The sequence below is a fragment of the Pseudarthrobacter sp. NPDC092439 genome (assembly GCF_044754945.1).
Classification (GTDB): Bacteria; Actinomycetota; Actinomycetes; order Actinomycetales; family Micrococcaceae; genus Arthrobacter.
The window spans coordinates 331,380-440,356 of record NZ_JBIVQB010000002.1 but is presented as its reverse complement, the minus strand read 5'-3'; the positions used below and the strand labels follow the sequence as shown (position 1 = coordinate 440,356).

At 67.0% G+C, this 108,977-nt stretch carries 115 protein-coding genes and 1 tRNA gene (1 of these 116 only partly in view); 72 read left to right on the top strand and 44 right to left on the bottom strand.

Annotation, left to right across the window (positions count from 1 at the left end):
* Both ACIQCM_RS06945 and ACIQCM_RS06940 read right to left on the bottom strand, forming a co-directional pair.
* On the bottom strand, window positions 1–88 hold the beginning of the coding sequence (locus tag ACIQCM_RS06945) for a carbon-nitrogen hydrolase family protein (RefSeq protein WP_400605031.1). It extends 707 nt beyond the left edge of the window; only the first 88 of its 795 coding nucleotides appear in the window; it begins with the start codon at window positions 86–88; its stop codon lies off the left edge, out of view.
* A gap of 79 nt (window positions 89–167) precedes the next feature.
* The gene (locus tag ACIQCM_RS06940; RefSeq protein WP_400605029.1) at window positions 168–401 is read right to left on the bottom strand and encodes a DUF2630 family protein; all 234 of its coding nucleotides are present in this window, start codon (window positions 399–401) and stop codon (window positions 168–170) included.
* Between the two features lie 119 nt (window positions 402–520).
* Between ACIQCM_RS06940 and ACIQCM_RS06935 the strand changes: the two genes are divergently transcribed.
* Complete coding sequence (locus ACIQCM_RS06935; protein ID WP_400605028.1) at window positions 521–919, top strand: hypothetical protein; 399 nt, start codon at window positions 521–523, stop codon at window positions 917–919.
* Window positions 920–937: 18 nt separating this feature from the next.
* On the opposite strand, the gene ACIQCM_RS06930 is transcribed toward ACIQCM_RS06935, so the two are convergent.
* The 3 genes from ACIQCM_RS06930 to ACIQCM_RS06920 are packed head-to-tail and all read right to left on the bottom strand — an operon-like array spanning window position 938 to window position 2,071.
* On the bottom strand, window positions 938–1,273 hold the full coding sequence (locus ACIQCM_RS06930; RefSeq protein ID WP_400605027.1) for a DUF202 domain-containing protein: 336 nt from the start codon (window positions 1,271–1,273) through the stop codon (window positions 938–940).
* A 6-nt stretch (window positions 1,274–1,279) separates the two neighbouring features.
* Window positions 1,280–1,684, bottom strand: coding sequence for a YidH family protein (locus ACIQCM_RS06925; RefSeq protein ID WP_400605025.1), 405 nt, complete (start codon window positions 1,682–1,684; stop codon window positions 1,280–1,282).
* Window positions 1,685–1,738: 54 nt separating this feature from the next.
* Window positions 1,739–2,071, bottom strand: coding sequence for a YnfA family protein (locus ACIQCM_RS06920; RefSeq protein WP_400605460.1), 333 nt, complete (start codon window positions 2,069–2,071; stop codon window positions 1,739–1,741).
* Window positions 2,072–2,179: 108 nt separating this feature from the next.
* Between ACIQCM_RS06920 and ACIQCM_RS06915 the strand changes: the two genes are divergently transcribed.
* The 4 genes from ACIQCM_RS06915 (at window position 2,180) to ACIQCM_RS06900 (ending at window position 6,486) form a co-directional block, all read left to right on the top strand.
* A complete protein-coding gene (locus ACIQCM_RS06915) occupies window positions 2,180–3,235 on the top strand; it encodes an LLM class flavin-dependent oxidoreductase (protein WP_400605023.1) in 1,056 nt (351 codons plus the stop codon).
* Window positions 3,236–3,339: 104 nt separating this feature from the next.
* The gene (locus ACIQCM_RS06910) at window positions 3,340–4,437 is read left to right on the top strand and encodes a ferredoxin reductase (RefSeq protein ID WP_400605022.1); all 1,098 of its coding nucleotides are present in this window, start codon (window positions 3,340–3,342) and stop codon (window positions 4,435–4,437) included.
* Window positions 4,438–4,450: 13 nt separating this feature from the next.
* Window positions 4,451–5,611: a fatty acid desaturase family protein gene (locus ACIQCM_RS06905; RefSeq protein WP_400605020.1), complete on the top strand. Its 1,161-nt coding sequence runs from the start codon at window positions 4,451–4,453 to the stop codon at window positions 5,609–5,611.
* Between the two features lie 38 nt (window positions 5,612–5,649).
* The gene (locus tag ACIQCM_RS06900; RefSeq protein WP_400605018.1) at window positions 5,650–6,486 is read left to right on the top strand and encodes an alpha/beta fold hydrolase; all 837 of its coding nucleotides are present in this window, start codon (window positions 5,650–5,652) and stop codon (window positions 6,484–6,486) included.
* A 64-nt stretch (window positions 6,487–6,550) separates the two neighbouring features.
* Here ACIQCM_RS06900 and ACIQCM_RS06895 read toward each other — a convergent pair whose 3' ends face one another.
* Entirely contained in the window at window positions 6,551–7,294 is a 744-nt protein-coding gene (locus ACIQCM_RS06895) for an ANTAR domain-containing protein (RefSeq protein WP_400605458.1), read from the bottom strand.
* 304 nt (window positions 7,295–7,598) lie between these two features.
* On the opposite strand from ACIQCM_RS06895, the gene ACIQCM_RS06890 reads away from it, so the two are divergent.
* Together ACIQCM_RS06890 and ACIQCM_RS06885 are read left to right on the top strand one after the other, a co-directional pair.
* A complete protein-coding gene (locus tag ACIQCM_RS06890; protein WP_400605017.1) occupies window positions 7,599–8,447 on the top strand; it encodes an NAD-dependent epimerase/dehydratase family protein in 849 nt (282 codons plus the stop codon).
* A 209-nt stretch (window positions 8,448–8,656) separates the two neighbouring features.
* Window positions 8,657–10,414, top strand: coding sequence for a S8 family serine peptidase (locus ACIQCM_RS06885; RefSeq protein ID WP_400605015.1), 1,758 nt, complete (start codon window positions 8,657–8,659; stop codon window positions 10,412–10,414).
* On the opposite strand, the gene ACIQCM_RS06880 is transcribed toward ACIQCM_RS06885, so the two are convergent.
* Window positions 10,411–11,154, bottom strand: coding sequence for a FadR/GntR family transcriptional regulator (locus ACIQCM_RS06880; protein WP_400605013.1), 744 nt, complete (start codon window positions 11,152–11,154; stop codon window positions 10,411–10,413). The two genes, ACIQCM_RS06885 and ACIQCM_RS06880, sit on opposite strands and share 4 nt — an antisense overlap.
* Window positions 11,155–11,287: 133 nt before the next feature.
* Here ACIQCM_RS06880 and ACIQCM_RS06875 point away from each other — a divergent pair, with 133 nt between their 5' ends.
* The 8 genes from ACIQCM_RS06875 (at window position 11,288) to ACIQCM_RS06840 (ending at window position 19,547) form a co-directional block, all read left to right on the top strand.
* Window positions 11,288–12,583, top strand: coding sequence for an ABC transporter substrate-binding protein (locus ACIQCM_RS06875; protein WP_400605011.1), 1,296 nt, complete (start codon window positions 11,288–11,290; stop codon window positions 12,581–12,583).
* A gap of 98 nt (window positions 12,584–12,681) precedes the next feature.
* The gene (locus ACIQCM_RS06870) at window positions 12,682–13,635 is read left to right on the top strand and encodes a carbohydrate ABC transporter permease (protein WP_400605009.1); all 954 of its coding nucleotides are present in this window, start codon (window positions 12,682–12,684) and stop codon (window positions 13,633–13,635) included.
* Window positions 13,632–14,513 carry a carbohydrate ABC transporter permease gene (locus ACIQCM_RS06865; RefSeq protein WP_400605007.1) on the top strand — a complete coding sequence of 294 codons (882 nt, stop codon included), beginning with the start codon at window positions 13,632–13,634 and terminating at the stop codon, window positions 14,511–14,513. Before ACIQCM_RS06870 ends, ACIQCM_RS06865 begins: the two co-directional genes overlap by 4 nt.
* Before the next feature lie 12 nt (window positions 14,514–14,525).
* On the top strand, window positions 14,526–15,674 hold the full coding sequence (gene dgoD / locus ACIQCM_RS06860; RefSeq protein ID WP_400605005.1) for a galactonate dehydratase: 1,149 nt from the start codon (window positions 14,526–14,528) through the stop codon (window positions 15,672–15,674).
* Between the two features lie 5 nt (window positions 15,675–15,679).
* Window positions 15,680–16,360, top strand: coding sequence for a bifunctional 4-hydroxy-2-oxoglutarate aldolase/2-dehydro-3-deoxy-phosphogluconate aldolase (locus ACIQCM_RS06855; RefSeq protein WP_400605003.1), 681 nt, complete (start codon window positions 15,680–15,682; stop codon window positions 16,358–16,360).
* A gap of 35 nt (window positions 16,361–16,395) precedes the next feature.
* Complete coding sequence (locus tag ACIQCM_RS06850; protein WP_400605001.1) at window positions 16,396–17,331, top strand: sugar kinase; 936 nt, start codon at window positions 16,396–16,398, stop codon at window positions 17,329–17,331.
* Between the two features lie 59 nt (window positions 17,332–17,390).
* Complete coding sequence (gene manD, locus ACIQCM_RS06845; protein WP_400604999.1) at window positions 17,391–18,620, top strand: D-mannonate dehydratase ManD; 1,230 nt, start codon at window positions 17,391–17,393, stop codon at window positions 18,618–18,620.
* A gap of 222 nt (window positions 18,621–18,842) precedes the next feature.
* The gene (locus ACIQCM_RS06840; protein ID WP_400604997.1) at window positions 18,843–19,547 is read left to right on the top strand and encodes a phosphatase PAP2 family protein; all 705 of its coding nucleotides are present in this window, start codon (window positions 18,843–18,845) and stop codon (window positions 19,545–19,547) included.
* Window positions 19,548–19,566: 19 nt separating this feature from the next.
* Here the strand turns inward: ACIQCM_RS06840 and ACIQCM_RS06835 are convergent, their stop codons facing one another.
* Window positions 19,567–19,884 (bottom strand): MerR family transcriptional regulator, encoded by a 318-nt coding sequence (locus ACIQCM_RS06835; protein WP_400604996.1) that lies wholly within the window; start codon window positions 19,882–19,884, stop codon window positions 19,567–19,569.
* A gap of 137 nt (window positions 19,885–20,021) precedes the next feature.
* Between ACIQCM_RS06835 and ACIQCM_RS06830 the strand changes: the two genes are divergently transcribed.
* From ACIQCM_RS06830 to ACIQCM_RS06815, 4 genes are all read left to right on the top strand, one after another.
* Window positions 20,022–20,447, top strand: coding sequence for an Hsp20/alpha crystallin family protein (locus ACIQCM_RS06830; protein WP_400605456.1), 426 nt, complete (start codon window positions 20,022–20,024; stop codon window positions 20,445–20,447).
* Between the two features lie 73 nt (window positions 20,448–20,520).
* Window positions 20,521–20,850 carry a J domain-containing protein gene (locus ACIQCM_RS06825; RefSeq protein ID WP_400604994.1) on the top strand — a complete coding sequence of 110 codons (330 nt, stop codon included), beginning with the start codon at window positions 20,521–20,523 and terminating at the stop codon, window positions 20,848–20,850.
* A 49-nt stretch (window positions 20,851–20,899) separates the two neighbouring features.
* Entirely contained in the window at window positions 20,900–21,277 is a 378-nt protein-coding gene (locus ACIQCM_RS06820) for a hypothetical protein (RefSeq protein ID WP_400604993.1), read from the top strand.
* A gap of 95 nt (window positions 21,278–21,372) precedes the next feature.
* Window positions 21,373–22,896, top strand: coding sequence for a glycoside hydrolase family 1 protein (locus tag ACIQCM_RS06815; RefSeq protein WP_400604991.1), 1,524 nt, complete (start codon window positions 21,373–21,375; stop codon window positions 22,894–22,896).
* Window positions 22,897–22,899: 3 nt separating this feature from the next.
* Here ACIQCM_RS06815 and ACIQCM_RS06810 read toward each other — a convergent pair whose 3' ends face one another.
* On the bottom strand, window positions 22,900–24,156 hold the full coding sequence (locus tag ACIQCM_RS06810; RefSeq protein WP_400604989.1) for an App1 family protein: 1,257 nt from the start codon (window positions 24,154–24,156) through the stop codon (window positions 22,900–22,902).
* Window positions 24,119–24,850, bottom strand: a complete 732-nt coding sequence (locus ACIQCM_RS06805) for a DUF72 domain-containing protein (protein WP_400604987.1) — start codon at window positions 24,848–24,850, stop codon at window positions 24,119–24,121. Before ACIQCM_RS06805 ends, ACIQCM_RS06810 begins: the two co-directional genes overlap by 38 nt.
* Window positions 24,851–24,900: 50 nt before the next feature.
* Between ACIQCM_RS06805 and ACIQCM_RS06800 the strand changes: the two genes are divergently transcribed.
* The 3 genes from ACIQCM_RS06800 (at window position 24,901) to ACIQCM_RS06790 (ending at window position 27,855) form a co-directional block, all read left to right on the top strand.
* Window positions 24,901–26,736 (top strand): glycoside hydrolase family 15 protein, encoded by a 1,836-nt coding sequence (locus ACIQCM_RS06800; RefSeq protein ID WP_400604985.1) that lies wholly within the window; start codon window positions 24,901–24,903, stop codon window positions 26,734–26,736.
* A 94-nt stretch (window positions 26,737–26,830) separates the two neighbouring features.
* Entirely contained in the window at window positions 26,831–27,121 is a 291-nt protein-coding gene (locus ACIQCM_RS06795; RefSeq protein WP_400604983.1) for a hypothetical protein, read from the top strand.
* Between the two features lie 29 nt (window positions 27,122–27,150).
* Window positions 27,151–27,855, top strand: coding sequence for an HAD family hydrolase (locus tag ACIQCM_RS06790; protein ID WP_400604982.1), 705 nt, complete (start codon window positions 27,151–27,153; stop codon window positions 27,853–27,855).
* On the opposite strand, the gene ACIQCM_RS06785 is transcribed toward ACIQCM_RS06790, so the two are convergent.
* Entirely contained in the window at window positions 27,833–28,078 is a 246-nt protein-coding gene (locus ACIQCM_RS06785) for a hypothetical protein (protein ID WP_400604980.1), read from the bottom strand. The two genes, ACIQCM_RS06790 and ACIQCM_RS06785, sit on opposite strands and share 23 nt — an antisense overlap.
* Window positions 28,079–28,253: 175 nt before the next feature.
* On the opposite strand from ACIQCM_RS06785, the gene ACIQCM_RS06780 reads away from it, so the two are divergent.
* Window positions 28,254–29,429: a zinc-dependent alcohol dehydrogenase gene (locus ACIQCM_RS06780; RefSeq protein WP_400604978.1), complete on the top strand. Its 1,176-nt coding sequence runs from the start codon at window positions 28,254–28,256 to the stop codon at window positions 29,427–29,429.
* Between the two features lie 28 nt (window positions 29,430–29,457).
* On the opposite strand, the gene ligD is transcribed toward ACIQCM_RS06780, so the two are convergent.
* On the bottom strand, window positions 29,458–30,690 hold the full coding sequence (gene ligD / locus ACIQCM_RS06775) for a non-homologous end-joining DNA ligase (RefSeq protein ID WP_400604976.1): 1,233 nt from the start codon (window positions 30,688–30,690) through the stop codon (window positions 29,458–29,460).
* Between the two features lie 171 nt (window positions 30,691–30,861).
* On the opposite strand from ligD, the gene ACIQCM_RS06770 reads away from it, so the two are divergent.
* Genes ACIQCM_RS06770 through ACIQCM_RS06760 form a run of 3 tightly spaced genes read left to right on the top strand, consistent with a single transcriptional unit; the run spans window position 30,862 to window position 33,155 of the window.
* A complete protein-coding gene (locus ACIQCM_RS06770; protein ID WP_400604975.1) occupies window positions 30,862–31,356 on the top strand; it encodes a nucleoside deaminase in 495 nt (164 codons plus the stop codon).
* Window positions 31,357–31,411: 55 nt separating this feature from the next.
* The gene (locus ACIQCM_RS06765) at window positions 31,412–32,392 is read left to right on the top strand and encodes an aldo/keto reductase (protein ID WP_400604973.1); all 981 of its coding nucleotides are present in this window, start codon (window positions 31,412–31,414) and stop codon (window positions 32,390–32,392) included.
* Entirely contained in the window at window positions 32,370–33,155 is a 786-nt protein-coding gene (locus ACIQCM_RS06760; RefSeq protein WP_400604971.1) for an SDR family oxidoreductase, read from the top strand. Before ACIQCM_RS06765 ends, ACIQCM_RS06760 begins: the two co-directional genes overlap by 23 nt.
* Before the next feature lie 34 nt (window positions 33,156–33,189).
* On the opposite strand, the gene ACIQCM_RS06755 is transcribed toward ACIQCM_RS06760, so the two are convergent.
* The 3 genes from ACIQCM_RS06755 to ACIQCM_RS06745 form a co-directional block, all read right to left on the bottom strand.
* Window positions 33,190–33,567: a sterol carrier family protein gene (locus tag ACIQCM_RS06755; protein WP_400604969.1), complete on the bottom strand. Its 378-nt coding sequence runs from the start codon at window positions 33,565–33,567 to the stop codon at window positions 33,190–33,192.
* Between the two features lie 54 nt (window positions 33,568–33,621).
* Window positions 33,622–34,638, bottom strand: a complete 1,017-nt coding sequence (locus ACIQCM_RS06750; protein WP_400604967.1) for an asparaginase — start codon at window positions 34,636–34,638, stop codon at window positions 33,622–33,624.
* Between the two features lie 76 nt (window positions 34,639–34,714).
* Complete coding sequence (locus ACIQCM_RS06745) at window positions 34,715–36,289, bottom strand: molybdopterin-dependent oxidoreductase (protein WP_400604965.1); 1,575 nt, start codon at window positions 36,287–36,289, stop codon at window positions 34,715–34,717.
* A 98-nt stretch (window positions 36,290–36,387) separates the two neighbouring features.
* Between ACIQCM_RS06745 and purD the strand changes: the two genes are divergently transcribed.
* The gene (gene purD / locus ACIQCM_RS06740) at window positions 36,388–37,704 is read left to right on the top strand and encodes a phosphoribosylamine--glycine ligase (RefSeq protein WP_400605453.1); all 1,317 of its coding nucleotides are present in this window, start codon (window positions 36,388–36,390) and stop codon (window positions 37,702–37,704) included.
* Window position 37,705: 1 nt separating this feature from the next.
* On the top strand, window positions 37,706–38,638 hold the full coding sequence (locus tag ACIQCM_RS06735) for a phosphoribosylaminoimidazolesuccinocarboxamide synthase (RefSeq protein WP_400604963.1): 933 nt from the start codon (window positions 37,706–37,708) through the stop codon (window positions 38,636–38,638).
* Here the strand turns inward: ACIQCM_RS06735 and ACIQCM_RS06730 are convergent.
* Window positions 38,635–39,900, bottom strand: coding sequence for a helix-turn-helix domain-containing protein (locus ACIQCM_RS06730; RefSeq protein WP_400604962.1), 1,266 nt, complete (start codon window positions 39,898–39,900; stop codon window positions 38,635–38,637). The genes ACIQCM_RS06735 and ACIQCM_RS06730 overlap by 4 nt on opposite strands.
* A 134-nt stretch (window positions 39,901–40,034) precedes the next feature.
* On the opposite strand from ACIQCM_RS06730, the gene ACIQCM_RS06725 reads away from it, so the two are divergent.
* The gene (locus ACIQCM_RS06725; RefSeq protein WP_400604960.1) at window positions 40,035–40,277 is read left to right on the top strand and encodes a hypothetical protein; all 243 of its coding nucleotides are present in this window, start codon (window positions 40,035–40,037) and stop codon (window positions 40,275–40,277) included.
* A gap of 126 nt (window positions 40,278–40,403) precedes the next feature.
* Here the strand turns inward: ACIQCM_RS06725 and ACIQCM_RS06720 are convergent.
* The 3 genes from ACIQCM_RS06720 to ACIQCM_RS06710 all read right to left on the bottom strand — a co-directional run bounded on the left by ACIQCM_RS06720 (window position 40,404) and on the right by ACIQCM_RS06710 (window position 43,822).
* Window positions 40,404–40,480, bottom strand: a tRNA-Pro gene (locus ACIQCM_RS06720).
* Window positions 40,481–40,597: 117 nt separating this feature from the next.
* A complete protein-coding gene (locus tag ACIQCM_RS06715; RefSeq protein ID WP_400604958.1) occupies window positions 40,598–41,548 on the bottom strand; it encodes a metallophosphoesterase in 951 nt (316 codons plus the stop codon).
* A gap of 3 nt (window positions 41,549–41,551) precedes the next feature.
* The gene (locus tag ACIQCM_RS06710; RefSeq protein ID WP_400604956.1) at window positions 41,552–43,822 is read right to left on the bottom strand and encodes a transglycosylase domain-containing protein; all 2,271 of its coding nucleotides are present in this window, start codon (window positions 43,820–43,822) and stop codon (window positions 41,552–41,554) included.
* Window positions 43,823–43,859: 37 nt separating this feature from the next.
* Here ACIQCM_RS06710 and ACIQCM_RS06705 point away from each other — a divergent pair, with 37 nt between their 5' ends.
* Genes ACIQCM_RS06705 through ACIQCM_RS06695 form a run of 3 tightly spaced genes read left to right on the top strand, consistent with a single transcriptional unit; the run spans window position 43,860 to window position 45,469 of the window.
* On the top strand, window positions 43,860–44,015 hold the full coding sequence (locus ACIQCM_RS06705) for a DUF4177 domain-containing protein (protein ID WP_009359196.1): 156 nt from the start codon (window positions 43,860–43,862) through the stop codon (window positions 44,013–44,015).
* Window position 44,016: 1 nt separating this feature from the next.
* Complete coding sequence (locus tag ACIQCM_RS06700; protein WP_400604954.1) at window positions 44,017–44,550, top strand: RidA family protein; 534 nt, start codon at window positions 44,017–44,019, stop codon at window positions 44,548–44,550.
* A gap of 7 nt (window positions 44,551–44,557) precedes the next feature.
* Window positions 44,558–45,469, top strand: a complete 912-nt coding sequence (locus ACIQCM_RS06695; RefSeq protein WP_400604953.1) for an NUDIX hydrolase — start codon at window positions 44,558–44,560, stop codon at window positions 45,467–45,469.
* 158 nt (window positions 45,470–45,627) lie between these two features.
* Here the strand turns inward: ACIQCM_RS06695 and ACIQCM_RS06690 are convergent, their stop codons facing one another.
* Window positions 45,628–46,305 (bottom strand): Crp/Fnr family transcriptional regulator, encoded by a 678-nt coding sequence (locus ACIQCM_RS06690; protein ID WP_009359192.1) that lies wholly within the window; start codon window positions 46,303–46,305, stop codon window positions 45,628–45,630.
* Between the two features lie 181 nt (window positions 46,306–46,486).
* On the opposite strand from ACIQCM_RS06690, the gene ACIQCM_RS06685 reads away from it, so the two are divergent.
* Window positions 46,487–47,671 (top strand): MarP family serine protease, encoded by a 1,185-nt coding sequence (locus ACIQCM_RS06685; RefSeq protein WP_400604951.1) that lies wholly within the window; start codon window positions 46,487–46,489, stop codon window positions 47,669–47,671.
* 29 nt (window positions 47,672–47,700) lie between these two features.
* Here the strand turns inward: ACIQCM_RS06685 and aroQ are convergent, their stop codons facing one another.
* From aroQ to acs, 3 genes are all read right to left on the bottom strand, one after another.
* Window positions 47,701–48,159, bottom strand: coding sequence for a type II 3-dehydroquinate dehydratase (gene aroQ, locus ACIQCM_RS06680; protein ID WP_400604949.1), 459 nt, complete (start codon window positions 48,157–48,159; stop codon window positions 47,701–47,703).
* A gap of 186 nt (window positions 48,160–48,345) precedes the next feature.
* The gene (locus ACIQCM_RS06675) at window positions 48,346–49,107 is read right to left on the bottom strand and encodes a DeoR/GlpR family DNA-binding transcription regulator (RefSeq protein WP_400604947.1); all 762 of its coding nucleotides are present in this window, start codon (window positions 49,105–49,107) and stop codon (window positions 48,346–48,348) included.
* A 102-nt stretch (window positions 49,108–49,209) separates the two neighbouring features.
* Window positions 49,210–51,216: an acetate--CoA ligase gene (gene acs / locus ACIQCM_RS06670; RefSeq protein WP_400604945.1), complete on the bottom strand. Its 2,007-nt coding sequence runs from the start codon at window positions 51,214–51,216 to the stop codon at window positions 49,210–49,212.
* A 414-nt stretch (window positions 51,217–51,630) separates the two neighbouring features.
* Here acs and ACIQCM_RS06665 point away from each other — a divergent pair, with 414 nt between their 5' ends.
* Genes ACIQCM_RS06665 through ACIQCM_RS06655 form a run of 3 tightly spaced genes read left to right on the top strand, consistent with a single transcriptional unit; the run spans window position 51,631 to window position 54,446 of the window.
* Window positions 51,631–52,971 carry a hypothetical protein gene (locus tag ACIQCM_RS06665; RefSeq protein WP_400604943.1) on the top strand — a complete coding sequence of 447 codons (1,341 nt, stop codon included), beginning with the start codon at window positions 51,631–51,633 and terminating at the stop codon, window positions 52,969–52,971.
* A 6-nt stretch (window positions 52,972–52,977) separates the two neighbouring features.
* Window positions 52,978–53,772, top strand: a complete 795-nt coding sequence (nth, locus tag ACIQCM_RS06660; protein ID WP_400604942.1) for an endonuclease III — start codon at window positions 52,978–52,980, stop codon at window positions 53,770–53,772.
* On the top strand, window positions 53,769–54,446 hold the full coding sequence (locus ACIQCM_RS06655; protein WP_400604940.1) for an NUDIX hydrolase: 678 nt from the start codon (window positions 53,769–53,771) through the stop codon (window positions 54,444–54,446). Before nth ends, ACIQCM_RS06655 begins: the two co-directional genes overlap by 4 nt.
* Before the next feature lie 37 nt (window positions 54,447–54,483).
* Here ACIQCM_RS06655 and ACIQCM_RS06650 read toward each other — a convergent pair whose 3' ends face one another.
* Complete coding sequence (locus tag ACIQCM_RS06650) at window positions 54,484–54,675, bottom strand: YegP family protein (protein WP_400604938.1); 192 nt, start codon at window positions 54,673–54,675, stop codon at window positions 54,484–54,486.
* A 154-nt stretch (window positions 54,676–54,829) separates the two neighbouring features.
* Window positions 54,830–56,539: a bifunctional 3'-5' exonuclease/DNA polymerase gene (locus ACIQCM_RS06645; RefSeq protein ID WP_400604936.1), complete on the bottom strand. Its 1,710-nt coding sequence runs from the start codon at window positions 56,537–56,539 to the stop codon at window positions 54,830–54,832.
* A 293-nt stretch (window positions 56,540–56,832) separates the two neighbouring features.
* Here ACIQCM_RS06645 and ssd point away from each other — a divergent pair, with 293 nt between their 5' ends.
* The 7 genes from ssd to ACIQCM_RS06610 all read left to right on the top strand — a co-directional run bounded on the left by ssd (window position 56,833) and on the right by ACIQCM_RS06610 (window position 62,074).
* Window positions 56,833–57,867 carry a septum site-determining protein Ssd gene (gene ssd, locus ACIQCM_RS06640; RefSeq protein WP_400604934.1) on the top strand — a complete coding sequence of 345 codons (1,035 nt, stop codon included), beginning with the start codon at window positions 56,833–56,835 and terminating at the stop codon, window positions 57,865–57,867.
* 149 nt (window positions 57,868–58,016) lie between these two features.
* On the top strand, window positions 58,017–59,312 hold the full coding sequence (locus ACIQCM_RS06635) for a TadA family conjugal transfer-associated ATPase (protein WP_400605451.1): 1,296 nt from the start codon (window positions 58,017–58,019) through the stop codon (window positions 59,310–59,312).
* A 209-nt stretch (window positions 59,313–59,521) separates the two neighbouring features.
* Complete coding sequence (locus ACIQCM_RS06630) at window positions 59,522–60,154, top strand: hypothetical protein (protein ID WP_400604932.1); 633 nt, start codon at window positions 59,522–59,524, stop codon at window positions 60,152–60,154.
* Window positions 60,151–60,759 carry a type II secretion system F family protein gene (locus ACIQCM_RS06625; protein ID WP_400604930.1) on the top strand — a complete coding sequence of 203 codons (609 nt, stop codon included), beginning with the start codon at window positions 60,151–60,153 and terminating at the stop codon, window positions 60,757–60,759. Before ACIQCM_RS06630 ends, ACIQCM_RS06625 begins: the two co-directional genes overlap by 4 nt.
* A 165-nt stretch (window positions 60,760–60,924) precedes the next feature.
* Complete coding sequence (locus tag ACIQCM_RS06620) at window positions 60,925–61,299, top strand: DUF4244 domain-containing protein (protein ID WP_400604928.1); 375 nt, start codon at window positions 60,925–60,927, stop codon at window positions 61,297–61,299.
* Window positions 61,296–61,664, top strand: coding sequence for a TadE family type IV pilus minor pilin (locus ACIQCM_RS06615; RefSeq protein WP_400604926.1), 369 nt, complete (start codon window positions 61,296–61,298; stop codon window positions 61,662–61,664). The genes ACIQCM_RS06620 and ACIQCM_RS06615 overlap by 4 nt, the downstream gene beginning before the upstream one ends.
* Entirely contained in the window at window positions 61,661–62,074 is a 414-nt protein-coding gene (locus tag ACIQCM_RS06610) for an Rv3654c family TadE-like protein (protein WP_400604924.1), read from the top strand. The genes ACIQCM_RS06615 and ACIQCM_RS06610 overlap by 4 nt, the downstream gene beginning before the upstream one ends.
* 5 nt (window positions 62,075–62,079) lie before the next feature.
* Here ACIQCM_RS06610 and ACIQCM_RS06605 read toward each other — a convergent pair whose 3' ends face one another.
* The gene (locus ACIQCM_RS06605; protein WP_400604922.1) at window positions 62,080–64,470 is read right to left on the bottom strand and encodes a DEAD/DEAH box helicase; all 2,391 of its coding nucleotides are present in this window, start codon (window positions 64,468–64,470) and stop codon (window positions 62,080–62,082) included.
* A gap of 96 nt (window positions 64,471–64,566) precedes the next feature.
* The gene (locus ACIQCM_RS06600; protein WP_400604920.1) at window positions 64,567–65,259 is read right to left on the bottom strand and encodes a GNAT family N-acetyltransferase; all 693 of its coding nucleotides are present in this window, start codon (window positions 65,257–65,259) and stop codon (window positions 64,567–64,569) included.
* Between the two features lie 98 nt (window positions 65,260–65,357).
* Between ACIQCM_RS06600 and ACIQCM_RS06595 the strand changes: the two genes are divergently transcribed.
* Window positions 65,358–66,251, top strand: a complete 894-nt coding sequence (locus tag ACIQCM_RS06595; protein WP_400604919.1) for a rhodanese-related sulfurtransferase — start codon at window positions 65,358–65,360, stop codon at window positions 66,249–66,251.
* A 655-nt stretch (window positions 66,252–66,906) separates the two neighbouring features.
* On the opposite strand, the gene ACIQCM_RS06590 is transcribed toward ACIQCM_RS06595, so the two are convergent.
* Window positions 66,907–67,344, bottom strand: coding sequence for a hypothetical protein (locus ACIQCM_RS06590; protein ID WP_400604917.1), 438 nt, complete (start codon window positions 67,342–67,344; stop codon window positions 66,907–66,909).
* A 55-nt stretch (window positions 67,345–67,399) separates the two neighbouring features.
* Between ACIQCM_RS06590 and ACIQCM_RS06585 the strand changes: the two genes are divergently transcribed.
* The 5 genes from ACIQCM_RS06585 (at window position 67,400) to proC (ending at window position 74,414) form a co-directional block, all read left to right on the top strand.
* A complete protein-coding gene (locus tag ACIQCM_RS06585; RefSeq protein WP_400604915.1) occupies window positions 67,400–69,031 on the top strand; it encodes a methyltransferase in 1,632 nt (543 codons plus the stop codon).
* A 123-nt stretch (window positions 69,032–69,154) separates the two neighbouring features.
* Window positions 69,155–71,881: a type I DNA topoisomerase gene (gene topA / locus ACIQCM_RS06580; protein ID WP_400604913.1), complete on the top strand. Its 2,727-nt coding sequence runs from the start codon at window positions 69,155–69,157 to the stop codon at window positions 71,879–71,881.
* Between the two features lie 39 nt (window positions 71,882–71,920).
* Window positions 71,921–72,340 (top strand): SseB family protein, encoded by a 420-nt coding sequence (locus ACIQCM_RS06575; RefSeq protein WP_400604911.1) that lies wholly within the window; start codon window positions 71,921–71,923, stop codon window positions 72,338–72,340.
* A 7-nt stretch (window positions 72,341–72,347) separates the two neighbouring features.
* On the top strand, window positions 72,348–73,319 hold the full coding sequence (locus tag ACIQCM_RS06570; RefSeq protein WP_400604909.1) for a Ppx/GppA phosphatase family protein: 972 nt from the start codon (window positions 72,348–72,350) through the stop codon (window positions 73,317–73,319).
* Window positions 73,320–73,580: 261 nt separating this feature from the next.
* Entirely contained in the window at window positions 73,581–74,414 is an 834-nt protein-coding gene (gene proC / locus ACIQCM_RS06565; protein WP_400604907.1) for a pyrroline-5-carboxylate reductase, read from the top strand.
* 4 nt (window positions 74,415–74,418) lie between these two features.
* Here proC and ACIQCM_RS06560 read toward each other — a convergent pair whose 3' ends face one another.
* Complete coding sequence (locus ACIQCM_RS06560; protein WP_400605449.1) at window positions 74,419–75,057, bottom strand: potassium channel family protein; 639 nt, start codon at window positions 75,055–75,057, stop codon at window positions 74,419–74,421.
* Window positions 75,058–75,097: 40 nt separating this feature from the next.
* On the bottom strand, window positions 75,098–76,531 hold the full coding sequence (locus ACIQCM_RS06555) for a TrkH family potassium uptake protein (RefSeq protein WP_400604905.1): 1,434 nt from the start codon (window positions 76,529–76,531) through the stop codon (window positions 75,098–75,100).
* 100 nt (window positions 76,532–76,631) lie between these two features.
* On the opposite strand from ACIQCM_RS06555, the gene ACIQCM_RS06550 reads away from it, so the two are divergent.
* Both ACIQCM_RS06550 and ACIQCM_RS06545 read left to right on the top strand, forming a co-directional pair.
* Window positions 76,632–77,843 (top strand): acetoin utilization protein AcuC, encoded by a 1,212-nt coding sequence (locus ACIQCM_RS06550; protein WP_400604903.1) that lies wholly within the window; start codon window positions 76,632–76,634, stop codon window positions 77,841–77,843.
* Between the two features lie 66 nt (window positions 77,844–77,909).
* Window positions 77,910–78,515, top strand: a complete 606-nt coding sequence (locus ACIQCM_RS06545) for an ArsR/SmtB family transcription factor (RefSeq protein ID WP_400604901.1) — start codon at window positions 77,910–77,912, stop codon at window positions 78,513–78,515.
* A gap of 19 nt (window positions 78,516–78,534) precedes the next feature.
* On the opposite strand, the gene ACIQCM_RS06540 is transcribed toward ACIQCM_RS06545, so the two are convergent.
* Window positions 78,535–79,887: an alpha-hydroxy-acid oxidizing protein gene (locus tag ACIQCM_RS06540; protein WP_400604900.1), complete on the bottom strand. Its 1,353-nt coding sequence runs from the start codon at window positions 79,885–79,887 to the stop codon at window positions 78,535–78,537.
* Between the two features lie 370 nt (window positions 79,888–80,257).
* On the opposite strand from ACIQCM_RS06540, the gene ACIQCM_RS06535 reads away from it, so the two are divergent.
* The 3 genes from ACIQCM_RS06535 (at window position 80,258) to ACIQCM_RS06525 (ending at window position 81,968) form a co-directional block, all read left to right on the top strand.
* Window positions 80,258–81,361, top strand: coding sequence for a 3-deoxy-7-phosphoheptulonate synthase (locus tag ACIQCM_RS06535; protein WP_400604898.1), 1,104 nt, complete (start codon window positions 80,258–80,260; stop codon window positions 81,359–81,361).
* Between the two features lie 144 nt (window positions 81,362–81,505).
* Window positions 81,506–81,718, top strand: coding sequence for a helix-turn-helix domain-containing protein (locus tag ACIQCM_RS06530; protein WP_400604896.1), 213 nt, complete (start codon window positions 81,506–81,508; stop codon window positions 81,716–81,718).
* 151 nt (window positions 81,719–81,869) lie between these two features.
* Window positions 81,870–81,968, top strand: a complete 99-nt coding sequence (locus tag ACIQCM_RS06525; protein WP_003792170.1) for a 30S ribosomal protein bS22 — start codon at window positions 81,870–81,872, stop codon at window positions 81,966–81,968.
* Window positions 81,969–82,035: 67 nt separating this feature from the next.
* Here ACIQCM_RS06525 and ACIQCM_RS06520 read toward each other — a convergent pair whose 3' ends face one another.
* Window positions 82,036–82,854 carry an HAD family hydrolase gene (locus ACIQCM_RS06520; RefSeq protein WP_400604895.1) on the bottom strand — a complete coding sequence of 273 codons (819 nt, stop codon included), beginning with the start codon at window positions 82,852–82,854 and terminating at the stop codon, window positions 82,036–82,038.
* 127 nt (window positions 82,855–82,981) lie between these two features.
* On the opposite strand from ACIQCM_RS06520, the gene ACIQCM_RS06515 reads away from it, so the two are divergent.
* The 3 genes from ACIQCM_RS06515 to ACIQCM_RS06505 all read left to right on the top strand — a co-directional run bounded on the left by ACIQCM_RS06515 (window position 82,982) and on the right by ACIQCM_RS06505 (window position 85,764).
* Window positions 82,982–84,607 carry an FG-GAP-like repeat-containing protein gene (locus ACIQCM_RS06515; protein WP_400604894.1) on the top strand — a complete coding sequence of 542 codons (1,626 nt, stop codon included), beginning with the start codon at window positions 82,982–82,984 and terminating at the stop codon, window positions 84,605–84,607.
* A 116-nt stretch (window positions 84,608–84,723) separates the two neighbouring features.
* Window positions 84,724–84,978 carry a glutaredoxin family protein gene (locus ACIQCM_RS06510; RefSeq protein ID WP_400604892.1) on the top strand — a complete coding sequence of 85 codons (255 nt, stop codon included), beginning with the start codon at window positions 84,724–84,726 and terminating at the stop codon, window positions 84,976–84,978.
* A gap of 87 nt (window positions 84,979–85,065) precedes the next feature.
* Window positions 85,066–85,764, top strand: a complete 699-nt coding sequence (locus tag ACIQCM_RS06505; RefSeq protein ID WP_400604890.1) for a redox-sensing transcriptional repressor Rex — start codon at window positions 85,066–85,068, stop codon at window positions 85,762–85,764.
* Between the two features lie 77 nt (window positions 85,765–85,841).
* Here the strand turns inward: ACIQCM_RS06505 and ACIQCM_RS06500 are convergent, their stop codons facing one another.
* Both ACIQCM_RS06500 and ACIQCM_RS06495 read right to left on the bottom strand, forming a co-directional pair.
* Window positions 85,842–86,654, bottom strand: coding sequence for a hypothetical protein (locus ACIQCM_RS06500; protein WP_400604889.1), 813 nt, complete (start codon window positions 86,652–86,654; stop codon window positions 85,842–85,844).
* 194 nt (window positions 86,655–86,848) lie between these two features.
* Window positions 86,849–87,397, bottom strand: coding sequence for a YceI family protein (locus ACIQCM_RS06495; protein WP_400604887.1), 549 nt, complete (start codon window positions 87,395–87,397; stop codon window positions 86,849–86,851).
* A 209-nt stretch (window positions 87,398–87,606) separates the two neighbouring features.
* Between ACIQCM_RS06495 and ACIQCM_RS06490 the strand changes: the two genes are divergently transcribed.
* From ACIQCM_RS06490 to ccsB, 5 genes are read left to right on the top strand one after another with little or no spacing between them, the layout of a single operon-like run.
* Window positions 87,607–88,287: a histidine phosphatase family protein gene (locus tag ACIQCM_RS06490; protein ID WP_400604886.1), complete on the top strand. Its 681-nt coding sequence runs from the start codon at window positions 87,607–87,609 to the stop codon at window positions 88,285–88,287.
* A gap of 2 nt (window positions 88,288–88,289) precedes the next feature.
* Window positions 88,290–88,928 carry a TlpA family protein disulfide reductase gene (locus tag ACIQCM_RS06485; protein WP_400604884.1) on the top strand — a complete coding sequence of 213 codons (639 nt, stop codon included), beginning with the start codon at window positions 88,290–88,292 and terminating at the stop codon, window positions 88,926–88,928.
* 6 nt (window positions 88,929–88,934) lie between these two features.
* Complete coding sequence (locus ACIQCM_RS06480) at window positions 88,935–89,690, top strand: cytochrome c biogenesis CcdA family protein (protein ID WP_400604883.1); 756 nt, start codon at window positions 88,935–88,937, stop codon at window positions 89,688–89,690.
* Window positions 89,690–91,414 carry a cytochrome c biogenesis protein ResB gene (locus ACIQCM_RS06475; RefSeq protein ID WP_400604881.1) on the top strand — a complete coding sequence of 575 codons (1,725 nt, stop codon included), beginning with the start codon at window positions 89,690–89,692 and terminating at the stop codon, window positions 91,412–91,414. Before ACIQCM_RS06480 ends, ACIQCM_RS06475 begins: the two co-directional genes overlap by 1 nt.
* Window positions 91,414–92,517, top strand: coding sequence for a c-type cytochrome biogenesis protein CcsB (ccsB, locus tag ACIQCM_RS06470; RefSeq protein WP_400604880.1), 1,104 nt, complete (start codon window positions 91,414–91,416; stop codon window positions 92,515–92,517). Before ACIQCM_RS06475 ends, ccsB begins: the two co-directional genes overlap by 1 nt.
* 33 nt (window positions 92,518–92,550) lie before the next feature.
* Here ccsB and ACIQCM_RS06465 read toward each other — a convergent pair whose 3' ends face one another.
* A complete protein-coding gene (locus ACIQCM_RS06465; protein WP_400604878.1) occupies window positions 92,551–92,958 on the bottom strand; it encodes a PLDc N-terminal domain-containing protein in 408 nt (135 codons plus the stop codon).
* A 61-nt stretch (window positions 92,959–93,019) separates the two neighbouring features.
* On the opposite strand from ACIQCM_RS06465, the gene ACIQCM_RS06460 reads away from it, so the two are divergent.
* Complete coding sequence (locus tag ACIQCM_RS06460; RefSeq protein WP_400604877.1) at window positions 93,020–93,331, top strand: DUF4229 domain-containing protein; 312 nt, start codon at window positions 93,020–93,022, stop codon at window positions 93,329–93,331.
* Window positions 93,332–93,363: 32 nt separating this feature from the next.
* Here ACIQCM_RS06460 and ACIQCM_RS06455 read toward each other — a convergent pair whose 3' ends face one another.
* From ACIQCM_RS06455 to ACIQCM_RS06435, 5 genes are all read right to left on the bottom strand, one after another.
* Window positions 93,364–94,245, bottom strand: a complete 882-nt coding sequence (locus ACIQCM_RS06455) for a 1,4-dihydroxy-2-naphthoate polyprenyltransferase (protein ID WP_400604875.1) — start codon at window positions 94,243–94,245, stop codon at window positions 93,364–93,366.
* Window positions 94,246–94,320: 75 nt separating this feature from the next.
* Entirely contained in the window at window positions 94,321–95,490 is a 1,170-nt protein-coding gene (locus tag ACIQCM_RS06450; RefSeq protein ID WP_400604873.1) for an AMP-binding protein, read from the bottom strand.
* A gap of 13 nt (window positions 95,491–95,503) precedes the next feature.
* Window positions 95,504–96,457 (bottom strand): 1,4-dihydroxy-2-naphthoyl-CoA synthase, encoded by a 954-nt coding sequence (locus tag ACIQCM_RS06445; RefSeq protein ID WP_400604871.1) that lies wholly within the window; start codon window positions 96,455–96,457, stop codon window positions 95,504–95,506.
* Between the two features lie 22 nt (window positions 96,458–96,479).
* Window positions 96,480–96,920, bottom strand: a complete 441-nt coding sequence (locus ACIQCM_RS06440; RefSeq protein ID WP_400604869.1) for a VOC family protein — start codon at window positions 96,918–96,920, stop codon at window positions 96,480–96,482.
* Between the two features lie 80 nt (window positions 96,921–97,000).
* On the bottom strand, window positions 97,001–97,762 hold the full coding sequence (locus ACIQCM_RS06435; protein ID WP_400604867.1) for a lysostaphin resistance A-like protein: 762 nt from the start codon (window positions 97,760–97,762) through the stop codon (window positions 97,001–97,003).
* A gap of 84 nt (window positions 97,763–97,846) precedes the next feature.
* Between ACIQCM_RS06435 and ACIQCM_RS06430 the strand changes: the two genes are divergently transcribed.
* The 5 genes from ACIQCM_RS06430 (at window position 97,847) to ACIQCM_RS06410 (ending at window position 103,361) form a co-directional block, all read left to right on the top strand.
* Entirely contained in the window at window positions 97,847–98,836 is a 990-nt protein-coding gene (locus ACIQCM_RS06430; RefSeq protein WP_400604865.1) for a metal ABC transporter substrate-binding protein, read from the top strand.
* Complete coding sequence (locus tag ACIQCM_RS06425; protein ID WP_400604863.1) at window positions 98,833–99,594, top strand: metal ABC transporter ATP-binding protein; 762 nt, start codon at window positions 98,833–98,835, stop codon at window positions 99,592–99,594. The genes ACIQCM_RS06430 and ACIQCM_RS06425 overlap by 4 nt, the downstream gene beginning before the upstream one ends.
* A complete protein-coding gene (locus ACIQCM_RS06420; protein ID WP_400604861.1) occupies window positions 99,594–100,466 on the top strand; it encodes a metal ABC transporter permease in 873 nt (290 codons plus the stop codon). Before ACIQCM_RS06425 ends, ACIQCM_RS06420 begins: the two co-directional genes overlap by 1 nt.
* A 189-nt stretch (window positions 100,467–100,655) precedes the next feature.
* Window positions 100,656–102,119: an amino acid permease gene (locus ACIQCM_RS06415; RefSeq protein ID WP_400605447.1), complete on the top strand. Its 1,464-nt coding sequence runs from the start codon at window positions 100,656–100,658 to the stop codon at window positions 102,117–102,119.
* A 186-nt stretch (window positions 102,120–102,305) separates the two neighbouring features.
* Window positions 102,306–103,361 carry a DNA polymerase IV gene (locus ACIQCM_RS06410; protein ID WP_400605445.1) on the top strand — a complete coding sequence of 352 codons (1,056 nt, stop codon included), beginning with the start codon at window positions 102,306–102,308 and terminating at the stop codon, window positions 103,359–103,361.
* Window positions 103,362–103,466: 105 nt separating this feature from the next.
* On the opposite strand, the gene ACIQCM_RS06405 is transcribed toward ACIQCM_RS06410, so the two are convergent.
* A complete protein-coding gene (locus ACIQCM_RS06405; RefSeq protein WP_400604860.1) occupies window positions 103,467–103,643 on the bottom strand; it encodes a CsbD family protein in 177 nt (58 codons plus the stop codon).
* Window positions 103,644–103,753: 110 nt separating this feature from the next.
* Here ACIQCM_RS06405 and ACIQCM_RS06400 point away from each other — a divergent pair, with 110 nt between their 5' ends.
* The 4 genes from ACIQCM_RS06400 (at window position 103,754) to ACIQCM_RS06385 (ending at window position 107,226) form a co-directional block, all read left to right on the top strand.
* Window positions 103,754–104,212: an SRPBCC family protein gene (locus ACIQCM_RS06400; protein ID WP_400604858.1), complete on the top strand. Its 459-nt coding sequence runs from the start codon at window positions 103,754–103,756 to the stop codon at window positions 104,210–104,212.
* 127 nt (window positions 104,213–104,339) lie between these two features.
* A complete protein-coding gene (locus ACIQCM_RS06395) occupies window positions 104,340–105,566 on the top strand; it encodes a thiolase family protein (RefSeq protein WP_400604856.1) in 1,227 nt (408 codons plus the stop codon).
* Window positions 105,566–106,348 carry an enoyl-CoA hydratase/isomerase family protein gene (locus ACIQCM_RS06390; RefSeq protein ID WP_400604855.1) on the top strand — a complete coding sequence of 261 codons (783 nt, stop codon included), beginning with the start codon at window positions 105,566–105,568 and terminating at the stop codon, window positions 106,346–106,348. The genes ACIQCM_RS06395 and ACIQCM_RS06390 overlap by 1 nt, the downstream gene beginning before the upstream one ends.
* On the top strand, window positions 106,345–107,226 hold the full coding sequence (locus tag ACIQCM_RS06385) for a 3-hydroxyacyl-CoA dehydrogenase family protein (protein ID WP_400604853.1): 882 nt from the start codon (window positions 106,345–106,347) through the stop codon (window positions 107,224–107,226). The genes ACIQCM_RS06390 and ACIQCM_RS06385 overlap by 4 nt, the downstream gene beginning before the upstream one ends.
* Here the strand turns inward: ACIQCM_RS06385 and ACIQCM_RS06380 are convergent.
* The 3 genes from ACIQCM_RS06380 to ACIQCM_RS06370 form a co-directional block, all read right to left on the bottom strand.
* Complete coding sequence (locus tag ACIQCM_RS06380) at window positions 107,223–107,456, bottom strand: DUF6480 family protein (protein ID WP_400604851.1); 234 nt, start codon at window positions 107,454–107,456, stop codon at window positions 107,223–107,225. The two genes, ACIQCM_RS06385 and ACIQCM_RS06380, sit on opposite strands and share 4 nt — an antisense overlap.
* A gap of 73 nt (window positions 107,457–107,529) precedes the next feature.
* A complete protein-coding gene (locus ACIQCM_RS06375) occupies window positions 107,530–108,411 on the bottom strand; it encodes an SGNH/GDSL hydrolase family protein (RefSeq protein WP_400604849.1) in 882 nt (293 codons plus the stop codon).
* Between the two features lie 100 nt (window positions 108,412–108,511).
* Window positions 108,512–108,943, bottom strand: coding sequence for a PaaI family thioesterase (locus ACIQCM_RS06370; protein ID WP_400604847.1), 432 nt, complete (start codon window positions 108,941–108,943; stop codon window positions 108,512–108,514).
* Window positions 108,944–108,977: the final 34 nt, after the last annotated feature.

Sequence of the window (108,977 nt, the reverse complement as noted above, 5' to 3'; positions counted from 1 at the left end):
CCTTGGCACGTGCGGTATGGTCCCGGATCAGTTCGAGGTTCGCGGCCGGGTCGGCGCTGCTGATGATCTGGGCGATTGCGATGCGCATGGAAGGGCCCCTGTTGTCGGCGTTTTTCTCTTTACGCTGTAGCCTACGGCCCGGTCCGCAAGACCGGGACCCGCGGCGCCTACTGCCGGTATCCCTCCACCTCGCTGACGGGTCGGGCCTCGGCGTCATTGGGGTCCTCGCCGGAGCGGATCTTGGCCCGGCGCTGCCGGAGAAGGTCCCAGCACTGGTCCAGGCTTTCCTCCACCTGCCGCAGGCGGGCGCGGTCCGGCGCCTGCCCGTCGGCCGGCTCGCGCAGGGAGTGCTCCTCATCCACAAGTGCTTGGATCCGCGTCAAAATGTCCTGGTCGTTCATGGCGTCTCCTTCGTCGCTGTCGGCGGGCGGGTGGCGTCCGCGTCCGGATTTTCCAGCGTACGGAGTCGCGGCTCCGGCCACCACCCCCGGAGGCCAACCCGCGCTGTACGATCTTCATCATGACCACCGTGCTCGATCTGGCAGGTCCAATCCTGGAAATGCTGACTTGGTTGTGCCTGCCCGCCGGGCTCGGACTCCTCTTTTACGCAGGTTTCCTGCGCCGCTTCGTGCACCCGTGGGAGGTTGCGGACGCTGTGGTCTATTCGGACGTGACGGGCGTCGGGTTCCGATGGGCAGACCGCCGGCACCAGGTCCATCACGCCCCTATGTCGCCGCACGACATCAAGGACATGGCCGTCGGCGACACGCTCCCCATCTACTACCACCCCAAGCGGCCCACCCAGTGGCGGATGGCCACGCCGGAGCAGCCGGGCCGGACGGCCGGGATCCTTGGCGCCTGGCTCACGGGCATAGGCGCCGTGGCGCAGGTGGCGGGTTTCCTGCTGCCGATGTTCTAGTTTCCGCCGCCGCGTTTGCTAACCAGCGAGGACGACGCCGATTCCCAGGATCCCCAGCGCCACCCCGGCAAAGGCGGTCCACAGCACCGCGGCAACGTCGGCCGCCACGCTTTCGGACGCTATTCCGTGCGACCGGTGGCTGTACCGCCGGCGCTGGGTGAGGTAGATGGCCAGTGCCGCGAACGCGGATACGGCGAACAAGAGCAGGATGGGCAGTCCGTGGGTGGGGAGCCAGCGGAGGAAGAAAGCGCTGACGGTGGCCAATGCCATCATGGTGCGGCCCCAGGCAAGGGTAGTCCGTTCCGGCTGGAGCCCGGGGTCACCGTGGGTGTGGGCAGGGCGGTAGCGGGCCATGGGATGTCAGCGCCAGAGGACAAAGACCAGCACGACGGCGGCCGCCAGCGCGCCTGCCGCGGCCAGCAGCGGCACGATGAGCGGCAGGGGAAGGGGCGCCTTGTTGCGCATGCTCTGTTCCACGCGGAGCCAGCGCACTGCGGAGCCGCCGCTGAGGAGCATGCCCAGCAGGAGCAGGAGGATCGCGAGGCCTTTCCGGAGGGGCTCCAGGAACAGGTCGCCCGTGAAGGCCTCGATGGCGATGCCACCGGCCAGCAGGGCCAGGGACGTCCGGATCCACGCGAGGAAGGTCCGTTCGTTGGCCAGGGTGAAGCGGGGGTCCGGTTCCTCGCCCCCCGGCAGCAGCCGCCGGGCGACTTTACCGCGCGACGGCGGAACGGGGGCGTGGGCGGGCGGCTCGCTGTTGGTCACGGTGCCAGTTTATCCACGGCGGTAACCTGCACCCGCCCCTGAACCGCGCTGCTTCTAACCGGCGCTCCGCGGCGCGAACATGATGATGGCAACGCCCAGGAGGCAGACGACGGAGCCGGCAACGTCCCAGCGGTCGGGCCGGAAACCGTCGAACACCATGCCCCAGGCCAACGACCCCGCTACGAAGACGCCGCCGTAGGCCGCGAGGATGCGGCCGAAGTGGGCATCCGGCTGGAGGGTGGCCACGAATCCGTAGGCTCCGAGGGCCAGGACGCCCAGTCCGGCCCACCACCAGTCCTTGCCTTCCCGTACCGACTGCCAGACCAGCCAGGCCCCGCCGATTTCAGCGGCGGCGGCCAGCGCGAACAGCAGGATGGTCTTGGACACGGTGAGAGCCTGGGCAGGGTTATCCACCCGGCCATCATCCCAGTTGGCCGGTCCGGTCCGGCGTCAGGCCCGGGGAATGCCCGCGCCTCCGGTCCCGTTGGGCCAGTTATGAAGAACGTTGGTTTCCTTTCCTTCGGCCACTGGGGTCCCGGCCAGGGCTCGCTCACCCGGACCGCGGGGGACGCGCTGCTGCAGGGAATTGAGCTGGCGGTTGCCGCCGAAGAGCTTGGCCTGGGCGGGGCGTACTTCCGGGTGCACCACTTTGCCCGCCAGCAGGCCGCGCCGTTCCCTCTGCTGGCGGCCATCGCGGCCCGGACCAGCCGGATCGAAATCGGCACGGGGGTGATTGATATGAGGTATGAGAATCCCTTGTATATGGCAGAGGAAGCGGCGGCCACCGACCTGATCAGCGGTGGCAGGCTTCAGCTCGGTATCAGCCGGGGCTCACCCGAACCGGCGCGGGAGGGAGCCTCCGCCTTCGGGTACCGGCCGTTGGCCGGGGAGACGGACGCGGACCTTGCCCGCAGGCATGCGGCCGAATTCCGGAATGCCGTCAGCGGCGCCGGTGTGGCCCGGCCGGACCCGCGGTATGCGGCCGCTTCTGCCGGTCTTTTGCCGGTCCAGCCGCAGTCGCCGGGCCTGGCGGAGCGGATCTGGTGGGGCGCCGGAACCCGGAACACTGCCGTATGGGCGGCGGAACAGGGAATGAACCTGATGAGCTCCACCCTCCTGACCGAGGACACCGGCGTCCCCTTCCACGAACTCCAGGCCGAGCAGATCCGGCTGTTCCGCGAGGCCTGGGCAGCCGCGGGCCACCGGCATGCCCCGCGGGTGTCCGTGAGCCGGAGCGTGCTGCCGATCGTGGACGACCAGGACCGGCGGTACTTCGGCGGGAGCGCCCTGCGCGACACCCGCGACCAGGTAGGGGTTATTGACGGCCTGACCGCCCGGTTCGGCAAAAGTTACGTCGGGGACCCGGAACTCCTGGCCGGACAGCTTGCCGCCGACGCGGCAGTGCAGGCGGCAGACACCCTGCTGGTCACAGTGCCAAACCAGCTGGGAGTGGACCTCAACACGAAGCTTTTAGGGAACATTATGGGTATACTAAGCATGCTTACGGAATACGAGGGGGAACCATCCGCCCGCGCCAGCCGTTATTCTTGAAGTGCGGCTTTGGGGGCTTAGCGCCACCATTTACAGCGTGACTGCGGAACGGTCATATGACGGAGAGAGAGAACCATGGCTCGCGCCGCTCTAGGCTTGATCGCATGATCCGGTTACGGCAACTGGCCCAGGCGGCCACTGTGCTCACCACGCCCCTGGCGCCGGAGGACATCCTTGCGCTGTTCAATCCGGTCTACTCCGCGCGACAGTTGCGCGGCGTCGTCACCCGCGTGGTGCAGGAAACCGCCCAGTCCGCGACCATCTTTTTCCGCCCCGGCCGCGGCTGGAAGGCTCACATGGCGGGGCAGTGGGCGCGCATCGGCGTCGAACTCGACGGCGTCCGCCACTGGCGGTCCTACTCCTTAAGCGCCCCGGCCGGCAAGGATCCGGCCATCACCGTCACGGACGTCGGCGCCGTCTCCGGCACCCTTGTCCGGACCACCAAACCGGGCGACGTGCTGTTCCTCGCCCCGCCGCAGGGCGACTTCGTGCTTCCCGAGCATCCCCGCCCGCTCCTGATGATTACCGCCGGCAGCGGCATCACTCCGGTGATGTCCATGATCCGCACGCTGGTGCCGCGGCGCCCGGATGCCGACGTCGTCCTGGTCCACTCAGCCCGCACCCCCGGTGACAGCCTCTTCCGGGAGGAACTGGCCGAGCTTGCGGACCAGTTCCCCAACTTCCGCCTGGCGCACTGGTTCACCGGCGAGCAGGGCCGGATGGACTTCTCCAACACCGACCAGCTGGACGAGATCTGCCCCGACTGGAAGGAACGTGCCGCGTACGCCTGCGGTCCGGACAGCTTCCTGGATGACGCCGAAGCCCTCTGGAACCGGGCGGCCCTCACCGCCGCGGCCCCCGGAACCGGTCTGGCGGTCCCCGGCGAACCGGGGAACCTCATGATCGAACGCTTCAACACAACTTTCGCCGCGGGCGTCGGGCACGACGGCGGCCTGGTCACCTTCGAGGCGTCTGACCGGGAAGTGGAGGCGGATGGCGACACCCCCCTTTTGGACGTCGGCGAGGACGCCGGGGTGCTGATGCCCAGCGGCTGCCGCATGGGTATCTGCCACAGCTGCCTCACGCCGTTGCTGGCCGGCCAGGTCCGCGACCTCCGTACCGGGGAAGTCCATGGCGACCCCGGCCAACTGATTCAAACGTGTGTCTCGGCAGCCGCCGGGCCCGTCAACCTCGAACTCTGAGGAGCATCAAGGTATGTCTGTAATCTCACCCGCCAAGCCCACCCCCGCCAAGGCCCGCCCCGGCAAGCTCGCCGAATCGGGCAGCCCCACGGTCCGTCCGCCCGCCGCTGCACACCTCACCGACGAGCAGGTAGCGGAGCTGGGCCGCGAGCTCGACGCCATCCGCGACGAGGTCCTGGCCAAGCGCGGAGCGGAGGACGCGGCCTACATCCGCCGCATGATCAAGATCCAGCGCGGCCTGGAGATCTCCGGCCGTGCCGCCCTGCTGGTCAGCAAGAACAAGGCCGCCTGGGTTACGGGAACCACGCTGCTTAGCCTGGCCAAGATCCTTGAAAACATGGAGCTCGGCCACAACATCCTGCACGGCCAGTGGGACTGGATGCGCGATCCGGATATCCACTCCACCACCTGGGAATGGGACTTCGTCACGCCGTCGCGGTCCTGGCAGCACACCCACAACGACCTCCACCACCGCTGGACCAACGTCCTGGGCAAGGACAACGACGTCGGATACAACCTCCTCCGAATGGACGAGGACCAGCCGTGGAAGCCGATCAACCTGGCCAACCCGCTGTTCAATGCCATCCTGGCGCCCGTCTTCGAATGGGGCATTGCCATCTACGACCTTGAACTTACCGAGTTCAAGGAAGGCAAGAAGTCGAAGGAAGCCCTGCTCAAGGACCTCCAGGCCCTCGGCCGCAAGGTGGTCACGCAGTTCACCAAGGACTACGCGGCCACGCCCGCCGTCGCCATGCTCACCGGCTCCGGCAAGCAGGCGCTCTTCGGCACCATCACCGCCAACGCCGTCCGAAACGTCTGGGCGCACGCCGTGATTTTCTGCGGCCACTTCCCGGAGGGCACTGACACCTTCACCGAAGAAATGGTGGAGGGCGAAACCCGCGGCGACTGGTACATCCGGCAGATGATCGGCTCCGCCAACATCTCCGGTTCCAAGTTCATGCACCTGATGACCGGCAACCTGTCGCACCAGATCGAGCACCATCTGTTCCCCGACCTGCCTTCCAACCGCTACGCCGAGGTGGCACCCAGGGTCCGCGAGATCTGCCAGCGGTACGGACTGAAGTACACCACCGGTCCGCTGTTGAAGCAGGTTGGCTCCTCCTGGGCCAAGGTGTTCAAGCTCGCGCTTCCCGGGAAGGCCGCGAAAGCCTGACCCCGGGCGCCGATACCAGTCGAGAAAGGACCGAAGCGATGGCATACATCACCGTAGGAACTGAAAACAGCACTGACATCGAGCTCTATTACGAGGACCACGGCACCGGCCAGCCGGTGGTTCTGATCCATGGCTACCCGTTGGACGGCTCGTCCTGGGAGAAGCAGTCCGCTGCCCTCCTGGCGGCCGGCTACCGGGTAATCACGTACGACCGCCGGGGTTTCGGCAAGTCCAGCAAGCCGGCCGTGGGCTACGACTACGACACCTTTGCCGCGGACCTCAAGGTCCTGCTGGACACCCTGGACCTTAGCGACGCTGTCCTGGTGGGCTTCTCCATGGGAACCGGGGAGGTTGCCCGCTACCTCTCCACCTACGGTTCGGCCCGGGTGGCCCGCGCCGCGTTCCTTGGTTCGCTGGAGCCGTTCCTGCTCCAGGCCGATGACAACCCGCAAGGTGTTCCGCAGGAGGTTTTCGACGGGCTCATGAAGGCCGTCACGGCGGACCGCTACGCGTTCTTCACGGAGTTCTTCAGGAATTTCTACAATTCGGACACGTTCCTTGGTACCCCGCGGCTCAGCCAGGAGGCGGTCAACGCCAGTTGGAACCTGGCTGCTTCGTCCGGCGCCACGGCGTCCGTGGCCGCCCAGCCCACCTGGCTGACGGACTTCCGGCAGGACATCCCCAAGATTGATGTTCCTGCCCTGATCCTGCATGGCACCGCGGACAACATCCTGCCCATCGAGGCGACGGGGCGGCTTTTCGCCGAGGCGTTGCCCTCGGCGGAGTACGTGGAGATCGAGGGAGCGCCGCACGGGCTACTCTGGACGCACGCCGCCGAGGTGAACGAAGCGCTGCTCGCTTTCCTCCGCACGTAGCGTCCGCCGGAACTGAGCTCGGCCGGGCATCCTGCTGGTCTTCCCGGATGCCGGCCCGCACCCGCTACCCGTCGTAGTGGGTGCGGGCCGGACCATGGCCTAACGAGTTGACGACGGCCGCTGCCACGTCATGGAGCTTGGAATTCCGGGTGCTGGACGCCGTCTTCAGGATGCCGAAGGCATCGCGCTGGCTGCAGCGGTTCTGGGCCATGATGATGCCCACCGCCATGTCGATCACCGTGCGGGTCTCCAGGGTGGCCCGGAGGTTGGCAGCCGCCTCACTGTACTGGGCAAACCGGACGGCCAGGCGGAGCGCGTGGGAGGCCTGGGCCACGAAATCCTGGGCAGTAACCAGGACGCGGGCGGCGAAGCGGTGCGGGCGGCGCGCATACAACAACAGGGCGGCTTTGGACTCGCCCTCCGGTTCGAAGGGGATCGCCACCACGGAGTGGACGCCCTGCGCCTGGACAGCCTCGGCGTAATCCGGCCATCCGGCGGCCTGTGCCAGGTCCGGGATATGGATTGTTTCACGGGAGTCGGCAGCCGCCATGCCGGGCGTCTGGCTGAATTGGCATTCAAGCTCACCCACGGCCTTGGCTTCCGGGCTGCTGCTGGCAACCATGGCGGCCTTTCGCTCGCGCAGCAGGGTGATGGCACAGAGCAGCTCGTCACCCTGCGCCGCCAGGTTGCGGGCGGACACCTGCGCGAGTTCGTTAAGGAAGTCCTCAACGTCAGAGCTGTTGAGGACCAGTTCGTTCAGGTTTTCGGTGATGCTGGTTTCGGTTCTTGCTGTTGACTCGCTGGCCACGATTATTAGTGCCATTCGCTCAGGTCAAAACGAGCCAGCAACACACAGTCGTCCCGCCGTACGGCGGGCATGCGGTGGAGGTCGCTGGATTGACGCGCTTTCCAACGGCCTGCTGCTAAACCGATATGCAGAAGTATATACATCCCCGGGAGTACGCCGGTGTCATCATGACGAGTCCTTCCTGGGCCGCGCCGCGCCCCCGGGAGGTAGTCTCGGTGTACGCGGACGGTGCCTGCCGCCGTCGTAATTCCTTGCCGGTTCCGCCTGCGCGGAACCGGCCGCACGCCCGAACGGAAGGAAACCGATGAAGATCGCAGTTACCGGAGGCAGTGGAAAGCTCGGGCGGCACGTGGTGCGTCGGCTGACCGAAGACAGGCACCAGGTCCTCAACCTGGACCGTGCCGGCAGCAGGAGCCCGGGCCTGGTTGTGGTGGACCTCCGCGACTACGGCCAAGTGGTGGACGCGCTGCTGGGCGTGGATGACCGGCATGCCGGGTTCGACGCCGTGGTGCACCTGGGTGCGATTCCGGCACCGGGCCTCCTCCCGGACGCGGCGACGTTCGAGAACAACATGCTGTCCACCTACAACGTGTTTCAGGCGGCGCGCCGGGCAGGGATCAAGAAGGTGGTGTACGCCTCCAGCGAGACGGTTCTGGGACTGCCGTTCGACGTCGATCCTCCCTACATTCCAGTGGACGAGGAATACCCGGCCCGTCCCGAAAGCACCTATTCGCTGGTGAAGCACCTCGAGGAACAGATGGCGGCGGAGATGACGCGCTGGGATCCGGAGCTGAGTATTGTGGCCCTCCGGTTCTCCAACGTCATGGACGTTGAGGATTACAGGGAATTTCCGTCCTTCGACGCGGATCCGATGCTCCGGAAGTGGAACCTCTGGGGCTATATAGACGGCCGGGACGGGGCGCAGGCCGTGGCCCGGGCACTGGAAAACGGAAAGCCCGGGTTTGAGGCTTTTATCATCGCAAACGCGGACACTGTGATGAGCCGCTCCAGCGCCGGACTCGCGGCGGAGGTGTTCCCCGCAGTGAACGTCACCCGCGAACTCGGCGAGCACGAGACCCTGCTGGGCATCGACAAGGCCCGGCGGCTGCTGGGCTTCGAGCCGCAGCACTCGTGGCGGGATCACCAGGGCTAGCGCAGCCGGCGCAGCTGGTGCCAAGGGTTGGCACAGGATCGTGCAAGGACCGGGTCCGGGCGGGCGGGCTGTTCCTATCCTTTTTGTAGCGGGTTAAGCCCCGCCTCTCCAGCCAACGCCAACCCAAGGATCCTCCGATTCGCACTTTCTCCTTTGCCCGCACGGCCCTTGCCGCGGTCCTGCCGGCCCTTGCGCTTGCCACCGTTTCAGTGCCGGCCCAGGCGGCTCCCGCAGCCGATTACGCCGCTGCCGGCCGCTACATTGTCCAGTACGCCGCCGGAGCCAACGTGGCCGCCGAGGCCGCCGGACTCAAGGCGCAGGGGCTTGCGGTGGGGCGGACCTTCACCCACGCATTCCGTGGCGCCGTGGTGACCGCGACGCCGGCGCAGGCGGCTGCCCTGGCGCGCTCAGGCCGGGTGTTGTCCCTGGAGGCGGACGCTCCGGCGAGCATCACCGAAACCCAGCAGCCGGCCCCGTGGGGCCTTGACCGGCTGGACCAGCGGGCGCTTCCACTCTCGGGCGCCTACACCTGGACCGCTTCCGGCTCCGGGGTGAAGGCATACGTCGTGGACACCGGCGTCCTGGCGTCCCACGCGGATTTCGGAGGCCGGGTGGCTGCCGGCTGGAGCGCAGTAACGGACGGGCGCGGGTCCGGCGACTGCAACGGCCACGGCACGCACGTTGCGGGCACGGTGGCGGGCGCAACCTACGGCGTCGCGAAGGCCGCAACGGTGGTTCCCGTCCGCGTGCTGGACTGCAACGGGTCCGGCTACAATTCGGACGTGGTGGCCGGCCTCGACTGGGTGGCGGCCAACCACGCCGCGGGCGAGCCCGCGGTTGCCAACCTCAGCCTGGGCGGCGGAGCCAGCACGGCCGTGGACTCGGCCATCCAGGGGGTTATCAATGACGGGGTGACGGCCGTTGTGGCTGCCGGCAACTCTGCCGTCGATGCCTGCGGCAGTTCCCCCGCACGGGTTCCCGCAGCAGTTACCGTCGCCGCCAGCGACTCCGCCGACAGGCAGGCGTCCTTCTCCAACTACGGTTCCTGCGTTGACCTGTACGCGCCGGGCGTTGCCATCACCTCGGCGTACTACACCTCCGCCACCGCCACGGCCTCCATGTCCGGGACCTCCATGGCCGCACCGCACGCGGCCGGCGCAGCCGCGGTGCTCCTCTCGCAGAACGCTGCGCTTACTCCCGCCCAGGTGGCCGGATCACTGGCTGCCAACGCCACGGCGGGAGTCATCGCGGGCGGCAGCACCGGCACGCCGAACCGACTCCTGTATTCGCCCGCGGCGCAGGCGGCGCCCGACGCTCCTGTTGCATCCGCGCCCACCGTCACGGCCGCTGCGCCAGCCGCCAAGGCCACCGCAGTGGCTGTGGGCACCAACGTCACGGCAACCTTCAGCACGGGGGTGCAGGGCGTCGGCGCCTCGACCTTCGTGCTCAAGAACGCGGCCGGGACCGCGGTGCCGGCCGCGGTTTCCTACAATTCGACGACGCGTACGGCGACCTTGGACCCCACGTCCGGCCTGGCCGCCGACACCACGTACACCGCCACGCTGGTGGGCGGTACGGCGGCCATCCGGGACACCGCGGGCACGCCGCTGGTCACCACCAGCTGGACGTTCCTGACCGGCTCTGCCCCGGCGGTGACGGGCTTTGCGCCCGGCAGCAACGCACTCCTGGTCAAGCGTGGCAGCAACGTCACGGTGACATTCAGCGAAGCAGTCCAGGGCGTTGGGACAAGCACCTTCACCCTGAAAAACGCCTCCACCGGCGCCGTGGTCTATGCCCGCGTATTCCGCAACGGGACCACCAACCAGTGGATCCTGGACCCAAGCCTGGCACTGGCCAGGAAGACGAAGTACACGGTGACGGTCACCGGCGGCACGGCCGGAGTCCGCGACCTGGCAGGAAACGCGCTTGCCTCAAAAACCTGGCAGTTCACCACGGGCTCGTTCTAAGCGGGAAGCGGGCCGTCCTGATGGTGGCTTGACCAGATATGCCCCATCTCCTCGGTGGACTGCTCAACAATCCGGGACATGGCGGCGTGGGCCGCGGCGGCCTCGCCGCGCTGGATGGCACTGGCGACATCGACGTGCAGCTGCAGGGCCTCGTGCTGGGGCAGGTGCGGCATCAGCCCATGCTGGGTGCGCCCGGTCAGGACCTCCGCCACCAGGTTCTGCAGCTGCGAAAACATCGCGTTGCCTGAGGCGTTGAGGACGGCCGCGTGGAACTCCACGTCCAGCCGGAGGAATTCATCCTGGTTGCCGCTCTGGCCCGCCGCCCAGAGCCGTGCGGCGAGCGAGACCAGCTGGCTGCCCCCGTCCCAGGACACGCGACCCGCCGCGAGCCGGGCTGCCTGCGGCTCGATCGCCCCGCGGAGCTCGTTCAGCGCCTGCAATTGTTCCAGCCGCCGGGATGACGCCAGGCGCCAGCGTATGACTTCCGGGTCGTAGAGGTTCCAGGCTTCTTCGGGTTGTACCACGGTGCCAAACCGGCGCCGGGACGCCAGCAGCCCTTTGGAGGAGAGTACCCTGGCAGCCTCGCGGACCACCGAGCGGGAGACCTTATGCTCCGCTTCCAGCTCGTCCAGCCGCACGATGGAATGCGGCGCAAGACGCCCGTCGGCGATAGCAAGCCCCAAGCTGTGCACGAGGGACGCATGCAGGTCCTGAGGTGACTCCGCCCTTGGGGTTTTCATAACTAAATCATACTGTCCAACCCCCAAGGGGTTGTTTAAGTCTGCCTTATTTCCATATGATCTCTCCCAGAGCAGATGTAAAGACGCATTTGTACGCGGCTGGGTTCCCAGCCACTTGGAAAAGGGAGTCGTAATGAAGCGACGTTCGATCGTGAAGTACGCGGCTGTCGCCGCTGCACTGTCACTGGGGGTGACCGCCTGCGGATCAGGAGGCGGGAGCGACGATGCCAAGGAATCAGGCGTAGTCCGGGTAACGCTGGCGAACCACGTCTGGACCGAAGGAATCAAGACGGCAATTCCGGAATTCGAGAAGTCCACCGGCCTTAAGGTGGAGCTGACCCAGTTGGGTGAGGACCAGCTCTCCGACCAGTACAACGTCAAACTCAACGCAGGCAGCGATGAGATCGACGTCATGATGTACCGCCCCTTGCAGGAGGGAAAGCTGTTCGCGAAGAACGGCTACCTCGCAGACCTGACGGACAAAGTATCCGACGACTCGGACTGGGACTGGAAGGATTACCAGGAAGGCCCGGTCAACGCCACGACGGTCGACGGCAAAGTGGTGGGCGTTCCGATCATCACCGAACGGGAAGTCCTCTACTACCGCAAGGACCTCCTGAAGGCGGCGGGAATCGAAGTCCCCAAAACCATGGAAGAGCTCCAGGCCGCGGCGAAGGCCATCAAGGCCGCAAACCCCGGCACCGCCGGCTTCGTGGCCCGCACCGGCAAGTCGGCCGCCGTGACCCAGTTCTCCAGCTTCCTCTACAGCTTCGGCGGCGACTTCACCGACGGTGACGGCAAGGCCGCCGTCAACTCGGACGCTGCGAAGAAGGCCTACGCGTTCTATGGCGGCCTCATCAAGAACTTCGGTCCGGCCAACGTCAGCACGGACATGAGCTGGCCGGAGGCAATGGCCATCTTCACCCAAGGCAAGGCTGCTTTCTACACGGAGGCGGACTCGCTCTACAAGAACGCCACGGATCCTGCCAAGTCCAAGGTGTCCGACAAGGTTGGCTTCGCGCCGTTGCCGGCAGGTCCCGCAGGCTCCAAGCCGTACAACGTCCCGTCCTGGGGCCTGGCAGTCAACGAGGCGTCGGCCAACCAGGACAACGCCTGGAAGTTCATCCAGTGGGCCACCAGCAAGGAGCGTACCCTGGCTGCGCAGAAGGCCGGCGTTCCCGGGCCACGTGCTTCGGTCTGGGCCAACCCCGAGGGAACCGCCACTTACCCGAAGGATCTTGCCGATGCGATCGCCGTGAGCGCCGAGAACGGCGTGGGGCATGACCGTCCCCAGGTGGTTACCGTGGGCAAGGCCCGCGAAATCGTGGGCGGCCCGATCGTTGCCAGCATCACCGGTGCTGACGCTGCGGCAGCCGCAGACTCGGCCCAGGAAGCCTTCCAGAAGTTCCTGGACAGCGAAAAGAAGTAACGCGCCCGGGTCCATCGGCCCATGCGCCCCTGCACGGCGGGACGGCAGCCCTGATGCCGTCCCGCCGTGCCCGCAACCCCCAAACTTTTAGGCGAACCATGTCTGTAACGAACGCTCCGCGGAGCGCTCCCGCCCGTAGTGCCGGCCGGCCGCCCAGCCCCCAAGGAAGCTTTTCCGCCTGGGCCAACCGTCACCGCAAGTGGCTCTTTGCCGCCCCGGCGATGATTTTCGTCGGCGTCCTGATTGTCTTCCCGCTCGCGTGGACGCTGTACCTTAGCCTCACGGATTCACAGGGCTCTGTCCGGGCCGCCACCGATTTTATCGGCCTCCAGAACTACCTCACTGTCCTCTCTGACACCGACCGCTTCTGGCCAGCCGTCGGCCGGACCCTGTCCTTTACAGGGGTGGCGCTGCTGTGCGAAGTGGTTCTCGGCATGGGAATCGCCTTGCTTCTGTGGCGACCCTTCCGCGGCGAGAAGTGGGTCCGCGTCGCCATCCTCCTTCCGCTCGTGGCCACCCCGGTGGCCGTCGGCATGATGTGGCGCCTCATCTTCGACCCGAACATCGGCTTTGCCAATCAGCTCCTGGGCATGTTCGGCATTCCGCCCCAGCCCTGGCTTTCGGGGCAGGACACCGCACTTGGCACCACTATCTTCATGGACGTGTGGCAGTGGACGCCCATGGTCGTCCTGATCCTGCTTGCCGGTCTGACTTCGCTATCGGATGAACCTGACGAAGCCGCCAGGGTGGACGGCGCGAATGCCTTCCAGCGGTTCTTCTACATCACGCTGCCCCTCATGATGCCCACGGTGATCGTTGCGATCCTGCTCCGCGGCATCGACGCCCTCAAGACCTTCGACATCCTCTACGCCACTAAGGGCAAGGGCGGAGGGTCCTTCCACGAGGTTGAGACCTTGAACGTCTACGCCTACGGCCTGAGCTTTGATTACAACCAGTACGGGCTCTCCTCGGCGGTGCTGATCCTGTTCTTCATGATCATCATCGGATCCATGTGGCTGCTGACCATGCGCAAGAAAGCGGTAACCAAATGACCGTCGTGACCCAGAACCCGGCGCCAGCCGAAGCAACCCGGGCGATCCGCCGCCGTCGGAAGCCCTTGGCCACGCGGGCCTACAAGGTATTCCGCGTCGCCGCGCTGGTGGCCGTGGTGCTGTTCCTGATCGCGCCACTGTTCTGGATGCTCCTGGCGTCCTTCAAAACCAACGTGGACATCTACGACACCGGCAAGGCCCTGTTCTTCTCTCCGACGGGCGAGAACTACGCCAATGTGCTTCAGCGGAACAACTACTTCGTCTTCATCTTCAACAGCTTCTGGGTAGCGTTCGTCTCCACGGCACTGTCCATCGTGCTGGGCGTGCCGGCTGCCTACGCCATGAGCCGTTTCACGATGCACCGTTCCGCACTGGTGGTTCTCATGGCACGGGTCATCCCCGGTGTTTCCCTTCTGGTGCCGTGGTATTACGTGTTCTCCAACCTGAGGATGGTGGGACGCTTCGAGGTGCTGATCCTGAGCCACATGTTCGTGGCACTGCCGTTGATCGTCTACATCATGATGAGTTACTTCGACTCGCTGCCGCTGGAATTGGAGGAATCGGCGCAGGTGGACGGGCTCACCCCCATCGGGGCGTTCCGGCGCATCACCCTGCCGCTATCGGTGGCAGGCATAGCCACGGCAGGCATCCTGTCGTTCATCTTTTCCTGGAACAACTTCATGTTCGCCCTGGTGCTCTCCGGATCCAGGACCAAGACGCTGCCGGTGGCCATCTTCGACTTCGTTTCCTACGCCAGCATCGACTGGGGCGGCCTGATGGCCGCGGCCACCGTGGTGACGATTCCGATCATGATCATTGCCCTCTTCACGCAGAAGTACATCGTGTCAGGTCTCACCGCCGGCGCTACCAAGGGCTAGGGCGGATAAACCATGACAAAAATCAGCAGAATCGAAACTTTCCTCGTGCGGCCACGCTGGCTGTTCGTGCGGATTGAGACTGAGTGCGGGATCGTCGGGTGGGGCGAAGCAACGTGCGAGGGCCGCAGCGAGACGGTACGCACCGCCGTCGAACAACTGGCAGAGCTCCTGGTGGGGAACGACGCGCTGCGGATCGAGGACCTGTGGCAGGTGATGACCAAGGGCTCTTTCTACCGCGGCGGCCCCATCCTTGCCAGCGCCGTGTCCGGGCTGGACCAGGCGCTGTGGGACATCTCCGGCAAGCATTTCAACACACCCGTTCACCAACTCCTGGGCGGGCACGTCCGCGACCGGATCCGGATGTACGGCTGGGTAGGCGGCGATGAACCCAACGAGGTGGCCGACCAGATCAGCGCGCAGCTCGACGTCGGACTCACTGCCGTCAAGATGAACGCGAGCGGCCGGATGAGCCCTATTGCCTCGGTGGCAGAGATCGACGGCGTCATCCGCCGGGTTGCCGCGGCCCGGGAAGTCCTTGGTGAGCACCGCGACGTTGCGGTCGACTTCCACGGCCGCTTCACCTTGGCCAACGCCCGCCGGGTGGCTCCCCTGCTGGAGCCCTACCGGCCGTTCTTCCTCGAGGAGCCGACGGTCCCCGAGAATACCCATTTGCTGAGGGAGTTGACCTCCGCCACCACCACGCCGGTGTCCACGGGGGAGCGGCTCTACAGCCGGCAGGAGTTTCTTCCTGCGCTGCAGGCCGGGATCGCCGTTGCACAGCCTGATCTGTCGCATGCGGGGGGCATCACGGAAGTCCGGAAGATTGCCTCGCTCGCTGAAATCTATGAGGTGCAGTTGGCCCCGCACTGCCCGCTTGGCCCGCTTGCCTTGGCTGCCTGCCTGCAGGTGGGCTTTGCCACCCCCAACTTCCTGATCCAGGAACAAAGCATCGGCATCCACTACAACCAGGGCGCTGAAGTCCTGGACTATGTGGTGGACAAGACCCCGCTGAAATTTGTCGACGGACACATCGAGCGGTTGACCGGACCGGGCCTGGGCATTGAAATCGACGAGGCGGCAGTCCGTGCCGCGGACAAGCGCGGGCACGCCTGGCGCGGCCCGGTCTGGCGACATGCGGACGGAGCATTTGCAGAATGGTGAGGGGCATGGGCGACGGGAACGCTTTGACGGAAGCGGCGGTTCTGGCCGGGCTGACCGGGGAGCGGCTGGTGGGCATCGTCCGCGGCACCAATGGCCCGGCCGCTGCCAAAGCGGCGCTGGCCGCCATGGAAGAGGGTTTCAGGTTCGTTGAAATCGCGTTGACAACGCCGGGAGCGCTCGAGGCCATCAGCGAGGTCCGGAGGAAAGCTCCGCCCGGGTGCTGCGTCGGAGCCGGAACTGTGATGAGCGAACAGGATGTGGACGCCGTCGCCGGCGCCGGTGGCCAGTTCATGGTGACGCCGTCCCTCGCCCCCTCCATCCGGGCCTCCGTGCAACGCGGATTCCCTGTCCTCGCGGGGGCGCTGACCCCGAGCGAAGCCTACGAGGCCATGGACCGGGGAGCCACCGCTGTCAAGCTGTTTCCGGCGTCCATTGGGGGTCCCCGCTACCTGAAAGCCATCCGGGAACCGTTCCCCGACATCCCGTTTATCGCCGTGGGCGGAGTGGGCCTTGAGGAAGCAACCGCTTATTGGGACGCGGGTGCCATAGCCATCGGGCTCGGCGGTCCGCTCTTCGGGGACGCAGGCTCCGGGGGAGATATGGCTCCCATGCGCGGACGGGCGCGTTCCTTCGTGAGCCTGGCGGCGGCTTTTTCCCGCGGGACTGCTTCTCCGGGCGCAAAGTGAGCGGCGGCGTCAGCCTCCTGACATTAGGTGAGTCGATGGTCTCACTGAGGTCCGCGGGGCCGCTGTCGGCCGGAGGCAAGCTGGCGATGCACGTTGCCGGCGCCGAATCGAACGTCGCTGTAGGGGTGGCGCGGCTAGGCCACAGCGTGGCCTGGGCCGGTGTGTTGGGTGACGATCCACACGGTGAATACATCCAGCGCCAACTGCGCTCGGAAGGAATCGACGTCCAATGCCGCATCGACCCGCAGAGGAGCACCGGCGTCATGTTCCTGGAGCAGCGCACCGCGGACGTCAGCAGGGCGTTCTACTATCGCGCACATTCCGCAGGCTCCGGCCTGGCGCCGGATGACGTGAAGCGGGGACTGGAATGCGGAGCGAAGGTCCTGCATCTCACAGGAATAACAGCCGCCCTGGGCAGTCAGGCACGCGACACGGCGGAGTATGCAGCCCGATTCGCGGCCGACAGCGGGGCAGTGGTCTCCCTGGACGTCAACTTCCGCAGCAAGCTGTGGTCACGCGCGGAAGCGCGCGAAGCGTTGACATCACTGGTCCGGCACGCCGGCATTGTTATCGCGTCTGACGACGAACTCGCGCTCGTGACCTCCGTCCAGCCTTCACAGGAGGACAGCGGGACGGTGGAAGCTGCCATGGCAGCGGAGCTTCTGGACGGCGGCCTCAGCGAAGTGGTGGTCAAGCGGGGCGCTGCCGGCGCCGGCGTATACACCAGGGGCGGCCACTGGGAGGTGCCGGCCGTTGCGGTGACCAGCAGGGACACCGTGGGCGCCGGTGACGCGTTTACGGCAGGCTACCTGTCCGCCCTGCTCGACGGCGAGGACGTCGCAGGGCGGTTGCAGCGGGGGGTGCTTACCGGAGCATTCGCCGTGAGTACCGCAGGCGACTGGGAAGGCCTGCCGCGCCGCGCAGAGCTGGGCCTGCTGACAGATCTGGCACGAGGCGCTACTCAGCGCTAAATCCCCGGGCCGCCGGCCCGACCCAAGCCCTCAGCTTCGGCCCACTGAAAGGATCAGCCGTGAAAATTATTGCCGCAGACGTGTTCGTCACGAGTCCCTCCCGAAACTTTGTCACTCTTCGGATTACCACCGAGGACGGGGTGACCGGTATTGGTGACGCCACGCTCAACGGTCGGGAGCTGGCCGTCGCTGCCTACCTGAAGGAGCATGTTGCGCAGCTGCTGATCGGCAAGGACCCGCACCGGATCGAGGACACCTGGCAGTTCCTGTACCGGTCCTCGTACTGGCGCCGCGGGCCGGTGACCATGGCCGCGATCGCCGCCGTCGACATGGCCCTATGGGACATCAAGGGCAAGATTGCCGGTCTTCCGGTCTACCAGCTGCTAGGTGGTGCGTCCCGGAACGGGTTGCGCGCCTACGGTCACGCTTCGGGCGCGGACATTCCTTCGCTGTTTGATTCAGTCCGCGAGCACCTGGAACTCGGGTACAAGTCCATTCGCATCCAGACGGCAGTCCCGGGCATCAAGGCCCTGTACGGTGTTGCCGCGCAGGCCCAGGCCTCCGGTGAACGCTACGACTACGAACCCGCAGGCCGCGGCGCGTTCCCGGTGGAGGAAGACTGGGACACCCGCGCCTACCTGCGCCACCTGCCTACCGTGTTCGAAGCGGTCCGGAACGAGTTCGGCCCGGAAATCCCGCTGCTGCACGACGGCCACCACCGCATGACCCCCATCCAGGCCGCGAAGCTGGGCAAGGCGCTGGAACCGTATGACCTCTTCTGGCTCGAGGACTGCACCCCGGCCGAGAACCAGGAGGCACTGCGCCTGGTCCGCCAGCACACCACCACCCCGCTGGCCATCGGTGAAATCTTCAACACCGTGTACGACTACCAGACCATCATCAAGGAACAGCTGATCGACTACGTCCGGGCAGCCTCCACCCACTTCGGCGGTATCTCGCCCCTGAAGAAGGTCATGGACTTCGCCGCGCAGTACCAGATCAAGTCCGGCTTCCACGGCCCCACCGACATCTCCCCGATCGGGTTCGCCGCCCAGCTCCACGTCGGCCTGGCCATCCACAACTACGGCATCCAGGAATACATGCAGCACTCGGACAAGACGAACGAGGTCTTCCACCAGACCATGACGTTCAAGGACGGCTACCTGCACCCCGGCGACGAGCCCGGCATCGGCGTCGAATTCAACGAGGAAGCCGCAGCAGCGTTTCCGTACCAGCAGGCCTACCTGCCCTACAACCGCCTCGTCGACGGCACAGTCCATGACTGGTAAGACGCAGGGAAGGCGAATCGTCAATGAGCGCTCAAACGGCAGGAGCCGGCTACCGGAACAAGACCAAAAACGCTGAGCCGGGATAGTCTTCACTAAGCAAACCTTCAGCGCACGGACGGGCACATCACAGTGGGACAGCACCAGACAGCAAGCTCCGGTACGAATGGAAAGGGCGGGCGGTGGCGCGCCTTCCATGACAAATTCGTCGTCGAGGAACGCTACATGGACCCCGACGACCGGAGGAGCCTCTACCGGGCTGCGGTAATCCTGGCGGTCACCGGTGTAGCGCTCTTTATTGCCACCCTTGTCAGTGTGCTCCAGGCGGACGGGCTTTCAGCCGCCGACGTCCCGGTCCGGGACTGGCTCCTGACGCTGCGGTCGGACACGCTTACCGCGGTGATGATTTTCCTGGCCATAGTCTTTGGCCCCATCGCGCTTCCCATCATCGTCCTGGTAGTTAACGTGGCGTGGGGGTTCCTTGCCAAGCACGCCTGGCGTCCCATTCTCCTGGCCGGGGCAATGCTCACGGGCGTCATCATCTCGCAGATCATCCTGCACATCGTCCGGCGCTCCCGGCCGCCGGTGGAACAGATGCTCTTCGGGATCGATCACACCTTCTCATTCCCGTCCGGGCATGTTCTGGGCGCCTGTGACTTCCTGCTGGTAGGAACTTTCCTGATCTTCTCGCGGCGTAAGAACAGCCGTGCCGCCGTGTTTGGCTTCATCGGGGCGGGCATCGGCATTGTGCTGGCCGCCCTGAGCCGGCTGTACCTGGGATACCACTGGCTCAGCGACGCCCTGGCTTCACTCTCGCTGTCGCTGGTGATCCTCGGCGGCGTGATTGCGCTGGACACCTGGCGCACTGCGCGCATCCCGGGCGAGCGGATCACCGGTGAGCTGTCCACTGCGGAAACGCCGAAGGACTGACCACCCGCCGTCGTCCGTTCTATTTCTGATGGCGCGACCTGGCCCGCTTCAATGCGCTGTGGAGCTTCGAGTTAGCCTCCTCAAGCTCCAGCACCTTGGCAACGCCGGCCAGGTTCAGCCCCTGGTCCAGCAGCTCGCCGATCCGCAGCAGCACCGCAACGTCGTCGTCGCTGTACTGGCGGGTGCCCCCGGATGTCCGCGACGGCGTCAGCAGGCCCTTCGTCTCGTAGAGCCTGATGTTCTGCTGCCCCGTGCCCGCGAGCTTGGCGGCCACGGAAATGGCATAAACGGCGCGCGCCGGTGAGGGCCGGCCGGCCCGGCCAGGTTCGTCTGTCATGGGGTCTCCAAAAATCGTGCGGCGGTATTGCTTCAGTTTCCCACGGGTGCTATAAAAAATCTATATCCATCACCATAGATTACGGGTGTGGATATGGCATAGATCCAGCACCCTAGAAGCTGAAGGAGTGGGAAATGATGTTGATGCGCACGGACCCGTTCCGTGAGCTGGACCGGCTCACGCAGCAGGTCTTCGGAACGGCCGCCCGGCCAGCTGCCATGCCCATGGATGCCTGGCAGGACAACGGCGAGTTCGTGGTGGCGTTTGACCTTCCGGGCGTCAAGCTGGACACCCTGGACCTCAATGTCGAACGCAACGTCCTGACCGTGCGGGCGGAACGCCAGGATCCAACGAAACCCGGCGTGGAACTGGTGGCATCGGAACGTCCGCGCGGCGTCTTCAGCCGCCAGCTGATCCTGGGCGACACCCTCAACACGGACAACATCAAGGCCAGCTACGACCAGGGCGTGCTCACCCTGCGCATCCCGGTGGCCGAGCAGGCCAAGCCGCGCAAGATCGAAATCGAAACCCGGCAGGGACAGATGCACGAGATCAACAAGTAGCAAATCCGCTCCGGGTGCGGGCCGCCCCCCCTTGCCCGCGCCCGGAACGGCCGTGCCGGCCCGGGAAGTTTCCATGACCTCCGTTCCTGACCACTACGCCGCACTGGGAGTCCGGCGGGACGCCGACGCCCAGGAAATCTCGCGCGCGTACCGGGCGCTGATGCGCAGCCATCACCCGGACATGGACAACGGACCGGTGCCGGAAGGCGAACTGCTGCGTATCATGCAGGCGTTCGACGTGCTGCGCGACCCGCAGCGCCGCGCCGCATACGACCAGCAGCTGGCCGCCCCGGCGGGCCAGCCCATCCCGGTCCGCAAGATGCGCCGCCGGCCGGATGAGGGGCCTTCAGGTCCCGTTATCAGGGTGACTCCCGTCCGCTGGGAAAGCGGCCCCTGGTCCTAGCAGGCTCCGAAGGAACACACCAATCAACAGCAAGGAGGCAGTGAGCCGAATGAGCGAATGGCGACGCTACGATTCACCCCTGATCCCGGCATTCCACGAGCGCTTCGAACAGCGGTGGGGCGAGGGAACAGCGCCCTTCCTCGACCCCGAAGCGCACGAACAGCCAATGCCCCGGGCCCAGTGGATCAACCCGGCCACCGGCGCTGCCCTGGCAGTGGTCCCGGTGTGGAGCAACGAGGAGCGCCAGCAGCGTTCCTTCGGCGTCTTCTACCTCCCGCCGGCCGGGGATATCTGGGTCCTGCGGCCCGGCTACACCGGCTACCTTGAACCGGCCGACGGCGAGACGGAGCACCTTGTGACGCTGCGGAACGACGCCTTCCGCAAGGCAGTGGCGCACGCCAAGGAGTTCCTCTTCGGATCCCAGTAGGGACGGCACGGCGGCGGGCGGCCAAGTGCTCGTCAGCGGCCGCCCGCTGTGCCATTCTGGGACGTACCTATCCAGCCGTCACAAGGGGCCATTCCATGCATATCACCGCCAAGGACCTCGCCGCCATCATCCCGCCGGGATTCACCCTGGGCGTGGCCACGGCGGCCTTCCAGATTGAAGGGGCCCTTGACGAGGACGGCCGCGGGCCCGCCGGATGGGATGTGTTCGCCGCCAGGCCGGGTGCCATCGTGGAGGACCACAGCCCCGCCGTTGCATGCGACCACTACCACCGCATGCCGCAGGATGTGGCACTGATGAAGCAGCTGGGAGTGGACTCCTACCGTTTTTCCTTCGCCTGGCCGCGGATCCAGCCGACAGGTCGCGGTGCGGTCAACCAGCCCGGCCTGGATTTCTATGACCGGCTCCTGGATGAACTGCTGGCCAGCGGCATCTCGCCAATGGCCACCATCTACCACTGGGACACACCCCTTCCCCTGGACGAGGAGGGCGGCTGGCTCAACCGTGACATGGCCTACCGGCTGGCCGAGTACGCCGGCATCCTGGCGGAGGCATTCGGCGACAGGGTGGCTCGGTGGGTGACCATCAACGAACCGGCAACGGTGAGCGCCAACGGCTACTCCCTGGGGCTGCACTCGCCCGGCAAGGAACTGCTGCTGGGCGCGTTCCCCACCGTGCACCACCAGCTGCTGGGCCACGGCCTTGCGGTGCAGGCCCTCCGCGCCGCCGGCGTGCCCGGTGAGATCGGCATGACCAACGTCTATTCGCCCATGGTGCCCAACTCCATCAACCCGCTGGACCGGATCAGCGCCGGCCTCATGGACCTGGCACAGAACCGGCTCTACGCCGACCCGGTGCTCACGGGCAAATACCCGGATGTGATCCGCGCGGCCAAGTTCTTCAGCACCTTTGAACACCCTGACGAGGACATGGAGATCATCTCGCAGCCCCTGGACTTCTACGGTCTGAACTATTACATGCCCACCAAGGTGGCCGTGGGACCGGGCGGCGGAGCCGTGCCCGCCAGCATGGCCGAAGCCATGGGCAGCGACCTCAGCGCGGCCGGCAACGGCGGAACCCCCTTCCATGTGGAGACGTGGCCGGAAGCCGACATCACGGCCTACGGCTGGCCCGTCAAGCCCGAGTACATGGCGGTGGCGCTAAAGGAGATGGGGGAGCGCTACCCCAACCTTCCGCCGGTCATCCTCACGGAGGGCGGCGCGAGCTTCGAGGACATCATCGTCCGGGACAAGTCCACCAACACCCGGTTTATCCCGGACGAGCGCCGGCTCAAGTACCTTTCGGACCACCTGGAAACCGCACTGCGGGCAACTGCCCCCGGCGGCGAGGCCGAATCGGTGGACCTGCGCGGCTACTACGTGTGGTCGCTGATGGACAATTTCGAATGGTCCGCCGGCTACAACCAGCCTTTCGGGCTCGTGCACCTGGATCACGAGACGCTCGAGCGGACTCCGAAGGCGTCCTATTTCTGGCTTCAGGAACTCATCGAGGAACGGGACCTTGCCGCCGCAGCGAATGCAGCCGTGGTCCGCGCCGCCGCGGGTGAGGAAGCGGCGGGCGAGATAGCAGCCAGCGCCTAAGGGTTAGAGCAGGCCCAGAGCGGACAGCTGCGTGGCCATGCCTGCACCGTCGGGGGAGTAGATCCACGGCACCTTGGACGTGGTGTGGTCCCCGTCCTCGGAGTGGCCGCCCGCGAAGACGGATTCGCTGATGGACAGCTGGCGGATGGCGATGGCGGCCACCTTGTCCGGGTACTCTGCGGCAAACCCGGAGTAGATGGCTTCGTCGTGCTGGCCGTTGTCACCTATCAGGAGCCAGCGCATCTCGGGGAATTCCCGGGAAAGCCGCTCGAGGTTCTTGTGCTTGTGGTCCTGCCCGCTGCGGAACCAGCGGTCCTGGGTCAGGCCCCAGTCGGTGAGCAGGAGCGCGCCGGCAGGGTACATGTTCCGGTTCAGGAACCGCGCCAGCGTGGGGACCGCATTCCAGGGCCCGGTGGACAGGTAGATGACGGGCGCGTCCGGGTGCTCGGCGGTGAGCCGGTCCAGCAGAACGGCCATGCCAGGGGTTGCCATGCGGGCACGCTCACTCAGGACGAACGTGTTCCACAGCGCCAGGAAAGGCCGGGGCAGGGCAGTGACCATGACCGTGTCGTCGATGTCCGAGACGATGCCGAACTTCACGTCGGGATCAATCACCCTGACCAGCGCCTCGGCGGGATCGGTTCCCTCGGCCTGGAGCACGGCGGTGTGCAGGCCCGGTTCCAGCCGGACATCCACCTCGGTGTCGATCAGCCCGCCACGGTCCGCCTGCACTCTGGTGACCACGTCCCCGATGGTGATGCTGACGTCCGTGAACTGCACCGGCACGCTGGTGAAGGCGCGCCAGCCGCGGACGTTCTGCGTTCCGTTGCGGGCGGCGTGTTCCGCGCGGCTTCCTGGCAGCGGCTTGCGGGTAAGCAGGACCCGGCCCAGGATGCGCACGCGCGTGGTGGAACCGTAGCCCTGGTAGGCGATGGTCTGTGGTTCGAACTTCCAGCGTTTGGCGAGCCGGATGCGCAGGGAGTTCACGGCGTCGGAAGTCCGGTGCGCGAGCCGGAACACCTGGTTGCCGGAGATCGCACGGGGATCGAAATCCGCGGCCGCGGGGGCCTGGGCTGCGGGAGAAGGCGCCGGCGGCGCATCCTGCGGGTGGTCCTGCGACGATTTCTGGGGAGCCGTGTCCATGGCTCCACTCTGCCACAGCGCGGCGATCGGCGCCGCTGATCCGGCACCGATGGTCCGGCCGCGGCCCTGCGCCGCTGACTCAGCCGGCACCGAGGATGCCGCGCAGGGTCCGGGCATTCCGCACGGCGTTGCCGCCGCCGTCGTTATTGAAATAGGCGTAAACGTCCACGCCCTGGCCGGACCACTCGCGGATGCGCTCAGCCCACCAGTGCAGGTCCGCGTCGGAGTACGACCCGCCGTAAAGGTGCTCGTGGTCCGGCCCATGCAGCCGGACGTAGGCGAAGGGAGCGGTGGTGCGCAGGATGCAGGGCAGGTTGGCGCCGCTCATGACGCAGTAGCCGGCCTCCCGGCGCTCAAGCAGGCGGAAAACTTCCGCGTCCTCCCAACTGGGATGCCGGAATTCCACTGCCACCCGGATCCACGGCGGTACCGCGGCCAGGAAGTAGTCGAGCCGGGCGTCGTCGCGGACCATTTGCGGCGGCAGCTGGACCAGGAGCACGGCGCGTTTGTCGCCGAGTTCGTGCCAGCACCGGCTGATCCGCTCCAGCCAGACCTCCGGCGCGTACAGCTTCTTGGCGTGGGTGAGGCCGCGGGGGGCCTTGACGGACATGGCGAACCCTGGCGGCAGGCGCCGGTTCCAGCTGGCGAACGACGCTTCCCGGGGCCAGCGGTAGAAGCTGGCGTTCAGTTCCACGGTGCTGAATTCGGCAACGTAGCGGGCCAGCCGGTCGCGGGCGGGCAGGCCCGGAGGGTAGAGGACGTTGTCCCAATGGTCATAGCTCCAGCCGGAGGTACCGATATGGACTCCCACCCCAGCAGGCTACACCTCCCATTTCCCCGCGGCTGTGGCAATGTTGGTCCATGGCGCGCATTGAGGATTATGCGGTAATCGGGGACCTCCAGACAGGTGCGCTGGTCAGCACGGAAGGCTCCATCGACTGGCTCTGCCTGCCGCGCTTCGACTCGCCTGCCTGCTTCAGCGCACTCGTGGACACGCCCGAGGCCGGCCGTTGGCTCATCGCGCCCGAAGGCGGCGGACCATGCACCCGGCGGCAGTACCGGGGCGGCACCCTCGTGCTGGAAACCGAGTGGGAAACCCCGGACGGGGCCGTCCGGGTCATCGACTTCATGCCGCCCAGGGACCGGGTGGCGGATGTGGTCCGCATCGTGGAGGGCATCACCGGGACCGTGCGGATGCGGTCCGAACTGGTGCTGCGCTTCGACTACGGGCACATCGTCCCCTGGGTGCGGCGGGATGAATTCGGCCTGCACGCCATTGCCGGCCCGGACGCCGTCTACTTTGCCACCCGGGCCCCGCTGCACGGCGAGAACATGCACACCACCAGCGATTTCAGCGTCAGTGCCGGGGAGCGCGTGCCGTTCGTGCTCACGTGGGCGCCCAGCCACGTGGGGCGTCCGCAGACCGTGGACGCGGAGGAGGTCCTCGGAACCACCTACGCCTTCTGGCGCGGCTGGGCCTCCCAATGCACTGTCAAAGGCAAGTACCAGGAGGCCGTGGTCCGTTCGCTGGTCACCCTGAAAGCCCTGACTTACGGGCCTACGGGCGGGATAGTCGCGGCCGTAACCACGTCCCTCCCGGAGCAGCCGGGCGGGCCGCGCAACTGGGATTACCGCTACTGCTGGCTGCGCGACGCCGCGATGACGCTCCAGGCTCTCCTGGCCGCCGGCTATACGGCGGAAGCCGGGGCCTGGCGGGACTGGCTCCTCCGGGCAGTGGCGGGCGACCCCGCCGACCTGCAGATCATGTACGGCATCCATGGGGAGCGCCGGCTGCCTGAGATGGAGCTGCCTTGGCTTCGCGGTTACGAGGGGTCCGTGCCGGTGCGGATCGGCAACGGGGCGGTGGACCAGCTGCAGCTGGACGTCTGGGGTGAGGTCCTGGACTGCCTCGCTCTGACGCGGAATTCGCTCCTGAAGCACACGGACGAGGCGTGGGACCTGCAGGTTGTCCTGATGCAGCACCTGGAGACCATCTGGGACAAACCGGACAACGGGCTATGGGAGATGCGCGGACCGCGGCGGCACTTTACGCATTCGAAGGTGATGGCCTGGGTGGCGGCGGACCGCATGGTCAAGGGCGTCCGCGAGTCCGGACTGCCCGGTCCGGTGGAGCGCTGGGAAGCGCTGCGGGACACGATTCATGCGGACGTGATGGCCAACGGCTTCGACCCGGTGCGCAACACCTTTGTCCAGTCCTACGGCCGGCCCGAGCTCGATGCCAGTTTGCTCCTGGTCCCCCGCGTGGGATTTCTACCGCCGGACGATCCGCGCGTGGTGGGTACCATCGATGCGATCCAGCGGGAGCTGACGGAGGACGGGTTCGTCCTGCGGTACCGTCCGGCAGAGAGCGACGACGGCCTGCCGGGCGACGAGGGCGTTTTCCTCGCGTGCTCCTTCTGGCTGGTGGAGGCGCTGCTGGGCGCCGGCAGGCACCAGGAGGCGCAGGAGCTTTTCGAGCGGCTCCTCGAACTGCGCAACGACGTGGGGCTGCTGAGTGAAGAGTGGGGCGTGCGGGCCGGCCGCCAGTTAGGTAACACGCCGCAGGCTTTCAGCCATTTCGCGCTTGTGACTAGCGCGCTGGAGCTTCATCAGGATACGGTGCGCCGGAGCGACACCCCGATCCCGCCGGAGGGTAGGCCGGAGGAACGGGTTGCCCCGGATTCCCGGGGGATTTGAGAGTGAGCTTTTCCTTCCCGGAATAAGTAAGTACACTTACTAATACTTCCATGGAGCGCCCCTGGTGTCCGTGGCTGACTGAGGAGTGATGGCAATGGCCGGATATTTTGAGCTGGTGGATGCGCCCGATGGCGGGTACCGGGTCCGCATGGTCGACGGTGCCGGGGATCTGATGGCCATCTCGGTCACCTTTCCCACCAAGCGCGCCGCTGTGGCGGGCGTGGCCCTGGCGCGGGAGATTGCCGGGACCGGGCTGATCCGGGACCGCAGCCACGACGGCAATGGGACTGTCATCCGTGAGCGCGTCCGCCCGGTCAGTTCAGCCAAAGAAGAGGCTGCCCGGCACAAGAAGGCGCCGGAGGCACGCCGGGCGGCGATCAGTTGAGCCCGCGCCCCGGAAGGCCTGATGGATCCGTGCCGCCTGGCACCCGCCGCCGTGGGGTGTTGTTCGACGTTGACGGGACGCTGATTGACTCGTCCTACATACACACCATTTCTTGGTGGGGCGCCTTCCGCCAGCATGGCTACGACGTTCCCATGGCCCGGATCCACCGCTGCGTGGGCATGGGCGGGGACCGCTTGGTGGACAGCCTGCTCCCGCCCGGCCGCGACCGCGATGTGGACCAGGAGGTCCTCTCCAGCCACTCAGCCCTCTACGCTTCCCACTGGCCCGGGCTGCGTGCCTTTGCGGGCGCCAAGGACCTCCTGGTCCAGTGCCACGCGTCCGGGCTTGCGGTGGCACTGGCCTCTTCTGCACGCGAACGCGACCTGCAGGCCATGCGGGAGATCCTTGGCGCCGACGCCGCCATTGACGCCGCCACCAGCGCCAATGACGCGAAGGAAAGCAAGCCTGCCCCTGACATCCTGGTGGCCGCCCTTGAGGCGGTCGACGTGGAGGCTGCGGACGCAGTGTACGTGGGGGATGCCGTCTGGGACATGCAGGCCGCTGCCGCCTTGGGCATTCCCGCCATAGGGGTCACGTGCGGCGGCATCAGCGCCGCCGAACTGCGGGACGCCGGGGCTGCGGAAGTCTACGAGGGGCCCCGGGAGCTCTTGGCCAACCTGACCTCAAGCGCCATCGGGCGGCTGTTGGACGCTACCGAAGCGGGCCATCGCTGACCGTTCCGGCTGCCGGATCGCCAGGTTTGAGCCAGGACACCACTACCTTGACCGAGCCGTCGTCGTTGCGGTCAACGTCCGTGTGGATGTCGGTGAGGCTGGCGCCCATCTCGACGATGCGCGCCCTGTAGGTATCAACGAGCTGTTCGAGACTGGTCTCGCTCCACTCTCCCGGCCGCATGCGGGTGGAGATTTCAACCGGTTCCGGCTGGTACAGCGACATGGTGGACCTCTTTCACTCGACTTGGCCGGGCTCTGTCCCTCCCTACGCTAGAAGCCGCGTGCGTCTCCCACAAGACTTTCATCAGCATACTTACTTTTTTCCGGCTTTCCCGCTAGCGTCGAATGAGGGCCGTTGCCGGCCCCCGATAACAGAGGACCCCGGCGGAAGGAACACCGTGAAAGCACTGACATGGCAAGGAAAGCGCTCGGTCACCGTGGCGGAAGTACCGGACCCTGTGATCCAGGAGCCGACCGACGCCATCGTACGGATCACGTCCACGGCCGTCTGCGGATCCGACCTGCACTTGTACGAGGTGTTGGGCGCGTACATGCACAAGGGCGACGTGCTCGGCCATGAACCAATGGGCATCGTGGAAGAGGTGGGAAGCGCCGTCACCAACCTTCGCAAGGGCGACAGGGTGGTTGTTCCCTTTAACATTTCCTGCGGCCACTGTCACATGTGCAGCCAGGGCCTGCAGTCGCAGTGCGAAACCACGCAGGTCAAGAGCAAGGGTTCCGGCGCTGCGCTCTTCGGCTTCTCGGAGTTGTACGGTTCGGTTCCCGGTGGCCAGGCGGAGTACCTGCGCGTACCGCATGCGGATTACGGGCCGGTGAAGGTGGGCACGGAATTGCCGGATGAGCGCTACCTTTTCCTCTCCGACATTCTTCCCACCGCCTGGCAGGGGGTGGAATATGCGGATGTCCAGCCGGGAGGCACCCTGGCAGTGTTCGGACTGGGGCCCGTGGGGCAGTTTGCCAGCCGGATCGGCGTGCAGCGGGGACTGCGGGTCATCGGGGTGGATCCGGTCCCAGAGCGGCGGGAAATGGCTGCCCGCCACGGGGTGGAAACCCTCGATTACGCAAAGGGCGTTGCGGACGAAGTGCGGGAGCTGACGGCCGGAAGGGGTGCGGACGCAGTGGTTGACGCCGTCGGAATGGAAGCCCACGGTTCCCCGGTGGCAGGCTTTGCCCACCAGGCGCTGGGCCTCCTGCCTGACAAGCTGGCACAGAAAGCCATGGAGACCGCGGGTGTGGACAAACTCGCCGCCCTCCACACGTCCATCGACGCCGTCCGGCGCGGCGGAACCTTGTCCCTGAGCGGCGTGTACGGCGGCCAGGCCAGCCCCATGCCCATGCTGACCATGTTCGACAAGCAACTCCAGGTCCGCATGGGGCAGTGCAACGTCCGGCGCTGGACCGACGACATCCTGCCGCTGGTGGAGGACGACGCCGACCCGTTGGGTGTGATGGATCTGGTCACCCACCGTTCGGGGCTGGACGGGGCGCCTGCCCTGTACGAGAAGTTCCAGAAGAAAGAAGACGGCTGCATCAAGGTGGTCCTGAACCCCTAGTCTGCCGGACCCCCCTGGTCCGAGGGGTTCAGGAGCCGGGATGCTTTCCGGCCCAGGGATCATAGTCGGCGATGAGCTGCTCCTGGGCCGGCCTGTCCGGTTCCGGGACGTGCTGCAGGTTCACCCTGACCCGGTACCAGAGCGAACTCGATCCGCGCATGCCGTCCACCAGGACATCGGCCGGGGTGAGGGAAGGGACCACGTCCCGGTGCCGGGACTTCCACTCCTCGAGGGCGGCGAGGGCTTCCGGCTTCGTTTTGGTCCGGGCAACCTCGATCAGGGGCATGACTGACCGCCGGCGGCCCGAACCGTCCCCCGTGCGCGGGGCTTTCTCCGCCGGGCCCAACTCCGCGGCAAGGGCCAGCAGTCCATCCAGCCGACCGGCGGCGTCGTCGATTCCCCGGTGCGGGTCGCCGGAATCCGCGAACCGGCGCAACACCGTGGACACCGTGAACTGCTCCGGCCGGACGGAACGGACCTCTTCCCAGGTGAGCGGCGTGGACACGCGGGCATCGGGCAGGGCCCGGACGGAGTATGCCGAGGCCACGGTGCGGTCCTTGGCGTTCTGGTTGAAATCGACGAACACGCTTTCGCCGCGTTCCTCCTTCCACCACCGCGCCGTGGCCAGGCCCGGGGCCCGGTTCTCCACCTCGCGGGCCAGGGTTTCGGCAGCGAGCCGGACGTCCCGGTAGGACCACTGCGGCGCGATCCGGACCAGGATGTGCAGGCCGCGGGAGCCGCTTGTCTTGGGCCAGCCCACCAGCCCGGTCTCTGCCAGCACGTCCCGGGCAGCGTAAGCGGTGTCGACGATCCGGGCCCATTCCACCCCCGGCATGGGGTCCAGGTCCACCCGCAGTTCGTCGGGATGCTCCAGGTCCTCGGCGCGCACCGGGTGCGGATTCAGGTCCAGGCATCCCAGGTTCACCACCCACGCCAGGCCCGCGGCGTCGCGGATGACGGCCTCCTCGGCGGACGTGCCGGACGCGTACTGCAGCGTTGCCGTGCCGATGAAGTCCGGATGGTTCTCCGGCACCCGCTTCTGGAAGAAGGGCTCCGCACCGATCCCTTTGGGAAACCGTTTGAGCACCATGGGGCGCCCGCCTGCCCCGCGCAGCGCACCCTCCGCCACCGCGAGGTAATAGCGCACCAGGTCCAGCTTGGTCAGGCCGGCCTCGGGAAACACCATCTTGTCCGGACTTGAGATGCGGACCTCATGGCCGTCAACGTCGAGGATCTGCGCCGGTGCCTTGGACGGGTTCATGCGGCCACGTTAGGTGCTAATCTCGATTCTGCCAACGGCGGGCACCCACGTGGGAAGCTATCTACCAGGCGCAACTGAACCTTCAACAGCACAACGCTGAAGCCTGGCTCACCGTCGCACCTGGTTCCACCGGGCTGCGCCCGCCCGGCTTCGGCGCAAGGGAGTCGCATCATGAGCACCACCGCCACCGACGAACAGTTCCTGGCCCGGGCCGTCCGGCTGGCCACGGCCAACGTCCTGAACAACGGCGGGCCGTTCGGCGCCACGGTTGTCACCGCGGACGGGAAAGCGTTCGACGGCGTCAACCGGGTCACCGCGGACAACGACCCCACAGCCCACGCCGAGGTCACCGCGATCCGGACCGCCTGCCGCGAACTGGGAACTTTCGACCTCACGGGCGCCGTCCTCTACAGCAGCTGCGAGCCCTGCCCCATGTGCCTGGCGTCGGCGCTCTGGGCCCGGATCGGCAAAGTGGTCTACGCCGCGGACCGGCACGACGCCGCCTCCGCCGGCTTTGACGACGCCGTGTTCTACGAGTACTTCCAGAACCCGGACCGCGGCACCCTGATGGCTGTGTCCCGGCTGGAACTCGCGGGCCCTCCCTCGCCGGCACCGCTGGAACCCTTTACTGCCTGGAACGCCATGGAGGACCGTACCGATTACTGACGTGCCGCCGTCGTAATTTTCCGGACGCCTGCAGCCCAGCCCCTATAGTCGGAGGATGGAACAGCGGATATTGGGGAAAACCGGCCGGACCGTTTCCGTGGTGGGGCTGGGCACGTGGCAGCTCGGAGCGGATTGGGGCGCCGTTGATCCCGAACAGGCGCAGGCCGTCCTTGCGGCGTCGGCGGAAGCAGGCGTGACGTTTTTCGACACCGCCGACGTGTACGGCGACGGGCGCAGCGAGCAGGCCATCGGCGCGTTCCTGGCAAAGAACCCGGGGCTGGATATCACCGTAGCCACCAAGATGGGACGCCGCGCGGAGCAGGTGCCGGAGAACTATTCGCTGGCCAACTTCCGCCAGTGGGTGGACCGCTCGCGGAGAAACCTCGGAACGGACACCCTTGACCTGGTTCAGCTGCACTGCCCGCCAACGGCTGTTTACAGCAGCGCCGAGGTCTACGACGCCCTGGACACCCTCGTCGCGGAGGGGGCCATCCGCAGCTACGGTGTCAGCGTGGAGCGCACGGACGAGGCCCTCAAGGCGATCCGCCACAGCGGAACGGCCTCCGTCCAGATCATCCTCAACGCCTTCCGGCTGAAACCGCTGGATGAGGTGCTGCCGGCGGCCAAGGCAGCGGGGGTGGGCATCATCGCCCGCGTGCCGCTCGCCTCCGGCCTGCTGACGGGCAAGTACACCAGGGACACCGACTTCCCCGAGGACGACCACCGCAACTACAACCGCACGGGCAGCGCGTTCGACGTCGGGGAGACCTTCTCCGGCGTCGACTTCGAACTCGGCCTCAAGGCCGTGGCCGAGTTCGAACAGCTCGTCCCTGCCGGCGCGTCGATGGCCCAGACCGCGATCGCGTGGGCCGCCGCCCGGGACGGCGTCACCACCGTCATCCCGGGTGCCCGCAACGTGGAGCAGGCGCAGGCGAACGCCGCGGCAGCGTCCGTGGCACTTGGTGAAGAGTTCGACGACGGCGTCCGCTGGATCTACGACCACTACTTCCGCGATGCCATCCACCCCCGCTGGTAACGTGCGCGGCGCGAATTCTCCAGGGCGCACCGCTGTCGTGACCGGCGCGGGTTCCGGCATCGGCCGTGAGGTGGCCCGCCAGCTGCTTGCTGACGGCTACCGTGTGGCACTCGCCGGACGCCGTGAAGCCCAGCTCGAAGAGACGGCCGCACGCAACCCGGATACGCTGGTGGTGCCGTGCGACGTGACGCTGCCCGCCGACGTCGAACGCCTCTTCCAGACCGTCCGGGAGCGCTGGGGGCGGGTTGACGTGCTGTTCAACAACGCCGGCGTGTTCGGACCGGCGGCCGGGGTGGACGAGATCAGCCTCAAGGACTGGAACGACACCCTCGCGGTCAACCTGACCGGTGCCATGCTCTGCGCCGCCGCGGCCGTCCGCGCCATGAAGTCCCAGGAACCGCAGGGCGGCCGGATCATCAACAACGGCTCCATCGCCGCGCACTCACCACGGCCGCGGACCGTGGCGTACACCGTGACCAAGCACGCCATCACTGGATTGACCAAGAGCATCGAGCTGGACGGCCGCGGGTTCGGGATCACCTGCGGGCAGATAGACATCGGCAATACGGCCACGGAACTGATGGACACCATCGGGGTGGGCGCAGGTGCGCTGCAGGCGGACGGCAGCCGGCGCGTGGAACCTACGTTTCCGGTGGCGGACGCGGCCCGGGCGGTACTGATGATGGCCAACATGCCGGCATCTGCCAGCGTGGGTTCGGTGGTCATCACGGCGGCAGGCATGCCGTTCATCGGCCGCGGCTGACGTCGCCGGAAACTTCCCGCGAACCAGCAACTATCTAGAGCGGGAGAAGTGCGGCGAGGTCCGCGCGGAGGCCGGAGGCGGACACCTGCCCGGCCGCGACTGCGTCCGCCCAGCGCAGCCTGCCGCTGACCATCGCAAGCCAGGTGGCGGCGTCGCACTCGATGACGTTCGGCGGAGTCCCGCGCGTGTGCCGGGGCCCCGCCACGCACTGCGTCACGCCGAACGGCGGCACGCGGACCTCCACGGAGTTCCCGGGCGCCCGGGCCGTGACCTCCTCCAGCGAGTAGCGCACGGCGGTGGCCACCACGGCACGCGGAACGGGAACGGCCGACGCCGGGGCGGTGCCTTCCAGCCACGCCTGCAGCGCCGCCTTCCCTTCTTCAAGGCCTATACGACGGCGGGCCACGGCCATGCGCGCGGACTCCTTTCCGGAGTGGTCAAATACGTCCCAGTCAGTTGAAATGCGTCAGTCCAGCAGCGCGGAAACGGCCGGGCCCAGCCGGATCTTGCCCACCGGCCGCCCGCCGCCCAGTACGGGTTCCACGACTTTTTCCAGGACGCTGGCGACTCCGGGGATCTCCACGGCACCAGCGGCTGCCAGAAGCGTCAGCGCTACCAAGGACGTGGCCCGGACGTTCCCGTCCAGAATCTTCACGGCCACCGAAACGCCCTGCGGGGTGGCCATGGCAAGCACCCCCTCGGCGCCGATCTTGGCGATGATTTCGAGCTCGTCCATGACCAGGGTGTTGGCCTCGCCGTGGCCTTGGACCGCCCAGGGGTAGTCCAGCATGGAGGTGGCGATGGTGGCCGCCCGTGCACTGAAGCTCTGGTCGCCCGGTGCCTTGGCCAGCTGCGAGTATCCGCGGGCAAGGCCCTTGAGCGACACCGCCGCAACGGGTGCGCCGCAGCCGTCGATGCCCAGGTGCGCGATCTTCTCGTCTGTGTACTCCTCGATCACGGTGCGGATCCGCTGCTGCAGGGGATGGTTCGGCTCCAGGTAGCTGCCGGTGTCCCACTGGTTTTCGGTGCAGGCCCACAGGAAGGCCGCGTGCTTGCCGGAGCAGTTGAAGGCGAGCCGGGACTTGCCCCGTTCCGAACGGACCAGCCAGTTCCGGGCGGCCTCGTCCTGCGGCCACGCCGCCGGGCACTGCAGTTGGTCCTCGCGCACGCCAGCCGCCTTGAGCATGCCGGACACCACGTCCATGTGGTCCAGCGACCCGGTGTGGCTGCCGCACGCGATGGCCACCTGGGCGCCGCGCAGCGGTACGCCGGACTGCATGGCGGCCAGCGCCTGGAAGGGCTTAAGGGTGGACCTGGCGTAGATGGGGGTGTTGATGTCACCCAACTCCGTGACCACCGAGCCGTCGGCGGCGAGCAGCACGGCCGAACCGATGTGCCGGGACTCCACGAAGCCGCTGCGCTCTATCACGGCCAGTTCGACGGCGGAGTCCACGGTGAAGGTAGCATGCGGATTGTGCGGCATGCTGCCCAGTCTAGGGCCCGAGGCGCGCGCGGCCAGGCAGCCGCGCAGGGCAGGACGGGCCCGGGCGGACCGATCGCTACTCCACCGTGACCATCACGGACTGCCAGCCGGAGGCGCCGTCCGGGACGGGATCCGCCCGCTGTTCGGTCTGGACCTCACCCGAGCCGTCCGTGGCCCGGACCTTGATGTAGTGCGCGCCGGGTGCTGCATCCCACTCATAGGACCACTGCCGCCAGGTATCCACGGACGCCTCGGCGGAGAGGGCCGCCTCAACCCAGCCGCCGTCGTCGATCTGCAGCTCCACCTTGGTGATGCCGCGGGTCTGCGCCCAGGCGGTGCCACCCACGGCCACCTTTCCTGCCGGGACCTTGGCAAAGGACCTGGGCACGTCCACGCGCGCCATCGTCTTGATGGGACCCCGCTCGGACCAGCCGCGCTGGGTCCAATAAGCCTTGTTGTCCGCAAAGCGGGTCACCTCCAGGTCCACGACCCATTTAGTGGCCGAGACGAACCCGTACAGCCCCGGCACGACCATGCGCACCGGGTAGCCGTGCTCCAGCGGCAGCGGTTCGCCGTTCATGCCGATGGCGAGCATCGCGTCGCGGCCGTCCTGCAACACGGGCAGGGGAGTGGAGGCGCTGAAGCCGTCTATGGAGGTGGACAGCACCATGTCCGCGCCGTCCTGGGGCCGTGCCAGCTTAAGGACGTCCCGAAGCGGCATGCCCAGCCATTTGGCGTTGCCGGCGAGGTTGCCGCCCACCGGGTTTGAGACGCAGGTGAGGGTCACGTGCGATTCGATCAGGTCGGCGTCAAGCAGGTCCTGGAAGGTGAGCGTGACCTCTTCTTCCACCATGCCGTGCACCCTCAGCTTCCAGTCCGCGAGGTTGATCTGCGGGACGCTGAGGGCGGTGTCGATGCGGTAGAAGTCGTCGTTGGGGGTGAGCCACGGGGGCATGCCGGGCGCCGGGGACTGGACGGCGGCCGGCACGGCGGGTGCTGCTTTGGCAGGGGCGGGCAGCCGGAGCGCCTCACGGGCCTTGGCGATGTTGCTCCGCGCCGAGCTGAGCATTCGTCCTCCGGTCGCGGCAGCGGCGGCGGCGAACGCGGCCACTCCCGCAGCGGCGAAGAACCCGCGCCGGCTGGGCCGGCCGGCGGCAGCGTCCGCGGCAACATTCGCCGGCACTTCGGGCCACGGCGCCAGCTGCCACAGCCGCACTGTGAGCCACCGCAGCACAGCAAGCCCCGCCAGGGTCCCCACCACGGACGGGATGGCATCCACGGGCTCCACACCTGCGCGGGTCACCACGCTGGCCACGATCACGGCGCCCATGAACAGCACGCCCAGTACGCCCAGCGTCCACTTCCGGTAGGCCACAACGCCCAGGACACACGCGAGTACGCCGATAGTCATGCCCATGCCCGCGAACAAGGCCACCTTGTCATTGGTGCCGAACGTGTCGATGGCGAAGTCCTTCAGCCAGGACGGCGTGAAGTCGATGAACGTCGAACCCAGCGCGATCAGCGGCGCGGCGCGGGCGGTGAAGAAAGCACCCACCAGTTCCGCCACGGAAAGTACGACGGCGGCGCTCACCACGCCTGCCAGCGCGGCCATGGCATAGGGCCCCTTGAGCCACTTCCGAAGCTTGTTCATGCAAGGGATTCGCAGCCGGATGCGCGGCGGATTGCCGGGGCGGCCGGTCAGGTCACAGCTTAGGAGCACGCAGGGTGCACAAAGTACCCTTGGAGACTGTGAAGGTACTCGTCATCGGCCCCGGAGGCCGCGAACACGCCATTGTCCGCTCCCTGCTTGCCGATCCCAACGTGTCCGAGGTCCACGCGGCGCCCGGCAATGCCGGCATCAGCAAGCTGGTCCCCACCCACAGCATCAACGGCAACGATCCGGAGGCCGTGGCCGCGCTGGCCACCAGGCTCGCAATGGACCTGGTGGTGGTGGGCCCGGAGGCTCCGCTGGCCGCCGGTGTCTCCGATGCCGTCCGCGCCGCCGGAATCCCGGTGTTCGGTCCCAGCAGGGCGGCCGCGCAGCTCGAAGCGTCCAAAGCATTCGCCAAGGAAATCATGGCCGAGGCCGGCGTCCCCACCGCAATGGCGTTGGTGGCCGCCAACGCCGATGAAGCCGCCTCCGCACTGGACACCTTCGGTGCACCCTACGTGGTTAAGGATGACGGCCTGGCCGCCGGCAAGGGGGTGGTGGTCACCCACGACCGCGATGAAGCGCTGGCCCACGCCCAAGCCTGCTTCAACGCCGGCGGCTCCGTGGTCATCGAGGAATTCCTGGACGGCCCCGAAGTGTCCGTCTTCGTGGTCTGCGACGGCCAGAACACCGTGGCACTGTCCCCGGCGCAGGACTTCAAGCGCATCTTCGACAACGACGAAGGCCCCAACACCGGCGGGATGGGCGCCTACACCCCGCTGGAGTGGGCGCCCGAGGGCCTGGTCCAGGAAGTGATCGACCGCGTTGCGCAGCCCACCATCAACGAGATGGCCCGCCGCGGCACCCCATTCGTCGGCGTGCTGTTCGTGGGGCTGGCGCTGACCTCCCGCGGCACCCGCGTCATCGAGTTCAACGTCCGCTTCGGCGACCCCGAAACCCAGGCGGTCCTGGCCCGGCTCAGGACCCCCCTCGGCTCCCTGCTCATGGCAGCCGCCAAGGGCGAACTGGACAAGGCGGAGGAGCTGCGCTGGGCGAAGGAGACCGCCGTCGCCGTCGTCGTCGCCGCCGAAAACTACCCGGACACGCCCCGCACCGGCGACCGCATCCGTGGCCTCAAGAAGGTGGAGGAGCTTGACGGCGTGCACGTGATCCACGCCGGGACCGCCCTGGATGAGGACGGCAAAGTGGTGTCCGCCGGCGGGCGGGTGCTCGCCGTCGTCGCGCTCGGCAGCGACCTCGTGGAGGCACGGGAAAAGGCATACGACGGCGTTGAGCTGATTAAGCTCGACGGCGGCCAGTTCCGCACGGATATCGGCCGCAAGGCCGCGCGCGGCGAAATCAAGGTAACCTCACGCGCCGCCGCCTCGGTGGCCGCACCGGAAGCGAAGGCCTAGCATGACTGAATCTCCCCGCGGCTTCAATGCCACCGCCCCGGACCTCCCCGGCTGGCGCCACGTCTACTCCGGCAAGGTCCGCGACCTGTACGAGCCGGTGGACGAGTCCATCGTGGAACGGGTGGGCCAGGAGTGCGTCCTGGTGGTCGCGAGTGACCGGATCAGCGCCTATGACCACGTGCTCACCAGCGAGATCCCGGACAAGGGGCGCGTTCTCACCCAGCTGAGCCTCTGGTGGTTCAACCAGCTGGGCGTGGAACACCACGTCCTGGCCTCCACCGTGGCGGATGGCGTGCCGGCCGAGGTTGAGGGCCGGGCCATGATCTGCAAGAAGCTGGACATGTTCCCCGTGGAATGCATTGCCCGCGGCTACCTCACCGGGTCCGGCCTTGTGGAGTACAAGGCGTCCGGAACGGTGTGCAACATCCCCCTGCCCGAGGGCCTGGTGGACGGATCCCGGCTGCAGCATGCCATCTTCACCCCGTCCGCCAAGGCCCTGATTGGCGAGCACGACGAGAACATCACCTATGACGCCGTGGTGGCGATGGTGGGTGACGACATCGCTGCCCGCCTCAGCGAACTGACACTGAAGATTTACACGACGGCGGAAAAGATCGCCCGGGAGCGCGGCATCATCCTGGCCGACACCAAAGTGGAATTCGGCTACGACGCGGTCTCCGGGTCCATCACGCTCGGCGACGAGGTCCTCACGCCGGACTCCTCCCGGTTCTGGGATGCCGCCACGTACCAGCCGGGCCAGGCCCAGCCGTCCTACGACAAGCAGTACGTCCGGGACTGGCTCACCTCGGCCGAATCGGGCTGGGACCGGGCCTCCGACACCCCGCCGCCGGCGCTGCCTGCGGACGTGGTGGAGCGGACCCGCAGCCGCTACATCGAGGCCTACGAGAAGCTGACCGGCACCAGCTTCGCCTAGCTCGCCTTGGCAGCGGCAGCCGCGCGCTGCTGCGCCAGCCTGATCTCAAGGACCGCGTCCAGCGCCTGCTGGACGCGGTCCGCTGCTCCGGCGGCACTGAAGGACTTCTGGGCTTCTTCCAGGTGCACCAGCGCCTCTTCCGGTTCGCCGGCCGCCTTGAGGGACTTACCCAGCAGCAGGGACACCTCGCCGGCCGTGTGCTTGGCAAGCGCGGAGCGTTCCTTATGGATTTCCCTGAGCTTCTCGACGGCGGCCACGATATCCCCGGTCAGGTAGAGCCAGCGTGCGCGGATGAAGGCGACTTCCAGCTGGTCCGACTTGTTCCCGCCCACGATGGACAGGGCCAGCTCTGCGCGTTCGATGGCGGAAAGGGTTTCGGGTTCCACGATGCCGGAGGACAGCCGGACGGCCGCCGATGCCTTGTTGAACCTGGCCCACAGCTCGATGTCGTTGGCAGGGGAGAGCAGCCGTGCCGCCCGCTCGTGGTGCTTGATCCCCTCCTGGTAATCGTGGCGCATGAAAGCCACGTTGCCGATGACCCAGGCAACTTCGCCGGCCAGCTGGGACATGGAGTGCTCGTCCACGTGCTCGATCATGTCCAGGCAGTATTTCCAGGCTTCCTCCAGCCGGCCGCTTTCGGCCAGGGCGCCGATCAGGGCACGGTGTGCGCCGATGATGAGGGTGGAGCCCCTGGGCAGCTGCGAGCAGAGCCGGACTGCCTCCATGGCGTGCTCGACGGCGGCGCTCAGCCTCCCTTGCCCCTGGCAAATGCCGGCCAGCATCTGCCGCGCGCGGACTGCGAGGCCGGCAGATTCCGTGGCCATGGGGTGCTCCAGCAGGTGCTGCATGATGCGTTCGCATTCCTGGAGGTTTCCCTGCTTCATGAGGCATTCGGCCTGCATGTAGGTCATATTCCACCAGGCGCTGGTGTTACGGCCGTCCAGCGCGGTCTGAGCAGCCGTGGCGGCATGGCTGGCAGCCAGGGAATAGTCCCGGAGGTCCCAGGCCTGCCTGGCATACAGTCCGGCCAGGACATACTCGGCGTCGCTGACGGAAATTGGCTGGCTCCAGGCCTCCAAGGCCTTGGGTGCCAGCTCCAGCCGGCGTGCCAGTTCCTCGATCACTTCGGCCGTAGGCTCCCTGCGGCCGGTTTCGAGTAGCGAGATGTAGCTCGGTGAATACAGGTCCCTGCCCAGTTCAGCCTGTGTCATCCCCCGTTCGAGACGCTCCGCCCGGAGCTTCTCCCCGAATCCGTTGCCCACGGGATTTCCTCCTCTGTCCGGACCATCTTTGTACCAAATGCTTGACAGTCCCTGTGGAAAACATTTTACAATGTATGTCAACAAGGACAGTGCTGACTTTGTAACGAATCCGACTCGTATTGAGGACCCTAATAATGTTCAAGAAGATCGCAACCGCTGCCGCCCTTGCCGGTGCGCTGGCGTTTTCTGCCGCGGCCCCGGCCGTCCTGTCTGCCGGTTCCCACGGGGAATCCACGGGGACCTCGGTAGCCGTTGGCAACTGGCCAGACCCGATGACCACTACCTCCAAGGGCAAGAGTGCGGAGGTCGAGAGGGGCAAGAGCGCCGAGCAGATCTCCTATGTCACCTACGTGGGCAACTGGCCGGACCCGATGTAACAGCTTCCTCACCAAGGAGGCATGATGGCCCCGGAGCTGCAGCTCCGGGGCCATTTCCTTTATCAATCTGTTACCGGGCCATATGACAAAAAAGAGGGCCTCCGCGTGGAGACCCTCTTCTTGTTGTGGTCGGGATGACAGGATTTGAACCTGCGACCTCTTCGTCCCGAACGAAGCGCGCTACCAAGCTGCGCTACATCCCGATCCGCTGCAAAAGCAACTTTACAAGGATAGCCGATGCGGGGTCCCGATGCGAAATCCGGGAGCGGGAACCGGCGCAGGCCCACTTGGCTGGCAACTGCCTCATGCCATGAAACGCTTCACGCACTTTCGCGAGGGGTCAGCGTGAGCAGCACGGCCTCGGGCTTGCAGGCAATGCGGACCGGCGCGAAGCGTGAGGTGCCGATCCCGCCCGAGACGTTGACCGGCGTCGTGCGCCCGTTGCTTTCCCAGTCATTCAGGCCCTTGGCGCGCCAGGTGGGGAGGTCGCAGTTGGAGACGAGTGCGCCGTAGCCGGGGATGCAGAGCTGGCCGCCGTGGGTGTGGCCGGCGAGGAGCAGGTGCGCCCCGGCCTGTGTGAAGTGGTCCAGCACCCGCTGGTAGGGAGCGTGGATGACCGCAACGCGGAGGTGGTCCTGCGCGTCCTGGTTAACCGTGCCCCGCGGCCAGCCGGCGTACCGTTCGCGGTTCAGGTGCGGATCGTCCACCCCGGAAAAGTCGAAGCGCATGCCGTTCAGGACCAGAGACTGGTGGCGGTTGGTGAGGTCCACCCAGCCGCCCATGCCGAACCCGGAACGCAGGCGCGGCCAGTCCAGCTCCTGCGGCTTGGGCTTCAGCCTGGAGGGGCCGCGCAGGTACGCGGCGGGGTTCTTCAGGGTGGGCGCGAAGTAGTCATTGGAGCCGGGCACGAAAACTCCGGGGAACTCCAGCAGGGGGCGCAGGGCTGCGAGCAGGGGATCCACGGCCTTCACGTGGCTGAGGTTGTCGCCGGTGTTGACCACCAGGTCCGGCTGCAGCTCTGCCAGGGACTCCAGCCAGGCGGCCTTCTTGTGCTGGCCGGGAACGAAGTGGATGTCGCTCAGATGCAGGATGCGGAACGGCTTCCGTCCCGGCGGGAGGATCGCGAGGGATTCCTCCCGCAGGACGAACTGGTTCTTCTCCCAAAGGCCGTAACCCAAGGCCACCGCGCCTGCCGCGGCCCCGGCCCCGGCAGTAAGTGCCAAGGCCCGGGCCGCGTTACGTGCGCTGTCCGCCAGGCTGCCCATAGCCATGGGTTAGTCGTTGCCCTTGGTCTTGCTGGGCTCGGGGGCGGGCTCGGCGGAGGGTTCCCTGGAGCCCTCGTTCTTCGGGGCGGACGGCTCGGGCCGCGGAACGAACGGCTCCGAGAGCAGGTTGCTCGGAGGTGCCGGGAACGGGTCCGTGCCGTAGGCCGGCGCAATCCGCGCCATGAAGTTCGAGAACATCGGTCCGGCAATCATGTAACCGTCGATGCCCTCGTAGAACTGGCCGTTGACCGTGATGTTCTGTCCGGCGCGGCCCTGGTTACCCAGCGGGTCACCGAACCAGGAGGCGGTGGCCAGGCCGGTTGTGTGGCCCACAACCCAGGTGGAACCGTTGTTGTTGGATGTACCGGTCTTGGCGCCGATGGGGAAGTGGGTGCCGGTGGAAATCCGCGGCTGGATCAGCGAGCCGGAGCCCCTGTTGAGGACCTCCTGCAACGCATAGTTGACACCTCGGGCGACGTCGGGCTTGATGGCGTCCCGGCAACTGCTGGACTGCGCCGGAAGGGCCTTGCCGGTGCCGTCCTTCACCGCAGTGATGGCGATGGGCTCGCAATACTTGCCGTCATTGGCGAACGTCGCAAACGCGCTGGCCATGGTCAGCGGGGCAGTCTGCGTGGAACCCAACAGGTTGGCCAGCGTAAACATATTGATCTTGGGGTTGGGGTCGTCCTTCGAGGGCAGGCCGCCGTGCAGGCCCACGGCGTCAACGATCTTCTGGATCCCACAGAAGTCCAACTGGGCGGCGGACGCGAACGTCACCGTGTTGATGGAGTTGTACAGACCCTCCAGCACTGACAGCGGCCGGTACCACTGGGGTTCGGCGTTCTGAAGGTCTTCCGCGGCGCCCAGGGCGGTCTCGTTGTCGTTGTAGGCGCCGGCCACCTGGCCGCAGGAGTTCCGCCACGGGAAGTCCAGAGGATAACGGCGCTTGGAAGCATCCACGACGGTCTTCATGGACTTGCCTTCATTGAGCCATTGCGCGAAGGTGAACGGCTTCATCGTGGACCCCGGCTGCGCGCCGCCCAGGCCGTTGAGGTCAGCGCCGTTCTTGTCCAGCTTGTCCACGTTGAAGTTCACCTGCGAGTCGAACCCGCCCTTTACGGGAAGGAACGTGGTGTTCTGTGCCATCGAGATGATCTTGCCGGAGTTGGGCTGCACCGAGACCATGGCCGCGCCCCACTTGTCCGGGTTCTTGCCGGCAGAGGCGTTGACCTGCTCCTGCGCCACCGCCTGGGCCTTGGGATCCAGGGTGGTGGTGATGGTGAGGCCGCCGCCGTAGATCAGGCGCTTGCGGTCCTGGGGGTCTGCTCCATACGCCGGATTGTTCTCCAGCAGGTGCAGCACGTAGTCGCAGAAGTAGGGCGCCTTGGACGCGTAGGCGCAGCCCTGGCGTGCCGGGGTGACCTTCGGCGCCACCGGTGTGGCCACTGCGGCGTCGTACTCGGCCTGCGTGATCTTCTTCTGGTCCAGCATGAGGCCGAGCACCAGGTCGCGGCGGGCCTTCGAGTTCTCCGGGTTGGAGATCGGATCGAAGGCTGATGGGCTGTTCACCAGGCCGGCCAGCAGCGCGGCCTGGGGGAGCGTCAGGTCCTTCGCGGAGGTGCTGAAGAAGAAGCGGGAGGCGGCTTCGATGCCGTACGCGTCCCGGTTGAAGAAGACGATGTTCAGGTAGCCCTCAAGGATTTCGTCCTTGCTGAATTCCTTCTCAAGCGCGATGGCCAGCTTCATTTCGCGAAGCTTGTCGCCCACGCCCTTGTTAACGCCGTTGAGCTTGATCTGGTCCTCGTTGCCCTCGGCGGCGAGGTTCGCGTTCAGGACGTTGTTGACGTACTGCTGGGTGATGGTGGAGGCACCCTGCTTGTTGCCGCGTGCGGTGCTGACCAGCGCCCGGAGAATGCCGGTGGTGTCCACGCCGCCGTGCTCATAGAAGCGGCTGTCCTCGACGGCGATGACAGCGTCCTTCATGAACGGCGAGATTTTGTCCAGGGAAACCTTGGTGCGGTTTTCCATGTAGACGCTGGCGATCTCGCTGCCGTCCGCAGCCAGGATCCTGGTGGTCTGGCTGGGCGGGTCAACCTTCAGCTCATCCGGCAGTTGGTCGAAGAACTCTATGGAACCACTTGCAGCGCTGCCGGAGACGGCCGCGGCCGGCACCAGGAGCCCCGCAGCCAGGACACCACAGATTCCACTCACGCCAAGGAAAAGAAGAATCTTACCCAGTGTGGTGGCAGTGTCGAATAGAGGGTTCTTGCGAGTCGCCATGTTTTCCACTTTACCGGCAAGGACTAGTCTTTCTCTCATGACCAAATGGGAGTACGCGACGATTCCGCTCATTATTCACGCCACCAAACAGATCCTGGACCAGTGGGGAGAGGACGGCTGGGAGCTCGTCCAGGTTGTCCCCGGACCTGACGGCAACGGACTGGTTGCCTACCTCAAGAGGGAGAAGCAGTAGCATGTCCACCCCCGCAGAATCCGCCTCCGCCGTGGCAGCGGCGCCCGCGTCCGCCGTCGAGCAGCGCCTTGCCGAACTGGGGCTGAAGCTCCCCGAGGTGGCCGCCCCGGTTGCCGCGTATGTTCCGGCCGTCATTTCCGGTAGCCACGTCTACACCTCCGGCCAGCTGCCGTTTATTAATGGCAAACTCCCAGCTACGGGCAAGGTGTCCACCGGCACCGAAGGCTACGCGGACGAGCCCACGGTCTCCCCTGAAGAGGCACAGCAGCTCGCCGCCGTCTGCGCCGTCAACGCCCTGGCCGCGGTCAAGAGCGTCATCGGAGACCTGGACCGGATCACCCGCATCGTCAAGGTGGTGGGGTTTGTCTCGTCCGATCCTTCCTTCACCGGCCAGCCGGGCGTTGTCAACGGTGCCTCCGAGCTCCTGGGCCGCGTCCTGGGTGACGCCGGGCAGCACGCCCGTTCCGCCGTCGGCGTAGCCGTCCTCCCGCTGGATGCCCCGGTAGAGGTCGAACTGATCGCCGAGTTCAGCTAGGACAGCCTTGCCGCATTTAGCCAGACGCCTGTTTGCACTGCCCCCGCATCTTGAAGGGGCGGCGCAAAGCTGGCTCGAACACGGCGAACGGACCCCCCGCGCTGCGCGGTTCGCCTCGTCCGTGGTCCTCCTGCGGGATTCCCCCAACGGCCTGGAGACCTGGCTGGCCTACCGGCCCGGCTCCTCGCCGCTGGGGGTCCTCGCGTTCCCCGGCGGTTCCGTCGACGCGTCCGACGACGATCCGGTCGGTTGGCTGGGGCCCTCACCCGGTCATTGGGCTGAGCAGATGGGAACGGACGACGTCGGGCTGGCGCGGCGTCACGTAGTGGGCGCCATTCGGGAACTGTTCGAGGAAACAGGCATCCTGCTGGCCGGGACGGACATGGCCAGCGTGGTGGAGGCGACCTCCACGCCGGAGTGGATGCGTGCCCGGCAGGCTGTGGCCGAGCAGGAAAAGACGTTCGGACAGGTCCTTGAGAAGCGCGGACTGTCGCTGCGCACTGACCTGCTGAAGTCGCTGGTGAACTGGCGGAGCCCGGACTTTGCGCACCGCCGCTTCGATACCCGTTACTTCGCCACCACGCTCCCGGTGAACCAGCAGCCGGTCATGCTGGAAGGCAAAGGCGTTTGGGGCCGTTGGGTCAACGCGTCCCAGGTGCTCGCGGACCGCAACACCACGGCGCTCGGCGACGAGGTGGGCCAGGAGAATACCGTGGGCCGCACCCTCAGTGAGCTGCTGGTGCCCGGCTCCGAGATCATGCTGGAGAAGATGGCTGCGGCCAACGGCTGCATTGCCTACCTCAGCTACAAGCGGAAGGCGCACGTGTACCAGCCGGTCCTCGTCGAAGAGGACGGAAAGCTGATGCTGGAAGTCGAAGCCGCGAAGACCACTCCGGACGATCCCCAGCGCGACCGCTGACCCTGCCCTCCGGACGCTCTCTCACTTAACGCCGGTTATACCCAAACGCTCTCTCACTTAACACCGGTTAAACCCAAACGCTCGCTCACTTTCAAAGGCAAAGTGAGCGAGCGTTTGACGTTTTAGTGCATCAAGTGAGAGAGCGTCGGGGCCGGACGCTAGCGCGAACGCTGGCGGAGGCGCTGCATGTCCAGGATGACCACGGCGCGGGCCTCGAGGCGGAGCCAGCCGCGCTGCACGAACTCGGCCAGGGCTTTGTTGACGGTTTCGCGCGATGCACCCACCAGCTGTGCCAGTTCTTCCTGGGTGAGTTCGTGTGCAACCAGCACGCCGTCCGTGGCGGGGCGGCCGAAGCGGTCCGCGAGGTCCAGGAGGGCCTTGGCGACGCGGCCGGGGACGTCGGAGAAGACCAGGTCGGACAGGGAATCGTTGGTGCGGCGCAGGCGGCGGGCCAATGCCTGCAGGAGCTGCGCGGACACCTCGGGGCGGGTGCGCAGCAGGTTGTTCAGGCTCTCGTTCTTGAGCCCGGCCAGGCGCGTTTCGGACACAGCGGTGGCCGTGGCGGTGCGCGGGCTGGGGTCGAACAGGGCCATTTCGCCGAAGAGCTCACCCGGGCCAAGAATGGCCAGGAGGGACTCCCGGCCGTCCGGGGACGTGCGGCCGAGCTTTACCTTGCCTGAGACGATGAAGTAGAGCTGGTCGCCCTGGTCGCCTTCACGGAACACCGATGCTCCGCGGGAAAGGTCCACCTCGGTGAGCTCGTCCGTCAGCAGACGGAATGCGTCGTCGTCGAGCGTGGCGAAAAGGGGTGCTCGGCGCAGTACCTCGATGTCCATGAAATCTCCTGAGTAAAAGTGTCGTCTGTGGCGCTTGTGCCATTGTTTCAGAATTTTCAAGGTTCTGTGACGAACTTGGCACCTGAGCCCCCGTGCCAGGAGCCGCGCATCACGTTCGCTCCCCGATGGTTGTCAGCCTGCGCCACTAGAATGGGGTTTCACCTGTTGATAAGGAGCCTGCGTGCCCGGCCTGACTGTCCTCGACCTGGTCCTGGTCCTGATTCTGCTGTCCTACCTGATCTACGGGCTCCGCAACGGCTTCCTGGTCACCGCCGGCGGGATCGCCGGCTTCGCGGCCGGCGCCGTGGCCGCCGTCGTCGCCGTTCCGCTGGTCAGCGGCTTTGTCCCCGACCCCGGCTGGAGGCTGACCGCCACCATTGCCGCCGCCGTCGTGCTCGTGGTCATGGGGCATGGCCTGGGCACCATGGCGGGCCGCGCCATCCGGGGAGCAGTGCGGATCAGCCCCCTGCGTGCCGTGGACCGGCTGGTGGGCGGGGGCGTAAACGTGGTGGTCGCCGCGCTGGTGATGTCCATGCTGGCGTTCAGCGTAAGTTCGCTGGGTGTGCCGATTGTTTCGCAGCAGCTGGCGGAGTCCAAGGTGATCCGTTTCATCGACGGGCTGACACCCACGCCTGTGAAAGCCACCCTGGCGCAGCTTCGGTCCGCCGTAATCGGCAACGGAATTCCCACGCTCATCCAGGGCCTGGATAACGGCAAGACCGTTCCGGTGCCCAACGCGAGTACTGACACGCCCGCGCTGAACCGTGCTGCGGCCTCCGTGCTGAAGATCGCCGGTACCGCCTACGAATGCGGGCAGAACCAGACGGGCACCGGCTTTGTGGTTTCCCCGGACCGGGTGGTCACCAACGCGCATGTCGTAGCGGGCGTGTCGCAACCGGTGGTGGAAATGCCCGACGGCGGTGCCTACCCCGGGCGCGTAGTGTACTTTGACACCCGCCACGACCTCGCCGTGGTCGCCGTGGATGGCCTGCCCGCCCAGCCGCTACCGCTCAGCGCCGACCTGCCGGACGGCAGCCCGGCTGCGTTCGCCGGATATCCGCACGGCGGTCCGTTCCAGTCGAAGCCCGCTACCGTGCAGGACATTGCGACCGTGCTGGTTCCGGACATCTATGGGTCGGACCCGGCGCCGGAAGAGATTTACCGGCTGGCCGGAGACGTGCAGCCGGGCAACTCAGGCGGGCCGCTGCTCACCACTGAGGGCCGGGTGGCAGGGGTGATCTTCGCCAAGGCCACCGCGGACACTGCAATGGGTTTTGCCATCACCATGGATGACTTGAGTCCGGTGGCATCCCAGGCGCCAGCCATGTCATCGCCGGTTTCCTCCGGGCAGTGCATCCAGAAGTAACGGAATCCGGAAGCGCGAGCTGGACGCCGTTAGAGGACTTCGGCCAGGTAATCGATGGCCAACCGGTACCCGCTGACGCCGGCGCCTACGATCACCGCAGCGCACACCGGCGACAGGTAGGAGTGGTGCCGGAATTCCTCGCGCTGGTGCACATTGGTGATGTGGACTTCGACGGCGGGAAGCTGCACGGCGGCGAGGGCGTCGCGAAGTGCCACTGAGGTGTGGGTGAAGGCACCGGCGTTGATGACGATTCCGGCAGCGTTTCCGCGGGCGGCGTGGATGGTGTCCAGCAGGACGCCCTCATGGTTGGACTGGACGCATTCCACCTCGAAACCATGCCCCTTGCCGGCGGAGGCGGCGAGCTGCTCGACGTCCGCCAGCGTGGACGTGCCGTACTTCTCAGGCTCCCTGGTACCCAGCATGTTCAGGTTGGGTCCATTGATCACCAGGATGGTGCCGCGGCCGGCGGCAGGGGTAGCTTCAGTCATGCGAGCCAATCTATCGGCTTGGGCGGGACCCCGCGCATTTTTACGCCACTGTCCCGCCCGTGCCTGGAGAGCCGTGACCTTCAGCAGCAGCGCCGCTGAACTGGTCCTGGCGCAGCTTCATGGGTTGCCGGGACGCCCCGCGTCCTGGAGACGACCATCATGTGGCGGGGATCAGCATAACCGCGCTTAAGCGGGCACCACACGCAGCTTCGCCCGTTCGCCAACGACGCGCCGGGCTTCGGCGCTAAGCCCGGCATCGCTGATCACCTCGTCCACGTCGTCCAGGGCCGCGATGGTGCTGATCCCCAGCATGCCCCACTTTGTGTGGTCGGCCAGGACCACGGTCCGCCGGGCAGCGGCCATGAAGGCGCGGTCCGTCTCCGCCTCGAGCAGGTTGGGCGTGGTGAAGCCGGCACCGGCATCCATGCCGTGGACACCCAGGAACAACAGGTCAAGGTGAAGCTGCCTTAGTGCACCCGTCGCGATGGGACCAACCAGGGCGTCCGACGGCGTGCGCTCGCCACCTATCAGGATCACGGCAGATCCGCCGGGGTGGAAGAGATCGGCGATCCTCATCGAGTTGGTGACCACCGTGATGCGCGGCCCGCCCACCAGTTCCCGGGCCAGCGCCCACGTAGTGGTGCCCGCGCTCAGGCCGACGGCCATCCCTTCCTGCACAAGGGCGGCTGCGGCCACCGCAATAGCCCGCTTTTCGGCGGTCAACCGGGTGGATTTCAGCTCAAACCCGGGCTCGTGCGCGCTGGCGTCCCCGGGAAGTTTCGCACCGCCGTGGATGCGCTCAAGCTTCCCGTCCTCTTCCAGCTGCTCAATGTCGCGCCGCACCGTCATCAGCGACACGCCCAGCTGGGCAGCCAGATCCGAAATCCGCACCACCCGCTCCCGCTGGAGTGCGTCCAGTATCACCTCGTGGCGTGCGACGGCGAGCATCCAGGTTGGTCCTTTGGGGCAGGGGAACGGTCTGCTCCCAGCATACGGCGACGGGGACTGGTGGGAGGGGAGGATGACTCCCTCCCCTCCCCCAAGGAGCCCCTACTTCCGCAGGGACGCCGCTATCTGGGACATGATGGTCGGGTCCGAGAGGGTGGTTGCGTCGCCCGGGTCCCGGCCTTCGGCTACGTCCTTGAGGAGCCGGCGCATGATCTTGCCGGAGCGCGTCTTGGGCAGTTCCGGCACCACAAGGATGTTCTTGGGCTTGGCGATGGGGCCGATTTCCTTGCCCACGTGGTTGCGCAGTTCCTGGACAGTGACGTCGCCTTCGTTGACCGCATCGCCGCGGAGGATGACGAACGCGACGACGGCCTGGCCGGTGGTCTCGTCGGCGGCGCCGACGACGGCGGCCTCGGCCACGGACGGGTGTGAGACCAGGGCGGACTCAATCTCCGTAGTGGAGAGCCGGTGGCCGGAGACGTTCATAACGTCGTCCACCCGGCCCAGGAGCCAGATGTCGCCGTCTTCGTCCTTCTTGGCGCCGTCGCCGGCGAAGTACATGGTCTCGAACCGGGACCAGTAGGTGTCCTTGAACCGTTCCGGGTCGCCCCAGATCCCGCGGAGCATGGCTGGCCACGGTTCGCGGATCACCAGGAACCCGCCGTGGCCGTTGGGCACGGACTCGCCGTTCTCGTCCACGACATCGACGGCGATGCCGGGCAGCGGAACCTGCGCGGAGCCCGGCTTGGTGGCGGTGACACCGGGCAGTGGGGCGACCATCTGGGCGCCGGTTTCGGTCTGCCACCAGGTGTCCACGATGGGGGTCCGGTCGGCGCCGATGACCTTGCGGTACCACATCCAGGCTTCGGGGTTGATGGATTCGCCCACGGATCCCAGAACGCGCAGGGAGGAGAGGTCGTACTTGTCCGGGATCTCCCGGCCCCACTTCATGAAGGTGCGGATGGCGGTGGGGGCGGTGTAGAGGATGGAGACCTTGTACTTCTCCACGATCTCCCACCAGCGGCCCTGGTGCGGGGAATCCGGGGTGCCCTCGTACATGACCTGGGTGGCGCCGTTGATGAGCGGCGCGTAGGCGACGTATGAGTGGCCGGTGACCCAGCCGACGTCGGCCGTGCACCAGTACACGTCCGTTTCGGGGTGGAGGTCGAACACTGCCTTGTGGGTGTAGGCGCCCTGGGTGAGGTATCCGCCGGTGGTGTGCAGGATGCCCTTGGGCTTGCCGGTGGTGCCGGACGTGTAGAGGATGAACAGCGGGTGCTCGGAATCATGGCCCACGGCGGTGTGCTCGGCGGATGCGGCGTCCACGGTGTCCGCCCACCAGTGGTCGCGGCCCTCGGTCCAGTCCACGTCCTGGCCGTTGCGCTTGACCACCACCACGTTCTGCACGGTGTGCCCGGTGGCGGCGAGTGCCTCGTCCACGGCCGGCTTCAGCGCGCTCGGCTTGCCGCGGCGGTAGGTCCCGTCCGCGGTGACCACGAGCTTGGCTTCGGCGTCATCGATCCGTGAGCGCAGGGCGTCCGCGGAGAAGCCGCCGAACACCACCGAGTGCACGGCGCCGATCCGGGCGCAGGCCAGGAGCGTTATGACTGCTTCGGGGATCATGGGAAGGTAGACCGCCACGCGGTCGCCCTTGGCAACGCCGAGGGACTCGAACGCGTTGGCGGCTTTCTTGACCTCTTCGGTGAGCTGCGCGTACGTGTAGGTGCGGGTGTCGCCGGGCTCGCCCTCGAAGTAGATGGCCACCCGATCCCCGTTGCCGGCCTCCACATGGCGGTCCAGGGCGTTGTATGCGGCGTTGACCTCGCCGCCGACGAACCACTTGGCGAACGGCGGGTTGGACCAGTCCAGGGTCTGGTCGAAGTCCTTGCTCCAGGTCAGCAGCTCGCGGGCTTTCTTTGCCCAGAATGCCGGCCGGTCGGCGGCTGCTTCCCCGTAATCGGCAGCGGTGACCACAGCGTCGGCTGCGAACTCAGGGGTTGGCGCGAAGGCGCGGGTCTCATGCAGCAGGTTTTCGAAGGCGTCACCTTCCTGGCCGGCGGGGGCCGGGACGGGAGCAGTGGCCGTGGAGCTTGTTGTGTCCTGGGACATGTGAACCTCATCATTCATCGATCTTTGCTGCGGGGGCGTCCGCGTGGACCTGGCTCCGCCGCATGCACGGCGTCGGGCCCGCCTGGCGGATTTTCCGCAAAGAGCTGTTCCGGGTTCAAGGGTAATGGCTGCGGCTGCCCGCATGTGTGCCGTGTCACAAGAGAGCCCGTGAGCGGCATTTATTAAGCGGTGAATGGTCCGGCGGCTGGGTTGTGACGTCTTTTGGGCCGGACCGCCGGGCGCATGCCCGGCTAGTGATCAGGCAGGCTGTTGGCTAGGGTGAAATGGAATTGTGACTTACTTCGGGCCGGTCGCGCCAGGCATCACGAATTCCTGAGGCGGCCGGATCCGCTGTACGACGGCACGGTTGACGGGGCCACCCGGCCCCGGTGCCGCCACGCTAAGGAGAGCAGAATGGACCAGCAGAGCCATGGCCGGACAACCGGCCAGGACACTAACTCAGCGTCGAACCCCGCGGAGTCCGGTGCAGCATCCCCGGGCGGGAAGGCCGCAGCCGGGAACGGCTCCGCTGCGGACGGTGCGCAGCAGGCGGTCCTCGGCCCCTTCACTGTCCGGGACCTGGCCGTTTTCGCCGCCACCCTCATTCTGTTCACCGCCTCCCTGCTGCCCCTGTTCGGCGGCCGGTACAACCTCTGGAACCTGAACAACCAGTTCTTCCTGGGCCTCGGCGTCGTCCTGCCGCTGGTGGTCTCGGCGCTGTTCGCTGCTCGCAGGCTGGCGCCGCAGACAAAGATCCGGATTGGTTCCCTCTCGATCGACCAGTTCGCTTCCGTGACCGCATCGTTTGCGGTTGCGTTCTTCTTCCTGGCCACCGCTGCCGCGTTTGGCCCCAGCCTGCTGGTGGGCCTGATCGGTGCCGTGATCCTCTTCGCCGCCACCGTCCTGGGGCGGTTCCTGCCCTTCATTTCGGCCGACTTCCAGGGCCGGGCCGAAGTGCCGGCACATGTGGTGGCCCGCGAAGCGGCGGTTCCAGTGCGTAAGCCGCGTGCGCCGAAGCCGCCGAAGCCGTCCGAACCGGTCGGCGACGCCGCCCGGAAGTCCCCCCTGGGCGGCCGGCTGCTGGCCGGCGGCAACGCCGGGTCGTCTGCGGTGCGGCCGGGTTCCGCGGGCACCGCGGTTCCGCATGCACCCGCTCCGCACGCAGCCGCTCCGGCCGCGCCGGCCCAGACTGCCGCGGCCGGAGCGGCCGCAACCGCCGCCGGCACCACCCCCCACGCGGCCGCCGCCCCCGTCTCCACAGCTCCCGAAGTTTCCGAATGGACCGCACAGGGTGAGCAGCTCCCGGCAACCCAGGCAACCGCCGTCGTACGCCCTGCCAGTGCTCCGGTGGGTGAACAGACCCAGCCAGGAGACGTCGTCGCCCCCGCCGCCGCGCCTGAAACAGCGCACGACGGCGGCCCGCGGCAGGGTGCCCCGGCCACCGGGCGCACGGCGGAACCCCCGGCGGCCACTGCGGTCCACCCGCAGGTCAGGGTTGAACAGCAGATCGGCGCCACGGTGGACCCCGCCAGCCGTCCGGAGGATTCCGGCGAGTACCCCGTCCCCGAGGCCTTCTGGTTCGCCGTGGCGCAGCACCGCACCGCCGTGGACCCTGAAACCGGTGCCCCGGCGTTTGTGATCGAGCCCGGCGGCTGGGTCCTTGCCCTCGAGGACCGCGGCCACGAATTCCTGGTCCAGCACACCGACGGGCGGCTGGGGGTCCTGCGGGACCTGAGCAACATCGAACGCGGCTAGCCTGCCATGGTGACGGTGAGCGCGGAGTCGGCCCTCGCGCTGAAGCGGCGGGCGCGCCGGATCAACCGGATCCTGGCGGAGAAATATCCCTACGCGCATGCGGAACTGGATTTCACCAACCCGTACGAGCTGCTGGTTGCCACCGTGCTGTCCGCGCAGACCACGGACGTGACGGTCAACCTGATCTCGCCGCTGCTCTTCCGCACCTACCCTGACCCGCGCGCACTGGCCGAGGCAGACCCGGCGCGGCTCGAGGAAATCATCAAGCCCACCGGCTTCTTCCGCGCCAAGGCCCGGAATCTTATCGCGCTGGCTACGCGCCTGGTGGATGAGTACGACGGCGTGGTCCCCGGACGTCTGGAGGACCTCGTTACGCTCCCGGGAGTGGGGCGGAAGACGGCGAACGTGGTGCTGGGCAATGCTTTCGGCGTGCCTGGCATCACCGTGGACACCCACTTCGGCCGGCTGGCCCGGCGCTTCGGCTGGACCCTGTCCGAGGATCCCGTACAGATTGAGTCCGATGTGGCCGAGCTGTTCGAACCGCGCGACTGGACCATGCTTTCCCACCGGGTGGTGTTCCACGGCCGGCGGGTGTGCCATTCACGGAAGCCGGCCTGCGGGGCGTGCCCGGTGGCCAACCTCTGCCCGAGCTATGGCCTGGGCGAGACGGACCCGGCCAAGGCGGCCAAACTGCTCAAGTACGAGCTCGCGCCCGGCAGCGAGGAACTGCTGGCCCGGCTGCTGGCGGAGACGCACCGGGCCGCCGAAATCCGGATGGAATCCCGGCGGGCTGCCCAGTGAGCGCGCGGGGCGACCTGCAGGAGCTGGTCCGCAGGAATCAGGAGGGGATGGCGGCCGAGCCTGATCCGCTGTGGGCGGCGCTCACCGTGGATGAGGCCACCGCCCGTAAGGCTGCCGTCCTGATGCTTTTCGGTGCGCTGGACAATGTTCCGGCGGCGTCGGACAAGCCCCTCGCGCCGGCCGACCTGGACGTGCTGTTGCTGGAGCGGGCCCATACGCTTGGCTCCCATCCCGGACAGGTGGCGTTCCCCGGCGGGCGGATCGACCCCGGCGAGTCCGCGGTGGAGGCGGCGCTGCGGGAGGCCGAGGAGGAAACCGGCCTGGACGCCGGCGGCGTGGAGGTGCTCGGCACGCTCCAGGAACTCGGGCTCGCCCACAGTAACTTCCTGGTGACGCCGGTGGTGGGCTGGTGGCAGTCGCCCTCGCCCGTCCGGGTGGTGGACTACGGGGAATCCGCACAGGTGTTTCGGGTGCCCGTGCGGGATCTGCTGGATCCGGACAACCGGGTCATGGCCACGGTGCGCCGCGTGGGCCGCACTTTCGACAGCCCCGCGTTCACCGTCAACGGCGTGCTGGTGTGGGGTTTTACCGGGATAGTGCTGAACGGGCTGTTCGAGCAGCTCGGCTGGGCCGTCCAATGGGACCGGACCCGGAAACACAAAGTAGAGGTGTAGGACGCCAGCAGGTCCGGAGCGCCGGGCCTTGGGCGTTCTAGGCCTGCTGCTGACGCAGGTCCACCACGATCCCCGTGGCGGCGTTTTCGCGCACGGCCTTCACGCCTTCGCGGAGCGAGTGAAGGGACTTGAACCGTGGTGAGACGGCCACCGTATTGCCGTCCGAGTCGGTGAGGCGGAGCCGATAGTCCTCGTCCCCTACCCGGTGAATTTCAAATCTGCCCGCCACACGGACCTCCCTTGATATGCGTCGTTGCATCAGTCAAGTCGTTGCATCAGTCAATATGGACCGGTCTGCCTCAGTCGCAGTCATGACTGTAACGCCCGTCACCGGGGGCGGTCGAGCTACCACCGGGTAGGTTACCTTCCGCGAAGCGGCGGGTCTATTTGGCGTTGTCGTAGGAATCCACGACGGCCACGCTCACGGGAAACTCCACCGGAATCGGGCCGAACAGGAGCTCCTTTGCCGCATTGGCGGCTTCCTCGATGGCGGTGACGCAGGCATCCACGGCATCGGCCGGGGCGTGGACCATCACTTCATCGTGGAGGAAGAAAACCAGCTCCGCCGGTGTACCGCCGGCACGCAGGGTGCGGAGCCGCCGTCGTAATTCCGCGAGCCAGCACGCTGCCCAGTCCGCTGCGGAGCCCTGCACCACGAAATTCCGGGTGAAGCGCCCGCGCGCCCGGGCGATGGATTCGGCGCGGCGCTGTTCCTCGGCGGTCGCCGAGCGCTGGCTGTGGTGCCAGCGGTCCGACGGGGGAGGGCTGCTGCGGCCCAGCCGGGTGGTGACCGTACCGCCTTTCTCGCCTGTCCGTGCCGCCTGTTCCACGAAGTCCACCGCACGCGGATAGGTGCGCGCCAGCTGGGGCATCAGCCGCCCCGCCTCTCCGGAGGTGGCCCCATACATCGCACCGAGCAGCGCCATCTTTGCCTTCGAGCGGTCGCCGCCGAACCCCTTGGCCGCGATGCCCGCGTACAGGTCCTGGTCCCGGGCTGCCTCGGCCATGACGGTGTCCTGCGCCAGGGCCACGAGCACCCGCGGTTCCAGTTGCGACGCATCCGCCACAATGAGCTTGTTGCCCGGGCCGGCGTGGACCGCGCCCCGGACCTGGCGCGGAATCTGCAGCGCACCGCCGCCGCGCGATGCCCAACGCCCGGACACCACGCCGCCCACCACGTATTCGGGGCGGAACCGGCCGCCGGCCACCCAGGCATCCAGCCAGGCCCAGCCGTTGGCGGTGTGCAGTCGGGAGAGTTTCTTGTACTCCAGCAGGGGTCCTATGGCCGGATGGCTGGACTCCCGCAGCTCCCATTTACGCGTGCTTTTGACCTCGATGCCGTTCCGGTGCAGGGCGCGCATGAGCTCCTGCGGGGAATCCGGGTTCAGCGCCGGGGTGTTCAGGAGGAGGCGAAGCTCGGCGGCCAACGCCTCCAGTTTCTCGGGGCGGCGGCCTGCCGGAGGGCGGGGGCCGAGGTGTTCGGCGAGGATCCGCTCGTGCAGGTCTTCGCGCCATGGAACACCGGTGTGCTGCATTTCGGCCGCGACCATGGCCGCTGCGGATTCCGCTGCAAGAAGGAGCTGCAGACGGCCGCGCAGGTTTCCGGCGTGGTTCACCGCGGCCAGCGCGGCCTGCTGCGCGGCGAACTCGGTGCGGAGCTCCTCAGGAGTAAAGCGCGGCGCCGGTCCGGAGGCGTCGAACAGGGCTCCCTGCTCCGCCGGTGGAGCAGGCGGGAGGAGCGCTTTAGGCGGCAGGAGGGTTTCGTCGCCGGCTGTTGCCACGGCGGTCCTGGCGTATTCCGTGTGGGCCGAAAACTGCGAGTTCGCCAGGATGGCGCCGCAGAGCGAGAGGTCATAGCAGCGTTCAACTTCCACCCCGGCCGCTAGCAGGTCCGGGTACCAGTCCCGGGTTCGGTGCCAGATCCACCGCGGTGCCTGGCCTCCGGGGCGGCCGGCTTCCAGTCCGCGTACGACGGCGGGGAGTTCCGCTGCGCCGGCCAGACGCGGTTCGGGGTTGTCCGGCCACGGGTGGCCCGCCGGGGTCAGTTGCTGCAGCACCGCACCGTCGGGGTGGGCAGCCAGCAGCAGGTACATGGTCCAATTGTGCCTTCTTTTCCACATACGGAAGCTGACCCTTACAGGCGGCGCGGGCGCGCGGGGAGGGTAGGGCTATGAGCAGGCATGAAATGACCCCGTCCCCGCCACCCGGCACAGCACCTGCGTCGCCGGACGGCGGGGCATGGCTGCCTGACAGGGCGACTCCGGGGATACTGCAGGGAGGTTCGCTTGGCGATCCGTCCGGCTTGGGCCCCGCCGCCCCTTCCGGTCTGGTGACCGTCAGGCAGCCCGGGGCGCCAGGGGTTGGGCGGGATGGTGACGTGTTGCTGGTGACCGCATCCACGGTGTTGCGCGGGGAGGTGGAACGGATCGTCGCCGCCGCAGGCGCCGGGCTGCGGGTGGCCGGCGATGCGGGAACAGCGGCGGGTTACTGGGACGAAGCCGCCGCGGTGCTCGTGGGGAGTGACGTGCGCGAGTTGCCGCCGCGCCGCCGTGCGCCGGCGGTGGTAGTGGGGCTGGATGGGGAAGGCGACAGCCTTTGGCACCTGGCCGCAGTCCTGGGAGCCGAACGGGTGGCCGTGCTGCCCGATGCGGCCGCGTGGCTGGCCGACCACTTAAGCCGATCCCGGTCGCCCGATCCCGGAGGACTCGTTCTTGGCATCACCGGAGGCTGCGGGGGAGCAGGGGCCACCACCGCTGCTGTCTGGATAGCCCAGGCCGCGGCCGGTCTCGGCGCGAGGGTGTTGCTGGTGGACGGTGACCCATGGGGCGGCGGGCTGGAATTGGCGCTCGCCGCTGAGGAGGATCCCGGACTGCGGTGGCCGGACCTGTCCGGGGCGAGCGGCAGCGTCGACCCGCTGCAGCTGGCTGAGTCCTTGCCGGTGGCCGGAGGATTTTCGTTCCTTTCCTGGCCGGCCAGCCGCGACCAGCCCGTCGCGGTGCCGGCTGCCGCGACCGCGGCGGTGCTGGATGCTGCCCGTCGCGGTTACGAATTGGTGGTGGTGGACATCGGCAGGAGCGCCGGTCAGCTTGCCACTTTCGCCTGGGACTGCGACCGCGTCCTGGTGGTGGTCCCCGCGCAGCTGAAGGCTGCTGTCGCTGCGGCCAGGCTGCTGAAGGAATTTCCGCCCGTGGAGGCCGCGCTCCTGGTCCGTGGACGGCCCGGAGCGGCACTGGATGGTCCGCTCATCTCGGAAGCGGTGGGACTCCCCGTGGAGGGGCGCGTGCCGGAACTGCGCAGCGTAGCGGCGGCAATGGAAGCCGGGCGCCTCCTGGAGTTTGGCAAGCGGCGGGCCGTGCGGCATTTTGCGGCGTCGGTACTGGATTCGCTGGGGGACGTGATGGCCGGTGGAGGGCCGGGATGAGGGGTGCGGACGGATGGCCCGGGCGGTCCGCTGAAGGTGCGGCCGGCGGGACCGGGACGGGCGGCCGCACCGTGAAGCGTCGGGACCTGCGCGCCGTGCAACCCGCCATACAACCGGCCGTGCGGCGGGACGGCGGGCTTGCCGGCGGAATGCCCGGCAGGGTCGACCCTGGGCGAGGTAACGACCGGCCGTCCGGGGCGGCGCTACCGCAGGGACAGCCCCGGCCGCGAGGAATTGCCGGGGGCGACGGCGTGGACGCCGGACTCCTGGAATCGGTCCGGGAGTCGGTGATGGCCGAGGCGGGGCTGGTGACGCCGTCCAGAGTCGCCGCGGCCGTCCAGGCCACAGGCAAGCTGCTGGGGACCGCCGGGTCACTCGCCGCCGTGGAGCGGATCAGCGCCGAACTGAACGGGCTTGGTCCGCTCCAGGAGCTGACCCGCGATCCGGCAGTGACGGACATCTTCGTCAATGCTCCGGACTCGGTGTGGCTCGACCGGGGACAGGGCATTGAGCGGGCCGCCGTGGCGTTCGGCGGCGAGCCGCAGCTCAGGGCCCTCGCCTGCCGGCTGATTGCAGCGGGCGGCCGGCGGCTGGACGACGGTTCACCCTGCGTGGATGTCCGGCTGGCCGGTGGGTACCGGGTTCACGCGGTGCTCCCGCCGGTGTCCACCGCAGGAACGCTGCTGAGCATCCGGATCCGGCGTGAACGGGTGTTCACCATGGCCGAACTGGAAGAGGGCGGGATGTTTGGCATGGAGGTTCGGCACGTCCTGGAGCGGCTGGTGCAGCAGCGGCTGAGTTTCCTGGTCAGCGGCGCCACCGGTTCCGGGAAGACCACCCTGCTGTCCACGCTGCTGGGCCTGTGTGCCGGCCGGGAGCGGCTGGTCCTCATCGAGGATGCTTCAGAACTCAACCCGGTCCATCCGCACATCGTGTCGCTTGAGTCGCGGCACGGGAACCTCGAAGGCGGCGGGGCGGTGGACCTTGGTGAATTGGTCCGGCAGGCCCTCCGCATGCGGCCGGACCGGCTGGTGGTGGGCGAGTGCCGCGGCGCCGAGGTGCGGGAACTGCTGACGGCGCTGAACACCGGGCACAGCGGCGGGGGTGGAACCATCCACGCCAATACAGCTGCGGCGGTTCCTGCGCGTCTTGCGGCCCTGGGTGCCCTCGCGGGAATGAACCAGGACGGGATCCGGTTGCAGGCAGCCAGCGCCCTCGACGCCGTCATCCACGTGGAGCGCACGCCCCATGGCCGCCGGGTTACCTGTATTGGGGTGATGGCCGACCTCGGCCGCGGCCTGGTGGTCCGTCCGGCAATCGAGTCGGGTCCATCCGGCGCCCTCCACCGCGGTCCCGGGTGGGCGGCGCTGGCAGGACGGCTCGGACTGGAAGGACCTGATGGTGGCCTGGTCCGGTCGGACGACCGGGAGGGCGGCCGCTCATGATGGCCGGACTGACTGCTCTGTTGCTGGGCCTGGCCGCGGTCTTGGCTCTCGGTCCGGCCGGTGGTACGGGGGCGAGGCTTCGCAGGGCCGGATTCGGAGGAACCTGGCCGCCCGGGGGCCGGAGGAGGTACGGGCTGCTTGCGCGGGTCGTCCGGCGCGGTCCACTACCTGCCAGCCGGTCGGCACGGAACCGGGGGCTCCGGAACGGGGTGGCCGCCATCTCGCTCACCCTGGTGGTGCAGCAGATGGCTGCCCTATTAAAGGGTGGCCGTTCACCCGGGCGGCTTTGGGAGGAACTGTGGATCCTGTACGGCCAGCCCAGCGGAAGCCACGAAGCAGGACCTGGACGTGGAAGCCTTCACCCGGCCTCGTTGGACGTTATTGCTGCCGCCCGGGCCGCGGCCGCCAACGGAATTCCGGTGTCCGCCGCCATCCGGAGGGTGCTGGCCGCCGGGGGAGCAGGCCGGCGAGGCGTTTCATTGCACTACCGGGACGCCCGGATCTGGGCCGAACTGGCCGCATGCTTCGATATCGCAGAGGCCAGCGGCTGCCCCCTTGCGGGTGTGCTCACACGGTTCGCTGCCCAACTTGAAGCAGAGGACGACGCCGACGCCGCCCGTGGGACAGCCCTCGCCGGCCCCAAAGCCACGGTTGGATTGCTCACCTGGCTACCCGTCCTGGGGCTTGGCCTCGGTGCTGCCCTTGGCGTGGACCCCCTGGCCGTCCTGCTCGGTACGCCGCTGGGCCTCGGCGCGCTCGCCGCGGGAGCGGCGCTTACGGTGGCCGGGCGGGTCTGGTCCGCGAAGCTCGTGGCAACGGCGGCCGCCGCCGGCGTGCCGTGACGGGAGCCTGGGCACTTCCAGGCCTGGCGCCTGCCGGGCTGCTCTTCGCCCTCCTTGCAGCCGCCGCGTTCCTCGCCGTGGCCGGGCCTTCTGCGCCGGGGAAAAGGTTACGGCTCCTGGTCCGGGAACCGGGCCGGAGCGTCCACCAGGCCGTGGGCCCGGAACAGGGCAGCTCAGGGCTGCGGGACACAGCCATGATGCTTGAACTGGTGGCAGCCATGCTGGACGCAGGCGCGGGTGTCGGCCGGTCCCTGGAGCTGGTGGCGGCGGTGTCCTCACCCCGCTACCGGGATGCCCTGCGTCCGGTGGTTTCGGCCCTGGCGATCGGCGCGGACTGGGAAACGGCCTGGCGCAGCTCTGCCGTGCGGCTTCCCGAGGTCCTGGAACTGCGCGACGCCCTGGCTTTCGCGGCCCTGACTGGCGCGCCCTCATCGGCAATCCTCTACGCGCAGGCAGCGCGGCTCCGCAGGGAACGGTTCCGGGCTGCCGAAAAGCGCGCAGCGTCGCTCGGCGTAAAGCTCGTAGTGCCCTTGGGCCTGTGCTCACTTCCGGCCTTCATCTGCCTCGGCGTGTTGCCGGTGCTGTTGGCACTGGTTCCGTCCTGACGCGGCCGGCACCTTCAACTGCACCTGCGCGTCCTGTCCTCCACAGCTGCCCTGCCTGCGGTCTTTGTCCACTTACAGGCAATGCCGCCTTACGGCACCGTTAGCGGACCGGAAGAGTCGAAGCAGCCGGCAGATCCCCGCCGGCATAACGAAAGGAACCTGCACATGTATGCCCGTCATTACAGCCACCGCATGAAAGGCGCCGGGGCACCCAACGCCACGGCATCAGACCGTTCAGCCGAGGCCACCCGCCCTCCGGCACTTCGGCTGGTGCAGCCTATGGAAGAAGCATCAGGAGCGCCGTCCGGCCGCACGGCCCCTGCCCCTGCCCCTGCCCCTGCGACAGCGTCGGTTATCGCTCTTCCGGTCCGGCGCAGGGAAAGGCTCTTCGCGTCGGAAGCCGGGATGGCCACTGCGGAATATGCCATCGCTACCCTCGCCGCCGTCGGGTTTGCCGGGCTGCTGGTGTTCATTCTCCGCAGCGAGGAAGTCCGGGGCTTCCTCCTGACGCTGATCCGCACGGCGCTGGCACTGCCATGAGCAGGGTGCCGGCCGTGCATCCTTCCCGGTCCAGCGGTGCGGTGACTGCGGAATTTGCCGTAACGCTCCCTGCCGTACTCCTGCTCCTGGCCCTGCTGCTCTCGGCTGCGGCTGCCGGGGTCACGCAAGTGCGGCTCGAAGAAGGAGCACGCGCCGGCGCCCGCGCCCTGGCCCGCGGTGAGGATCGTGCCGCCGTCCAGGACATCGTCGCCCGTCTCTCCGGGAACTCGGCCTCGGCCGTCGTCTCGGCCGATGGCGGCTGGTTGACCGTAACGGTGACCGACCGGGTTGGAGGGCCCCTTGGGGCGTCTATCCCCTGGACACTCACCGCCAGGGCTACCACCCGCAGCGAGTTAGCGGAATGAGCCTCTGTAGAACGGCGCTGAACTCACGCAGGGAACGCGCTTGCACAAGGCGCGGCCCCGCGCAACGCTCCTGCGGAGAACGCGGCTCCGGCACGGTCCTGGCCGTGGGGCTGGCGCTGACGGTCCTCCTGGTGATGGCTGTGGTGCTCCTGTTCGCCCAGGCAGCGGCCCTCGCCGGCAGGGCAGCGTCTGCCGCGGACTTGGCGGCGCTTGCAGCTGCGGACGCGCTAAGGGGGCTCACCGAGGGAGAGCCCTGCACAGTGGCGCTGGAGGTGGCTGCCCGGCACGGTGCCACATTGGTCAGCTGTGTCGAAGGCGCCGGCCACACGGTGGAGGTCCGGACGGAGCTCGTGGAACGGACGGTGGCGGGTCCGGCCCGGGGCCACGCCCGCGCCGGTCCGCCGCCGTAGCGCGGCTAACGGCCGGCGGGGCTTGGTGCCGGCACCGCGGCCGGCAGGGGACTGTCGCCTGCATCGCGCAGCAGGACGTCGAGGAGCGTGACGGCTGCTGCTTTGTCCAGGGGATTGTTCTTGTTGCCGCATTTCGGCGACTGCACGCAGGACGGGCAGCCTGAATCGCATTCACAGGCCTTGATGGCGTCGCGTGTGGCCGCGAGCCAGACCTTTGCCTTATCGAATCCGCGCTCGGCAAAGCCGGCCCCGCCGGGATGCCCGTCGTAGACGAAGATCGTGGGCACGCCGGTATCCGCATGGAGAGCCGTGGACACACCGCCGATGTCCCACCGGTCGCTGGAGGCCACCAGCGGAAGCAGGCCGATGGCGGCATGTTCGGCAGCGTGCAGGGCCCCGGGGAACTGGGCTTCGACGAGGCCGGCTCCCGTCAGGGAGCGGTTGTCCACCACGAACCACACGGCCTTGGTGAACAGGTCCCGAGCACCGAGGTCCAGCGGTTCTTCCCCGAGTACCTCGTTGGAGATCAGGGCCTTCCGTTGAAAGGAGACGACTTGGGTGGTCACCCTGACATCCCCGAAGTGCACGGTGACGTCTCCCCACTGCATGGTGCGCTGCGTTTCGAGCACCTCGATCTGGGTCACGTCCCGGGCCGTCGTGTAGTAGTCGGGGTTCGCCCGGCGCACCATCACGCAGTGGTCGTCCTCGTTCAGGTCCTCCACCACATACGTGTCGCCCTGGTGGACATACACCGCGCCGGTATGCGCCTGATAGTGCGTCTGCGGCGAATCCATGGTGCCCAGCAGCGAGCCGGTCTCGGCGTCCACGATGCTCACCGGCGCGCCGCCGTCGGCCCGCAGGTTGACCATGCCCGCCGCGCTTTGGGAATGCGTCCAGAACCAGCCCGCCGGCCGCCGCCGAAGGTATCCCTGCCCCACAAGCCGGTCCAGCAGGCTTTCGGCCGTGGAACCGAACAGGTCCAGTTCCGCAGGGCCCAGCGGCAGTTCCGCCGCAGCCGCGCACAGGTGCGGACCCAATACATAGGGGTTCGCAGGGTCGAAGACCGTGGCTTCCACCGAGACGTCGAAGATGGCTTCCGGGTGGTTGACCAGATAGGTGTCCAGCGGGTCGTCGCTGGCCACGAAGGCGGCCACGGCGTCCTGCCCGGCCCTGCCGGCGCGGCCGATCTGCTGGAACAAGGAAGCCCTGGTGCCAGGCCAGCCCGCGACCAGTACCGCGTCCAAGCCGGAGATGTCGATTCCCAGCTCCAGGGCCGAGGTGCTGGACACGCCCAGCAGTTCCCCGGCGCGCAGCGACCGTTCCACCTCCCGCCGTTCCTCCGGGAGGTACCCGGAGCGGTAGGCAGCGACGCGCTGGGGCAGGCTGGGGTCCACCTCGTCCAGGAGGCGCTTGGTGATGGAGGAGATGGTCTCTGCGCCGCGGCGGGACTTGATGAACGCGATGGTGCGGACCCGTGCGGAAACCAGGTTCGCGAGCAGGTCCGCGGTTTCCGCCACTGCCGTGCGGCGCTGGGGGGCTCCGTTCTCGCCGCGCGCTTCCGTCAGGGCCGGTTCCCAGAAGGCCACGGTGGTGGATCCGTGCGGGGAGCAGTCCTGCGAAACCGCGGTGACGGGAGCACCGATGAGCCGGGAAAAGGAAACATCCGGCTCGGACGCCGTGGCCGAAGCTGCGATGAACACAGGCTCGGGAAAAGTCCGCCCGGCCCCGTAATAGGCGCAGACCCGGCGCAGTCTGCGCATTAGGTTCGCCACGTGGGACCCAAACACGCCCCGGTAGCTATGCGCCTCATCGACGATGACGTACCGCAGCCTGCGGAAGAACGACGCCCACCAGGCATGGTTGGGGAGGATACCGAAGTGAAGCATGTCCGGGTTGGCAAGAATGAAGTTGGCGTGGTCCCGGATCCAGCGGCGCGCCGCAGGATCGGTATCGCCGTCGTACGTTTCCGCGCGGACGGTGGCGAGCTGCAGCGCGCGGATCGCGTTCAGCTGGTCAGCAGCCAGCGCTTTTGTGGGGGAGAGGTAGAGCGTTACCGCGCCGTCGTCGTGGATCTTCCCCGGCTCCGCGAGCACCCGCAGTTCGGAACGGTGGATGGCGTCCAGGGCAGGCAACTGGTACGCGAGCGATTTCCCGGAGGCCGTGCCGGTGGCCACCACGGTGTGGACCCCGCGGTGGGCGAGGCCCGCGGCTTCAACCTGGTGCCGGAACGGCTCCCGGATTCCGAGGGAGCCGTACGCGGCCACCAGGTCCGGGTGCACCCACTCCGGCCAGGGCCCGTGGACCGCCTGGCGCGCAGGGATGGTATGGACATGACGGAGCTGCTCCGGTTCCGGGCCGCGGCCCAGCAAGGGAATCAGGGAGTCATGGGGGTTCACCCCAACATTGTTTCACCCGGCGCGCACGGAGCACGCCCGGTTCGCCATGGGGATAACCGTCCTCCGCCAGGCAGTCCGGCGCGAGGAAGGACCGGATCAGCTCAGGGAGAGGTCGGCGCCGTCATGGGAGGAAGAGAGCATCAGCACCCGCGAGACGGTGTTCCAGCCCAGGTGGGAGTACAGCTTCTGCCCGTCAGCGGAAGCCAGCAGGAGCCCGCTCTGGACGTCGTGCTCAAAGGCCTGCGCCGCCAGCGCGCGCATGATGAAGCTGCCCAGGCCGCGGCGCTGGAAGGCAGGCTCTGTAATGATCTTGTCGAACACCGCGGTATCGCCCACCACGAACACCCGCCCGCTCGCGGCAAGGGTTTCGCCGGAGCGGACCTCGGCAAAATGGACGCCGTTTGCGCTGGTGGCGGTCAGTGCAAGATCGTCGTCCGAAAGCCAGGGGTCCTCGGCGTCCTGTGTTTCCATGTCCACGATCATCATGGTCTGGGTGTCCGAGGTGACATTCAGGCCGTGGCGGGCGGCGAGGGCCGCATACTTTGCGGGGTCGTTGGTGAGGATGGTGAGGCCGCGGGCGGGCACCTCCGCGGTCTTGGCCGCCAGCGCCGCAAATTCGTCGTCGGTGGGGTCCGAGGCGAAGTATTCCCAATCGCCGGACGTATCCGACCGGAGCGCGGACGGGAACCGGCCTTCCTTGGCCGTCTGGTATCCGCGGCAGCCTGCCCAGCCGGCCACCCAGACCTCGAGCAGGCCGGTGATGTCTTCAACCATGGTTTCCGGACTCATGGATTGAGACTATTCCAGCGCGGGCACCAGCAACAGGGGCGTGAAGAGTGCTTATGCAATTGTGATCAGTCCACACCCTTACCGGTACCCTTAAATACGTGGCTTTGAACCGAATCGTGCTCTTTTACGGCTTTACCCCCATCCCGGATCCTGACGCCGTCCGTCTCTGGCAGCGTGCCCTCTGCGAGAAGCTCGGACTGACCGGCCGCATCCTGATCTCGAAGGACGGCATCAACGCCACCGTAGGCGGGGAAATCGGCGCCGTGAAGCAGTACGTGAAGACCACCCGCGAATACAAGGGCTTCCACGGCATCGACGTCAAATGGTCCGACGGCGGCGCCGGGGACTTCCCGAGGCTCAGCGTCAAAGTGCGGGATGAGATCGTCTCCTTCGGCGCCCCGGGCGAGCTCAAGGTGGACGGCAACGGCGTGGTGGGCGGCGGAACGCACCTCAAGCCGGAGGAGCTCCACCGGCTCGTCGATGCCAAGAAGAAGGACGGCGAGGACGTGGTGTTCTTCGACGGCCGCAACGCGTTCGAAGCCCAAATCGGCAAGTTCAAGGACGCTGTGGTCCCGGACGTCGCCACTACCCATGACTTCATCAAGGAACTGGAATCGGGCAAGTACGACGACCTGAAGGACAAACCCGTGGTGACATACTGCACCGGGGGTATCCGCTGCGAAGTGCTCTCCAGCCTTATGGTGAACCGGGGGTTCAAGGAGGTCTACCAGCTGGACGGCGGCATCGTCCGTTACGGCGAAACGTTCAAGGACCAAGGGCTTTGGGAAGGTTCGCTCTACGTCTTCGACAAGCGCATGCACCTTGAGTTCAGCGACGAAGCCAAGACCATCGGCAAGTGCACCCGCTGCTCAGCGCCCACCAGTAAGTTCGAGAACTGCTCCAACCCCAGCTGCCGGACCCTCACCCTTTACTGTGCCGATTGCGCCGCCAGCCCGGAGACGCTCCGCTGCCCCGATGGCTGCGCTGCCTGACCTTTCCAGTGCCCCGCCTGCGAGCTGACGTACCCGGTACGCGTAGTTTGCTTCCGCCGATGCCTCCACCCGGACTTCCAGCACAGTGCCTGTGGGCAGGTAGATGACGTTCTCGCGCGTGATCCCGCACCGCAGGCCCAGGTCCACCAGTGCCACACTGCCGCTGAGGACCGCGAAATTCACCCTTTGCGTGCTTCGGCAGGCCAGCGACAGCACATAGGACCCGGGCGACAACTCTGGTGTGGTCTCCATGGCAGCCTCCCCGGCCGCCAACAGCCCCGCCTCGACGTGCAGCGCCGGCGGGTCCGTCCCCGGCAGGACCTCCGCTACCCAGGACTCCAGTTCATCGGCCGGGACCGGCTCCGGCTGCGGGTTCCGCGTGAACTGCGGGCCCGGCGCGGGAGTGGCGACGGCGCTGCTCCAGCCGCGCCCGTCGTCGTACGTATACTCACAGCCGGCTACGGCGGCGGCCGCAACGAAAGCACCAAGGACTGCAACGGCGCCCGCTCTGGTTCCCCGGCCGGCCCTGCGGGACCGTCGCCCGGGTGATGGGAGCCCTGGAGTGCGGCGGTCCGGGGCGCCCGGGTAGGCGGCCATACTCAGACTTTAGGCCTGTGCGCCGGCCGGGGCCAGAGCCGGTGACCCGGACGTGCGGTTATTCGGCGGACACCACGTGGTAGGCATACAGGACGGGCGCGTCGACGCTCGACATGCTGAACTCCAGGGGCCCGTCCGCGGCCAGGGTGACCTTCGCGCGCTCAGGCGTGCCGTAGCAGGCGGCGCCGAGGTCGGCTACATCCTTCCCGCCTGAGCTGACGGCCAGGAACGCCTTGCCGCCGCCTTCGCAAACAAGCGTCACGGTGTATGCGCCGGCCGGAAGCTCCTGGGTGCGGTCGACCGGCCGGGCGGTCAGGAGCTTGCCGGAGCCTTCGGCCACGATTCCGCCGGCGGACGGCATCGCGGTGGCTTTCCAGGCCGGTACGTCAGCCTCTTCCACGGTGAGTCGGGGCGCGCAGCCGGTGCCCGCCACGAGGACGGCGGCTGCGGCAGTTGCCGCCAGGGCGCGCGGGAAGGAAGGGAGGGGGAGGGCCATGCCTCCAATTTACCGGGACCGCGGGGACGTCCGCGCCCGCCCCTAGACTTGAGCCGTGCCCACCTCATACGAATTTACCGCCGGCAACACCCCCGATGCCCCGCGCAGCGACCTCCCGCAGCAGCTTGCAACGCTCGCCGCGGACCTGCGCGCCGTGGACTACACGCTGGACGGCGTGGCCGGCCTCCTCGGTGAGTCCGCCTACAACGCGCTGAACCGCGACCAGACCATCCCCGCCCTGCTGGCTACCGAAAGCGCCGCGCGCGGCGGCGGGGCCGCTGCGGCGCTGGCCGCCGTCGTACGGCTCTGGCTGCTGGCGGAACCGCAGGAAGGCAAAACGCTCGACGCCGCCCTCCCGGGCATCCGCGCGGAAGGGCTCGTGGAACTGGGGCTGCTGCAGCCGGTGCCCGGCACCGGGAAGTTCACGGCACGGGCGGACCTGCGGCCCTACGGCTGGGATAAGAACGACGACGGCAGCGGCGGGGCCGAGCTGTGGGTGGCGAGCGACCTGGCCGCGCACCAGCAGGAGGGCGTCCTGCGGCACGATCATGTGCTGGGCATCGGCCAGGCGTCCACCACGCTGGTGCAGGCGACCATCCGTCGGCACACGGAACGGGCGCTGGACCTGGGCGCCGGCTGCGGCATCCAGACCTTCCACCTGCTGCACCACTGCCAGCACGTCACGGCCACGGATATTTCCGAGCGGGCCCTGGCCTTCACGCGGTTCAACATCCTGCTTAATGCGGAGGCCCTGTCCGTGGACCCGGAGCGGCTGTCGGACCGCGTGAGCCTCCGGTGTGGGTCCATGCTGGAGCCCGTAGCCGGCGAGGAGTTTGGGCTGGTGGTATCCAACCCGCCCTTCGTGATCACCCCGCGGACCGCCGGGGAGGACGCGGCCGGGCAGTTCACCTACCGCGATGGCGGGCTCCCGGGCGACCAGATTGTGTCTTCGCTGATCCAGGGCCTGCCCTCAGTGCTGGCGCCGGCCGGAACAGCCCAGCTATTGGGCAACTGGGAGGTGGCCGCAGGGACCGAATGGCAGGAAGGGCCGCAAAAGTGGGCCGGTCCGGACGTTGACGCCTGGTTCATCCAGCGCGAGCAGGTCAGCCCGGAGCAATACGCGGAAACGTGGCTGCGGGACGCCTCCGAAGGCCGCGACCGGGAACACTACCGGGACGCCTACGCCGCCTACCTGGCCGACTTCGCATCGCGCAACGTTGAGGGCGTCGGCTTCGGGATGGTGTGGCTGCGTCGGCCCGCGGAAGCGGGCGGGGAACGCATCCGGCGCTTCGAGGAAATCACCTACCCCATCGAACAGCCCGTCGGCCCGCACCTGGGCGCGGCGGTGGAACGATCCGACTGGCTCTTCACGCACAGCATCGAGGATGCGTACCTGCTCGTGGCCGAGGACGTCACCGAGGAACGGCACCAGCGGCCGGGCGCGGAGCACCCCGGCGTGATCCTGCTGCGGCAGGGCGCGGGGCTGCGCCGGACCAACGTGCTCAGTACGGAGCTGGCCGGTTTTGTGTCCGCGTGCGACGGCGACCTGACCGCCGGACAGATCGCCGGGGCCCTGGAAGCACTGCTCGGCGGAGGAGAGGACTTCGACGCGGCAATGTTCCGGACAGCGCTGCTGACCGGGGCCGAAAACCTGGTACGTGACGGGTTTCTCATCCCCGCCGCCTGAGCGCCGAAGGGCCTTTCCACAACCCCGCGCTTTTCCACAGGAATGCGCACAATCGGCCAAAATATGGTGAACTAGGCAAATATGGGCTCATCTGCCCGAGCAACCCTTTTCTGTAGGAGCACCGTGCCAAGCAAGGCCAAAACCGGCAAGAAACTCGTGATCGTGGAGTCTCCGGCCAAGAGCAAGACCATCGCCAAGTACCTCGGCGAGGGTTTCATCGTGGAGGCCTCCATCGGTCACATCCGTGACCTGCCCCAGCCGTCCGAGCTGCCTGCGGAACTGAAGAAAACCCCGGTGGGCAAGTTCGCCGTCGACATCGAAAACGGCTTCAAGCCTTACTACGTGGTCTCTCCGGACAAGAAGAAAAAGGTCACCGAACTCAAGGCGGCGCTCAAAGACGCCGACGAACTCTACCTCGCAACCGATGGGGACCGCGAAGGCGAGGCCATCGCGTGGCACCTGCTGGAAGTGCTCAAGCCCAAGGTCCCGGTGTACCGGATGACGTTCGGCGAAATCACCAAGGAAGCCATCCAGCGCGCCATGGGCAACCTGCGCGACGTAGATTCGGCCCTGGTGGATGCCCAGGAAACCCGCCGCGTGCTGGACCGCCTTTACGGCTACGAAATTTCCCCGGTCCTGTGGCGCAAGGTAGCCCGCGGTCTCTCCGCCGGCCGCGTCCAGTCCGTTGTCACCCGCATGGTGGTGGACCGCGAACGCGAGCGCATGGCGTTCAAGGCGGCGTCCTACTGGGACCTGACCGGGCAGTTCGGCGCCGACGCCGGCTCCTTTAAGGCGAAGCTCGCCGCCGTGGACGGCGCCAAGGTGGCAAGCGGCCGGGACTTTAACGACGACGGCGAACTCACCTCGCGCAACGTGGCGCACCTCAACGAGGAACTGGCAACGTCCTTGGCCGCAGGGCTGCAGAACGCCGAGTTCCGCGTCCGCGCCGTCGACACCAAGCCCTACACCCGGCGTCCGGCCGCGCCGTTCACCACCTCCACGCTGCAGCAGGAGGCCGGACGCAAACTGCGGTTCTCCTCCAAGAGCACCATGCAGATCGCCCAGCGGCTGTATGAAAACGGCTACATCACCTATATGCGTACGGACTCCTCGGCGCTGAGCGACGAGGCCGTCACGGCCGCCCGGCGGCAGGCGTCGGAGCTGTACGGTTCCGAGTACATTCCCGGCTCGCCGCGGGTCTACTCCAACAAGGCCGCCAACGCGCAGGAAGCCCACGAGGCCATTCGTCCCGCCGGTGACTCCTTCCGTACCCCGGCCCAGGTGGCTTCGCAGCTGTCCGGCGACGAGTTCCGCCTCTACGAACTGATCTGGAAGCGCACCGTCGCCTCCCAGATGGCCGATGCCAAGGGTTCGACCGCCACTATCCGGCTGGGTGCCGTTGCCGCCGACGGCCGGGACGCCGAATTCTCCGCCTCCGGCACCGTGATCACCTTCCCCGGCTTCCTGGCCGCCTACGAGGAAGGCAAGGACGAGACCCGCGGCGACGACGACCCGGACGAGGCACGCCGCCTGCCGAACGTAGCCAAGGGTGACTCCCTCGCTGCCTCCGACATCGTGGCCGTGGGCCACGAGACCTCCCCGCCGCCGCGGTATACGGAGGCCTCGCTGACGGCGGAGTTGGAAAAGAAGGGCATCGGCCGCCCGTCCACGTACGCGTCCACCATTTCCACCATCCAGGACCGCGGCTACGTCCGGAAACAAGGCTCCGCGCTGGTTCCGAGCTGGATCGCGTTCTCGGTGATCCGGCTGCTGGAACAGCACTTCCACGACTACGTGGATTACGAGTTCACGGCGGACATGGAGGGCGACCTGGACAGGATCGCCAACGGACAGGAGGCGGGCGCCGCCTGGCTGAAGCACTTCTACTACGGTGAAGATTCGGACCCCGGCCTGCTGAGCATCGTGAACAACCTCGGCGAGATCGACGCGCGGGAGATCAACTCGGTGCCCATCACAGACGGCATCACGCTGCGCGTGGGCAAGTTCGGCCCGTACCTGGAAAGCACAGTGCCCACCGTTGACGCGAAGACCGGCGAGGTGGTGGAAAACGCCCGTGCCAACGTGCCGGAGGACCTGGCTCCGGACGAACTGACCGCTGAGAAGGCCGTTGAGCTGATGACGACGGCGGCACCCGAGGAACGCGTCCTTGGCACCGACCCGCACACAGGCCACACCATCGTGGCCAAGAACGGCCGCTACGGCGCCTACGTCACCGAGGTCATCCCCGAGATGACAGAGGAACAGATCGCGGCGCAGCCCGTGGAGTACTACAAGAACGGCAAGCCGAAGCCGCCCAAGAAGCCCGTCAAGGCCAAACCGCGCACCGGTTCGCTGTTCAAGTCCATGACCGTGGAGTCGGTCACCCTGGACGAAGCCCTGCAGCTGATGAGCCTGCCACGGGCCCTTGGCGAGGACGCTGAAGGCAACCTCATCACCGTGCAGAACGGCCGGTTCGGCCCATACCTGAAGAAGGGCACGGATTCCCGGTCCATCGGGTCGGAAGAGGAGATTTTCACCATCACGCTGGAACAGGCGCTGGAGATCTACTCGCAGCCCAAGCAGCGCGGTGCCCGCGCTGCGGTGCCGCCGCTGGCCGAGTTCGGCCCGGATCCGGTGTCGGAGAAAAACATTGTGGTGAAGGAAGGCCGGTTCGGTCCCTACATCACCGACGGGATCACCAACATCACCGTGCCGCGGTCCACGTCCCTGGAGGAACTGACCCGCGAACAGGCTGTAGAGCTGCTCGCGGAGAAGCGCGCCAAGGGCCCGGTCAAGCGCACCGCTGCCCGTAAGGCGCCGGCCAGGAAGAAGGCAGCCGCGAAGAAGTAGGCGTTTGCGGTGTCGGGCGGTGCATGATCAGGTAGATATATGACTGAACAGCCCGGAATTGCCGACACCACTCCGCTGAACGACCTCGAGGAGAAGCTCGCCAAGGGCGGACAGCCCGACGCAAGCCCCGTGGATGTGATCCTTTCGTTCCTGAACAACGAGGTCTACATCGTCAGCCCGGACGGGATCGAGGGCGAGGACTCCCAGGTGGAGCCCCTGGTCCTCGCCAACGCTGACGGTGATCCCGTGCTGGCTGTGTTCTCGCACCCCAGCCGGGTGGACGCCCGGTACCTCGATGCGGCCCCGAACGTCCTGGGCACCCAGGGCGCCGCCATCATCGCCAACATCGGCGAGGAGCTGGGCATGGTGATCAACCCGGGAGCAGCCTACGGCTTCGAGATCAACCCCGAGGGCGTGGCCAACATCAAGCGCGACTTCAAGCGGGCCGACGAGGAATAATGTCACCATGCGGCTAGGCGTCCTTGATATCGGGTCAAATACTGTCCATCTCCTGCTTGTTGATGCCCACCCGGGCGCCCGGCCGGTTCCGTTCGCCTCGCACAAGCGGCCACTGTCCCTGGTCCAGTACCTGGAACCGGACGGCAGCATCAGCGACGCCGGCCAGCACGAACTCACGGAGTTCGTGCTGGAGGCCTGGGAATTCGCGGCCAGGCACAAGGCCGAGGACCTGTTGGCGTTCTGCACGTCCGCCATTCGTGAGGCCACCAACGGTCCGGAGGTCCTGGCCCGCGTAAAACACGAAACCACGGTCACTCTCCAGGAGCTGACCGGCAGCGAAGAAGCGTCCATGACGTTCTTCGCGGTCCGGCGCTGGCACGGCTGGGGTGCAGGGCCGATCCTTAACCTGGACATCGGGGGCGGGTCCTTCGAAATGGCCTTCGGCCAGGACGAACTGCCGGAGATGGCCACGTCCGTGCCTTTGGGCGCCAGCCGCCTCACGCGGGACTGGCTGCCCGAAGACCCGCCCACGGCGAAGAGCGTGAAGGACCTGCGGCGCTACATCCGCGACACCCTCAAGCCCGCCGTCCGCGAATTTGACGGGCTGGGCAAGGCGAACGTGGTGGCGGGCACTTCGAAGACCTTCCGCTCCCTGGCGCGGATTACCGGGGCCGCGCCCAGCGCGGCCGGGCCGTACGTCAAGCGGGAACTCAAGGCCTCGGATCTGGGAGTATGGGCGCAGCGCATTTCCGCCATGAAGTCTGAGGACCGCCTGCACCTGCCCGGCGTGTCCGAGGCCCGCGCCCGTCAGCTGCTGGCCGGGGCCCTGGTGGCGGAAGCTGCACTGGAACTGTTCGAATTCAAGAAACTGAGGATCTGCCCCTGGGCACTGCGGGAGGGCCTGATCCTGCGCCGCCTGGACCAGCTGGTGTTTTCCGGACCGCTGGAGCCGGCGCCGCACGTGGCCGCGCGCGTATAGCGGCTGACACGCCCCGGAAGCCCGCTTAAATGCGGGAGCACCGGGGTCCGAAGCCGGGAAAATGGGGGAAAACCCGGCAAGGACCTCCGGTGCCCCGGCAGGCATCCCCATGCCTGCCGCATCACTCGCACCCTCAATGAGGTACCTATTACGCTAGGACCCCAACTTGTGAGCAGCCTGCGTCCAACATGGGAACAGGCTGGGAATCCCTCCCAGCATGGGAGACCTGCACCATTAACGCCGAACTGCAATGATGGAGCCATGAGCAACCGAATCGCATTCCTTGGCTGTGGGTCCATGAACGAGGCCATCCTGGCCGGTCTGGTCGAGGCGGGCACGGATCCGGCGGACATCGTGGCAACCGTCCGTCGCGCCGAGCGCGCCGCGGAGCTGGCCGAGCGCCACCACGGAATCACCGCGATCGCCGGTGAGGAGGAACCCGACAACAACAGGCAGGCAACCAAGGGGTCCGCCGTCGTCGTCCTTGGCGTCAAACCCGTGGGGATCGCGGACCTGGCCCGGGAGATCAGCGGCTCGCTCTCCCCGGACACCGTGGTGGTCAGCGTTGCGGCAGCGGTGTCCATCGCACAGCTCGAGGCGGCGCTGCCGGCCGGGCAGCCCGTGATCCGCTCGATGCCCAACACGCCCGCCAAGTTGGGACGTGGAGTGGTTTCGGTCTCGCCGGGCACCAATTGCAGCGCCGGGCAGCTGCAGGCGGTCAAGGAGGTCCTTCGGGGCGCCGGCACCGTGGTGGAGGTTCCGGAAGAGCAGGTGGACGCCCTTTCGGCCATCAGCGGCTCAGGACCGGCCTACGCGTTCTACCTGGCGGAGGCCATGGCCGCCGCGGGCGTCGAACTGGGGCTGGACGCGGAACTGTCCCTGCTGCTGGCCCGCGAGACCGTGGCCGGCGCGGGATTCATGCTGGCAGAGCCGGGCGCTGACCCGGCGGCGCTCCGCAAGGCCGTCACCAGCCCCAACGGCACCACGGAACGGGCTATCGCCACCTTCGATGAGCAGGGCATCCCCGCCATCGTCGCCGCCGGCGCGCGGGCCGCGGCGGAGCGGGCGGCGGAGATCACCCGCCAACTCGGCTGACCTCCTACGGCCGGGCGGCGAAACGCTCCAGCAGGTCCACGTGGCCGGACACGATCAGCATGTCGCGTGAGGACACCTTGGTCTCCGGCCGGGCGTAGGTGAAGTCCTCGCCCGGGGATTTCACGCCCACAATCGTTACCCCGTACTTGGACCGCACCTTGGATTCGTCCAGCGTGAAGCCCACTGTCTCACGCGGCGGGTACATCTTGACGATCGCGAAGTCGTCGTCGAATTCGATGAAGTCCAGCATGCGGCCGGACACCAGGTGGGCGGCCCGCACCCCGGCGTCCGCCTCCGGGTAGATGACGTGATTGGCGCCGATGCGGGTGAGGATCTTGCCGTGCGAGGGCGTAATTGCCTTCACCCACAGGTGCTCGATGCCCAGGTCCACCAGGTTGACGGTGATCAGCACCGAGGACTCGATGGACGTTCCAACGCCCACGACGGCGGAGCTGAACTCCTGCGCCCCGAGCTGGCGGAGAGCGTCAATGTTGGTGGCATCGGCTTCCACTACGTGCGTCAGAAGCGGCGACCACTTCTGGACCAGGGACCGGTCACGCTCGATGGCGAGGACCTCGCGGCCCTGCTTGACCAGCTGCTCCGCAGTGGAGGAACCGAACCTGCCCAGTCCAATGACCAGCACCGGTGCGTTGTGGGCGGGGCGCCGGGGGGCGTCTGAGGAACTAGCCAATGATGGGCCTCTCTTCGGGGTAGTGGTACAGCTGGCTGCGCTGGCGCAGGGCCAGCGCAGCGGCGAGTGTAACGGTTCCTACGCGGCCGGCGAACATCAGGGCCGTCAGGACGTACTTGCCTGCGGGCGCCACTTCGGCGCTCAGGTTGGTACTGAGGCCGCAGGTTGCGAAGGCGGAAATCGTTTCAAAGAGTACCCGGTCCAGCGACTGCCCGCTGATGTGGAGCAGGAGGAAAGCCCCCAGGGAGACCAGCGTCGCGCCGGCCACGATCACGGAGATGGCAACGCGCATGGCGCCTTCCGGGATGGTGCGGCCGTACACCTTCACATCGGTGTCTCCGCGGGCCTCGGCCATGATGGCCAGGAACATGATGGCAATGGTGGTCACCTTGATGCCGCCGGCCGTGGACGCCGAGCCGCCGCCGGCGAACATCAGCGCGTCCGTCAGCAGCATGGTGGTGGACTCCAGCTGGTTCTGGTCCACCAGGTTGAAGCCGCCCGACCGCATCTGGACGGACGCAAACAGGGAATGCATGACTTTGTCGCCGGTACCCATGCCGCCGATGGTGGCGGCGTTCTCCCACTCCATGACCGCCCAGGCCAGCGCGCCGGCCAGGAAAAGGATCAGCGAAACCTGGATGGTCAGCTTGGTGTGCAGGTTCCACCGCTTCCAGTTCAGCCCGTTCTGCTGCAGGACCATGACGACGGGGAAGCCCAGGCTGCCCACGAACACGCCAGCCATGATGGGGAGCAGGATCCACAGGTCGTTCTCGAACGGGATGATGCCCTCGGCGTGGGCCGTGAAGCCGGCGTTGTTGAACGAGGAGATGGCGTAGAAAATCCCATGCCACAGTGCCGTCGCCGGGCTTTCGCCGAGCATGAGGAAACGGGGCACCAGGATCACGGCAAGAGTGGCTTCGATGACAACCGAGGTGGTGATGACGATCCGCAGGAGCGTACCCACCTCGCCCAGGCGGCCGGCGTTGTTCATGGACTGCGCGGCGATCAGCTTGCCGCGTACGCCCAGCCGTTTGCTGACCATCAGCGCCAGCAGTGAAGCAAGGGTCAGGGTTCCCAGGCCGCCCACAAAGATGCCCACCAGGATGACAAGCTGCCCGAAGAAGGACCAGTGCGTCGCGGTGGTGACCACGGTCAGTCCGGTCACGCACACGGCCGATACCGCGGTGAACATTGCGTCATGCAGCGGGGTGGACTGGCCGTTGGCCGCAGCTGCCGGCAGTGACAGCAGTCCCGTGAACAGCAGGACCACCATGCCGAAGGCTGTCAGCGCCAGCCGTGCGGGGGACGTATTGGCCACTGTGTCAATGAAGTCGCGCAGCCGTGTGAGGAACCACAGCCCCTGGTGCTCGGCGGAGCCCGGCTGCCACTCTGCCCGGGCGATGGGCCCCGACTCGCGCTGCGTCATGTGGCTTTCCTTGGTTGAAACGGTTTCCTTCAGTAGTAAACCACTAATGCCCCGTAATGGCCCGGGGGTTGGACGGCTGTGCTCGGGTAGCCTGTGATTGATGACATACCTCCCCGGCCTCGCCCTGCCCGCGCCGCCAACAGTGGTGGTGTGGAGTCCGGACATGACCGCCTACAACTTCGGGGCGGGCCACCCGATGGCACCGGAACGGATGGACCTGACCGCCCGGCTGGCCCGGAGCCTGGGGCTCTTCGACCTGGCCCACGTTGACGTCGCGGCGCCCGGCGTCGCTTCGGACCCGGAGTTGGAAACGGTCCACTCCCCGGAGTTCGTGGCCGCCGTCCGCCGCGTCAGCGCCCACCCCGACAGGCACGACCATGAGCGGGGCCTGGGTACCGAGGACGACCCCGCCTTCGCCGGCATGCACGAGGCCGCAGCCCGGCTGGCCGGCGGTTCGCTCCTGGCCGCCTCCCGCATCCTGGACGGTTCAGCTCTGCATGCGGTCAATTTCGGCGGCGGCATGCACCACGCCTCCCGCAGCCGCGCCAGCGGGTTCTGCATCTACAACGACGCGGCCCTCGCCATCCAGCGGCTGCTCGACGGCGGTATCCAGCGCGTGGCATATATCGACGTCGATGCGCATCACGGCGACGGAACGGAGAGCATCTTCTGGGACGACCCCCGCGTGCTGACCATTTCGCTGCACGAGAGCGGCCTGACGCTCTTCCCCGGCACCGGGTTCGCCAATGAAACCGGCGGAGCGCCGGCGGAGGGAACGGCGGTTAACGTCGCCCTTCCCGCGGGTACGGGGGACGCCGGCTGGCTCCGGGCGTTTTACGCTGTCGTGCCGCAGCTGATCGCCGCTTTTGACCCGGACGCGATCGTCAGCCAGCACGGCTGCGACTCGCACCGGGACGACCCGCTCACGCACCTCAACCTCAGTGTGGATGGCCAGCGGGAGGCGGCCACCGCCGTCGGGAACCTCGCGGAGCGCCACTGCGGCGGCCGGTGGATCGCCACGGGAGGAGGCGGGTACAGCGTGCTGGACGTGGTGCCCAGGTCCTGGAGCCACCTGGTGGCGATTGCCGCGGCGCGGCCGGTGCCCGTGCGCACCCCCGTCCCGCAGGACTGGCGCCGGTACGTCGAGGAGAAATTCGGGACCGCCGCGCCCCGCCTGATGGGTGACGACGTGGAGCTGTGGTGGCGGTCCTGGGAAGTGGGCTTCGACCCGAACGACGCCGTGGACCGCACCATCATGGCCACCCGGAAGGCCGTCTTCCCGCTGCACGGCCTGGACCCATGGTTCGACTGATCGGCCCAGCCTGTACCGCACGAAATAGTTGATGCCTTTCGGCGTATATGTCGCTAGGGTGGAGGCATGGTGACAGACGACGTATTTGCCGTCATTGCGGAATCTACCCGGCGGGACATCCTGGTGGCCCTTCGTGCGGGTGACAAGGCTGTAGGCGAGCTGGTGCAGGAGCTTGAGGCGAGCCAGCCCACGATTTCGAAGCACCTGAAAGTACTCCGCGAGGCCCAGCTGGTGAGCATGCGCGCCCAGGGCCAGAAGCGGTACTACGCGCTGAACCGGGAACCGCTGGAGGGCATTTCGCACTGGCTGGAGACGTTCGACGTCGGCAATGCGGCCGCCGCCCCCTCCGCGCCGGCCGCCCGAGGAGCCCAGGGGAAGGCCGCCGCAGCAGGCCGCCCGTCAGCCGGAACGGCCGCCGCGGCGCGTTCAGCCGGTGAAGCCAGTCGAACTGCCGCGGGCGCGCCGGAAGAGGTTGCCGCCGAAGCTGTCTCTGCCGGTGTCCTTGCGAGGGACGGCGCGGAACTGAGCCCCGCCGTCGTGATTCCCGGCGGAACTGCCGCCGCGCTGAGCGACGACACCGTGCCCCAGCAGATTGGCCGCAGCGTGGGCCGTGCCGCAACGAAGGCCGCGGACCTCCTGGCGAACCTCCCCAAGTTCGGCCGGAAGAAATAGGACCTGCCGGGACCGATGCCTACCTGCGCAGCAGGCGCACGTGGTCCGGGTTAAGTTCGGAGATCCGGCTGGCGCCCAGCAGCGCCATGGTGCGGGCCATGTCCTTTTCGAGGATCTGCAGGGTGCGGTCCACTCCGGCGCGGCCACCGGCCATCAGCCCATACAGGTAGGCGCGGCCAATCAGCGTGAAATCGGCACCCAGTGCCAGGGCGGCCACAATGTCCGCGCCGCTCATGATGCCGGTGTCCAGCATGATCGCTGCGTCCGTGTTGTCCTTGGTGAACGCTTCCTTGACCTCCGGAAGGAGGTGGAACGGGATCGGCGCGCGGTCCAGCTGGCGGCCGCCGTGGTTGGACAGGATAACGCCGTCGGCGCCGTGGTCCACCACCCGCCGGGCGTCCTCCACCGTCTGGATGCCCTTGACCACCAGGTTGCCCTTCCAGGTGTCCCGGAGCCAGTCCAGGTCCTGGAAGGTGAGCGTGGGGTCGAACATGGAGTTGATCAGGTCCGCCACGGTGCCCGTGTAGCGGGACAGGGACGCGAAGGTCAGCGGCTCGTGGGTGAGGAAGTTGAACCACCATGCGGGCCGGTAGGAGGCGTCCAGGACGGTCTTGAGCGTCAGGGCCGGCGGGATGGTCATCCCGTTGCGGACGTCGCGGAGCCGGGCGCCGGCCACGGCGGTGTCCACGGTGACCATGAGGGTGTCGTTGCCTGCCTTGGCCGCGCGTTCGATGAGTTCCAGCGAGCGGTCCCGGTCCGTCCAGAGGTACAGCTGGAACCAGTTGCGGCCGTTCGGAGCGGCCGCGGCGACGTCCTCGATTGAGGCGGTACCCATCGTGGAGAGGGTGTACGGGATGCCTGCGGCTTCTGCTGCCTGCGACCCGGCGTATTCGCCCTCGGACTGCATCATCCGGGTGAAGCCGGTGGGGGCGATGCCCACGGGCAGGCGGGAGGTCCGGCCAAGGATGTCCGTGCTCAGATCGATCTGGGATACGTTCCGGAGGATGCCCGGGCGGAATTCGATGTCCAGGAAGGCTTCGCGGGCGCGGCGAAGCGTGATCTCCTCTTCGGCGGCGCCATCCGTGTAGTCGAACGGTGCCCGCGGTGTGCGGCGCTTGGCGATGTCACGAAGCTCCCAGATGGTGCTGGCGCGCTTGAGGCGGGCTTCCTTGCTGAACTCCGGCGTCTTGAACTGCATGAGCGGCGCGAGGTCCGAGTACTTGGGAATCCGGCGCTTCAGCGCGGCGGGCACCTTGGATGCGGGGGCGGCGGACGACGCCGGCGCGGCAACAGGTGCCCGCGTTGCCGGGAAGTCCGTGGTTTCCGGAGCGGGGGTCGCCTCGGGATTGCCGGGTTGGAGCGTGTGCGTCATGGCGTCCTTCGTTGGGCGTGCCGGTGGTGGTCTGCCTCACACTGTACGACATGTGGTCGGACCACATCAACCCTTTGAGTTTTCCTCCACTCACACGGCTTAAGCGGGGTGTTAAGGGCTGTAACTGGACACAAAACGGGATGTTGCGGAGACGATTTGGCGGGTGGTGCGGTGCGCGGCTATGGTCTTTCCCATGACAAACCGTTGGTATGCGTATTTTTCGTTGGCTCTGGAGGGGCCCGCGTCTGACTGACACGCATCCAACTACCTTCAGAGCCAACAGGGCAGAGATCATTCTCTGCCCTTCGCCGTTTCTCCGGCGGGTTCTGAAATTCCGGGCCCGCTTCCCATCTGGAACAGGACCCACCACATGAACACCGCAACAGCCCAGAACTCCACCTCGAACCTGCGCGTCAGCGAATTCACCGCCCTCCCCACACCCCAGGACCTCATCGCGGAGCTGCCCCTGGACGAAAAGGCGGCAGGCGTCGTCGAACGCGGCCGTGACGAAGTCCGCGCAGTCATGGACGGGGTGGACGACCGCCTCCTGGTCATCGTTGGCCCCTGCTCCATCCATGACCCCAAGGCCGGCCTGGAATACGCCCGCCGGCTGGTCAGCCAGGCCGGGAAGCACAAGGAGGACCTGCTGATCGTCATGCGCACGTACTTCGAAAAGCCACGCACCACGGTGGGCTGGAAGGGCCTGATCAACGATCCGCGCCTTGACGGCAGCCACGACATGGTCACCGGCCTGCGCACCGCACGCCGGTTCCTGCAGCAGGTCACCGCACTGGGCCTGCCCACCGCCACCGAGTTCCTGGAGCCCATCAGCCCGCAGTACATGGCAGACCTGATCGCGTGGGGCGCCATCGGGGCACGGACCACCGAGAGCCAGATCCACCGCCAGCTGGCCTCCGGGCTGTCCATGCCGGTCGGCTTCAAGAACGGGACCGACGGCGACCTCCAGGTGGCAATCGACGCCTGCGGTGCCGCCGCGGCAGCCCAGTCCTTCCTGGGGATCGACGGCGACGGCCGCGCCGCCCTGGTGGCGACTTCCGGAAACCCGGACACTCACATGATCCTCCGCGGCGGCCGGAAGGGGCCGAACTACTCGGCGGCCGACGTCGGGAGTGCTTCCGAAAAACTTGCTGCCAAGCACCTGAACCCCCGCCTGATCGTGGACGCCAGCCACGCAAACAGCGGCAAGAGCCACCACCGGCAGGCCGAGGTGGCGCTGGAAATCGGGGCGCAGTTGGAGGACGGCGGCACCGCTGCCCAGGCCGTCGCCGGAGTCATGCTCGAGAGCTTCCTGGTGGGCGGCGCACAGAGCCTGGATGTCGCTGAGAACGCGGCCGGGCGGGCTGACCTGGTGTACGGCCAGAGCGTCACGGATGCCTGCATGGAGTGGGACGTCACGGTGTCCGTCCTGGACCAGCTGGCGGCGTCGGCCCGGAAGCGCCGGACGGCCTGCTAAAAGTGCCGTCAGGCACTTTCACTTCTGCCACATGAACAACTAGAGTGTGCAAATAGGTGGTTGGTGGATGGCTCAGCATCAGAACACCGCATTGGCATTACATGGGGTCACTGTGTCCATCCGTCAGCAAAGGAATTCAGGGAAATGTCGGCAGAGCAGAACTTCTCCAACGCGAAGTTCCTGACCGTGGCAGAAGTCGCCCAGGTCATGCGGGTCTCCAAAATGACGGTGTACCGTCTTGTCCACGCCGGCGAACTGCCGGCCGTCCGCTTCGGCCGCTCCTACCGGGTGCCGGAAAACGCCGTGGAGCAGTACCTCCAGGGCGCCATCGTGGACGGGCACACCGAGACTGCCTGATCCGCGCTGTCAGGAGCCGCTCCGGATAAGCGGTACCCTGTTAAGGAACGTTTTACGTCATTGTAAGAATCTGTCAGTTGTCAGTTCGTTGCTCAGTCCGCGAACCATTTCCATCAGACAGGTACTGCATCTAGTTTGGTAAGGAACTTTCGTGGGTTCAGTTATTAAGAAGCGTCGCAAGCGTATGGCCAAGAAGAAGCACCGCAAGCTGCTTCGCAAGACCCGTCACCAGCGCCGCAACAAGAAGTAAATACTTCGCACAGCGTGGAACTGCCCGTCGCCTTTCTGGCGGCGGGCTTTTCTGTTGCCACGGAGGCTTAGAGCCGCGGGCCGCGCATCCGGGCGAAGCCCTTCCAGAGCCCGTACACGGCGCCGCAGACGGTGGCGGCCTTGAGCCCGAAGGTGGCGGCCCGCCGGCCGGCCCGGAAGTCATACACGGGCCAGTTGTTATCGCGGGCGTGCCGGCGCAGCCGTGAGTCCGGATTGATGGCCACCGGGTGGCCCACCAGGGTGAGCAGCGGGATGTCATTAAAGGAGTCGCTGTAGGCCCAGCATCGCTTGAGGTCCAGGCCTTCGGTGTCGGCTATTGCCTGGACGGCCACGGCCTTGGCGGATCCGTGCAGGATGTCGCCCACCAGCCGGCCGGTATACAGCCCGTCGGAAATCTCGCCCACCGTGCCCAGGGCTCCGGTGAGGCCCAGCCGGGTGGCGATGACCGTAGCCACCTCGATGGGGGTGGCGGTTACCAGCCAGACGCGCCGGCCCACGCGCAGATGTTGATCTGCCAGGGCCTTGGCGCCGGGCCAGATCCGGGAGGCAATCATCTCGTCGTAGACTTCCTCGCCCAGGATCCTGACGTCATCGACGCTGATGCCCACCGCGAGGCTGAGGGCGGAATCGCGGACCGCATGGACGTCATCCATGTTTTCTCCGCGGGCCATGAACATGAACTGCTTCCACGCCATCCCGGCTGCCTGCCGCAGGGTGAATGCACCGCGCTGGTGCATCTTACGGGCCACGTGGAACAGGCTGGCCCCGCGCATCAGGGTGTTGTCCACGTCGAAGAAAGCCGCCTCGCCGGGCTGCGGCGACGCAACCGGCCTGGTGACTACGGCGACGTATTTCTCCTCGGGCATGGTCTCGAGTCTAGTTGTATCGCCCTCGGAGGCCAGGAACGCCCGGCGGGGACGGGCGGCAAAAAGAAGCAGCTAGCGGCCCGGAATCACCGACCGTAAACTGGGTGCGAGCAAAGGAGCGGCCGCGATGGGCGCTGAAGTTCGTCATCCAGAGGTTCAATCCTGCGCGCGGGGATCCCGGAGGCGGGCCCTGACGGCGGTGCTCGCGTTCCTTGCACTTCTCCTGGGTTTCGTCCCCGGAGCGCCTTCCGCCCACGCCGTGTCCCTGTACGGCCACGACATCTCGTGGCCGCAATGCCCGACGGCGGCGGGCGGCTTTGGTCTGCCCATGCCGCCCGCGTCGTCCCAGTTCGTCATCATCGGCCTGACGAAGGGGCTGCCCTTCACCGAGAACCCGTGCCTGGCGAGCCAGGTGGACTGGGCCAGGACCAACAGCAAGCCCGCGCAGGCGTACACCATGGCGGCTTTCCCCACGCCTGGACAGCTCGCTACGTACGGGACGCAAGGACCCTGGTCCGCCACCACCCGCGCCGGCCAGCTGTCCAACGTGGGATATGCCGAAGCGCGCTTCGCCATCGCCAGCCTGGCACGGGTGGGCTTTGCGCCGACGGTGGTGTGGATCGACGTCGAGCCCCGTCCGGCCCAGCCCTGGCCCACGGCCACCGCAGCCCAGCAGCGCGAAAACCGATACATCATCGAGGGCATCATGCGCGCCCTGCGGGACGCGAAATTCTCGTACGGCCTCTACTCGTTTGCATCAGGATGGGCCGGCATCACCGGCTCGTGGCGGCTGCCAGGCGTCCCGGTGTGGGCAACAGCCGGCAAGCTGGACTACCCCGGGGAGGCGCTGGACCGCTGCCATCAGCCGAGCTTCTCGGGGGGACGCGTCTACATTTCGCAGTGGTACGACGACACCCGGGACTACGACCTGACCTGCGATCCCTATGCATTCACTCCTTTGCCCATCCCGGCATCGAGCCTCTCCGGATCGACCGCGGACTTCAACGGTGACTGGAACACGGACATCCTCGCCCGCGTGCCAGCCACCGGCGAGCTGCGGATGTACCCCGGAAACGGGCGCGGAGGCCGGCTCCCCGGCGTGCCCATCGGCAAGGGGTGGAACATCTTCAACTCCCTCGAAACACCCGGAGACTTCGACGGGGACGGTGCGCTGGATGTCCTGGCCCGGGAAACTGCCACCGGCTACCTGTGGCTCTACCGCGGCAACGGCACCGGCGGCTTCCTGCCCCGGCTCCGCATCGGCAACGGCTGGAACATCTTCACCGCCATCATCGGCCCCGGCGATTTCAACGGGGACCAGCGGGTCGACATCCTTGCGAGGGAAACCCGCACCGGCTACCTGTGGCTGTACCGTGGCAACGGCGCCGGCGGCTTCCTGCCCCGGGTGCTCGTCGGCAGCGGCTGGAACATCTTCAGCGCCATCGTCGGCCCGGGGGACATGAACGGCGACGGGGCAGCCGACGTCCTGGCGCGGGAGAGTGCGACGGGATTCCTATGGCTGTACCGCGGTAACGGTGCCGGCGGCTGGCTGCCCCGGATCAGGGTGGGCAGCGGATGGAATGCGATGACCGCCGTCGTAAGCCCTGGCGACTTCAACGGCGACCGCCGTCCCGATCTGCTGGCCCGCGACGGTGCCGGCATGCTGTGGCTCTACCCCGGCAGCGGTGCCGGCGGCCTGGTTTCGCGGATCCAGGTGGGTCCGGGCTGGAACGGGCTCTCACCGCTCTTCTGACAGCGCCCTGTTTGATGCGGCTGGGTCGCCTATGGGATGGATGTGATTCAGTCGCGCGAGAAGGCGCGCATCCCGGTCCGTCACCGCGTCCCCGCGAACGGGGCTACCGTTAACGCATGGCTACACCGCGCGTCGTCCTGATCACCAAATCTGAGTGCCACCTTTGCGAAGAGGCGCGCAACGCCGTCGGACGCGTTACTGCCGCGCTGGGGCTGGCCTGGACGGAAGAGTCCATGGACCAGAGCCCGGAACTGCGTGAACGCTACGCCGAGGAGATCCCGGTGGTGCTGGTGGACGGCGTCCAGCGCGATTTCTGGAAGATCGACGAAAACCGCCTGCACCGTGTCCTCCAGCGCGCCATGGCGCAGTAGGGGAGTGGCTTCACGTGAATACGGCTGCTTTGTTGGCACCGGCAGCGTGGCCCTAGAGTGGAGGCACGACGCAGCGCGAAGGATGGGATGGTGACGGCAATGGACCACACCCCGCATCCTGTTGCGGACCTTCCGGGGGCGCCGGGGAAGGAAATTCCCCCGGCTGCCGTGGCGCGGCTGACCATCTACCTGCGCGCCCTGAACGCGCTAATGGCCGACGGCGTGGAGCGGGTTTCATCCGAATCCCTTGCCGAAGTCTCCGGCGTGAGTTCGTCCACCCTGCGTAAGGATCTATCGCACGTTGGGTCCTACGGGACAAGGGGCGTCGGCTACGAGGTGCAGTACCTCAGCCGCCACATCGCCGCGGCCCTGGGTCTGACCCATGACTGGAAAGTCGCGATTGTTGGTGCCGGCAACCTGGGCAAGGCGCTGGCCCGGTATGGCGGTTTCGAATCCCGGGGCTTCGATGTGGTGGCCATCTTTGACGCCGACCAGATGGTGGTGGGCAACGAAGTCGGCTGGCTCCGGGTGAGCGACGTTGCCGACCTTGAGCCCGTCCTGCACCGGACCGGCGCCAACATGGTGGTGCTGGCGCTGCCGGCGGCCGTGGCGCAGGACGTGTGCGACAGGGTGGTCGCGGCAGGAGTGCACAGCATCCTCAGCTTCGCCCCCGTCATTCTCCAGGTGCCCGACGGGGTCAACCTGCGCAAGGTGGATATGGCCACCGAACTGCAGATCCTGGCGTACCACGCGCAACGGGCGCAGGCTCCGGGGCAGACCGCCTAATCCCGGCGGTGTCCGGCGCCTGCCCCCGTTGAAGTGTGCAGGTCTGGCTACAGGGTGCTGGTGTTTGCGGGCGGGCATTACCGCCCGTACGGGTTGCCCATGCCGCCGCCGTAGGGGTTGGCGAACGGCTGCTGGCGGAAGTACGGAGCAGTTGCCGGCAGGTAGAGCAGGACGATCGCGACGATGCCCAGGACCGTGCCCAGGGTGGCGATGGTGGGCGGTCCGAAGAGTCCGAACACGGAGAGCGCGGCGAAGACGGTTCCCAGGATGCGGGCCCAGTTCTTGCCCTTGCGGACGAAGACGGCGACCAGCAGGTAGAGGACCACGCCTATGATGCCGAACACCACCATGGTGCCGGCGATAAGGCCCTTGATGTCGTCGTAGCTGACCGCGTTGCCGCTGCCCTCGAGCTGCCGCTCGAATTCCTCGCGGAACATGGGGTTGTCCAGGTCTCCCAGGCCCGTCAGCAGCGAAATGAGGAAGATGGCCCCGGACGCGATGAGCAGCCAGAACGAAACATTGACCAGCTGCGGCGCCTGGCCCTTGCCGCCGCCGTTGGGCTGCTCGGAGGGGTACTGGGCGTAGGGGGACTGGCCATACGGCTGCTGCCCGTAAGGGGACTGGCCGTAGGGTGCCTGGCCGTACTGCGGGGAATTCTGGCCGTACGGCGCCTGGCCTCCGGGCTGCTGCCCATAACCGGGAGCCGGCGGCGGATTCTGTCCGTACTGCGGGGCATTCTGGCCGTACTGCGGCGGGTTTTGCCCGTACTGGGGAGCGTTTTGCCCGTACTGCGGGGCGTTTTCGCCATAGCGCGGCGGCTGGTTCGCTGAGCTGTCCCCATGCCGGGGATCGTTCGGGCCGGGCGGCGGGGGGACGGGCGGAGTGCTCATGGGCGGTCCTTTTCCAGAAATGCTTCCAAAACGGTACTGCCGGGATCGATCCTGCCCTACCCCCGGCATGGCTTAGCTCAACCGTACCCCTGCACGGTCGCGTTGTGGGGATAACCCGCATAAACACAGCACCCCGGGCGCCCTGCTGCTGAAGCCGGGTGCCCGGGGTGCTGATGCAATTGGGAGAAAGCTGCTTATGCTGCGGGGGCGATGAAGGCCAGTTCCAGGTTGATGGCAACCTTGTCGCTGACCAGCACGCCGCCGGTCTCGAGGACAGCATTCCAGGTGAGGCCGAAGTCCTTGCGGCTGATGGTCGTCTCAGCGGAGAGGCCGGCGCGGGTGTTGCCGAACGGGTCGACAGCAACGCCGTTGAACTCCGTTTCCAGGACGACCGGGCGGGTGACACCCTTGATGGTCAGGTCGCCGGAGAGCTCGTAGCTGTTGCCCTTGGCCACGAGGCCGTTGGAGACGAAGGTCATCTCGGGGAACTTCTCCACGTCGAAGAAGTCCTCGCCCTTGACGTGGCCGTCGCGGTTGGTGTCGCCGGAGTCGAAGCTGCCGGTCTGGATGGTGGCGTTGACCTTGGAGTCGACGACGTCCTCGGCAACCTCGAGGGTCGCTGCCGCTTCGGTGAACTGGCCGCGGACCTTGCTGATGCCTGCGTGACGGACGGTGAATCCGATCTCGCTGTGGGAGTTGTCCAGGATCCAGGTGCCGGTGGTGACGTCTGCGGGAAGTGCCATGGTGATGCTCCTTGAGGTGGAAGGGCTGTGCTGTCTGCGTTGAGGCCATTGACGCTTCATCTGTTGAAGTCTCAACTAACCGCTGCATTTAGTATAAACATGCATTTGCATCTTTTGTTCCCCCGGGCGGGAACTTTTTTACAAAATCCTGAGTTCTACCGGGTGTAGAAGATTTCGGATCGCACGCCATCTTTGAGAAACTGGTAAACATGCCCCAATCCACTGTCCACTTGCTCCGCCATGGCGAGGTCCATAATCCTGACGGCGTGCTGTACGGCAGGCTGCCCGCATTCCACCTCTCGGAGCTGGGCCGCCGGATGGCTGAAATGCTCGCGGAGCACTTCGCCCGGCGGGCCGCCGCAGGGGCACGGATCACCTACCTGGCAGCGTCCCCGCTGGACCGTGCCCAGGAGACCGCCCGCCCCACGGCAGAGGCACTGGGACTGGAGATCCACACGGACGGACGGATCATCGAGGCGGAAAACTACTTCGAGGGCCTGAAGGTCACCAAGGCCGAACTCCGCAAGCCCAAGCACTGGCCACACCTGGTCAACCCCCTCCGCCCGTCCTGGGGCGAGCCCTACAAGCAGCAGGCGTCCCGTGTCATGGATGCGGTCCAGGAAGCGCGCCTGCGTGCAATAGAACTTGCCGGCAGCGATTACGGCACGGCCGGTCCTGAAGCGATCATGGTCAGCCACCAGCTCCCGATCTGGGCCACCCGGCTCAGCGCCGAGGGCAAACCGCTGTGGCACGACCCGCGCAAGCGGGAGTGCACGCTGACCTCCATCACCTCCCTGGTGTTCGACGACGCCGGCGTGCTTCTGCGCGTCGAGTACACCGAGCCGGCGGCCTCCCTTCTTCCGGGTGCGGCCAGCACCCCTGGAGCCTGATAGTGACTGACAGCAACAGCAGCAAGCCCCGCAGCGCCGGGCCCCTCGCCTCCCGGCGCAGCGTACTGGCCGCCGGCGGCTTCACCCTGGCGGCACTGACCCTTGGGCTGTCCGCGTGTGCCCAGGAAGACGCCCTGGCCAAGCAGGCCCGCGCCGGGGACAACAAGAACTACGTGGCCGGAGACGGCTCCGTGACCGAGTTCGCCGCAACGGACCGCAAGGCCCCGGTCCAGGTCACCGGAACGCTCTTCAACGGCACGGCCATCACCCCTGCGGACTTCCAGGGCAAGGTCACGGTGCTGAACTTCTGGTTCGCCGCATGCGCACCCTGCCGGGTGGAGGCCCCCATCCTCGAGGAGCTGCACCAGGAATTCAAGGACCAGGGGGTCCAGTTCTTCGGCGTGAACCTGCGCGACGAGAAAGCCACCGCGGAAGCGTTCGACAAGACCTTCGGCCTCACGTATCCCAGCTTCGACGACCAGGACGGCGGAGTGCTGCTGGCCGTCTCCGGACTCGTCCCGCCCGGAGCGGTTCCCACCACACTGGTCCTGGACAAGCAGGGCCGGGTGTCCGCCCGCGTGCTCGGCGAGATCGAGCGCGGCACCCTGAAGGCCCTCATCGCCGCGGCCGTGGCAGAGTAGCCGGCCGTGAACAGCCCCTTCGCCGAAGCCATCCTCAACGGTTCGCTGCTGCTGGCCATCCCGGTGGCCCTGCTGGCCGGACTGGTCTCCTTCCTGTCCCCGTGCGTGCTGCCCCTGGTCCCCGGATACCTGGGGTATGTCACAGGCCTGAGCGGCGTGGACCTGCAGAAGCAGAAGCGCGGCCGGATGCTCGCCGGGATCGGGCTGTTCGTCCTGGGTTTCTCCGTGATCTTCGTCCTGCTGGGCGGCGCCTTCGGACAGCTTGGTACCCTCGTCACGGGCAGCCAGAACGCGTGGATCACCCAGCTCCTGGGCATCGTGGTGATCATGATGGGCGTGGTGTTCATGGGTGGCCTGGGCTGGTTCCAGCGTGACGCCAAAATTCACGCCAAACCGCCGGCCGGCCTGTGGGGAGCTCCGCTGCTGGGCCTGACCTTCGGGCTCGGCTGGGCGCCGTGCATCGGCCCCACCTATTCCGCGGTCCAGCTGCTGAGCCTCTCCGGCGGTTCATCCGCGGCCAAGGGCGCCTTCCTGGCCTTCGTGTACAGCCTGGGCCTGGGCATCCCCTTCCTGTTGATTGCGCTGGGCCTGCGCCGCGGCATGGGCGTGATGGCGTTCTTCCGCGAGCACCGCGTGGCCATCCAGCGCACCGGAGGAGGCATCCTGGTGCTGCTGGGACTGCTGATGGCCAGCGGCGTGTGGGGTACCTGGGTCACCGGGCTGCAGTACTGGTTCCAAACCGACGTGAAGTTGCCAATCTGATGAGCGAGCGAGTGAACGAAGAAGCTAAGTCTGCCGTGACCGGTCCGAAGCCTGACGCTGAAGACGCAAGGGCCGGCGCAAAGCCGGACGCGGCGGTGCCGGTCCTCGGCCCCCGGGAAATGCTCCGCTGGGCGTGGACCCAGCTGACCAGCATGCGCACGGCGCTGTTCCTGCTGCTCCTGCTGGCCGTGGCCGCCGTGCCGGGCTCCCTGTTCCCGCAGCGGCCCGCCAACCCTTCCGTGGTCACCCAATACATCAAGGACAACCCCGACTACGGCAGGATCCTGGACTCGCTGCAGCTCTACGACGTCTACTCTTCCGTCTGGTTCTCCGCCATCTACCTGCTGCTCTTCACCTCCCTGATCGGCTGCGTGGTTCCCCGCGCCATCGCCCATTACAAGGCGATGCGCTCCCAGCCGCCGCGTACCCCCAAACGCCTGTCCCGCCTGCCGGAGTACGGCACCCTGGCCATTCCCGCCCGTGCCGGGATCCCGGCGTCGGACGCCATCCACCGTGCCGCGGCGCTGCTGAAGAAGCGCGGCTACCGCGTTGAGGTGAGGGACGACGACGGCGCGCGGCCATCCTTGGGGGCCGAGCGCGGCTTCCTGAAGGAAGTGGGCAACCTGGTGTTCCACACGTCGCTGATCGGCGTGCTGGTGTCCGTGGCCGCCGGCGGCCTGTTCGGCTACAGCGGCCAGCGCATCCTGGTGGAGGGCGACACATTCGTGAACACCCTGGTGGGCTACGACCAGTTCACGCCCGGCACCAACTTCCAGTCCAGCCAGCTGGAGCCCTACTCGGTCCAGCTGGACAAGTTCGACATCACGTTCGACCGTGAATCGCAGGGCAAGTTCGGCCAGCCCATCGATTTCTCCGCCGCGGTGACCACCAAGGAAAGCCCGGACGCGCCGGCCAAGCAGAAAATCCTGAAGGTCAACGACCCGGTCAGCCTGGGTGGCACCAGCATCTACCTGACCGGCAACGGCTACGCGCCCGTGGTGACCATCCGCGACGGCGAAGGCAACGTGGCCATGCAGGGCCCCGTGGTGGCCAAGCTGCAAGGCGACAACTACTACTCCTCCGTGGTCATCAAGGTCCCGGACGCCAAGCCGGACCAGCTGGGCTTCGTAGGCTTCTTCCTGCCCACCGCGTTCGTCACGGACGAGGGCGTGTCCTTCAGCGGCGACCCGGATCTCTTCAACCCGCAGCTGACCCTGAACTCGTTCTACGGCGATCTGGGCCTGGACGCCGGCGCACCGCAAAACGTCTTCGAACTGGACGTGGCGGAGCTGACGCCGCTGAACGCCCGGAACCTGGATGCCGGCGGCATCACCCTGGCTCCGGGCACCAGCTACACCCTGCCGGACGGCAAGGGCAGCATCAGCTTCGACGGCGTGAAGCGCTACATCGGCGTGGACATCCACCACAACCCCGGCCAGATGTACGCGTTGATCTTCGCGCTGCTGGCAGTGGCGGGCCTGGTCGCCTCCCTCTACGTCAACCGCCGCCGCGTCTGGGTGCGCACCGGCACCTCCGAGGACGGCCGCACTATGGTGGAATACGGACTCCTGGCCCGGGGCGAAGACCACAGGCTGGCCGGAGAAGCCGACACCATCCGGAAGCTGCTGGCCGCCGAATGGCAGCTGGATCCGGACGCCGCTGCCACAGAACCTTCCTCCACCTCCACCCCAGCCGGCCCCGCAGGGCCCGAAAAGGACCAGTAATGCCGTACGGAATCAACGAAACCATGGGACAGTACAGCGAGCTCTTCATGCTGCTCGCGGCCGGCACCTACACCGTTGCCTTCATCGCCTTCGCCTGGGACCTGGCCAAGAGCAGCAAGGCACTGCGCGCCATAGACCTGAAGGCCGCACAGGCGGGAGAACAGGCTGCTGTTCCGGCCGTCGTGGGGGCCGGCGCCGCAGCGGCGGGCGGCGAGGCGGACTCCGGTGCGTCCCGCCTGGACGGGCCCGCGGGACGTGCGGAGCGGCCGTCGTCGTCCGTTGCCAAGGCGGCCGGCGCCACCGGCGTGGCCATGGCTGACGCCGACATGAAGTACGCAGCCGAACGCCGCGCCCCCGCACGGGTCGCCGTCGCCCTGACCGTCCTGGGCGCCGTTATCCACGGCGCCGGCGTGGTTACCCGCGCCATCGGCGCCGGACGCGTGCCGTGGGGCAACATGTACGAATTCCTCACCACCGGCGCGTTCGTGGCCATCGCCGTGTTCCTGCTGGCGCTGATCCGCCGCGACCTGCGCTTCCTGGGCACTTTCGTGGTGGGGCTGGGCATCATCATGCTGGTGGCCGCCTCCGTGGCGTACTGGACCCCTGTGGGCCACCTGGTCCCGGCGCTGCAGAGCTACTGGCTGATCATCCACGTGTCCATCGCCGTGCTTTCGTCCGCCCTGTTTACGCTGACGTTCGCGATGTCAGTGCTGCAGCTGGTCCAGGCACACCGGCAGAAGACCGTGGCCGCCGGCGGAGCCGACAAGCTCGGCTTCATGCGCCTGGTGCCGTCCGCACTGAGCCTGGAAAACCTCTCCTACCGCATCAACGCCATCGCCTTCATCGGCTGGACGTTCACGCTGATGTTCGGCGCCATCTGGGCAGAGAAGGCCTGGGGCCGGTTCTGGGGCTGGGACACCAAGGAAGTCTGGACGTTCGTCATCTGGGTGGTCTATGCCGGCTACCTGCACGCCCGCGCCACGCGCGGCTGGACCGGAACCCGGGCGGCCTGGCTGTCCATTGTGGGCTACCTGTGCGTAATCTTCAATTTCACCATCGTGAACCAGTTCTTCAACGGGCTCCACTCGTACTCAGGGCTTTAGGGCTCCTGCGGGGCGAGCCTGAATAACGGGGCGCTACGGCGTCCCGTCCGGGCCTTGGGCGCCGCTATCCCGGTCGCCGGTATCGCGGGGATCCTTGCCGCCGCCCTGCTCCCGTGACTTCGCGTCAAGTTCATCCTTGAGCTTCTGCAGGCGGGCCGCCTCCGCCTGGTTGCGGCGGCGTGCCTCAAGGTTGCGAAGGAAGTCGGGGTCGTCGTCCGGCGCGGTGGGATGACGGTACTCCTGCGGCCTGGCCGAACCGCCGCGGGGCCGGCCCATCAGCAGCCACAGGATGGCGCCCAGGACCGGCAGCACGATCATGACTACGATCCAGGCGGGCTTGGAGATGCCCCGGGTGAGGCGGGCGTCAGTGCGGATCACGTCCACCAGGCCATACACGAAGATGACGAGGACAGCGACGGCCAGAGCCACACGGATGAGCATGCCATTAAGTCTATCGCCCGCGGGAGCAAGGGCTTCCGGCGGGGGCGGCTAAACTTGAATAGTGGCCTTTTTGAAATATTCCCTGATCCGCCTGGCGCTCTTTGTGCCCCTGTTCGTGCTTTTCCTGTTCCTGCAGCTGGGCGCACTGATGTCCGTGGTGGCAGCTGCGCTCATCGCTTTCGCCGTGAGCTACCTGTTCTTTCAGAAGCAGCGCGACGAAGCTGCGGCCGCACTGCACCAGCGCTTTTCCGGCAAGGCCAAGCCCATCCGTTCCGCCGGCGAGGTCCAGGACGCGGACGCCGAGGACACGCTGCTGGACTCCAACCCGGGCGTCACCATCCGGAACGACGCCACGGAGCGCAAGAACCCGTAACGCCTCCCGCCGTACTGATGGATCCCGAGCCGCTAGAACCCGTGGCTGAGCACCAGTCCGGCTGAGAAGAGCAGGCTGTATCCGAGGTTGATCAGCCCGGTCTGCTTCAGGACGGGGATCAGGCTCTTGCGCTTGCGGCCGTTGATCATGAGCCAGGCCGGCATCAGGCAGGCCGGGATGAGCAGCAGGACGATCAGCATCCACGGCCGGCCCGGAGCCAGCACCACCACCAGCAGGATGGCCACGGCGAGCATGAGCACGTAACTTTCGCGCGCATGCTTGTCGCCCAGCCGGACAGCGAGGGTCTTCTTGCCCGCCTGGATATCGGTGGGGATGTCGCGGACGTTGTTGGCCATCAGCAGCGCCGTGGCAATCAGGCCGGTGCCCACCGCGCCGATGATGGCGGGCAGGTTGACCTGGCCGGCCTGCGTGTAGGTGGTGCCCAAGGTGGCCACGAGGCCGAAGAAGACGAACACGAACACGTCGCCCAGACCGAGGTAGCCGTAGGGGTTCTTTCCTCCGGTGTAGCCCCAGGCAGCCATCACGCAGCCCAGCCCCACCAGGAGCAGCCACCAGCTCTGGGTGATCACCACCAGGATGAGTCCAAAGACCATCGCCGCGGCGAATGCGCCGAAGGCTGCATATTTGACGTGGTCCGGTTCCGCGGCGCCGGAACCTACAAGCCGCAGGGGGCCCACCCGGTCGTCATCGGTGCCGCGTATTCCGTCCGAGTAATCATTCGCGTAGTTCACGCCTACCTGCAGGAGAAGCGCCACCAGGGCCGCCAGGATCGCATTCAGCAGAAGGAACGAATCCATCTCGTAGGCGGCGGCGGAACCGATCAGCACCGGCGCGATCGCAGCCGGAAGCGTGCGAAGGCGGGCGCCTTTGATCCATTGTGCGGCTGTGGCCACGGTCAGTACCTCGTGTTGGCTCGGAAATACGGCAGGACAGGGATGGTGCTCCCGCCGCGATGGTGCAGGTCCACTTTACTTTCCCCGGTGCCGCGCGCTGAGTTCAGCGGTCATGGCCAGCCGGTCGGGCTTCCCATTGGGCAGCATGAGCAGCGCCGGTGCGGCCAGGACGGTTTTGGGGGCCAGCAGGCCCAGGGTGTTGTGCCACTGCCCTTCCAGCGCGGTGCCCTGCTCTTCCGGGTCCGCGTTCGGCGCCACCGCCACATAGGCGGCCACGGCCTGTCCCCATTCAGCGGACGGCACGCCGGCCACGAAAGCCGCGCCCACGCCGTCGGACTTTTCCAGCTCTTCCTGGACCCGTGCCGCGGACACCTTGATGCCTCCGGTGATGATGACGTCGTCCGCGCGTCCCAGCACGGTGAGCCGGCCGTCGTCGTCCAGGCGGCCCAGGTCGCTGGTACGGTACCAGCGCACGCCGTCCTCTTCGAAGAAGGTGCCCGTTTCAAGGTCCGGCGCCTCCAGGTACCCGGCGGCGATGGTGTCGCCGCCCAGGAGGATCCGGCCGTCCGGGTCCACGCGCACGGAGACGCCCTCCAGAGGGTAACCGTCGTAGACGCAGCCGCCGCAGGTCTCCGCGGAGCCGTAGGTGCTGATAACCCGGACGCCTGCGTCGCGGGCGGCGGCCATCAGCGATGACGGTGCCGGCGCTCCGCCCAACAGCACGGCGTTGAAGCGGCGCAGTACGGCGAGCGTGTCGGCTGAAGGGTCCTGCAGGAGCCGCTGGAGCTGGGTGGGGACCAGCGAGGTGAACCGGACGGTGTCCGTCAGTTCCAGCGCCGCCGCGGTGAACGCCTGGGGGGTGAACCCGCCGGACATGTCCATCACCCATGGCCGGGTGCCGGCGAAAAGCGACCTGACCAGTACCTGGACGCCGGCCACATACTGGATGGGCAGCGCCAGCAGCCACTGGCCTTCGCCCTTGAGCGCGATCGCGGTAGCCATCGAGGACGCAGCAAGGGACTCGACAGTAAGCACGGCGGCCTTGGGCGCGCCCGTGGACCCGGAGGTGCGGACCACCACCACGGCGTCGTCGCAGCCGGGCGTGTCCACGTGTCCCACCACCAGCCCGCCCGCGGCGTCCACGGAAAGTTCGACGGCGGGACCCTCGCCGTGGAGGGCGGCCGAGAGGGCCCTCAGTGCCGGTTCGACATTGAGGGGGACTCCGGCGGACGGTTCGCTGTTCATAGCCGTTCCTGCCTTAGAAGTAGTGCGGGAAACTGGACCAGTCGGGGTCGCGCTTCTGCAGGAAGGCCTCCTTGCCCTCCACGGCCTCATCCGTCATGTAGGCCAGGCGGGTGGCTTCACCGGCAAAGACCTGCTGGCCGGCCAGTCCGTCGTCGGCGAGGTTGAAGGCGAACTTGAGCATCCGGATGGCCTGCGGCGACTGGCGCGCGATGTCCGCCGCATACTCCAGGGCGACCTCTTCAAGGCGGTCGTGGTCAACGGCCTCGTTCACGGCGCCCATCCTGACCATATCCTCGGCGGAATACTCGCGGGCCAGGAAGAAAATCTCGCGGGCGGCCTTCTGGCCGATCTGCCGGGCCAGCAGGGCGGAGCCGTAGCCGGCGTCGAAGCTGCCCACCGTGGCGTCTGTCTGCTTGAACTTGCCGTGCTCGCGGGACGCGATGGTCAGGTCGCTGACCACGTGCAGGGAGTGCCCGCCGCCGGCTGCCCATCCGTTGACGACGGCGATGACGACCTTGGGCATGGTGCGCATCAGCCGCTGGACTTCCAGGATGTGCAGGCGCCCGGCGCGGGCGGGATCGATGGTCTCCTGGGTTTCGCCGTCTGCATAGCGGTAGCCGTCCCGGCCGCGGATCCTCTGGTCACCGCCGGAACAGAACGAGTGGCCGCCGTCCTTGGGGGAGGGTCCGTTGCCGGTGAGGAGCACTGTGGCGACATCCGGCGTCATCCGGGCGTGGTCCATGGCGCGGTATAGCTCGTCCACGGTTCCCGGCCGGAAGGCGTTGCGGACCTCGGGCCGGTTGAAAGCAATCCGGACCGTGGGCAGGTCGCGCACCCGGCCGCCGTCGGAATCACGTTCCACCTGGCGGTGGTACGTCATGTCCTGAAAGTCCTCAAAGCCGGACACCACGCGCCAGCGGGTGGGATCGAAAACGTCAGACACTTTGGCCGGGATTTGATTGCTCACCGTTCAAGTCTAGTAATCGGCCTCAGCTGATGCAGAACTCGTTGCCTTCGGGGTCCGCCATGGTGTGCCAGGAATGCGGCCCCTGGCTGGCGGACCACAGGTACGTGGCGCCCCGCGCCTCAAGCTCGTGCCGGGCCTGGTCCTTGTCCTTACCGGCCAGGTTAACGTCCCAGTGCACCCGGTTCTTGACGGACTTAACCTCCGTGCCGGTCTGGAAAAGGATGCGCCGGGCAGGAGCCTTTGCGTCGACTTCCTCGGACGGGCGGATGGCCGAGCCGTCCTTCCACACGAGGTTTCCGCGGTGGATCATGGTCTGGTCTTCGCTGGCGTACCCCTGCGTGACCATCGAGCGGATGAAGGTGGCATCCTGCGCCTCCACGGACCACTGCAGTGTTTCGGCCCACCAATCCGCGAGCTGGTGCGGGTGCCGGCAGTCCACGACGATCTGGATATTGAGTCCCATGCGCCCACGCTACGGCTGCAGTCGCCGGTGCGAAACCCCCGAAATGTGCTTCCACCCCGCGCCGCACTCGGAGGAGCGGGTCAGGGCTGGACCTGCTGCAGCTGATCGAAGACCTCGGGCGGGATTGCATAGATGAATACAACGGCCAGGAGGTTCTTCGCGGCGTGCACGAAGTAGGAGAACATCAGGTTCTTTCCGGTCCAGACATACACAAATACCAGGGTTGCCCCCATGGCCAGGTAGGGCAGCAGTGCGGTCAGGGTGATGGCCTCCTGGCCGGCGATATGGATGCCGGCGAACAGGATGACGGACAGGGTGCAGCAGATCCAGACGTTCAGGCGCCGGCCCAGCTTGCCGATCAGCAGGTGCCGGAAGATGTATTCCTCGACGAACGGCCCCACCACCACCAGCAGCGGCACCATGAGCCAGCCCGGGACCTGCTGCATGAGTTCCTGCAGGCCTTCCTGGTTGGCGGATGTCTCCGTTTCGCCGCCCCATGAGACCAGGAGGGCGGTCAGGATGAGCATCCCGACGACGGCGGCCGGCACCATCAGCAGGGTGAACCACGGGCGCGTGGCAAGGACCTCGAGGTCGCGGCGCACCACCTTGCGGGCCGCAAGCAGCGCCAGTATGCCTACGGAGGCATAAAACAACAGGTTTACCGCGTAGGAGACTGCGGCGGGGGACGGAGCCAGGCTGCTGAGGAACGGGGCCAGCAGTTCTCCCGCTATCCCGAACACCACTCCGATGGCGACGTACGCGCCCAGGGCCCAGTAATCCAGGGACGAGAAACGGTAAATACGGGGATGTGGTGCCGGCGGGAGACGGCGGGCAGTAGGCATGGGCCCAGCCTATCGCCGTTGCATGGACGCCGGCTGGACGCCGCCGCGTTGCCCGCCGTACCCGCGTCAACTAGAATATTCGGTATGCCTAAAAATATGTTTCGGTGCGCCAAAGTAGCCGTCCCGAACCGGCGGTCCCAGGTCCGTGCGCTCCAGCACGTGCGCCTGCGCGCCGCGGTCGTTGCCGCAGTGGTACTTTCACTGGTCCTCACCGCCTGCGGAGGTGGCGCCGAGGGGAACGGCGGGGACAGCAAGCCGGTGGTCCTCACTACCTTCACGGTGCTGGCCGACGTCGCCCGAAACGTTGCGGGGGACAAGCTGACGGTGGAGTCCATCACCAAGGCGGGCGCGGAAATCCATGGCTACGAACCCACCCCCGGGGATATCCGCAAGGCGTCCAAGGCTGACCTGATCCTGGACAACGGCCTGAACCTGGAAGCCTGGTTCTCCCAGTTCGTGGAGGGACTGGACGTCCCCCATGCCGTGGTCAGCGACGGAGTTGAAGTGATGGACATCGGTGAGGACTCCTACCGGGGCAAGCCGAATCCGCATGCGTGGATGTCTCCGCTGAACGTGCAGATCTACGTAGACAACATGGTCATGGCCTTCTCCGACCTGGACCCGGAGAACGCTGCCGCCTTCAAGGCCAACGGGGAGGCTTACAAAGCGGAGCTGCAGGCGGTGCAGGACCAGCTGACCAAGAGCCTGTCCGCCCTGCCCAAATCGCAGCGGGCGCTGGTCACCTGCGAAGGCGCCTTCTCCTACCTGGCGCGCGACGCAGGGCTTAAAGAGGTGTATATCTGGGCTGTGAACGCCGAGCAGCAAGCCACCCCGCAGCAGATCACCCGCGCCATCGAATACGTCAAGGAGCACCGGGTTCCCGCCGTTTTCTGCGAGTCCACCGTGTCCGACGCGCCCATGCAGCAGGTGGTTGAGGCCACCGGCGCGGAATTCGGCGGGACGCTCTACGTCGACTCGCTGTCCGAAGCGGATGGGCCCGTTCCCACCTACCTTGACCTCATCCGCCACGACGCGGACGTGATTATCAAGGCTCTCGCCGGAGCCGAATCATGACGCACCCTGCCATCCTGGTGGACCACGTCACCGTCCATTACGGCGAAGTGCTGGCGCTGGATTCAGCATCCCTTGCCTTGGAGCCGGCGCGGGTCTGCGGGCTGGTGGGGATGAATGGCTCCGGCAAATCCACCCTCTTCAAGGTCATCATGGGAATGGTGAAGCCCGACGCCGGGACGGTCCGGATCCACGGACAGCCGCCGTCCCGGGCGCGCAGGGAAGGGGGGATCGGCTACGTGCCCCAAAGCGAGGACGTGGACTGGCAGTTCCCCTTGTCCGTCCGCGACGTGGTGATGATGGGCCGCTATGGTCACCAGGGCTTCACCCGCCGGGCATCGAAGGCGGACCGGGCTGCGGTGGATGAAGCGCTGGAGCGTGTGGAACTGCAGGATTTCGCCGGCCGGCAGATCGGGCAGCTCTCCGGGGGGCAAAAGAAGCGCGCCTTCGTAGCCCGCGGCATCGCGCAGGGTGCCACCACCATGTTGCTGGACGAACCGTTCGCCGGTGTGGACAAGCGCTCCGAGGCCACCATCACCCGGCTGCTGCGCGAGCTTGCAGCGGACGGTTGCACCATCCTGGTGTCCACCCATGACCTCCACGCCCTGCCTCGGCTGTGTGATGAGGCGGTGCTGCTGATGCACAGGGTGCTCATGCACGGGCCGCCGGAACAAGTGCTGCAGCCCGAAAACCTGGCCATGGCGTTCGGGCTTGATGTCCTGGACCGGGATGCCCGCCGTGCGGAAGGGCGGACGGCCTGATGGAACTGCTCCTGGAACCCCTGGGCTACGACTTCATGGTCCGCGCCCTGCTCACCACGGTGCTGGCCGCCGTCGTCTCAGCCGTGCTGAGCTGCTGGCTGGTGCTGATCGGCTGGTCGCTTATGGGCGACGCGGTGTCCCATGCGGTCCTGCCAGGCGTGGTCCTGGCCTATATCGTGGGTGCGCCGTTCGCGCTGGGAGCCCTGGTCTTCGCGCTGGTGGCCGTGACGCTGATCGGGGTGGTCCGCAATACGTCCCGGGTCAAGGAGGACGCGGCGATCGGCATCGTCTTTTCCTCCTTGTTCGCGCTGGGCCTTGTCCTGATCTCCGTTACGCCCAGCCAGACGGATTTGAACCACATCATCTTCGGCAACCTGTTGGGGGTTAGTGTCCCGGACCTCATCCAGGTGCTGGTGCTGGGCGTGGTGGCCCTGGTGGTCCTCATCCTGAAGCGCCGCGACCTGACGCTGTACGCCTTTGATCCCACCCACGCGCACGCCATCGGGCTCTCGCCCCGGCGGCTTGGGGCGCTCCTGCTCGGCCTGCTGGCCCTGACCTCGGTGGTTGCGCTGCAGACCGTGGGCGTGGTGCTGGTGGTGGCCATGCTGATCATCCCGGGCGCCACGGCGTACCTGCTGACTGACCGGTTCTCGCGGATGCTCCTGATCGCACCGTCGATTTCCGCAGTATGTTCGGTGGCCGGCATCTATCTCAGCTACTACCTGGACACCGCCTCCGGCGCCATGGTGGTGCTGGCGCAGGGCACGGTGTTCGCCCTGGTGCACCTTTTCAGCCCCCGCCAAGGGCTCATCGGTAGCCGTCTGGCCAAAGCGAGGCGCCGCCGGCAGGCGGTTCCCGCAGGCCCCGCGTGAGCCCAGCCACCGCGGGCTGTAGCCCGGGTCACGGTGGTATACGAAATTTCTTGTAGGATGGATAGGCCGCTTGAGCTTCGGCGGTGTGCCCAATTGCGCTCATAAACGGATGCCTGACGAGCAAAAGACCGAATATGTGAGCCAGGTCATACTATCACCGGATGCGGCGAAAACCCCAACCCACAAGGAATAGTTGTGTCCCAAACCCCAACAGAACTTAAGAACGCCGCGGCGCCATCCACAGCCGCCGACTCTTCCCTCAGCGCTGAGGGCTACGCGAAGGCCCTGAGTGGCCGCCAGGTCACCATGATCGCCATGGGCGGTGCCATCGGCGTCGGACTCTTCATGGGTGCCGGCGGCCGGCTGGCCTCCACCGGCCCCGCCCTGATCTTCTCCTACGCCATTGCCGGCGTCATCGCCTACCTCCTGATGCGCGCCCTCGGCGAACTCATCATGTACCGCCAGACCTCCGGTTCCTTCGTCAGCTACGCCGGCGAAATGTTCGGCAAGAAGGGCGCGTACCTGTCGGGCTGGATGTACTTCATCAACTGGGCCATGACCGGCATCGCCGAACTCATCGCCATCGGCCTGTACTTCCAGTTCTTCTTCCCCAACGTTCCGGTCGAGATGTCTGCGATCGCGGCGCTGCTCCTCCTGGTGGGCGTGAACCTCCTGAGCGTCAAGGCGTTTGGCGAGTTCGAATTCTGGGCTTCCTGCCTCAAGGTGGGTGCCATCGTCATCTTCCTGGCCGTGGGTACCTTCATGGTCGTCACCAACGCCCAGGTGGGTGACGGCAACGCCTCGGTGGCCAACCTCTTCGCTGCCGAAGGCGGCATGTTCCCCAAGGGCGCGCTGGTCATGATTCTGGTGCTCAACGCCGTGATCTTTGCCTACAACGGCATTGAACTCGTTGGCATCACCGCCGGCGAAATGCAGGATCCGGCGAAGGAAGTGCCCAAGGCGATCCGCGCCGTCGTGCTCCGCATTGTGGTGTTCTACGTTGGTTCCGTCACCCTGCTGGCGATGCTGCTGCCTTCGGACCAGTACGTGGCCGGCACCTCGCCGTTCGTTACCGTGTTCGGCCAGATGGGCCTGGCATGGATGGGTGACGTCATGAACATGATCGTCATCACCGCTGCGCTGTCTTCCTGCAACTCCGGCCTCTACTCAATCGGCCGGATCTTCCGCACCATGGCCAACAACGGGCACGCCCCGGAATGGCTTACCCGAATGTCCAAGAACCACGTGCCGTATGCCGCCATCCTGGCCATCGGCGCCGTGTACCTGGTGGGCATCATGCTGAACATCTGGCTTGGCGGCTCCCACGCGTTCGATCTCGCCCTCAACTCCGCCTCAATCGGCGTGATCTTCACGTGGGGTGCCATCTTCGCCAGCCAGATCGCGCTGCGCACCAAGAAGGGCAAGGTTTCTGCCCTGCCCGCACCGGGCGGCGTGTGGAGCAGCTGGGTGGGCCTGGCCTCCCTGCTGGTGATCACCATCCTGATCGGGTTCGACACGATGACCAGCAAGTCCGGCGAGGTTTTCCACCTCGGCCTCTGGACCCTGGCCACCATTCCGCTGTTCTCGCTGCTGCTGTGGCTGGGCTGGCGGAAGGTCAGGAATAACGAACCGAAGTCGGCGCTGTTCAGCTAACGCTTTCGGCAATGACGACGACGGCGGGCCGCCCTTCCCGGGCGGCCCGCCGTTGGCGTTTTCCGGAATCGATTGCTCCGCAACTGCCGTCTTGGGGTGTCAAAAGGACCGCTACGGAGCAATCGATGGGGGCGGTGGTGTGGAGCACGCCGCAGGGGCAGACTGGGCCTTGTGGGCGAACCCTGGGTGCTGCATGTGGACCTTGACCAGTTCATTGCAGCTGTGGAAGTACTCCGCCGGCCCGAGCTCGCGGGCAAGGCGGTGATTGTTGGCGGCCGGGGTGATCCCACCGAGCGGGCAGTGGTGTCGACGGCATCCTACGAAGCCCGTGCCTATGGCGTCGGCTCGGGAATGCCCCTGCGGATCGCTGCGCGGAAAGTGCCCGACGCCGTCATCCTGCCCGTCGACCAGGAGGCCTACCTCGCGGCATCCGAACAGGTCATGGCGGTCCTCCGCTCGCAGCCCGGTGCCACCGTCCAGGTGCTCGGCTGGGATGAAGCCTTCGTCGGCGTGCGGGCAGAGGATCCGGAGGCCTACGCCCGGCAGTTGCAGCACGCTGTACTTGGGGCGACCCGGCTGCACTGCAGTGTGGGCATCGGTGACACCCTGGTCCGTGCCAAGGTGGCCACAACGTTCGGCAAGCCGGCCGGCGTCTTCCGGCTTACGGAAGGCAATTGGCTGGAGGTGATGGGGAGCCGGCCCACCATCGAACTCTGGGGCGTAGGAACGAAGGTGTCGCGGCGCCTGGCCAAGCTGAGCATCAGGACAGTGGCCGAGCTGGCAGCGTCCAGTCCTGAAGAACTGGTCTCCGAGTTCGGCCCGAGGATGGGGCCCTGGTATGCGCAGCTGGGGCGGGGTGACGGCGCGCGGACAGTTGATGACACGCCCTGGGTGGCACGCGGGCACAGCCGGGAGACCACCTTCCAGCACGACCTGACCGAGCCCGGGCAGATTGACGGCGCCGTTCGGGAACTGGCGGTGCACGTGCTGGAGGATGTGGCAGCCGAAGGGCGGCCGGTCGTTGGCCTGACGCTTAAGGTCCGCTATGCCCCCTTCATCACCAGGACATACTCACGGAAGATCCCTGAAACGTCGGACCCCGCGGAAGTGCTGGCGCGGGTGTTTGGCCTTGTGACGAAAATTGAGCCTGGCCGCCCCATCAGGCTCCTGGGGCTGCGCGCCGAAATGACAATGCCGGACGACTCCCGGGAGGGGCATACCCCCACCCGCAGCGGGTGGTGACGGCTTCCCTCCCGTGCCAAAGGGAGGCAGCCGCAGTGCGTCCGGCGCGAAAAAGAACGGCGGCGGACCCCGAAAAGGGGTCCGCCGCCGTTCGCGTGCGGGAGGCTAGTCGCGCTTGAACTCGTCCTTGATGTCTTCGCCGACCTTCTTGGCGTCGGCCTTGACCTGGTCGGCCTGGCCCTCTGCCCTCAGGCGGTCATTGTCTGTTGCGTTGCCTGCAGCTTCCTTGGCCTTGCCGCCCATGTCTTCTGCTGCGTTACCGATCTTGTCTCCGAGGCCCATTGTGGTGGCCTCCTTTCGTTTCCGGTGATCAAACAATGCGGTTTCACCATAACACGAAGCTTGCTTACTATTTCAAGCCCCGCGGGCGGAATCGGACTAGGCTCAAGCCCATGGAACATTCCACCACCCTCACCCAGCACATTCAGGCGACGCCGGCGAGCGTGTGGGCGGTGATCACCGATATTCCAGGCTCGGCGGCCACGCTCAGTGGCGTGGAGTCGGTGCAGCTGCTCACCGACGGCCCCTACGGAGAGGGCACGCGGTGGCGTGAAACGCGAAAGATGATGGGCCGCTCCGAGACGGTGGAGATGTGGGTGGCCTCGGCAGACCCCGGCCGAAGCACGGTGGTCAAGGCCGTGCAGGGCGGAGCCGACTACACCACCCGCTTCAATCTGTCCCCGCGCGACGGCGGGACGGACCTGACGCTCACCTTCGGGGCAGAGATCATGAAGCCCACGGCCGCCAGCCGCATCCTGATGGCACTCTTCGGCAGGTTGGGCATGTCCCTGACCCGTAAGGCGCTGGCCAGGGACCTGGCGGACATCGCGGCCAAGGCAGAGTCCCGCTAACAACGCAACAGGGGTGTCTTGGGGCGGGCGGCCGTGTACTATTTACAGAACGAACGGTCGGTAAGTGGGTCATGCCCGCGGTACCGTCCGCCGAGACAGTGCTGTAGATCGCGTGAAGGGTGTTTCCATGGCTGCAACCGCAGGGCCGCAGGCTTTCCTTGTTGGCGGGGTACGTACGCCGGTGGGCCGGTACGGCGGGGCGCTCTCGTCCGTCCGCCCCGATGACCTCGCCGCCCTGGTGGTCCGCGAGTCCGTAACCCGGGCCGGCGTGGATCCGGACAGCATCGAGGAGGTGATCCTGGGCAACGCCAACGGTGCCGGCGAGGAAAACCGCAATGTCGCCCGCATGGCCACCCTCCTGGCCGGACTTCCCCTCCATATCCCCGGCATCACCGTGAACCGGCTGTGCGCCTCCGGCCTGAGCGCCATCATCCAGGCCAGCCAGATGATCAAGGCAGGAGCCGCGGACATCGTCATAGCAGGCGGCGTCGAATCCATGAGCCGCGCGCCGTGGGTCCAGGAAAAGCCCGCCACCGCGTTTGCCAAGCCCGGCCAGATCTTTGACACCTCCATTGGGTGGCGCTTCGTCAACCCGAAATTCCAGAAGGGCGAACTCGCGCGCCACGGCAAGATGACATACTCCATGCCGGAAACCGCCGAGCAGGTGGCCCGTGTGGACAACATCTCCCGCGAGGACGCCGACGCGTTCGCCGTCCGCTCCCACGAGCGGGCGCTGGCCGCCATTGAAGCCGGCCGGTTCAAGGACGAAATCGTCCCCGTCACGGTGAAGACCCGAAAGTCCGAGACCGTGGTGGACACCGACGAAGGTCCCCGCCAGGGCACCACGATGGACGTCCTCGCTGGGCTGCGCCCCGTGATTCCGGGCGGCTCCGTAGTCACCGCGGGCAACTCCTCCACCCTCAACGACGGCGCCTCGGCGATCATCGTCGCCTCCGAAGCAGCCATTGAGCGCCTGGGCCTGGTGCCGCGCGCGCGCATTATCGACGGTGCCTCGGCCGGTTGCGAGCCCGAGATCATGGGCATCGGCCCGGTCCCGGCGACGCAGAAGGTGCTCAAGCGGAGCGGCTACGGCGTGGGTGACCTTGCCGCCGTCGAACTTAATGAAGCTTTTGCCACCCAGTCGCTGGCGAGCATGCGGCGCCTGGGGCTGGATCCGGAGATCGTGAATAACGACGGCGGCGCGATCGCCCTGGGGCACCCGCTGGGTTCCAGCGGGGCCAGGATCGTGATCACGCTGCTGGGCCGGATGGAGCGCGAGGACGCCCGGATCGGCCTGGCCACCATGTGCATCGGTGTTGGCCAGGGCACGGCCATGCTGCTGGAGAAGGTCTGATGGCCGGCGCCGTGGACCTCGCTGCTGAAAAATTTGAGGCGCTGCTGGTCGAAGAGCGCCCGGACCGGGTGGTGGTGCTGCTTAACCGACCGCAGGTGCGCAACGCGATCGACCAGCAGATGGTCGATGAACTCCACACCGTATGCGCAGCGCTGGAACAGGACCCGAAGGTCCTGGTCATCGCCGGCGTTGAAGGTGTCTTCGCCTCGGGTGCGGACATCGCCCAGCTGCGAGAGCGGCGGCGTGACGATGCCCTGCAGGGGATCAACTCCACCATCTTCGTGCGGATGGCGAAGCTGCCCATGCCCGTGATCGCGGCCCTGGACGGTTACTGCCTGGGCGGCGGCGCCGAGCTGGCATACGCCGCGGACTTCCGGATCGGCACGCCCTCGGTCAAAATCGGCAACCCCGAAACCGGCCTGGGCATTCTGGCCGCCGCCGGCGCCAGCTGGCGGCTCAAGGAACTCGTGGGGGAGCCGGTGGCCAAGCAGATCCTGCTGGCCGGCAGGATCCTCGGCGCGGAGGAAGCCCTGGCAGTCAACCTCATCACGGAGATCCACGAGGCTGACGGGCTCATGGCCGCCGCACACAGTTTGGCGGACCGGATCGGCCGGCAGGACCCGCTGGCCGTGCGGATCACCAAATCCGTGTTCCACGCGCCGGCCGAGGCGCACCCCCTGATCGACCAGCTGGCCCAGGGGATCCTTTTTGAATCCCAGGCAAAGTTCGACCGCATGCAGGCGTTCCTGGACAGGAAATCACAGAAGAAGGACCAGCAATGACCAACTCCGAGTTGCCCGCAGAGCTGCCCCGCGCCGTCGGCGTCCTGGGCGGCGGACGGATGGGAGCCGGCATCGCCCACGCGTTCCTCATCAAGGGCGCGGACGTGCTGGTGGTGGAACGTGACGAGCAGTCGGCCGAAGCCGCGCGGGAGAGGGTGGAGTCCGCTGCGGCGAAGTCCATTGAGCGGGGCGCCACGGACGCCAACCTGGACGAGGTGGCCTCCCGGCTGACGGTCGGCGTGGACTACGAGGCCTTCAAGGACCGGAAGCTGGTGGTCGAGGCCGTTCCCGAGGACTGGGACCTGAAGGTCGCATCGCTGCGCGGCATCGAGGAACGCCTTGCCGCGGATGCGTTCCTCGCCTCCAACACCTCGTCGCTGTCCGTCAACGGCCTGGCCGCCGAACTGGCCCGGCCGCAGAACTTCCTGGGCCTGCACTTCTTCAACCCCGTCCCCGCGTCCACCCTCATCGAGGTGGTGCTGGGCGAGAGGACGTCTCCCGAACTCGCTGCCGCGGCAAAGAGGTGGGTCGAGGCACTCGGCAAGACCGCCGTCGTCGTCAATGATGCCCCCGGCTTTGCGTCCTCCCGGCTTGGCGTGGCCATCGCCCTGGAGGCCATGCGCATGGTGGAGGAAGGCGTGGCGTCCGCCGAGGACATCGATAACGCCATGGTGCTCGGCTATAAGCACCCTACCGGGCCGCTGAAGACCACCGACATCGTAGGGCTGGATGTCCGGCTCGGCATCGCCGAATACCTGCACTCCACCCTGGGCGACCGGTTCGCGCCGCCGCAGATCCTCCGCGACAAGGTGGCCCGCGGCGAGCTGGGGCGCAAGACCGGCAAGGGATTCTTCGACTGGCCGGCAGCGGGCAACTAGCCAAACAGCCCCACGATGTAGCCAATAAAGAAGAGCAGGAACAACAGCACGCCCGCGCCGATGGCCGCGAGCCAGAACACTTGCTGGCCCTTCCCGGATCCGGGCTGGCGCGGCTCCTGCGTGCCGGTCACTGACCCTTCCCCCGGCGGAGTTTCGCCCGGCGGCACTCCGCCGCCGGGTTCGAGGCCTGTGACCCTGTCGTCATCCGGATCCGGGTTGGTACCTGACATTTCAACTCCCTTGGCTTGCGCTGCTGGTGCTGTGCCCAGCGTAGCCGGGGATGGCCTTCCCTCCTAGGACCGGCTACGCCCGGGCCAGCTGCTTCAGGCTGACTGAGGCCAGCAGTGCGTCTGCGTATGCGTCGTGCCCGTCAGCGTTCGGATGGAAATTCCGGGGATCGAACAGGTTTCCGCTGTCGAGGAAGATCCACGGATTGGTTGAGTTGACCGCGTGGCCGGCAAACGTGCCGGTCACATCGACGTACTGGACCTGCGTTCCGAACAGGTTCTTGGCGGTTGCCGCCGCAGACGCGATGGTCAGGTTCAGCCCGGCCGTTCCGCCGTTGACCAGGGCCTGGGCCGGTGTTGGGATGATCGGGACAGCGGACGTGTCAAATAGCATCGGATAACCCAGGACAGCAATCCTTGCCCGCGGTGCGTAGCTCTGGATGGCGGCGAAGGTCTGGACCAGGTTGGCGTGAACGGCCGGCAGGGCGGCTGCCGCGGCGGAACTGGCAGCGGTGCACGCCTCGATGGTGGACGTGGCGCACGTGTAGAGGATGGCGCTGACCCCGATATCGTTGGCCCCGGCGGTGATGCTGACCAGTTCGGTGTCCCTGGAGAGGCGGCCGCTCGCCATCAGGCCGCCGATCTGGGCCTGGACGCTGGTAACGCCGATCGACGAATCCACGAGCAGGGCACCGTGGCAGGCCGCGTTGCCGGCGAGGGAGACCGGGACCACGGCGTCGACATGGTCGACGTACCCGCCGGCCGTCTGCGTGCACGGCGGCGTCGGGACGAAGGCGGCGGCGCCGGTCCCCGCTGTATAGGAGTCCCCGACGGCCACGTAGTCCACATCCTTCGGCGGCGGCGCCGCCTCGGCCGGAACGGCCGTGAAACCAAGTGCCAGGGCCAGGGCGGCGAGGAAGGCCGCTAAAGCCGGGTGCGGCCGTCGTGCATTTTCCATCAGGTTCTCCTTTGACGCGTGAGAGCAAAAAAAGGGGGTGTCCGATGAACGCTACGCCTGCCCGGGCCGGCCGTCACGAGTACGAGGTACCCGATTTTCCCTACTTCCGCCGCTCCATGAGCAGGTTGGTGATGCGAAGGGTGCACAGGCGCTGGCCGGCGTCGTTGGTGATGAGTACCTCGTGGGTGGTGAGGGTGCCGCCCAGGTGGATAGGCGTGGCGGTGATGGTGATCTGGCCCTCGCGTGCGGACCGGTGGTGCGTGGCGGAAACGTCCACACCCACCGCCGTCTTGCCCATGGTGCTGGCGTGGATCACTGCTGCCCAGGAGCCCACCGCCTCGCCCACGGCCAGGGACGCCCCGCCGTGCAGCAGTCCGAATGACTGCCGGTTCCCCTCAACGGGCATGGTGGCCACCACGCGCTGGACGGATTCCTCGACGATCTTCACGCCCATCTTCTCGTCGAGCTCGCCGAGCGTGATTTTCCACAGCCCGGTGTCTGTGGGGGAGCGGTCGGCAGGCGTGGCGGTCATGGTTCTCCTCGGCAGTGGCGGAACGTCCGGCGTG

What these genes read in the sequence shown, in the direction of transcription:
- ACIQCM_RS06870 (WP_400605009.1), top strand. Translation starts at nt 12,682, where the DNA reads ATGTCTGTAACGAACGCTCCGCGGAGCGCTCCCGCCCGTAGTGCCGGC.
- ACIQCM_RS06840 (WP_400604997.1), top strand. Translation starts at nt 18,843, where the DNA reads ATGGACCCCGACGACCGGAGGAGCCTCTACCGGGCTGCGGTAATCCTG.
- ACIQCM_RS06475 (WP_400604881.1), top strand. Translation starts at nt 89,690, where the DNA reads ATGAGCGAGCGAGTGAACGAAGAAGCTAAGTCTGCCGTGACCGGTCCG.
- ACIQCM_RS06510 (WP_400604892.1), top strand. Translation starts at nt 84,724, where the DNA reads ATGGCTACACCGCGCGTCGTCCTGATCACCAAATCTGAGTGCCACCTT.
- ACIQCM_RS06545 (WP_400604901.1), top strand. Translation starts at nt 77,910, where the DNA reads ATGGTGACAGACGACGTATTTGCCGTCATTGCGGAATCTACCCGGCGG.
- ACIQCM_RS06440 (WP_400604869.1), bottom strand. Translation starts at nt 96,920, where the DNA reads ATGGGACTCAATATCCAGATCGTCGTGGACTGCCGGCACCCGCACCAG.
- ACIQCM_RS06850 (WP_400605001.1), top strand. Translation starts at nt 16,396, where the DNA reads ATGGTCTCACTGAGGTCCGCGGGGCCGCTGTCGGCCGGAGGCAAGCTG.
- ACIQCM_RS06550 (WP_400604903.1), top strand. Translation starts at nt 76,632, where the DNA reads ATGACATACCTCCCCGGCCTCGCCCTGCCCGCGCCGCCAACAGTGGTG.
- ACIQCM_RS06645 (WP_400604936.1), bottom strand. Translation starts at nt 56,539, where the DNA reads ATGTACCTGCTGCTGGCTGCCCACCCCGACGGTGCGGTGCTGCAGCAA.
- ACIQCM_RS06900 (WP_400605018.1), top strand. Translation starts at nt 5,650, where the DNA reads ATGGCATACATCACCGTAGGAACTGAAAACAGCACTGACATCGAGCTC.
- ACIQCM_RS06590 (WP_400604917.1), bottom strand. Translation starts at nt 67,344, where the DNA reads ATGGCCCTCCCCCTCCCTTCCTTCCCGCGCGCCCTGGCGGCAACTGCC.
- ACIQCM_RS06745 (WP_400604965.1), bottom strand. Translation starts at nt 36,289, where the DNA reads ATGAACAAGCTTCGGAAGTGGCTCAAGGGGCCCTATGCCATGGCCGCG.
- ACIQCM_RS06615 (WP_400604926.1), top strand. Translation starts at nt 61,296, where the DNA reads ATGAGCAGGGTGCCGGCCGTGCATCCTTCCCGGTCCAGCGGTGCGGTG.
- ACIQCM_RS06935 (WP_400605028.1), top strand. Translation starts at nt 521, where the DNA reads ATGACCACCGTGCTCGATCTGGCAGGTCCAATCCTGGAAATGCTGACT.
- ligD (WP_400604976.1), bottom strand. Translation starts at nt 30,690, where the DNA reads ATGAACCCGTCCAAGGCACCGGCGCAGATCCTCGACGTTGACGGCCAT.
- ACIQCM_RS06500 (WP_400604889.1), bottom strand. Translation starts at nt 86,654, where the DNA reads ATGAGCACTCCGCCCGTCCCCCCGCCGCCCGGCCCGAACGATCCCCGG.
- ACIQCM_RS06495 (WP_400604887.1), bottom strand. Translation starts at nt 87,397, where the DNA reads ATGGCACTTCCCGCAGACGTCACCACCGGCACCTGGATCCTGGACAAC.
- ACIQCM_RS06770 (WP_400604975.1), top strand. Translation starts at nt 30,862, where the DNA reads ATGAGCACCACCGCCACCGACGAACAGTTCCTGGCCCGGGCCGTCCGG.
- ACIQCM_RS06785 (WP_400604980.1), bottom strand. Translation starts at nt 28,078, where the DNA reads ATGTCGCTGTACCAGCCGGAACCGGTTGAAATCTCCACCCGCATGCGG.
- proC (WP_400604907.1), top strand. Translation starts at nt 73,581, where the DNA reads ATGAGCAACCGAATCGCATTCCTTGGCTGTGGGTCCATGAACGAGGCC.
- acs (WP_400604945.1), bottom strand. Translation starts at nt 51,216, where the DNA reads ATGTCCCAGGACACAACAAGCTCCACGGCCACTGCTCCCGTCCCGGCC.
- ACIQCM_RS06540 (WP_400604900.1), bottom strand. Translation starts at nt 79,887, where the DNA reads ATGACGCACACGCTCCAACCCGGCAATCCCGAGGCGACCCCCGCTCCG.
- ACIQCM_RS06725 (WP_400604960.1), top strand. Translation starts at nt 40,035, where the DNA reads ATGTTCAAGAAGATCGCAACCGCTGCCGCCCTTGCCGGTGCGCTGGCG.
- ACIQCM_RS06370 (WP_400604847.1), bottom strand. Translation starts at nt 108,943, where the DNA reads ATGACCGCCACGCCTGCCGACCGCTCCCCCACAGACACCGGGCTGTGG.
- ACIQCM_RS06755 (WP_400604969.1), bottom strand. Translation starts at nt 33,567, where the DNA reads ATGGCCGTGGCCCGCCGTCGTATAGGCCTTGAAGAAGGGAAGGCGGCG.
- ACIQCM_RS06530 (WP_400604896.1), top strand. Translation starts at nt 81,506, where the DNA reads ATGTCGGCAGAGCAGAACTTCTCCAACGCGAAGTTCCTGACCGTGGCA.
- ACIQCM_RS06390 (WP_400604855.1), top strand. Translation starts at nt 105,566, where the DNA reads ATGGCCGGCGCCGTGGACCTCGCTGCTGAAAAATTTGAGGCGCTGCTG.
- ACIQCM_RS06760 (WP_400604971.1), top strand. Translation starts at nt 32,370, where the DNA reads ATGCCATCCACCCCCGCTGGTAACGTGCGCGGCGCGAATTCTCCAGGG.
- ACIQCM_RS06400 (WP_400604858.1), top strand. Translation starts at nt 103,754, where the DNA reads ATGGAACATTCCACCACCCTCACCCAGCACATTCAGGCGACGCCGGCG.
- ACIQCM_RS06715 (WP_400604958.1), bottom strand. Translation starts at nt 41,548, where the DNA reads ATGGCTATGGGCAGCCTGGCGGACAGCGCACGTAACGCGGCCCGGGCC.
- ACIQCM_RS06450 (WP_400604873.1), bottom strand. Translation starts at nt 95,490, where the DNA reads ATGAACAGCGAACCGTCCGCCGGAGTCCCCCTCAATGTCGAACCGGCA.
- ACIQCM_RS06555 (WP_400604905.1), bottom strand. Translation starts at nt 76,531, where the DNA reads ATGACGCAGCGCGAGTCGGGGCCCATCGCCCGGGCAGAGTGGCAGCCG.
- ACIQCM_RS06490 (WP_400604886.1), top strand. Translation starts at nt 87,607, where the DNA reads ATGCCCCAATCCACTGTCCACTTGCTCCGCCATGGCGAGGTCCATAAT.
- ACIQCM_RS06420 (WP_400604861.1), top strand. Translation starts at nt 99,594, where the DNA reads ATGGAACTGCTCCTGGAACCCCTGGGCTACGACTTCATGGTCCGCGCC.
- ACIQCM_RS06505 (WP_400604890.1), top strand. Translation starts at nt 85,066, where the DNA reads ATGGTGACGGCAATGGACCACACCCCGCATCCTGTTGCGGACCTTCCG.
- ACIQCM_RS06735 (WP_400604963.1), top strand. Translation starts at nt 37,706, where the DNA reads ATGACTGAATCTCCCCGCGGCTTCAATGCCACCGCCCCGGACCTCCCC.
- ACIQCM_RS06535 (WP_400604898.1), top strand. Translation starts at nt 80,258, where the DNA reads ATGAACACCGCAACAGCCCAGAACTCCACCTCGAACCTGCGCGTCAGC.
- ACIQCM_RS06830 (WP_400605456.1), top strand. Translation starts at nt 20,022, where the DNA reads ATGTTGATGCGCACGGACCCGTTCCGTGAGCTGGACCGGCTCACGCAG.
- ACIQCM_RS06700 (WP_400604954.1), top strand. Translation starts at nt 44,017, where the DNA reads ATGTCCACCCCCGCAGAATCCGCCTCCGCCGTGGCAGCGGCGCCCGCG.
- ACIQCM_RS06465 (WP_400604878.1), bottom strand. Translation starts at nt 92,958, where the DNA reads ATGCTCATCCGTGTGGCTCTGGCCGTCGCTGTCCTCGTCATCTTCGTG.
- ACIQCM_RS06575 (WP_400604911.1), top strand. Translation starts at nt 71,921, where the DNA reads ATGACTGAACAGCCCGGAATTGCCGACACCACTCCGCTGAACGACCTC.
- ACIQCM_RS06375 (WP_400604849.1), bottom strand. Translation starts at nt 108,411, where the DNA reads ATGGAAAATGCACGACGGCCGCACCCGGCTTTAGCGGCCTTCCTCGCC.
- ACIQCM_RS06665 (WP_400604943.1), top strand. Translation starts at nt 51,631, where the DNA reads ATGGACCAGCAGAGCCATGGCCGGACAACCGGCCAGGACACTAACTCA.
- ACIQCM_RS06515 (WP_400604894.1), top strand. Translation starts at nt 82,982, where the DNA reads ATGGGCGCTGAAGTTCGTCATCCAGAGGTTCAATCCTGCGCGCGGGGA.
- ACIQCM_RS06800 (WP_400604985.1), top strand. Translation starts at nt 24,901, where the DNA reads ATGGCGCGCATTGAGGATTATGCGGTAATCGGGGACCTCCAGACAGGT.
- ACIQCM_RS06610 (WP_400604924.1), top strand. Translation starts at nt 61,661, where the DNA reads ATGAGCCTCTGTAGAACGGCGCTGAACTCACGCAGGGAACGCGCTTGC.
- ACIQCM_RS06520 (WP_400604895.1), bottom strand. Translation starts at nt 82,854, where the DNA reads ATGCCCGAGGAGAAATACGTCGCCGTAGTCACCAGGCCGGTTGCGTCG.
- ACIQCM_RS06600 (WP_400604920.1), bottom strand. Translation starts at nt 65,259, where the DNA reads ATGAGTCCGGAAACCATGGTTGAAGACATCACCGGCCTGCTCGAGGTC.
- ACIQCM_RS06795 (WP_400604983.1), top strand. Translation starts at nt 26,831, where the DNA reads ATGGCCGGATATTTTGAGCTGGTGGATGCGCCCGATGGCGGGTACCGG.
- ACIQCM_RS06750 (WP_400604967.1), bottom strand. Translation starts at nt 34,638, where the DNA reads ATGCCGCACAATCCGCATGCTACCTTCACCGTGGACTCCGCCGTCGAA.
- ACIQCM_RS06815 (WP_400604991.1), top strand. Translation starts at nt 21,373, where the DNA reads ATGCATATCACCGCCAAGGACCTCGCCGCCATCATCCCGCCGGGATTC.
- aroQ (WP_400604949.1), bottom strand. Translation starts at nt 48,159, where the DNA reads ATGACTGAAGCTACCCCTGCCGCCGGCCGCGGCACCATCCTGGTGATC.
- ACIQCM_RS06570 (WP_400604909.1), top strand. Translation starts at nt 72,348, where the DNA reads ATGCGGCTAGGCGTCCTTGATATCGGGTCAAATACTGTCCATCTCCTG.
- ACIQCM_RS06635 (WP_400605451.1), top strand. Translation starts at nt 58,017, where the DNA reads ATGCCCGGCAGGGTCGACCCTGGGCGAGGTAACGACCGGCCGTCCGGG.
- ACIQCM_RS06825 (WP_400604994.1), top strand. Translation starts at nt 20,521, where the DNA reads ATGACCTCCGTTCCTGACCACTACGCCGCACTGGGAGTCCGGCGGGAC.
- ACIQCM_RS06425 (WP_400604863.1), top strand. Translation starts at nt 98,833, where the DNA reads ATGACGCACCCTGCCATCCTGGTGGACCACGTCACCGTCCATTACGGC.
- ACIQCM_RS06765 (WP_400604973.1), top strand. Translation starts at nt 31,412, where the DNA reads ATGGAACAGCGGATATTGGGGAAAACCGGCCGGACCGTTTCCGTGGTG.
- ACIQCM_RS06910 (WP_400605022.1), top strand. Translation starts at nt 3,340, where the DNA reads ATGATCCGGTTACGGCAACTGGCCCAGGCGGCCACTGTGCTCACCACG.
- ACIQCM_RS06430 (WP_400604865.1), top strand. Translation starts at nt 97,847, where the DNA reads ATGCCTAAAAATATGTTTCGGTGCGCCAAAGTAGCCGTCCCGAACCGG.
- ACIQCM_RS06435 (WP_400604867.1), bottom strand. Translation starts at nt 97,762, where the DNA reads ATGCCTACTGCCCGCCGTCTCCCGCCGGCACCACATCCCCGTATTTAC.
- ACIQCM_RS06880 (WP_400605013.1), bottom strand. Translation starts at nt 11,154, where the DNA reads ATGAAAACCCCAAGGGCGGAGTCACCTCAGGACCTGCATGCGTCCCTC.
- ACIQCM_RS06865 (WP_400605007.1), top strand. Translation starts at nt 13,632, where the DNA reads ATGACCGTCGTGACCCAGAACCCGGCGCCAGCCGAAGCAACCCGGGCG.
- ACIQCM_RS06915 (WP_400605023.1), top strand. Translation starts at nt 2,180, where the DNA reads ATGAAGAACGTTGGTTTCCTTTCCTTCGGCCACTGGGGTCCCGGCCAG.
- ACIQCM_RS06380 (WP_400604851.1), bottom strand. Translation starts at nt 107,456, where the DNA reads ATGTCAGGTACCAACCCGGATCCGGATGACGACAGGGTCACAGGCCTC.
- ACIQCM_RS06675 (WP_400604947.1), bottom strand. Translation starts at nt 49,107, where the DNA reads ATGCTCGCCGTCGCACGCCACGAGGTGATACTGGACGCACTCCAGCGG.
- nth (WP_400604942.1), top strand. Translation starts at nt 52,978, where the DNA reads ATGGTGACGGTGAGCGCGGAGTCGGCCCTCGCGCTGAAGCGGCGGGCG.
- ACIQCM_RS06905 (WP_400605020.1), top strand. Translation starts at nt 4,451, where the DNA reads ATGTCTGTAATCTCACCCGCCAAGCCCACCCCCGCCAAGGCCCGCCCC.
- ACIQCM_RS06705 (WP_009359196.1), top strand. Translation starts at nt 43,860, where the DNA reads ATGACCAAATGGGAGTACGCGACGATTCCGCTCATTATTCACGCCACC.
- ACIQCM_RS06395 (WP_400604856.1), top strand. Translation starts at nt 104,340, where the DNA reads ATGGCTGCAACCGCAGGGCCGCAGGCTTTCCTTGTTGGCGGGGTACGT.
- ACIQCM_RS06855 (WP_400605003.1), top strand. Translation starts at nt 15,680, where the DNA reads ATGGGCGACGGGAACGCTTTGACGGAAGCGGCGGTTCTGGCCGGGCTG.
- ACIQCM_RS06405 (WP_400604860.1), bottom strand. Translation starts at nt 103,643, where the DNA reads ATGGGCCTCGGAGACAAGATCGGTAACGCAGCAGAAGACATGGGCGGC.
- dgoD (WP_400605005.1), top strand. Translation starts at nt 14,526, where the DNA reads ATGACAAAAATCAGCAGAATCGAAACTTTCCTCGTGCGGCCACGCTGG.
- ACIQCM_RS06930 (WP_400605027.1), bottom strand. Translation starts at nt 1,273, where the DNA reads ATGGCCCGCTACCGCCCTGCCCACACCCACGGTGACCCCGGGCTCCAG.
- ACIQCM_RS06710 (WP_400604956.1), bottom strand. Translation starts at nt 43,822, where the DNA reads ATGGCGACTCGCAAGAACCCTCTATTCGACACTGCCACCACACTGGGT.
- ccsB (WP_400604880.1), top strand. Translation starts at nt 91,414, where the DNA reads ATGCCGTACGGAATCAACGAAACCATGGGACAGTACAGCGAGCTCTTC.
- ACIQCM_RS06835 (WP_400604996.1), bottom strand. Translation starts at nt 19,884, where the DNA reads ATGACAGACGAACCTGGCCGGGCCGGCCGGCCCTCACCGGCGCGCGCC.
- ACIQCM_RS06810 (WP_400604989.1), bottom strand. Translation starts at nt 24,156, where the DNA reads ATGCCCGGACCCTGCGCGGCATCCTCGGTGCCGGCTGAGTCAGCGGCG.
- ACIQCM_RS06620 (WP_400604928.1), top strand. Translation starts at nt 60,925, where the DNA reads ATGTATGCCCGTCATTACAGCCACCGCATGAAAGGCGCCGGGGCACCC.
- ACIQCM_RS06385 (WP_400604853.1), top strand. Translation starts at nt 106,345, where the DNA reads ATGACCAACTCCGAGTTGCCCGCAGAGCTGCCCCGCGCCGTCGGCGTC.
- ACIQCM_RS06820 (WP_400604993.1), top strand. Translation starts at nt 20,900, where the DNA reads ATGAGCGAATGGCGACGCTACGATTCACCCCTGATCCCGGCATTCCAC.
- ACIQCM_RS06690 (WP_009359192.1), bottom strand. Translation starts at nt 46,305, where the DNA reads ATGGACATCGAGGTACTGCGCCGAGCACCCCTTTTCGCCACGCTCGAC.
- ACIQCM_RS06940 (WP_400605029.1), bottom strand. Translation starts at nt 401, where the DNA reads ATGAACGACCAGGACATTTTGACGCGGATCCAAGCACTTGTGGATGAG.
- ACIQCM_RS06890 (WP_400605017.1), top strand. Translation starts at nt 7,599, where the DNA reads ATGAAGATCGCAGTTACCGGAGGCAGTGGAAAGCTCGGGCGGCACGTG.
- ACIQCM_RS06875 (WP_400605011.1), top strand. Translation starts at nt 11,288, where the DNA reads ATGAAGCGACGTTCGATCGTGAAGTACGCGGCTGTCGCCGCTGCACTG.